Raw genomic sequence first — 113816 nt, 5'->3', positions numbered from 1 at the left:
GTTGATCGATGCAGACGAAAGCCAATTGGTGTTGGTGGATTTTCAGGCCAGTCTCAAGCCCGTGATGTTGGACGCCGACGCGGTGTGGGCCAATGCCGCCCGCTTGGCCACTTTGGCCCAAGCCCTCCATGTGCCCACTTGGGGCACGGAACAAAACCCGTCTCGCCTGGGCGAGATGCCCCCTGAAATTCGCAGCCACTGCCGTCAGGTGTTGGCCAAGATGCAGTTCAGCGCCGTGGAAGAAGGTCTGGGCGAATGGCTGCAACCCGAGCCGCCTCAAGCGCCAAAGGGCAACGCACGCAGTTTGCCTCGCCACCTGCAAAAAACCCAGCCCGGTGCCGAGGAGCGCAAAACCATTGTGCTGGCCGGCTGCGAGGCGCACATTTGCCTGATGCAAACCGCCTTGGATTTGCTTGAAGACGAGTTTGAGGTGTGGGTGGTGACCGATGCCTGCAGCTCGCGCACCGAACGCAACCGCGATGCCGCCTACGACCGCTTGGCCGGGGCAGGGGCCGAGTTGGTCACCGCCGAAATGGTGGCGTTTGAGTGGGTTCGCACCGCCGAGCATCCCGACTTCAAGTTGCTTCAATCGCTTTTCAAATGACGTGATGCGTGGGTACACGCCCACACAAGTCAGCTTCTTGCAAGTCCCCTCACCATAATTATGAATTCAGAAGTGCAGGGTGATGCCACGCCATCGCCCGCTTCTCAGGCTTCAACTTGGTAGGCATTCAGGAGACTCTCATGGGCAGCTTTGCTGACTTTCACGCACGTTCGATCAACGACCGCGACGCTTTCTGGGCCGAGCAGGCCAAGCTGGTGGACTGGAAAGTCCAGCCCCAGCAAATCTGCGATTACAGCAATCCACCTTTTGCCAAGTGGTTTGTGGGGGGGGAAACCAACCTGTGCCACAACGCGGTGGACCGCCATTTGGCCGAGCGCGCCGATCAGCCTGCCTTGATCTTTGTGTCGACCGAAACCGACACCGAAATAACCTACACCTACCGTGAGCTGCACGCCGAAGTGCAGCGCATGGCCGCCATCCTCCAGGATTTGGGCGTCGTCAAAGGCGATCGTGTGCTGATTTACATGCCCATGATCGCCGAAGCCGCATTCGCCATGCTCGCTTGTGTGCGCTTGGGGGCCATCCATTCGGTGGTGTTTGGCGGTTTTGCCTCGCACTCGCTGGCCACCCGCATTGAAGACGCCTCGCCAAAAGTCATCATCAGTGCCGACGCCGGTTCTCGCGGTGGCAAGGTGGTGGCCTACAAGCCACTGCTCGACGAAGCCATTCAGTTGTCTGCCCACAAACCAGCCAAGGTGGTCATGGTGGACCGCCATCTCGCCGCTTTCACGCCCGTGGCTGGACGTGATCTGGATTACGCCACCGAGCGTACCAAGCAGATGGATACCGTGGTGCCTTGCGAGTGGGTGGAGTCCACGCACCCCAGTTACACGCTTTACACATCAGGAACCACCGGCAAACCGAAAGGCGTGCAACGCGATACTGGGGGTTACACCGTGGCCCTCGCCGCCAGCATCCCCAACGTGTTTGAAGGCAAACCCGGCGGCACCTTCTTTTGCACCAGCGACATCGGCTGGGTGGTGGGCCACAGCTACATCATCTACGGCCCGCTGATCGGCGGCATGGCCACCATCTTGTACGAAGGCCTGCCGATTCGCCCAGACGGCGGCATTTGGTGGAGCTTGGTCGAGAAGTACAAGGTGCAGGTCATGTTCAGCGCGCCCACGGCGATTCGTGTGCTCAAAAAGCAAGACCCTGCGCTGCTGTCCAAGTACGACTTGTCGAGCCTGCAGGCACTCTTCCTGGCGGGCGAGCCGCTGGACGAGCCGACCGCCAAATGGATTTCGGAAGGCCTGAGCGGCAAGGCCATCATCGACAACTACTGGCAGACCGAAACCGGCTGGCCGATCCTGAGCATTTGCAATGGCGTGGAAAAAGCGCCCAGCAAGTTCGGCTCGCCCGGCAAAGCGATTTACGGCTACAACGTCAAGTTGGTCGACGACCAGACTGGCGAAGAGTTGACCGGCGCCAACCAAAAGGGCGTGTTGACCATCGAGGGCCCCTTGCCCCCCGGCAACCTGCAAACCATTTGGGGCGACGATGAGCGTTTCGTCAAAACCTATTGGAAAACCGTCCCCAACAAACTGGTCTACAGCACCTTCGACTGGGCGGTGCGCGACGAGGACGGCTACTTCTTCATTTTGGGCCGCACCGACGACGTGATCAACGTCGCAGGGCACCGCCTGGGCACCCGCGAGATCGAGGAAAGCATTTCCAGCCACCCCAACATCGCCGAAGTGGCGGTGGTCGGTGTGGCCGATCAGCTCAAAGGTCAGGTGGCCATGGCGTTTGCCATCGCCAAGGACACTTCTGGCCTGACCGATGCGGCGGCGCGTCTCAAGCTCGAAGGCGAAGTCATGAAGGTGGTGGATGCTCAACTGGGCGCGGTGGCGAGGCCATCTCGCGTGTTTTTCGTCTCGGCCTTGCCCAAGACGCGCAGCGGCAAACTGTTGCGCCGGGCCATTCAGGCGGTTGCCGAAGGGCGTGACCCGGGCGACCTGACCACCATGGACGACCCCGCCGCCTTACAGCAGATCGTGGACCAGATCAAAGGCTGATACCCAAGCCATGGCACAATGTGCTTTGTACTCCGGCCCTTCCCCTGCCACAGTCGCATCCGCCAACCGGTCCAGCCGTGTCGCGGAAGGTAACAATCCACCAACTAATGTTTCCCCGAGGGAAACGGAGGTCAGCGAAAAATGAGCGAGACTAATTCCGTCTACTCTGCCTATTCAGGCAATACCCATCTCTTCGGGGGCAATACCCCCTACGTCGAAGAGATGTACGAAAACTACCTGGCCAACCCAGGCAGCGTGCCCGATTCTTGGCGCGACTATTTCGATGCACTCCAGCACGTTCCCGCCGTTGATGGCTCCAACGCCAAAGATGTGCCACACCAGCCCGTGATCAACGCTTTTGCCGAACGCGCCAAAGCCGGCGGCACCAAAGTCGTTTTGGCCAGTGCCGACGTCGAAATGGGCCGCAAGCGCACCGCCGTTCAGCAGCTGATCGCCGCCTACCGCAACGTGGGCCAACGCTGGGCAGATCTGGACCCCCTCAAGCGCACCGAGCGCCCCAACATTCCTGACCTCGATCCCGCTTTCTTCGGTTTCACCGACGCCGACCAAGAAACCGTGTTCGACACCAGCAACACCTTCTTCGGTAAAAACCGCATGTCCTTGCGCGAGTTGCTCAATGCACTGCGCGAGACCTATTGCGGCACCCTGGGTGCCGAGTACATGTACACCACCGAGCAGGCTGAAAAGCGCTGGTGGCAGCAAAAGCTCGAAAGCATCCGCAGCAAGCCCAATTTCACATCGGACAAGAAAAAGCAGATCCTCGACCGCCTGACCGCAGCCGAAGGTCTGGAGCGCTATTTGCACACCAAATACGTGGGCCAAAAGCGCTTCTCGCTGGAAGGTGGTGAAAGTTTCATCGCCGCCATGGACGAGCTGATCCAGCAAGCGGGCGTGCAAGGCGTGCAGGAAGTCGTGATTGGCATGGCTCACCGTGGCCGCTTGAACGTTTTGGTCAACACCATGGGCAAGTTGCCCGCCGACCTGTTTGCCGAGTTCGACCACACCGCCCCTGAAGAATTGCCTGCCGGCGACGTGAAGTACCACCAAGGCTTCAGCTCAGACGTCACCACTGCCGGTGGCCCCGTTCACCTGTCGCTGGCGTTTAACCCTTCGCACCTGGAAATCGTCAACCCCGTGGTTGAAGGTTCGGTGCGTGCCCGCATGGACCGCCGTGGCGATCCCTTGGGCAAGCAAGTGTTGCCCGTGCTGGTGCACGGTGACTCCGCTTTCGGCGGCCAGGGTGTGAACCAGGAAACCCTGGCGCTGGCGCAGACCCGTGGTTATTCCACAGGCGGCACGGTCCACATCATCATCAACAACCAGATCGGTTTCACCACCTCTGACCCGCGCGACATGCGCTCGAGCGTGTTTTGCACCGACATCGTCAAGATGGTCGAGGCCCCTGTGTTGCACGTCAACGGTGACGACCCAGAGGCGGTGGTTTTGGCCACCCAGCTGGCGCTGGAATACCGCATGACGTTCCAAAAGGACGTGGTCCTGGACGTGGTGTGTTTCCGCAAACTCGGCCACAACGAGCAAGACACCCCTGCGCTGACCCAGCCGCTGATGTACAAAAAGATTGCGTCCCATCCGGGCACACGCAAGCTGTTTGCCGACAAGCTGACCACACAAGGCTTGGGCGAGACCATTGGCGACGACATGGTCAAAGCCTACCGCGCCGCCTTGGACGCAGGCAAAAACACGACCGAACCCGTCTTGACCAACTTCAAAACCCAGTTCACCGTGGACTGGGCGCCCTTCATGGGCAAGAAGTGGACCGATGCGGGCGACACCTCGATCCCTTTGGCCGAATGGAAGCGTTTGGCCGAGAAGATCACCACCATTCCGGAGTCGGTCACGCCGCACCAGTTGGTCAAAAAGGTGTACGACGATCGCGCCGCCATGGGTCGTGGTGACACGCCAGTGGACTGGGGCATGGGCGAGCACATGGCTTTTGCCTCTTTGGTGGCCAGTGGTTACCCCGTGCGCTTGTCGGGTGAAGACAGCGGCCGTGGCACCTTCACACACCGCCACGCTGTGATTCACGATCAAAAGCGAGAGAAGTGGGACACGGGCACCTATGTGGCTTTGCAAAACGTCTCAGACAAGCAAGCCCCGTTTGTGGTCATCGACTCCATCCTGTCCGAAGAAGCTGTTCTTGGCTTCGAGTACGGTTATGCCTCGAACGACCCCAACACTTTGGTGGTCTGGGAAGCCCAGTTTGGCGATTTTGCCAACGGCGCTCAGGTGGTGATTGACCAGTTCATCGCCTCGGGCGAAGTCAAGTGGGGCCGTGTGAACGGCCTGACTTTGATGCTGCCTCACGGCTACGAAGGTCAAGGCCCAGAGCACAGCTCGGCCCGCGTGGAGCGTTTCATGCAGTTGGCTGCAGACACCAACATGCAACTGGTGCAGCCGACCACGGCCAGCCAGATCTTCCATGTGCTGCGTCGCCAAATGGTGCGTGACCTGCGCAAGCCTCTGGTCATCTTCACGCCCAAGTCGCTCTTGCGCAACAAAGACGCCACATCGCCTGTGTCTGAGTTCACCAAGGGTAGCTTCCAGACCGTGATTCCCGAGAACAAGGCGCTCAAGGCCGACAAGGTCAAGCGCGTCATCGCTTGCTCGGGCAAGGTCTATTACGACTTGGTCAAACAACGCGAAGCCAAGGGCGCAGACGATACTGCGATCATCCGTGTCGAGCAGCTCTACCCCTTCCCGCACAAAGCGTTTGCGGCCGAGCTGAAAAAGTACCCGAACGCCACCGACATCGTGTGGTGCCAGGACGAGCCACAGAACCAGGGCGCCTGGTTCTTCATTCAGCACAACATCCACGAGAACATGCTTGAAGGTCAAAAGCTCGGTTATGCGGGTCGCGCAGCGTCCGCATCGCCAGCTGTGGGTTACTCACACCTGCACCAAGACCAGCAAAAAGCACTGATCGAAGCGGCCTTTGCGAAGCTCAAGGGCTTCGTGCTGTCCAAGTGAACCCCAAGTCAAACGACCAACGCATAACGGAAACATCATGGCCATCGTAGAAGTCAAAGTCCCCCAACTGTCCGAGTCCGTGGCTGAAGCCACCATGCTGCAGTGGAAAAAGAAAGTCGGCGAATCGGTTGCAGCCGACGAAATCCTGATCGACATCGAGACCGACAAAGTCGTGCTCGAAGTGCCAGCACCTGCTGCCGGCGTGATCTGTGAAATCTTGGTTGCCGACGGCGGCACCGTGGCAGCCGAGCAATTGATTGCCCGCATCGACACCGACGGCAAAGTCGGTGCTGCTGCAGCCCCAGCCGCTGCCGCCGCAGCGCCCGTTGCCGCAGTACCCGTGGCTGCAGCCGCCGCCACAGGTGGCAGCATGGCCGGTGTGGCCATGCCTGCTGCTGCCAAGTTGATGGCCGACAACAGCCTGGCCGCTGGTTCTTTGGCCGGTTCTGGCAAAGACGGCCGCGTGACCAAGGGCGACGTTTTGTCGGCCGTGGCTGGCGGTGTCAAGTCGACTGCGGCTGTGATCCCCACAGGTGTGCCGACCAAAACTCTGGCCCAAGTGGCTGCACCTGCTGTGAACCTGGGCGACCGCCCTGAGCAGCGCGTGCCCATGACCCGTCTGCGTGCCCGCGTGGCCGAGCGTCTGCTGCAATCGCAGTCGACCAACGCCATCTTGACGACGTTCAACGAAATCAACATGGCCCCGGTCATGGACATGCGCAAGCGCATGCAAGACCGTTTCGAGAAGGAACACGGCTGCAAGTTGGGTTTCATGAGCTTTTTCGTCAAGGCCGCTGTGCATGCCCTGAAGAAGTTCCCCGTTTTGAACGCTTCCGTTGACGGCAACGACATCGTTTACCATGGCTACTTCGACATTGGTATCGCTGTCGGTTCGCCACGCGGTTTGGTGGTGCCTATTTTGCGCAATGCTGACCAAATGAGCTTTGCCGAGATCGAGAAGAAGATCGCTGAATTTGGCCAAAAAGCCAAAGACGGCAAGCTGGGCATCGAAGAGATGACCGGCGGCACCTTCTCCATCTCCAACGGCGGTACCTTCGGCTCGATGATGTCCACCCCCATCATCAACCCACCCCAGTCGGCGATTTTGGGCGTGCACGCGACCAAAGACCGTGCCATGGTGGAAAACGGCCAAGTCGTGGTTCGCCCTATGAACTACTTCGCCATGTCGTACGACCACCGCATCATCGACGGCCGCGAAGCTGTCTTGGGCTTGGTGGCGATGAAAGAGGCGCTGGAAGACCCAGCCCGCTTGCTGTTCGACATCTAAATCCCCTTGTTTTGAATGCCCCCTGCCCAGGGGGCGTTTTTCATCCAGAAGACCTATCCCATGAGCAAACAATTCGACGTCGTTGTCATCGGCGGTGGCCCCGGTGGCTACATTGCAGCCATCCGCGCGGCCCAACTCGGTTTCCAAGTCGCCTGTATCGACGAATGGAAAAACGCAGCTGGTGGCCCAGCCCCTGGCGGCACCTGCACCAACGTGGGTTGCATCCCATCCAAGGCTTTGCTGCAATCGAGCGAGCACTTTGAGCACGCCAACCACCACTTCGCCGAGCATGGCATCAGTGCCAAAGACGTGAAGATGGACGTGGCCAAGATGTTGGCGCGCAAAGACACTGTGGTGAAACAAAACAACGACGGCATCTTGTATTTGCTGAAAAAGAACAAGGTCACGTTTTTCCACGGTCGCGGCAGCTTTGCAAGCAAGGCCGAAGGCGGCTACGAGATCAAGGTGGCAGGCAAGACCGAAGAGTCGATCACCGGCAAAAACATCATCATCGCCACCGGCTCCAACGCCCGTGCTTTGCCCGGCACACCGTTTGACGAAGTCAACGTGTTGTCGAACGATGGGGCATTGCGCGTAGGCGCCGTGCCCAAGAAGCTGGTCTTGATCGGCTCGGGCGTGATTGGCTTGGAGATGGGCTCGGTTTGGCGTCGTTTGGGCGCTGAGGTGACCATCCTCGAAGGTCTGCCGACATTCTTGGGCGCTGTGGACGAACAAATCGCCAAGGAAGCCAAGAAGGCATTCGACAAGCAAGGCTTGAAGATTGAGCTGGGCGTGAAAGTCGGCGAGATCGTCAACGGCAAGAAGGGCGTGACCGTCAATTACACCAACGCCAAAGGCGAAGCGGTGGTTTTGGATGCCGATAAGCTGATCATTTCGATCGGCCGCGTGCCCAACACCATTGGCTTGAACACTGAAGCCGTGGGTCTGCAGTTGGACGAGCGCGGTGCGGTGGTGGTGGATGCGGATTGCAAAACCAACCTGCCGGGTGTGTGGGCGGTGGGTGACGTGGTGCGTGGCCCGATGCTCGCGCACAAAGCCGAAGAAGAGGGCGTTGCCGTGGCCGAGCGCATTGCGGGCCAACACGGTCATGTCAACTTCAACACCATCCCTTGGGTCATTTACACCAGCCCCGAGATCGCTTGGGTCGGCCGCACCGAGCAGCAGCTCAAGGCCGACGGCGTGGCTTACAAAGCAGGTTCGTTCCCATTTTTGGCCAATGGCCGTGCCCGTGCCTTGGGCGACACGACCGGCATGGTGAAAATGCTGGCCGATGCGACCACCGACGAAATCTTGGGCGTGCACATCGTGGGCCCACAAGCTTCCGAGCTGATCGCCGAAGCTGTGGTGGCCATGGAATTCCGCGCCAGCGCAGAGGACATTGCCCGCATTTGCCATGCCCACCCGTCTTTGAGCGAGTCCACCAAAGAGGCTGCTTTGGCGGTTGACAAGCGCAGCTTGAACTTCTAAGCCCATGCCTCCCCCCGGACAGCTGTTGGGGGTGAGTTGGGTTAAAGTTCTGCATCCCTGAAAACCCGGGCCTGGTCCCGGGTTTTGTCATTTGAATTGAAGAGCAAGCCCCCCATGTCCGTTCGTGAAGTTTACGAAGAAGAGCTCGAAAAACGCGCTTACCAAAGTGACCCGGCTCAACTGCGGGCCATTGAGGCGCTGGAGCGCTGCGCCAGTGAGTGGACCGCTTACCAATCCAAGCGTTCAGGCTTGCTCGGCAAATTTTTCAGCCGACCTGAAATCCCCAAGGGGGTTTACATGTTTGGTGGGGTGGGGCGCGGCAAAAGCTTTTTGATGGACTGCTTTTTTGCCGCTGTACCGGTCGAACGCAAAACCCGTTTGCACTTTCACGAGTTCATGCGCGAAGTCCACCGTGAGCTGGCGGTCATCCAGGGCACCGTGAACCCGCTGGACGAATTGGGCAAACGCATGGCCAAGCGTTACCAGTTGATTTGTTTTGACGAATTCCATGTGGCCGACATCACCGACGCGATGATCTTGCACCGCCTCTTGGTGGCATTGTTTGACAACGGCGTGGGCTTTGTCACCACCTCCAACTTTGAACCCGATGGCTTGTACCCCGATGGCCTGCACCGTGACCGCATCTTGCCGGCGATTGCTTTGCTGAACCAGCGCATGCAGGTGCTCAATGTGGACAACGGCACCGATTACCGCCGCCGCACCTTGGAGCGGGTCAAGCTTTACCACTCGCCTTTGGGCGAGCAGGCCGACGCCGAGATGAACGATGCCTTCAACCGCCTCGCCACCGGCCCAGACGAAGACCCGGTGCTGCGCATTGAGGCGCGTGACATCAGCGCCAAACGCCGTGCAGGGGATGTGGTTTGGTTTGACTTCCGGGCCATTTGCGGCGGTCCGCGCTCGCAAAACGATTACCTGGAAATTGCCACGCAGTACCACACGGTCTTGCTCAGCAACGTGCCCCACATGCCCGTGAGCATGGCTTCTGAGGCACGGCGCTTCACTTGGTTGATCGACGTGCTGTACGACCGCCGGGTCAAGCTGATCATGTCGGCGGCTGTTCCTCCTGAAGGCCTTTACACCGCTGGGCCCATGTCACACGAGTTCCCACGCACAGTCTCGCGCTTGCACGAGATGCAATCGAGCGAATTTTTGGCGCTGGAGCACCGCACGGTGGACACCCATCTGACATGAAACACTTTGCGCTCGCCACTTTGACGTTTTTGTTCACGCTGACCAGCACGCTGCTGAGCGCTCAGAGTTTGGTGGGTGAGCCCGAATTCATTCGCGAGCAAAGAGACGCCATTGCTCAAGACCGCCAGGTCGTCATGAGCGCTTATGAGCGGGCAGCCAAAGCCTGTTGGCAGCAATTTGCCGTCAACGCGTGCTTGAGCGAGGCGCGCAAAGCCCGTCGCACGGCGCTGGAGCCTTTGCGCCAACAAGACCTGGTGTTGAACACCCAAGAGCGTTTGTGGCGCACCGAGCAACGCGACCAGCGTTTGCAAGGCAAGCAGCCCGATGAGCCTAGCCAACCATGACGGACAACACGTCGCAAGACCTTCGCTCACCGCAGCGCTTGTTGATCGAATGCCAAATGGCGCATGCAGACTTGGATGCGTTGATTGACCAAGCGGTGCTGGCCCCCTTGCCGCTGGACGAGTTGAGCCTCCGTCGCTTGAAAAAACGGCGCTTGGCTTTGAAAGACCAAATCGCCCAACTGCATTGGATGCTCAACCCCAAGGAGCCCGCTTGAGCTTGTTACAGCAAAGGGTGGCCGAAACCTTGTCCAACCACGGGGCGCTGGCCCATGCCGTGAATGGGTTTCAGCCCCGCGAAGGCCAGACCGACATGGCCATGGCGGTGACCCAGACTCTGGAGCAGGGCGGTCAACTGGTGGTGGAAGCGGGCACGGGTGTGGGCAAAACCTATGCCTATTTGGTACCGGTTTTGCTGAGCGGCCAGAGAGCACTGGTGTCTACGGCCACCAAGGCGCTGCAAGACCAATTGTTTTCCCGGGACATCCCGCGCCTGGTCGAGGTCTTGGGGCTTCCGATCCGCGTGGCCTTGCTCAAGGGGCGTTCTAATTACCTGTGCTTGCACCGCATGCAGCAAGCCAGGCACAGTGCCGAGTCGGCCCAACCGGGTGCGCAGAAGGCACTGGCCAAGATCGAAACCTGGTCCCAGTCCACCCGCACGGGGGACATGGCCGAGTTGACGGGCCTGGACGAGCGTTCGTCTTTGTGGCCTCTCGTCACCTCCACACGCGACAACTGTTTGGGCTCGAGCTGTCCCAGTTACCGCGCATGCCATGTGAACCTGGCCCGCAAAGAGGCCATGGCCTCGGATGTGGTGGTCATCAACCACCACCTGTTTTTTGCCGACATGGCGGTGCGCGAATCCGGTGTGGCCGAGTTGCTGCCCACGGTGCGTGTGACCGTTTTCGACGAAGCGCACCAGCTTAACGAGATCGGTGTGAACTTCTTGGGCAAGCAGTTTTCGACGGTTCAGTTGCTGGAATTGTCCCGCGACGTGCTGGCCACCGGTTTGCAATTGGCGCGGGGTTTGGTGGATTGGCATGCCCTGGCCGATCGGCTGGAAAAAACATCTCGCGATTTGCGCTTGTCAGCGGGCATGCACCGGGGCTCGGTGCGTTTGCGCTGGACCGAGGCCATACCCGAGGGCGTTGAGGCCGAAGATTGGACGGCCGCTTTGGCCCAGTTGGTTCAGGCTTTGGGGCAGTTGCAAACGGGTTTGGAGATGGTCACCGAGTTGGCCCCGGACTTTCAGCGCTTGCACGAACGGGCAAGCGAGTTGGCCCAAAAAGCGCATTTGTTCTCGCAAGCCCCCGACCCGGAAGGGGTGCGTTGGGCAGAAGTCAGTGCGCAGCTTCGATTGATCGAGTCGCCTTTGGACATTGCCCAAGCCTTTTCGACGCTGACGCGTCCAGCACCGGTCAGGCTGTCCAATGAGGCTCAGCCTAATTCCGATTCCGATCCCGATTCTCTAGAGGCCTTGATGGCGGGTGATCCCCGTCATGGGGCAGAGGACCCCGCAGGGGCTGCCGCAGGCGTGGGTGCGGGTGTCGGCCAACGCGCCTGGATTTTCACATCGGCCACCTTGGGCGATGAGCCGAGTTTGCGCTGGTTCACCGAGCCTTGCGGCTTGACGTCTGCGCAGGTGATGCAGGTCACCAGTCCGTTTGATTACGCCCAACAAGCGGCCCTGTATGTGCCCGAGCACCTGCCCAAACCGGGTGACCCCGGTCACGCGGGGCATGTGGCGCAGCTGGTGGTGGAGGCCGTGGCGTTGCTGGGTGGCAGAACCTTGGTGTTGACCACCACCCTGAACGCCATGCGCAGCATTGGTGAGTATTTGCAGACCCGCTTGGATCCGGCGGCGAATGTGGAGGTCTTGGTGCAAGGCCAAAGCCCGAAACGGCGTTTGATGGAACGCTTTCGGGAAGGCGGCGGAGACGGCCGTGCGGGTTGTGTTCTGGTGGCTTCTGCCTCATTTTGGGAGGGCTTTGATGTGCCCGGCGAGGCTTTGCAGCTGGTGGTCATCGACAAGCTGCCGTTTCCACCGCCCGGAGACCCGTTGTTTGAGGCCAGAAGCCAACGCATCACCCGCGAAGGCCGCAGCGCCTTTGCCGACCATGCGCTGCCTGAAGCCGCGGTGTCCCTCAAGCAGGGTGCAGGGCGCTTGATCCGCAGTGAAACCGACCGGGGTGTTCTGGTGGTGTGTGATACCCGATTGGCCACCATGTCTTATGGCCGCAGGTTGGTTCGGGGTTTGCCCGAGATGCGCCGCTTGAATGGGCATCCCGAGTTTTTAGAAACTTTGCGTCAGCTCACCACAGACGCCACCAAGGGCTCGATTTTTTGACCCCACCGACCGTCAGGTAGTCTGAACGGGGAAAGTTTTTTTCCAAGACGCGTTTGGCATCGTCGCGCAAATCGGTCATGCCCAAGGCGTCGTAAGAGCCGATCAAAATGGCCAAAGCCTCTTCAACGGCGGGAACGCCCTGGTATTCGGAAATCGCTTGCTGGGCGCGGTTGACCGCGGCCACATGGGCACCTCGGCTGGCGTAGTAGCGTGCCACATGCACCTCATAAGAGGCCAGTGCGTTCACGATGTACATCATGCGCTGGCGTGCTTCAGGGGTGTATTTGGAATCAGGAAAACGGGTCGTCAATTCTTTGAAAGCTTCGAACGATTCTTTCGCCGCCATTTGGTCACGCTCAGACAAGTCTTGTCGGGTCAAGAAAGCGAACAGCCCCAAGTTGTCGTTGAAGTTGACCAAGCCTTTGAGGTAGATCGCGTAATCCAAAGCCGGGCTTGCGGGATGCAGGCGGATGAACCGGTCCAAAGTGGCAATGGCCTGAATCTTGTCGCCGGTTTTGTATTGGGCGTAAGCCTTGTCAATCTGAGCCTGCTGGGCCAAAACCGTGCCCGCGGCGCGACCTTCCAGCTTGTCGTAATACCCGATGGCCTTGTCCCAAGCGCCGGAGTTGGCCTCGTCACGGGCTTCGGTGTAAATTTTCTCAGGTGTCCAGCCAGCGGTCACATCTTTGGGGTTGTTGGCGCAGCCTGACAGGAGCAGTCCCAATGCCAAAACCAGGCCAGTAGGAACCGCCGATAATCTGAAGCTTCGCATCTGTGACACCCTTGAACTGTTGAACGCTTTGATTATATCGACCGACCCCGAAATGCATGACCCCTCGACCTTGATGGACGAGGGCGAACTTGAGCGCGTGCTTGAGGCTGCAGATGAGGAAGTACGGATCAGCCAAGTGCCCATGGATTTACACGGCCAGCGCTTGGACAAAGCGCTGGCTCAAATGGTGCCCGAGTTTTCGCGCAGCTATTTGCAGCAACTGATTGAGCAGGGCGATGCCTTGATTGACGGTCGTGTGGTGACCAAGGTCTCGTCCAAGGTTCGTCTTGGACACAAGGTTCAGGTCACCTTGCGCGCCACTCCCCAGTCTCAGGCTTTTGTGCCGGAAGCCATGCCCATCGACGTGGTCTACGAAGACGCGCATTTGCGCGTCATCAACAAACCCGCGGGCTTGGTGGTGCATCCAGCCCCCGGCAATTGGCGCGGCACTTTGCTGAACGGCTTGTTGGCACTGGACCCTTTGACCAAGGATGTGCCACGGGCAGGCATTGTTCACCGCTTGGACAAAGACACCAGTGGCCTGATGGTGGTGGCCCGCACCCGCCAAACCATGGACGCGCTGGTGCAACTGATTGCCGCCCGTGACGTGAAGCGCCAATACCTGGCCATCGCCCACAAACCCTGGACGGCACCGTCGCCCACGACCGTGGAGGCGGCGATTGGGCGTGATCCGGCCAACCGTTTGCGCATGGCGGTGGTGGACTTGACGTACCAGTCGGGCAAAACGGCCGCGACGACCATCGAGGTGCTGGACCAAAACAACAAGGGCTGCTTGGTTCAGTGCACTTTGCACACGGGCCGAACCCACCAAATTCGTGTCCACATGGCGCACATTGGCCATTCTTTGTTGGCCGACACCGTATATGGTGGGGCCAAGGCCGCTGGAATGGACCGTCAGGCTTTGCACGCCTGGCACTTGGCCTTTGTTCACCCGATCACCGGCGAATCGATCGACCTTCGGTCTGCATTGCCCGCCGACATGGCGCAAGCCCTTGACGATTGGGGCCTCAGCTACAATGTAACGCTCTGACGGCCCTTGAGCCGCTGGACCTTCGACGCCGTGAGGCATCATTTTTCGACGCCGTGAGGCGTCTTCTTCCGAAAGATCGACACATGAACACGGCGCAAGCCCAACGTGTCCTGGAAACGGCCTTGCTCACTGCAGGCCAGCCTTTGTCAATGCGCGACATGCGCGTGCTGTTTGACGATGCGCTCGGGGCCGACACCTTGCGGCAAATGCTGCAAGACCTGCAACTCGAGTGGGCTCAAAAGGGCCTGGAGTTGACCCGCGTGGCCAGCGGATGGCGCTTTCAAAGCCGCCCAGAACTCCGCACTTACCTCGACCGCCTGCACCCCGAAAAGCCCCCCAAGTACACCCGTGCCGTTCTGGAAACGCTGGCCATCATCGCCTACCGCCAGCCCGTGACGCGGGGTGACATGGAAGACATTCGGGGTGTGACCATCAACTCGCAAATCCTCAAGCAATTGGAAGACCGCGGTTGGGTGGAGGTCATTGGCCACCGTGAAACGGTGGGCCGACCTGGCCTGTACGCCACGACGCGACAGTTTCTTGATGATTTGGGCTTGGCCGCCCTCGACCAGTTGCCGATGTTGTCTCAAGTGGACGGTCAAAGTTCTGCTTTGTCGGGTTTGGTGGAAGCCTTGCCCGTCCAGCCGTCCTTGTCCCTTGAAGATGCGATCAACGCTTTGCCTTTTGAAATGCCCATCGTGGCGGACTCCGAAGACCCTCTTAACCCTTTAGACCGTCCGCTGCAAGGCGAAGAGTCCGCCCCGCAATGAACAACACCCCAAAAGACGACAACCGTTCGTCCAAAACCCAAACGACCCCCCGTACCGCACCGGAAGCTCGAGCCGCACAGTCGGTGGCACCCGGTGAATCCATTTACAAAGCCATTGCCTTGGCCGATGTCGTGTCGGGCCAGTTTGACGACGAAGAGGCCTCCGAAGACGTGACCGTCGATTTGGGCAAGCGCGTCCTTGCGCCCCAGACCGATTCGCCCAAACTGCACAAAGTGCTGGCCCAAGCGGGCATGGGCTCGCGCCTGGAGATGGAAAAGCTGATCGCTGAAGGCCGCATCATGGTCAACAACGAGCCCGCCCACGTCGGCCAACGCGTGCAATACGGCGACCAGATCAAGGTCAACGGCAAGTCGATCCATATTCGGATTGACCCACCGCCAGCGCGCGTGATCGCTTACCACAAGCCCGCAGGCGAGATCGTCAGCCACGACGACCCGCAAAACCGTCCCTCGGTGTTCCGCAAATTGCCGCGCCTGCAAAACGGCAAATGGCAATCGGTGGGCCGCTTGGACTTGAACACCGAAGGCTTGCTGTTGTTCACCAGCTCCGGTGAATTGGCCAACCAATTGATGCACCCCCGTTTTGGCCTGGAGCGTGAGTACGCTGTTCGCGTTCTCGGGGCGCTCAGTAAAGACGAAAAGCAAAAACTGCTCGATGGTGTCAACCTCGACGACGGTCCGGCCCAGTTCGGTTCGATCGAAGACGGCGGCGGTGAGGGGTCGAACTGCTGGTACCGCGTGACGATTTCCGAAGGCCGCAACCGCGAAGTGCGCCGCATGATGGAGTCGGTGGGCCACGCGGTCAGCCGCCTGATCCGCATCCGTTACGGCGCCATGGTCTTGCCGCACGGCTTGCGCCGGGGCGCTTGGCTGGAGTTGGACGAGTCCGACATCCGCGCTTTGATGCGCGCTGCAGGCACCTTGGACCGCACGCGCACCCCCGTGCCGCGCCCGGTGTCCAGGACCGATCGCAACGACCGACGCCCCCGAACCGGTGGCCAGGGCAGGGCGGGCACCGCTTTGCCGCGTGCCAAACCGGCGGCCAAACCCAACCAAGCCGCAGGCGGCTCTGGCTTGCATGCCAAGTCGGATGCGCCGAAAAGCGAAGCCAAGTACATCGGGGCTGAAAGCTTCAACCGCCTGAAAAAAGCCCCGGGCGGTACAGGCCGGGGCGGCCGCAGCCGTTGAATCGGACCTGGCCAGAGCGTGAGCGTTCTGGCCTTTTTCCCAGTGGGTTCATCGCTGGCTGGGGCATAAAAACCGCTGTGCAGCGGTTAGAATAAGCAGCTTTGCCGCAGGGCAAAATTGATCAAAATACTTTGTAATAGGAAAAATCATGGCCATCGAACGCACTCTCTCCATCATCAAGCCAGACGCCGTCGCCAAGAACGTCATCGGTCAGATCTACGCCCGTTTCGAAGCCGCTGGCCTGAAAGTGGTTGCCGCCCGTATGGCGCACCTGTCGCGCGGCGAAGCCGAGCAGTTCTATGCTGTGCACAGCGCACGTCCTTTCTTCAAGGACCTGGTCGACTTCATGATCTCCGGCCCCGTGATGATCCAAGCCTTGGAAGGCGAGAACGCCATCGCCAAAAACCGTGACCTGATGGGCGCTACCGACCCGAAGAAAGCCGACGCTGGCACCATCCGCGCTGACTTTGCTGACAGCATCGACGCCAACGCCGTTCACGGCTCTGACGCTCCTGAAACAGCGGCTGTGGAAATCGCTTTCTTCTTCGCTGGTTTGAACGTTTACGCGCGCTGATCGCGTTGCGGCCCTAGCCCGTCCCAGCGCCCCATGACGGCCAACCTTCTCGAATTTGATCTGGATGGTTTGGCCGTTTTTTGCGAGGGGCTGGGCGAAAAGCGGTTCAGGGCCACCCAGTTGTTCCGCTGGATTCACCAGCGGGGCGCTGCGGATTTCGATCAAATGAGTGACTTGGCCAAGTCTTTGCGCCAAAAGCTCCAGGGTCATGCGCACATCTCGGCGCTGCCTGTCATCAGTCAACACATCTCGACCGACGGCACCATCAAGTGGCTGTTCGATGTCGGCGATGGCAATGCCATCGAATCGGTCTTCATTCCTGAAGACGATCGGGGCACCCTGTGCATTTCTTCCCAAGCCGGTTGTGCGGTGGGTTGCCGTTTTTGCTCCACCGGTCACCAAGGTTTCAGCCGCAACCTCACCACGGGTGAGATCCTCGCTCAGTTGTGGTTTGCCGAACATTTCTTGCGCAAGCACTTGAACACGCCCGATCGCGTCATCTCCAACGTGGTGATGATGGGCATGGGCGAGCCGCTGCAAAACTATTCAGCCTTGGTGCCCGCTTTGCGCGCCATGCTGGACGACCACGGCTATGGCCTGTCGCGCCGCCGCGTCACGGTGTCCACATCGGGCGTGGTGCCCATGATCGAGCGCCTCTCGGCCGATTGCCCGGTGGCTTTGGCGGTGTCACTGCATGCGCCCAATGACGCGCTGCGTGAAAACTTGGTGCCGCTCAACCGCAAATACCCATTGGATGAACTCATGCAAGCGTGTATCGGCTACTTGGCCCATGCCCCGCGCGACTTCATCACTTTCGAATACTGCATGCTGGACGGCGTGAACGACCAGCCTGAGCATGCTAGCCAATTGGTGGACTTGGTGCAAAAGCACGCCCGTCAAGGTTTGCGTTGCAAGTTCAACCTGATTCCCTTCAATCCTTTCCCGGCCTCGGGCTTGCTGCGCTCGCCCCACGCCCGCGTGCAGGCTTTTGCCAAACAACTGCAAGACGCGGGTTTGGTGACCACGGTGCGCAAAACCCGCGGGGATGACATCGATGCGGCCTGTGGCCAGCTGGCAGGTGATGTGAAAGACCGCACCCAAGTGCAAAGCCGCATGGCGCAGCAGCGCACCATTCGGCTGGTGCCTGTGTCAACACCGCTTGCCGTCTCACATGTTCAAGACCAGGAGTCTGGTGATGACTGAAAACACACAGCCTGACGACGTCTCTGCGCCTGCAACGGCGGGTGGACTTTTGAAGGCCGCTCGCCAAAGGGTGGGCCTGCATTTGGCGGTTTTGTCGGTGAACCTGAAGGTGCCTGTGCGCCAACTCGAAGCCTTGGAGGCCGATCAATACCTGTTGGATCAAAGCCCCGTATTTGCCCGCGGTTTGGCTGCGAGTGTGTGCCGACAATTGCGCGTGGACCCAGCCCCCATCCTGGCCTTGATGCCCATGTCGGCCAATTACCTCGAGTCGAACGGTGCTGTGCGCCAAGCAACCATTGCCCCCGCCGATTTGGGCAGCATGCGTCGCCCATCCTCTGGTTTTCCCTCCAAAATTGCTTGGATTGCCTTGGGCATGCTGTTGTTGATCGCCGCTTTGATTTGGTTGCCCAACCTCACGCAATGGACTGGGTTTGACAGCCTGCGCGCCACTTTGTCAGCACCTGAGCCAACGGCACCCGCGTTGGCTCCCGTGGCGCTGGTTGAACCCGTCACTTTGACCGAGGCTGGGTTGAGCAACCCATCGCAAGAACCTGCGCCGACGGCGGCACCGGTGGCTCAGCCAGGTCTGCCAACTTCGATCGCCGTCTCGCCAGAGTTGGTGTTTGTAGCGCAAAACATGAGTTGGATCGAGGTTCGAGATGTCCAAAAGCAGTTGATCTGGAACGGCGTTTTGAACGCAGGCGATACCAAACGTCTGCCTTTTTCACTGCCCGTTTCTGTGGTGGTGGGTCGCTCAGATGCCGTTCAATTGAGTGTCAATGGCCAAGCTTTTGACCTCAAGCCGCACACACAAGTCAATACAGCCCGTTTTGAGGTGAAACCATGAGCAAAGACACCCCCATCTCAGCGCCCAGTGCCATCGCCATTGCCGCGCCTGCCAAGCGCCACAGCCGTCAGTCCCAAGTGGTCTGGGGCTCGCGCGTGGTCACCGTCGGGGGCGGCGCGCCTGTGCGTGTGCAGTCCATGACCAACACCGACACGGTGGACGTCATCGGCACCGCCATCCAGGTCAAAGAATTGGCCATCGCGGGCTCCGAGATGGTGCGCATCACGGTCAACACCCCTGAGGCTGCTCAGGCTGTGCCGCACATCCGTGACCAACTCGACAAAATGGGCATCGATGTGCCCCTGATCGGCGACTTCCATTACAACGGCCATCGCTTGCTGACCGACTACCCGGCGTGTGCCGAGGCGCTGTCCAAATACCGCATCAACCCCGGCAACGTGGGCAAGGGCGACAAGCGTGATGTGCAGTTCGGTCAAATGATCGAAGCGGCCATGCGCTTCAACAAGGCCATCCGCATTGGTGTGAACTGGGGCAGCCTCGACCAAGAGTTGCTGGCCGATTTGATGGACACCAACAGCCAGCGTGCCCAGCCTTGGGAAGCCCGTCAGGTCATGTACGAGGCGCTGATCTCGTCGGCCATCTCATCGGCCCAACGTGCCGAGGCCATGGGACTTGACGGTGCGCAGATTGCCTTGTCCTGCAAGGTTTCGGGCGTGCAAGATTTGATCGCTGTTTACCGTGAACTCGGCCGTCGCACCGACTACGCCCTGCACCTTGGCCTGACCGAAGCGGGCATGGGCACCAAGGGCACGGTGGCCTCGGCTGCAGCCTTGTCGGTGCTGCTGCAAGAAGGCATTGGTGACACCATCCGTGTCTCGCTCACCCCTCAGCCGGGCGAAGCCCGCACCCAAGAGGTGGTGATCGCGTCCGAGATTTTGCAGTCGCTGGGCTTGCGCATATTTGTGCCCAGCGTGACGGCTTGCCCTGGCTGCGGCCGCACGACCAGCAGCACCTTCCAAGAACTCGCCAAACAAATTGACGATTTCTTGCGTGCCCAGATGCCCGTGTGGCGTGCCCGTTACCCCGGTGTGGAAAACCTCAAGGTGGCGGTGATGGGCTGCATCGTGAATGGCCCCGGCGAGAGCAAGCATGCCGACATCGGCATCAGCCTGCCGGGTACCGGCGAAGCGCCTGCAGCACCCGTCTTCATCGACGGCGAAAAGCGCCTGACTTTGCGTGGTGAAGGCATTGCGCAAGAGTTCCAGGTGCTGGTTGAAAACTACATTGAGAACCGTTTTGGTTCCGGATCAGCAGAACAAAAATGAGCGAATCGCTAGAAGCAAAGACCCCCCCAGTCGCAAAGACGGTCAAGGCCCAGAAGTTGGTCGGCGTCAAGGGCATGAACGACATCTTGCCCCCAGACTCTGCCCGCTGGGAGTGGCTCGAAGGCCAAGTCCGCAGTTTGATGGCCCGTTATGCCTACCGCAATGTACGCCTGCCGATCGTCGAGCCCACGGCGCTGTTTGTGCGTGGCTTGGGTGAGGTGACGGACATTGTTGAAAAGGAGATGTACTCCTTTGAAGACCGATTGAATGGTGAGCAGCTCACCTTGCGCCCCGAGGGCACGGCAGGCTTGGTGCGCGCGGTGGTCGAACACAACCTGTTGTACGAAGGCGGCAAGCGCCTGTATTACATGGGCCCGATGTTCCGCCACGAGCGTCCACAACGCGGCCGTTACCGCCAGTTCCACCAGATCGGTGCAGAGGTGCTGGGCTTTGGTGGCGCCGAGGTGGATGCCGAACTGATTTTGTTGGCCAATGACCTGTGGAAGGTGTTGGGCCTGCAAGACGTACGCTTGGAACTCAACAGCTTGGGCCAGCCCGCAGAGCGCCAAGCCCACCGCGCTGCCTTGATTGCCCACCTTGAAAAGCACAGCGACGTGCTGGACGACGAAGCCAAACGGCGTTTGCACACCAATCCGCTGCGCATTTTGGACACCAAAAACCCGGCCATGCAAAGCGTGGTCGAGGCCGCGCCGCGCTTGCTCGACTTTTTGGGTGAGGCTTCGCTGGCCCACTTCACTGCGGTCAAAGCCATTTTGGACGCCAATGGCGTGGCCTACAGCATCAACCCGCGCCTGGTACGTGGCATGGATTACTACAACCTCACGGTGTTCGAGTTCATCACCACGCGCTTGGGCTCGCAGGGCACCATTTGCGGCGGTGGCCGGTATGACTACCTGATTGAGCAAATTGGTGGCAAGCCATCGCCTGCTGTGGGCTGGGCCTTGGGTGTCGAGCGCGTGCTTGAGCTCATCAAAGAGCAGGGCGAGGCCTTGTCCGATCTGGCACCGGATGTTTACGCGATCATTCCCGAGGCCACCGCATTGCCTGTGGCCATGCAGGTGTTGCAGACTTTGCGCGCCTGTGGCGTGTCAGCCCAGATGCATGCCGGTTCAACTGGGGCTGGGGGCGAAGGCATGGGCAGCATCAAGTCCCAATTCAAGAAAGCCGACAGCTCGGGTGCGCGCTTCGCCCTGATTTTTGGCCCCGAAGAATTGGCCCAAGGCCTGGTCGCTGTCAAATCCTTGCGAGACGGCGCGGGGGCCCAGCGCACCGAGTCCTTGAGCACCGTGGCCGAATGGGCCCACAGCCTACAATCCCCGCTTTGAAGCGTTTTTAAATACAAAGTCACCATGGCCCAAGCACTCGACCTTGACGAACAAGAACAACTTGACCAGATCAAGCACTTCTGGAAGACCTGGGGTAACCTGATTTCCTGGGTCTTGATTGCCGCTTTGGGCAGCTACGCCGCTTGGAACGGTTACCAATACTGGGAACGAAGTCAAGCAGGCAAGGCTGCTGCGCTGTACGACGAGCTTGAGCGCGCAGCGAGTTCGGGCGACCTCGTTCGTGTGGAACGCAGCTTGGCCGACATGAAAGACAAATTTGGCCGGACCCAGTTTGCTCAGCAATCCGCGCTCTTGGCCGCTAAAACACTGCAAGCCCAGGGCAAGGCCGATGCCGCTCGCGATGCATTGAACTGGGTGGCTAATGGTGCAACGGACCCGGCGTACCGTGACATCGCACGTTTGCGTTTGGCAGCTTTGCAGTTGGACGCCAAGGCGTACGACGATGCTTTGAAGTCATTGGGCTCGGATTTCACCCCCGAGATGTCCGGCCTGGCCGCTGACTTGCGGGGTGATGTGCTGCAAGCCAAAGGCCAGAGCGCCGAAGCTGTTTCCGCTTACCAACAAGCCTGGAAGAAATTGGCCGACACCCCCGATTACCGTCGTCTGGTGAAAGCCAAGCTCAATGCCTTGGGCATCGATCCTGAGCCAGCCCTCGTTTCGGAGACAGCAAAGTGATGACTGTTCTTGCACGCGCTGGGACCCGTTGGACCTGCTTGGGCGTTTTGTTGCTGGCGATTGCGGGCTGCTCCAGTTCACCCGAAAAACCACAACCCGCTGCTTTGCCTAGCGTGAGCGGCCAAATGGCGGTTCAAAAAGCGTGGACGGCTAACATTGGACCCGTCACGACACCCTTGTTTGCTTCGGTGCATGGTGGGTTGGTCGCGGTGGCGTCTACCCCTGGCCAAGTGGCCTTGATCAATGCCGCCAACGGTCAAGATGTTTGGCGTTTGCAGCTCGACAGTCTCATTCAGGCCGGTGTTGGGGGGGACGGTCAGCGTTTCGCGGTGATCACCCGAAACAACGAAGTTGTCGCGATCGAAGCGGGCAAAGTGCTTTGGCGCTTTCGCTTGCCCGCCATGTCTTACACCGCACCCTTGGTGGCGGGTGGTCGGATTTTTGTCTTGACCGCTGACCGTGCTGTGACTGCGCTTGATGGGGCATCCGGCCAAAAACTCTGGACGCAACAACGTACCGGTGACCCTTTGGTGCTGCAACAAGCGGGTTTGCTGATTCCGTTTGGTGACACCCTGTTGGCAGGCTGGGGCGGCCGTTTGGCTGCTTTGAACCCCAACACAGGCGCTGTGCGTTGGGAAACCCTGGTGGGTTCTTCGCGCGGCACCAACGAAGTTGAGCGCTTGGTGGACGTGGTCAATGGGGTCAGCCGCATGGGCAATACCCTCTGTGTTCGTGCTTTCCAAGCCTCGGTGACCTGTGTGGATGCGACCCGAGGCAGCACGGTGTGGACGCGCCCTGCGCAAGGACATGAAGGTTTGGATGGCGACGAGAGTTTTGTGTTTGGCGTGGAGTCCGACAGCAAAGTGCTGGCTTGGCAACGTCAAAGCGGGCAGCCCGCTTGGAGTCAAGAGGCGCTGCGCTTTCGCGGTTTGAGTGCGCCCTTGGTGATGGGTCGCTTCTTGGTGCTGGGAGATGACAAGGGCTTGGTTCACTTTCTGTCGCGACAGGATGGCCAAGCTTTGCAGCGTTTGAGCACAGATGGCAGCGCCATCACAGGCAAGCCTGTGGCCGCTGGCCCAACTTTGGTGGTGGTGACACGCACCGGGGGCGTCTTCGGATTTCGCCCTGAATGATGGATCGGAAAATTTTTAAGTGAAACCTGTACTGGCCCTCGTTGGCCGCCCCAATGTGGGCAAATCCACGCTGTTCAACCGACTCACCAAGAGCCGGGATGCCATCGTGGCCGACTTTGCGGGCTTGACCCGTGACCGCCATTACGGCAATGGCAAACAAGGCCGTCAAGAATTCATCGTCATCGACACGGGTGGTTTTGAGCCCGATGCCAGCGCCGGCATCTACAAAGAGATGGCCAAGCAAACGCAGCAAGCGGTGGCCGAAGCCGACATCGTGATTTTTGTGGTCGATGCACGCGGTGGTTTGTCCGCACAAGACCACGACATTGCCAAGTACCTGCGCAAAATTGGCAAACCCACTTTGCTCGTTGCCAACAAAGCCGAAGGCATGCTGGAAGGCATCCAACTGACCGAGTTTTACGAGCTGGGCCTGGGCGAGGTCATTGCCATTTCGGCCGCCCACGGCCAAGGCACGCGCGGATTGGTGGAGTTGGCATTTGAATCGCTGAACCTGCCCGACGAACCGGAAGAAACCGAAGACGATCCATCGGTCATCAAGCTGGCTGTGGCAGGGCGCCCCAACGTGGGCAAGTCCACCTTGATCAACACCTGGTTGGGTGAAGAGCGCTTGGTCGCTTTTGACATGCCGGGCACCACGCGTGACGCGATTTCGGTGCCGTTTGAAAAGCAGGGTCAAAAGTTCGAGTTGATCGACACTGCGGGTTTGCGCCGCAAGGGCAAAGTGTTTGAAGCCATCGAGAAGTTCTCGGTCGTTAAAACCCTGCAAGCCATCGAATCGGCCAATGTGGTTTTGCTGCTGCTCGACGCAGAGCAGGGCGTGACCGACCAAGACGCCCACATTGCGGGCTATGCGCTGGAAAGCGGCCGAGCCATGGTGTTGGCGGTCAACAAATGGGATTCGGTGGACGAATACCAACGCCAGTTGGTGCAGCGCTCCATTGAGACACGTTTGCCGTTTTTGAGCTTTGCCAATATGCACTTCATCTCGGCCAAGAAGCGACAAGGCTTGGGTCCCGTTTGGGCGTCGATTGTGCAAGCGCACAAAGCGGCCATGTGCAAAATGAGCACCCCGATTTTGACCCGCTTGTTGCTTGAAGCCGTGCAGTTCCAAAGTCCGCAGCGCGGCGGGATGTTCCGGCCCAAGCTGCGTTATGCGCACCAAGGCGGTATGAATCCGCCGGTGATCGTGGTGCACGGTAACTCTTTGGAACACGTCACCGACACCTACAAACGGTTTTTGGAAGGGCGTTTTCGCAAAGCCTTCAACCTGTCGGGTACGCCTCTGCGGATTGAGATGAAAACGTCGACCAACCCCTTTGCTGACAAAGATGCCAGTTGATCTTTGAGGACATGCTGAAACGTCAAAAGCGCCTGAGTTTGCCTGTGGTAAGGTCAAAGCTTCATCACTTCACAACACGGAGCATATCGTGAGCAACAAAGGTCAACTTTTGCAAGACCCCTTCCTGAACGCACTTCGCAAAGAGCATGTACCCGTCTCGATTTACCTCGTCAACGGCATCAAGTTGCAAGGCCAGATCGAGTCTTTCGACCAGTATGTGGTGCTCTTGCGCAACACCGTGACGCAAATGGTTTACAAACACGCCATTTCGACCATTGTCCCCGGTCGTTCCGTGACGTTCAGCACACCCGAAACGGGTGAAATCACCGCTTAACGCGGGTTTCTTGTGGCTTTGGTTTTGACACCAAAGTCCAAGGGTGCTGACATTGTCTGAAACATATTCAAATACCCCCGCGCCGACCCTTTTGGTCGGCGTTGACTTTGGGCGAGCGCATTTCGACTCGGACCTGCAAGAGCTGGGTCTTCTGGCCGAATCGGGCGGTTTGAAACCGGTTGCCCGCTTGACCTGCAAACGCAAAGCGCCAGATCCGGCGCTGTTTGTGGGCAGCGGCAAGGCCGACGAGATCAAAGAACTGGCCCTGATGCATGGCGCTGTCGAGGTCTTGTTTGACCAAGCTTTGAGCCCAGCGCAGCAACGCAATTTGGAGCGGCACATTGGCTTGCCGGTGAACGACCGCACTTTGCTGATTCTGGAAATTTTTGGCCAACGGGCCCGCAGCCACGAAGGCAAGTTGCAAGTGGACCTGGCCCGTCAGCAATACCTCAGCACGCGTTTGGTGCGGCGTTGGTCGCACTTGGAACGGCAAAGCGGCGGTATCGGCATGCGCGGCGGCCCGGGTGAAACCCAAATCGAGTTGGATCGCCGGATGATCAACGATTCGATCAAACGCATCAAAGAGCGTTTGGTTAAGGTCAAGCGCCAGCGCAACACCCAGCGACGTCAGCGCGATCGCCGCGACACCTTCAACATCTCTTTGGTGGGTTACACCAACGCGGGCAAATCGACCCTTTTTAATGCCCTGGTCAAGGCGCGTGCTTACGCGGCCGATCAGTTGTTTGCGACTTTGGACACCACCACCCGCCAGCTTTACCTCGGTGAGGCAGGGCGTTCGGTGTCTTTGTCAGACACTGTTGGTTTCATCCGCGATTTGCCGCACGGCTTGGTCGAGGCCTTTCAGGCCACCTTGCAAGAAGCCACCGATGCCGATTTGCTGCTCCATGTGGTGGACGCTGCCAACCTCGATTGGCCAGAGCAAATGGCCGAAGTGCAAAAGGTGTTGACCGAAATTGGGGCCGAAACCGTGCCACAGCTTTTGGTCTTCAACAAACTGGATGCCCTGGAAGCAGAACGATACCCTTTGCAGCTGCAAGACCAGTACGAGATGGACGGCCAGCCCGTGCCGCGTGTTTTTTTGAGCGCCCAATCGGGCAAAGGCCTGGATTTGCTGCGCTCGGCTCTGGCGGACATCGTCAAAACCGCTTTGCCACCCCTTGTGCCAGAACCCTCAGATCCCCGTGACATGACCGGGGAATATCTGGGAGATCTGAATTGAAGTTCAATCGAATTCGGCACAATGCGGGTTCGTCATTCAGAAAAAACACTTGACTATGAATTTTCAACTCCCAGCCCTGCGTTGGTCTTTGCTTCCCGCCAAGATCCGAGGCATGTTCAATCTGAACGACCCCCGTTGGGGTCGGGATGACGACAAATCCAACACCGACAATGGCAACAAGCCCAGCGGTGATGTGCCGCCTCCACCGCCTGGCCCCAAGCCAGATGCTTGGCAAAAGCCCCGCAGTCCTCAGTCACAACAAAGTGGCCCCCCCGACTTGGATGAACTGTGGCGTGACTTCAACCGCAAACTGGGTCAGTTCTTTGGCGGTCAGGGCGGCCCACAAGGCTCTGGCGGTTCGGGTGGTGGTTCCGGTGGTCCCAAAATTCCGGTGTTCTTCAAAAACCTCGGATTGGGCGTCGTCTTGGCGGCCGCTTTGTTGGTCTGGTTGGGCACGGGGTTTTTCATCGTGCAAGAAGGTCAACAAGCGGTCATCACCCAGTTTGGCAAATACCACTCGACGGTCGGTGCCGGTTTCAACTGGCGCATGCCCTATCCGATTCAACGCCAAGAGTTGGTGTTTGTGACCCAAATCCGCTCGGTGGACATCGGCCGCGACACCATCATCAAAGCCACAGGCCTGCGTGAGTCGGCCATGCTGACCGAAGACGAAAACATCGTTGAAATCAAGTTCGCGGTGCAGTACCGCCTGAACGATGCACGCGCTTATCTGTTCGAAAGCCGCAACCCCACCGAAGCGGTGGTGCAATCGGCTGAGACTGCTGTGCGTGAGGTGGTGGGCAAGATGAAGATGGATTCGGCCCTGGCCGAAGAGCGCGACCAAATTGCCCCCCGTGTGCGCGAAAAAATGCAATCCATCCTGGACCGCTACAAAGTGGGTATTGAGGTGGTGGGCATCAACTTGCAGCAAGGCGGTGTGCGCCCTCCTGAGCAGGTTCAAGCCGCTTTTGACGATGTACTGAAAGCCGGTCAAGAGCGCGAGCGCGCCAAGAATGAAGCGCAAGCCTACGCCAACGACGTGGTGCCCCGTGCCGTGGGTGCCGCATCGCGCCTGAAAGAAGAGGCCGACGCTTACCGCGAGCGCATCGTCGCGCAAGCCGAAGGTGATGCCCAGCGCTTCAAGACCATCTTGCCGGAGTACCAAAAGGCCCCGCAAGTCATGCGCGACCGCATGTACACCGACACCATGCAGCAAATCTACGGCAACGTGACCAAGGTGCTGGTGGACAGCAAGCAGGGCTCCAACATGCTCTATTTGCCACTCGACAAAATCATGCAGCAGGTTTCGGCTGTGACACCGCCGGCAGCAGATGTTCCTGCCGCCGCAACGCCAGTTGTCAATGGGGCCGTGGACACGCGTTCACGCGACCTGCAGCGCTCGCGTGACCGTGATCCACGATAAGGACAAAGAAAATGAATCGCATTGGATTGTGGATTTCAACCTTGCTGTTGGCCTTTGTGCTGTTCAGCTCAACCGTCTTTGTGGTCGATCAGCGCCAATTTGGCGTGGTGTATGCCTTGGGCCAAATCAAGGAAGTGATCACCGAACCCGGTTTGCACTTCAAGCTGCCGCCCCCGCTGCAAAACGTCAATTACATCGACAAGCGTTTGTTGACGCTGGACAGCCCAGACAACGAACCCATGTTGACGGCTGAAAAGCAGCGTGTGGTGATCGACTGGTATGTGCGTTGGCGCATTGCCGACCCACAGGCCTACATCCGCAACGTGGGTTTGGATGAGAAGTCAGGCACCAGCCAGCTCAACCGTGTGGTGCGTAACGCTTTTCAGGAAGAAATCAACAAGCGCACCGTGAAGGAATTGTTGTCCTTGAAGCGCGAAGAGTTGATGGACGACGTCAAGGCGGCCGTGTTGTTGGTGGTCAAGGGTGCCAAGCCCTGGGGCATTGACGTGGTCGATGTGCGCATCACGCGGGCCGACTATGTGGACACCATCACCGAGTCGGTTTACCGCCGTATGGAAGCCGAGCGCAAGCGCGTGGCCAATGAATTGCGATCCACCGGCGGTGCAGAAGGCGAAAAAATCCGCGCCGATGCCGACCGGCAGCGTGAAGTGACTGTGGCCAACGCTTACCGCGAGGCCCAGAAGATCAAAGGGCAGGGCGACGCTCAAGCCGCGCGTTTGTATGCCGAGTCGTTTGGTCGCGATCCCCAATTCGCGCAGTTTTACCGCAGCCTTGAAGCCTATAAAGCCAGCTTCAACAGCAAAAGCGATGTGATGGTGCTCGATCCGGGCAGCTCCGAGTTTTTCAAAGGCATGCGCGGTTCGGCAAGTAACACGCCTGCCCGAAAGTAAGCTTTGCTCGAAACCCTCCTGATGGCATTGGGCTTGATGCTCATCTTGGAGGGGCTGATGCCCATGATCGCGCCATCCCAATGGCGCAGTCTCTTCGAAAAGCTTTTGAAACTCGAAGAAGGGCAAATCCGTTTCTTCGGCATGTTCATGGTCCTCTCGGGATTGGTGATGTTCTGGCTTGTTTCCTGAACTGAATCCCGGAAACCGGCCTGCAAGCCGGTAAAATCTCGTTTTTAACAGTCCCCCTCCATTCACATGTCTGCTTGGGTCCTCCCGGATCACATTGCCGATGTCCTGCCTTCTGAGGCACGCCACATCGAAGAACTCCGTCGCGAACTGCTTGACACCGCCCGTGGCTATGGCTACGAGTTGGTCATGCCGCCGCTGCTGGAGCATTTGGAGTCCCTGCTCACCGGCACGGGCGAAGCGTTGGATTTGCAGACTTTCAAGTTGGTGGACCAATTGTCTGGCCGCACCTTGGGTTTGCGTGCCGACACCACACCTCAGGTCGCCCGCATCGATGCCCACTTGCTCGGTCGCGCTGGCCTGACGCGCCTTTGCTACTGCGGCCCTGTGCTGCACACCCGTCCTGCGCGTCCGCACGCCACCCGCGAGCCATTACAGCTGGGGGCCGAAATTTATGGCCATGCCGGTCCTGAGGCGGATCAGGAAATTTTGCAATTGGCGCTGGACAGCCTGCGCGCCGCCCGTGTGGGCGATTTGCAGGTGGACTTGGCCGATGCCCGCATCGTCAACAGCTTGTTGCAGGCCGAACAGATTTCTGAAAGCTTGCGCCACGACATCCACGCCGCTTTGGCGACCAAAGACGGCAGCGCCATCGCCCGCCTGACGGCCGGTTTTGTGCCTGCCAACCGCGACGGTTTGTGTGCTTTGGTGAATTTGTATGGCGATGCGAGCGTGCTTGAGCAAGCCGCTCAGCAATTGCCTGCAACCCCCGCCATCACGGAAGCCTTGGGCCAGTTGCGCTGGTTGGCGTCCCAAATTTCGGGTGCGGCCATCAGTTTTGATCTGGGCGATTCCCGTGGTTATGCCTACTACAGCGGCATGCGCTTTGCCATTTATGCCAAAGGTGCATCCGATGCCTTGGCGCGCGGTGGCCGCTACGACGGTGTGGGGGCTGTGTTTGGCCACCGCATCGACCGTGACCGTCCCGCGGTCGGCTTTAGCCTCGATTTGAAAGAATTGGTGTCGGCCGTGACGCCTTTGGCGCTGCGTGCAGTGATTCGTGCACCTTGGGGCAACTCGGTCAGCTTGCGTTCGGCCATTGCCGATTTGCGCAGCCGTGGTGAAACCGTGGTGTGTGTGTTGCCCGGGCACGAAAGCGAAATAGACGAATTCCATTGCGACCGCGAACTGGTTGAAGCGGCTGGGCAATGGTTGGTACAGGCTCTTTGAGAAAGAACATTTCAAGCATGAACAAGTTGCAAGGCCGTAATGTGGTCGTCGTCGGCACTCAATGGGGCGACGAGGGCAAAGGCAAACTGGTCGACTGGTTGACCGAAAGCGCCCAGGGCGTGGTTCGTTTCCAGGGAGGCCACAATGCCGGCCACACCTTGGTGATCAACGGCGTGAAAACCGCCTTGCACCTGATCCCCAGCGGCATCATGCGCGCTGGCGTCAAGTGCTACATCGGCAACGGTGTGGTCTTGTCGGTGCCCAAACTGCTCGAAGAAATTGCAGGTCTTGAAAAAGCCGGTGTCGAGGTGCGTTCGCGCCTGCGTGTGAGCGAAGCTTGCCCCTTGATCTTGCCTTACCACGTTGCCTTGGACGTGGGCCGCGAAGCTGCCAAAGAAAAAGCCGGCACCGCCAAGATTGGCACCACCGGCCGCGGCATCGGCCCCGCTTACGAAGACAAAGTGGCCCGCCGCGCTCTGCGCGTGCAAGACCTCAAGTACCCTGAGCGTTTCGCCACCAAGCTGCGCGAGAACTTGGCATTGCACAATGAAATTTTGGTCAACATCTTGGGCGCTGCGCCCGTTGACTTTGACACCACTTACAACGAAGCCATGGCCTACGCCAAGGATTTGTTGCCCATGGTCGCTGACGTTTCGCGCGAGTTGAACGACGCCCACAAGGCTGGTGCCAATTTGCTATTCGAAGGCGCGCAAGGCACCTTGCTAGACGTGGACCACGGCACTTACCCGTTTGTGACGTCGAGCAACTGCGTGGCGGGCAATGCCGCAGCCGGTGCGGGTGTGGGCCCGGGCATGCTGCACTACATTCTGGGCATCACCAAGGCTTACTGCACCCGCGTGGGCGGCGGCCCATTCCCCACCGAACTCGACTGGGAAACCCCCGGCACACCCGGTTATCACATGTCCACCGTGGGCGCTGAAAAAGGCGTGACCACCGGTCGTTCACGCCGTTGTGGCTGGTTCGATGCTGCCTTGCTCAAACGCAGTGCGCAGGTCAATGGCTTGTCGGGCTTGTGCATCACCAAGCTCGATGTGCTCGATGGCCTGAAAGAATTGCTGCTGTGCACCGGTTACGAGTTGGACGGCGAAACGATTGATATCTTGCCCATGGGCGCGGACGAGATCGCCCGTTGCAAGCCGATTTACGAAGTGATTCCCGGCTGGACCGAGACCACCGTGGGTGTGACCGAGTTGGACAAATTGCCCGCCACAGCCCGCTATTACCTCGATCGCATTGCCCAAGTGACCGGCGTGCCTGTGCATGTGGTGTCGACCAGCCCAGACCGTGACCACACGATCTTGCTGCACAACCCCTTTGCGGCTTGAGTATCAAGCCCCGAAAACGCATCGATTTCAACCCTGTTTTATTGGAGTGACCCCATGTTGACCGAAGACGGCAAGCACCTGTACGTGAGCTACGACGAGTACCACAACCTCATCGAAAAACTCGCCATCAAAATCCACCAGTCCGGCTGGGAATTCGACAACATCCTGTGCCTGGCCCGAGGTGGCATGCGCCCAGGCGACATCTTGTCGCGCATTTTCGACAAACCGCTGGCCATCATGTCCACCAGCTCTTACCGCGCCGAAGCCGGCACGGTGCAAGGTCACCTGGACATCGCCCGCTACATCACCACACCCAAAGGCGAGATCGCTGGCAAAGTGTTGTTGGTCGACGATTTGGCCGACACCGGCCACACCTTGCGTGCGGTGGTGGACCAGCTGAAGAACAACTACAAGCCTGTGACCGAATTGCGCACCGCTGTGATCTGGACCAAAGGTGTGTCCAGTTTCAAGGCCGATTACTCGGTCGACGACCTGCCGACCAACCCTTGGATTCACCAGCCCTTCGAGCCGTATGACAACATGCGCCCCGAAAAGTTGTTGGAAAAATGGAGCGTCTGAGCCCAAAGCGCCCATGACAGCGTCAGCGTTTTTCTGACCGACACCAGCCTCCCTTGTGGAGGCTGTTTGCATTAGGATGTGGGCATGCAATACGACACTCAGCGCGATGCGCCACACCCCCACACCACAGGCCTGATTCACCACCCTTACAAGCCACCCGGTGACTTTCAAGCCCCTCAGCCCGGCGTTTTCAAGGCTTCCACGGTTTACTTTCCCACCGTGGCCGATATGCGCAGGCGCGAGTGGAAAGACAAATCGGCCTATACCTACGGCTTGCACGGCACGCCTACAACTTACATGCTCGAAGAGCGTTTGTGCAGCCTCGAAGGGGGCTTGCAGTGCGTGTTGGTGCCCAGCGGTTTGGCCGCTTTGGCTTTGGTGGCTTTGGCGGTGCTCAAAACGGGCGACGAGGTGCTGATTCCGGACAACGCTTACGGTCCCAACAAAGCTTTGGCTGAAGGTGAGTTGCGCCACTTTGGCATCACGCACCGGTATTACGACCCGATGAATCCCGACGATTTGTCCAGCCAAATCACGCCACGCACCCGCTTGGTTTGGCTGGAAGCGCCAGGCTCGGTGAGCATGGAGTTTCCCGATTTGCCCGAGATGGTGCGCCGCTGCCGCGAGCGTGGTGTCTTGTGCGCCTTGGACAATACCTGGGGCGCCGGTTTGGCTTTTAAGCCTTTTGATTTGTTGGCCGATGGTGCCGGGGGAGAGGGCAGCCTGGCCGTGGACATCAGCGCCCATGCGTTGACCAAATACCCCAGTGGCGGCGGCGACGTGCTCATGGGCAGCGTCATCACACGCGACCCGGCATTGCACCTCCAAATCAAGTTGTGCCACATGCGTTTGGGCTTGGGTGTGGCCGCCAACGACGCCGAGGCGGTGCTGCGTTCACTGCCCAGCATGGACCTGCGTTACAAAGCGCACGACCAAACGGCCCGCGCTTTGGCCGCTTGGTGGCAAGCGCAGCCCCAATGCGCACAGCTGATGCATCCGGCCTTCGCGGGCGCGCCGGGCCACGCCCATTGGCAAGCCTTGTGTGAACGTGAGCCTGGCACGGGCTTGGCGGCTGGTTTGTTCAGCGTGATGATCGACGCCCGTTTCAGCCAAGCCCAGGTCGACGCTTTTTGCGACGGCCTGCAGCTTTTCAAGATCGGCTACAGCTGGGGCGGCCCGGTGAGCTTGGTGGTGCCTTATGACATCGCCTCGATGCGCCAATCTTGGCCAGTCCATTTGAAGCCGGGCACTTTGGTGCGTTTTTCCACGGGCCTGGAGTTTGCCAAAGACTTGATTTCTGACTTGGGTCAATCCTTGCGGGCGCACTTGCCTTGGCCATGAGCACGGTCATGCTCACCGTGTGAGCGTGTTCGTGTCAGAAAGGCACGAAGAAGCTGTTACATTGGGCAGCTCAAATTAAAGGAGCCATCTTGGCCACACCCAACTACGGATTCGAAAAGCGCCAGAAAGAACTGGCCAAGAAGCGCAAAAAAGAAGACAAGCTCAAAGCCAAGTCCGACCGTAAATCGGGCTTGTTGGCTGAAGACGGCTCTGAAATCGAGGGCGTAGAGGCTGATGAGGGCGAAGCAGACACTGCAGCGCCAGGTGAGACCGAGTTCCCCACGCCCGCTGCCTAAAACACCCATCGCCCCGAGGGCGGGGCTCCTGCAAAAGTCCTGTGCTCAGGCGGTCTGCACCAGTTCTCTCGCAAGTCGCAGCATGTCGGCCATGCTGTGACTGGCCGGTGTGATCAGGGGGGCTTTGGCGTAGTGCACAAAATTGTTGCCCGTCGAAGTCTCGTAGCCCGGGTCGTAATGGCCTGACAGCAGCTCGGTCACGACCTCGCGCATTTCTCCCCGCTCTATTCTTTCTTGCCAGCCTTGCACCACGGCCTTGCCGCGCAGTGCCACCAAACGTTCCAGTCGGTCGGCAAACAAGGCACGGTCTTGTGTGAAAAACGCATAGTCTTCGAGCAGCAAATTTACCCGGTTGTCCAGCGTCAAGTCCACCCGCAGGCAGGGGCTGGCCCGCATGGCCACCATCAGCTCGGCAGGCACTGTCAAGTTACCCACCTTTTTGCTCTCCGCTTCCACAAACACGGGGCGGTCAGGGCTGAAAGACCGCAGCGCATCCCACACCTGTGTGTCGAAGGCTTTTTGTGTGGGCTGTGGCGTGCCCGGAATCAAACCCAACACCGAGCTGCGGTGGCAGGCTATGGCCTCCAGGTCGAGCACCTGCGCGCCTTCTTGGGCCAAAGCCTGAAGCAAGCGTGTTTTGCCCGAACCCGTTGGGCCGCACAGGACCTGAAACTGCAGGCGCTGCGCTTGGCGTGGCGTGTCTTCCACAACGGCTTTGCGGTAGGCCTTGTAGCCGCCTTCGATCAGGTGCACCTTGAAGCCGATTTGACCCAAGATAAGTGCCAGCGAGTTGCTGCGCTTGCCACCGCGCCAGCAGTAAATCAGCGGTTGCCAGGTGCGCGGCTTGTCCATCACATGGGTTTCGATGTGGCGGGCGATGTTTTTAGCGACCAGCGCCGCACCGACTTTTTGGGCCTCGAAGGGGTTGACCTTTTTGTACAGCGTGCCCACTTGGATGCGCTCTTCGTTGTTCAGGGATGGCCAGCTCAGGGCGCCGGGCAGGTGGTCTTCGGCGTGTTCGCCTTCAGAGCGCGCGTCTAGGATGGCGTCAAACTGGTTCAGTTGGGCCATGGCCTGTTCGGCAGATATCAGGTGAACGCTCATTTCAGTTGTTTCTTCAAAGTGGGCCAAACATTGGCGAGGAGGCGCGGTTGCGCGGCTTCATTGGGGTGGATGCGGTCGCTCTGGAACCATTTGAGCGGCTCGGAATCATCGCCCACACCTTTCAAAAAGAAAGGCACCAGGGCGGCTTTTTGGCTCTTGGCCACTTGGACATAGGCTGCTTCAAATTGTCGCGCCATTTCAGGCCCGTAATTGGGCGGCATTTGCATGCCCAAAAGCATCACCTGCGCACCTGCGCTTTTGGCTTTTTGCGCCATGTCCAGCAAATTGCCTTGTGTCATGGCCATGGGCAAGCCGCGCAGTGCATCGTTGCCCCCCAGCTCAATGATCACATGGCTGGGTTGGTGGTTTTTGAGCAAGGCTGGCAGGCGCGAGCGACCGCCCGAGGTGGTGTCGCCACTGATGCTGGCGTTGATGACTTCCACGCCGGGTTTTTCTTGAGCCAGTTGCTTTTGCAGCAGCGCCACCCAGCCCGTACCCCGGACCAGTCCGTACTCGGCGCTCAGCGAATCCCCCAGCACCAAAACGCGTTGCGTTGTCGTGGATGGCGAGGCGAGGGCGGACGCTGCAAGGCCCCAGCCGACAAGGGCCAGCAGGGTCCAGTTAAAGTGGCGACGTCTTAACAAAGGTGTGTGCATGCCTGAATCCATCATTGCCGTTCGTGGCGTCTCTAAAAGTGTGCAGGATGCCAGCGGTCAGCTGAACATTTTGCGCGATATCGATTTCTCATTGAACGCCGGCGAAACAGCCGCCATTGTCGGTGCTTCTGGCTCTGGCAAAAGCACACTGCTGGCGATCTTGGCAGGCCTGGACACACCCACCGCCGGGCAGGTGGTGCTGGCAGGGCAATCTTTGTTCGATTTGTCCGAGGACGACCGCGCCGCACTGCGTGCTCAGCATGTCGGTTTTGTGTTCCAAAACTTTCAGCTGATGCCCAACCTCACGGCACTCGAAAACGTCATGCTGCCGCTGGAGTTGGCGGACCGCCCTGATGCCCGCAAAACCGCCACGGCCATGCTGCAACGCGTGGGTCTGGGCGAGCGGCTCAAGCACCTGCCCAAAGTCCTTTCTGGCGGAGAGCAGCAGCGTGTCGCTTTGGCCCGTGCTTTTGTCGTTCAACCGGATGTTTTGTTGGCCGACGAGCCCACGGGGAGCTTGGACCACGCCACGGGAGAGGCCATCATGGATTTGATGTTCGCACTCAACCGAGAACAAGGCACCACTTTGGTCTTGGTCACGCACGACCGCCAACTGGCCGCCCGTTGCGAGCGCAGCTTGGTGATTCAGGCCGGTCGTTTGTCGGAGGCGGCCGCTCCATCCGTTTAAGGCGGCAGACCAACGATAATCACCGCATGTCATCCCATAAAGTGCTGTTCGGCTTCCATGCCGTGGGCGTTCGCCTCAAGATCGCGCCCCAATCCGTTGTTGAAATCCACTACGAGGTCACCCGTCGCGATGCGCGGATGCGCCAGTTCATCGACAAGGCCCGTGACTCGGGCATGCGCATGGTCGAATCCGACGGTGAGCGCCTGGCCAAGCTGGCCGGTGGCCATGGCCACCAGGGTGTGGTCGCCATGGTCGCGCCCATGCCCCAAAACCATTCGCTGGACGACCTGCTCGACACCGTGCAAGGCCCGCCCTTGCTCTTGGTGCTGGACGGTGTGACCGATCCGCACAACCTTGGCGCGTGCCTGCGCGTGGCCGATGGCGCGGGCGCGCACGCGGTCATTGCACCCAAAGACCACGCAGCGGGCATCAATGCCACGGTGGCCAAGGTGGCCAGTGGCGCCGCCGAAACCGTGCCTTACTTCATGGTCACCAACCTCGCGCGCACTTTGGGTGAACTCAAAGAGCGCAGCATCTGGGTGATTGGCACCAGCGGCGATGCACCGCGCAACATTTACCAAGCCGATTTGAAGGTGCCCACTGCTTTGGTGCTGGGCGCTGAAGGTGACGGCATGCGCCAGTTGACCCGTAAAAACTGCGACGAGCTGGTCAGCATTCCTATGCGTGGTGCGGTCGAAAGCTTGAACGTCTCGGTGGCCAGCGGCGTGTGTTTGTACGAAGCTTTGCGCCAACGCAGTTAAACCCAAGGACAACACCATGGAAAACAGGTTCACCCGCGCGGTCTTTGTCGCAACCCTCATGGGTTTGACGCTGCTCAGTGCGTGCACGCAAGAGCAACAAAACAAGATCAGCCGAGACATCCAGAATTGGACCGGTACCAACGGTGTGCTCGAGGTCTATGCAGGTGACAAGGTGGTGCGCCGTTTTCTGAAGGTGGACAAAATCAGCACGGCCTTGGGTACGGAGGACGGCAAGCCCCGTGCCTACCGTTACGGCTATGGCGTGCTCGATGAAAACCTGAACATGCAGGCAGACCCGGGCGAGAAAAAGGTCTATTTTGAGGTCAGCGATTTCTCGAACACGGTGTTCTTCGAGAACCCGCACTGAAACTTCAGACTTGCACGGTTGTGTTCAGTGGGCAGGCTAGACCCAGCCCAGTGCCCCGATGACGGCACCACCGCCGATGAGCCACAGCAAATGAATTCGGGTCCGCCACACCAGCCCCACCGACGTCAAGGTCAGCAACCACAGTGGCAAGTCCCTTGCAATCTGGTTGTGGCTCGCAGTCAGCAACCAACCTGTTGAAACCAACAGCGCAATCACCACCGGGGCCATGCCCAACTTGAAGGCTTTCACCGCGCGGTTGTCGCGGTGTCTGTGCGCCCAGCGTGTCGTGGTGTAGGTCAGTATCGAGGAGGGCAGCATGACGCCGAGCAGGCTAAGTACCAGCCCCATCGCCGACAGGCCCACGCTGATCCAGCCACCGCCCAAACCCGCGCCAGCATTCAGGCCCACGTTCCAACCCATCAATCCCACAAACAAAACATTGGGTCCGGGGGCCGCTTGCGCCAGGGCAATGGAGGAGCTGAATTGCTGCTCGGTGAGCCAATGGTTCTCATCCACCAAAAAACGGTGCATGTCCGGTGCTGTGATGATGGCACCACCAACGGCCAACAAGGACAGCGATAAAAAATGCTGAAAAAAGGCCAGCCAATCCGAAACGCTCAGTTGCAAAGACAAAGTCATGCCCGGTCTCCTGCAGCGAGTTTGGCGGCTTCGACGCGAGCCAGTTGCAGGTAAGCCCAGCTGCAAGCCAAACTGCCAATGCCCAGCAAGACCCAAATCAGGGGCCAACGCAAGAGACTGACGCAGATGAACGTGGTGACCACGACAAGCGTGCAAACTGTCCAACCCATGGGGTTGAGCTTCAAGGCCGGGATGAGTTTGATGCCCGTGGCCGCAAACATGCCCGCTGCCACAGCCCCCATGCCCCGCAAAGCCCCTTGCGCCCAGGTCTGATCGGAGACGCCACTGAAGAAAAGCGCAATCACAATCAGCACGGCTGTGGGCGCCGTCAACATGCCCGCCAAGGCCGCAAAAGCACCCATCAAGCCAAAATGGCGTCCACCCAGCATCAGGCAAAAATTGATCACATTGGGGCCGGGCAAGATTTGTGCGACTGCCCAATCCTCCAGAAATTGGGTGGGCGTCATCCACCGTTTGCGCTCCACCACCTCGCGCTGAACCACGGTCAACACACCGCCAAAACCTTGTAAAGCCAACAAGGTGAAAGAGACAAACAGGTCGGTTTTTGAACGTGGGCTGTTCAGAGGAAGTTCTTCAGACATGCGTGCATTATCCCTTTGTCATGGTCTGAATGGGCTCGCCCCAAACTCATGCAGATTGATCTTCGTCGATCCAAACCAATTGACCGCGACCACTCTCACTCAGCCGCTCCAACAATGTGCTGGCTTGGGTCTCGGGCAATTCAAAATACAAGGACACCAGCGTGCCGTGCTTGACCCCCGTTAATTGGGCCTGACCGGTTTCCAACTCGCGACGCACCAAGCCCTCCAGCGCGTAAGGCACGCTGCAGGCCAACTGTGTTTTTTTGACCAGAGCCACTTTGTCGGTGGTCAGCAAAGCCTGTGCCACTGCATCCGTATAGGCCCGAACCAAGCCACCCGCACCGAGCTTGACCCCACCAAAATAGCGCACCACCGAGGCCATGACCCCTTCCAAATGTTGGTGCCGCAGCACTTCGAGCATGGGCCGGCCTGCGGTACCGCCGGGTTCGCCATCGTCGTTGGCCGCCGATTGGCCTCCCGCCACCAGTGCCCAACACACATGGGCGGCATCCGGGTGTTCTGCCTTGAGTTGGGCCACTCGGGCTTGCGCCTCTTCACGCCCGGTGACCGCTTCAATGCAGGCGATGAAGCGGCTTTTCTTGATGACCAGTTCGTGGCGGGCTGGGCGGGCGAGGGTGAAAGACATGCAGGGATTGTCCACGATGGTCCACCGTGATGGACCCTAACCCAGTCCCCTGTGACCACTCAAGCGCTTGGCCGTTGACCCTTGATTTTGGATTTCACGTAAGCGGCGACATCCTCCAAAGTTTGCGACAGGTTGTTTTGAAGGGTTTCGAAATCCGAGTTCCGTTCTCGTGTTGCTTCTTTCATGTAAAGCGGACGCCGAATCTCAATTTGCAAGCTGTGTCGGTTCAAGCTCGGTTGACCGACTTGCGCCAACAGGGCCACTCCTTTGTAAGGGTCGTTGCGAGCCACGCTGTAACCCCAGCGCCGCAGGCTGTGCTCGACCATGTCCACAAATTCGGGCTCGCAAGTGCTGCCGTCCCGGTCACCGAGCACAAAATCCGCCAAAACCTTGTCGGTGCCCATTCCCAGGCGTTCGTAGGCGTTTTGCGGCATGGAGTGAAGATTCAAGTGCCAAACGCCTCCAAAAGTCTTACAAGCCCATTGGATCTCTCGGTCCAGTGCGTTTCGGTAGGGTTGCCAGAAGTGTGCAATCCTTTGCTGCACTTCTTGAACGGTCAAGGCGCGGTCATAGATCAAGGTGTTGGCATTGACCTTGCTAAACACCAAGCCATAACCCAGTTGCGATTTGGGACCTGGTGACAATGGCGTTGGCCAAGCCTCGGCCAAGATGGCTGGGTCCAAGTCACTCAAGTCGCGGTTAGGGTCGATGTAGCAGCGCGGAAAACGAGCGGCCAGCAAGGTGCCGCCCACTTGGGGTGTAGCGGCCCACAAGGCGTCGATGTCGGTGTCTTCCGTCTGCCGCAGTTGCAGCAAAGGGAGCACCGATCCGAAATCGCTGGGGTAATGCGTGCCGCTGTGGGGCGAATCGCACACCAAAGGCAAACGCAACGCTTCTTCAGGCCGGGTCACCAGCACAGGGGCATCTGACATGGCTTGTGCTTTCAGTCGAGTTGGATGTTGGCCGATTTGGCAATGCGTTGGTAACGCGCCAAAGCTTTTTTGATTTGCTCGCCAAATTGCTCGGGTGTGTTGGCCATGGCGATGCCGTCGATGGCATCACTGCGCGCCTTGAAAGCCGGGTCTTGCATCGCTTGATGGGCTGCTGCGTTGATTTTGAGCACCACGGCCCGAGGTGTTTTGGCTGGTGCGAGCAAGCCAAACCAGCCCCCTTCGTCCATCTCCGGGTAGCCCGCTTCTTTGTACGTGGGCAAATCAGGCAAAAGTTTGCTGCGTTGTGGCGACAAAAGCGCCAGGGGGCGCAACCTGCCCGCCTGAATATGGGGGTATGTGGAGGGCAAGTTGTCGGTGAGTGCGTCAATCTGACCCGCAACCGCGTCGTTCAGGGCAGGGCCACCACCTTTGTAGGGCACATGCAAAACTTGAATCCCAGCCAACTGCAACAGGTTTTCGACGTTGGCGTGGCCCAAAGAGCCATTCCCGGGTGAGCCGTACGAATACTTGCCTGGGGCTGCTTTGGCCAACGCCACGAATTCTTGCAATGTTTTGGCGGGCACTTTTGGGTGAATGGTCAGCACACTGGGCACCGACATCACGTTGGTGATGGGTTCAAAGTCCTTGGCCGCGTCATAAGGTATTTTTTTGTAAATCGCCGGGCTGGCACCATGCGTGCTGACCGTGCCCATCAACAGTGTGTAACCGTCTGGCGCAGCTTTGGCCACCGCATCGGCCCCCAGCACACCGCCAACACCCGCCCTGTTCTCAACCACCACGCTTTGACCCAGCAAGGGGCCCATGCGTTCGGCCAGCAAGCGTGCCACCATGTCGGTCGACCCGCCCGCGGCAAACGGCACAATCAGTTTGATGGGTTTTTGGGGGAAGACTTGCGCGTGAACGGCGCCGCCCGTGGTCTGTAAAACGAAAAAAATACCCACTGAAAGCCATTTGATCCACATACCGACCCCCTCAAAAAAAAACCATTTTGACCGGCGGCTGCAGAAGAAGCTGTCACTTGGGGTAACACTGACACCTTTCTAAACGCCCTGATTTGAGCAAACCCTCGTTTCAGCGCGTTTGAGCACAGGCCAAGTGCCCATGTGGGTCACAAAGTCCCTTGAGTCTGACTGTTCACCCCCAAACCCCTACACTAGCGGGTTATCCCGAGTGCACAGCCCATGAACGCCTTTGTCGACGTCTCTTTTTTCCCGCGTGACGCCAAACCGCTGACCAGTTACCGCAAATTCTGGGCGCAGCGCTTTGGCACGGCCCCATTTTTGCCGATGAGCCGCGCCGAAATGACCCAACTGGGCTGGGACAGCTGCGACATCGTGTTGGTGACAGGTGACGCTTACGTGGACCACCCCAGTTTCGGCATGGCCGTGATCGGCCGCATGCTGGAAAACCAGGGTTTTCGGGTGGGCATCATCGCCCAGCCTGACTGGACGAGCGCCGACGCCTTCAAAGAATTGGGCCAACCCAACCTGTTTTGGGGCGTGACCAGCGGCAACATGGACTCCATGATCAACCGCTACACGGCGGACCGCAAAATCCGCACCGACGACGCTTACACTGCGGGCGACGTGGGCGGCAAGCGGCCAGACCGTGCGGCCATCGTCTACAGCCAGCGCTGCCGTGAAGCCTTCCCCGAAGTGCCCATCGTGCTCGGTGGCATCGAAGGCAGTTTGCGCCGCATCGCGCATTACGACTACTGGTCTGACAAAGTCCGCCGCTCGGTGGTGGTGGACAGCAAATGCGACCTGCTCTTGTACGGCAACGCCGAGCGGGCGATTGTCGAGATCGTGCACCGCCTGGCTGCCCGCGAGCCGGTGCAGCAAATCACCGACGTGCGCGGCACCGCCTTTGTGCGACGCGAAACCCCCGAAGGCTGGTTCGAAATCGACTCCACCAGCGTGGACACGCCCGGGCATGTGGAGGCGCACATCAACCCGTATTTGATGATCTCGGACCAAGCGCGGGAGCAGGGCGCCACTTGCGCCCGCGAGGAAGAAGCCAAAGAAGTGGCTGAGGGCCACAACGCCAAAAATGTCGAAGCCGACTTGTCTGCCGCCGTGGCCCAAGCCCGCAGCGCACAAACCGCCACACAACCGCTGACTTTTGTGCCCAACCCTGCGCTTCGTGGCAAAGGCACCCACAAAGTCCCGCCCCGCGACAAAAGCGTCATCCGCCTGCCCAGCTACGAGCAGGTCAAGTCGGATGCCGTCTTGTATGCCCATGCCAACCGCGTGCTGCACCTGGAAACCAACCCCGGCAACGCCCGCTGCTTGGTGCAAGCGCATGGCGAAGGTCACACCGCCCGCGACGTGTGGATCACGCCGCCGCCCATCCCACTCACCACCGCTGAGATGGACCATGTGTTTGATTTGCCCTACGCCCGCAGCCCGCACCCGCGCTATGCCGACGAAAACGGCAGCCACGACCACTCGACCAAAATCCCAGCCTGGGAGATGATCCGGTTCTCGGTCAACATCATGCGCGGCTGCTTTGGCGGCTGCACCTTTTGCTCCATCACTGAGCACGAAGGCCGCATCATCCAGAGCCGCTCCGAAGAATCCGTCATCCGCGAGGTGGAAGACATCCGCGACAAGGTCAAAGGCTTCACCGGTGTCATCTCTGACTTGGGTGGCCCCACGGCCAACATGTACCGCCTGGGTTGCCGCACGCCCGAGATTGAGTCTGCTTGCCGCAAACCGAGCTGCGTGTTTCCTGGCATCTGCCAGAACCTGACTACCGACCACGGCCCGCTGATCAACATGTACCGCCGGGCGCGCAACCTCAAGGGCATCAAGAAGATCTTGATCGGCTCCGGATTGCGTTACGATCTGGCCGTGCAGTCGCCCGAGTATGTGAAAGAACTGGTGCAGCACCATGTGGGCGGGTATCTCAAGATTGCGCCCGAGCACACCGAGGGCGGCCCGCTGTCCAAGATGATGAAGCCGGGCATCGGCACCTACGACCGCTTCAAGTCGATGTTCGACAAGTACAGCGAAGAAGCGGGCAAAAAGCAGTTCCTCATCCCGTACTTCATCGCCGCCCACCCGGGCACCAGCGATGAAGACATGATGAACTTGGCCATCTGGCTCAAAAAGAACGGATTCCGCGCCGACCAGGTGCAGACCTTCTACCCCAGCCCCATGGCCACGGCCACGGCCATGTACCACTCCACCCGCAACCCGCTGCGCAAAATCACCCGCGACAGCGAAAAAGTGGACGTGGTCAAAGGTGACAGACGCCGCCGTTTGCACAAGGCGTTTTTGCGCTACCACGACGCCACCAACTGGCCCCTGCTGCGCGAAGCACTCAAAGCCATGGGCCGCTCAGATCTGATTGGCAACGGCAAACACCACCTGATCCCGAGCTGGCAGCCGCTGGCCGAAGAGGGTTACCAAAGCGCTCGGCGCAAAAACAGCACGGGTGTGGGGGCCAAGTCGTCTGTGTCTTTGTCGACGGCGCCTAAGCGCATGGGGCAGCCGAAGAAGGGCCAGTTGCTGACGCAGCACACGGGGTTGCCGCCTAGGAAGTCTTGAGTTTTAAATGGCGTACTGATTGGTTGTCAGTGCCATATAGCTCCGGCCAGTGCAATTGCACAGGGCGTTAGCAAGAAGAGCGGCGATCTCGTCAGCCATATAAGAAATACGGATATAGCACCACCGCCAAAGATCAGGATAATTTTTAACTTGATCGATGACGTCGATTTTGACAATGGGTATCTTTGTGGGGAGTAACGAAAAAATAATCTGCCTGCGCGGCTTCTCGCGCAGGTCTGGTTGATTGCTGGGTTGGCCCTTAGTCCCACCACTCGAAGCCATTCGCCTCTAAATGTTTCAAAAACTCCGTAGCTTTCGCCTTTGCGGCCTCAACGTTATCAACGTTAGTCACCACAATTTCAACCTCATCAAATTCGTTGCATGCAAGACGAATTTCATTGTGGTTCCTTGGATACATCCACAACGGTTCTTTTCCACCCGCAAGCTCTGGTATTGACTCTAGCAACTCAAGCTTGTGAGCATTAACCTGGCGCCGGAAGTCCAATTCTTCCCATATGTACTCCTTAAAAGGGTATGTCTCAGATGCTGTAGTCAACCAGTCTCGCAAATTCGCTGAGACTGTTGATGTGACAATTATCAGAAGTGAATCGATCTTGTGTTCCAGAGCCGCATCTAACAATTCCTTTAGCTCTGACTTTGATAGCGAGGATTTTGTATATCGCTTGCACTGAACCATCCATCCTTCGTAGCGTTGTATGCCTGGAACAGGTGTGTCTAATCTTTCAGCGATGATGTCCCGACCTTTGTCGCTCCCCGCCTCACCATACCATTTGATATTCGTGAAACCTGTTTTCTGAAGAACGGCAGCACAGAGCTTTTCGAACAACGCCGGGGAGACTTGCTTCCAATCGGTGATCATGAAACTCCCTTCAGCGTGAAGGTCCAACTTAATGTATTCCGCAAACCTTGCGGAATAAGTTGGATGTTGCGGAATATTCTCGACACGATTTCCTCCTGAATCTGGCTCATAGTCTGGCTTGCAGGCCCACATCTGCTCAAACACTCAGGTATAAAAATTTCGAACAATTCCGCAAGCGTAAATTTAAATTCTATAGTTCTCAAATATGGCGGTCCTTGGGCTTGTCCATCCAATATTTCCCCTGCAGCCATATGATGATTCTTTAATCGACAGTCCGTAGATGTGCTGCTCATTTTTTGAGCGCATGGCGGCAACCCAGTCGGCATGCGCCTTGGCGCAGTTGTCCTAGGGCTTATCCACAGGCTTGGGCACGGGTGGTGTGGATGCTTCTTTTCACTGTCTCCGTAATGGTTTTTGAGCGATGCTTGCCCGTTTTGGATTTTGTGGCGCAAAATGCGCCAAAAGGAGAGTCTCATGTCCGCATCGTCGTCTTCGTCTTCGTTCTCATCCGTCAAGTTGTCTTCAGGTTTGGTCAGTCAAGCCCGTGATGCGGCATCGCCCATGCGCCGTTCGGTAGCCGGGCAGATCGAATATTGGGCAACTTTGGGCCGTATTGCCGAGGCTTCGGGCTTGACGGTCACTGAGGCGCGCGAGGCCATCGCGCTCTACGATGTCCGCCAGGCCGCCCCTGCGGATGCCGACCCGCTGGACGCTCTGGAAGCAGACTTTTTGACCGCCGAGAGCTCCGGCCGTCTGGCCCAGGCCGTGCGCCAGACCGTGCAGAGTAATCGCCGTCAGGTGGTGAAGGCCGCCTGAGTCATGCCGCGTGAGTGTCGCCGCCTGAGCGATTGCCGTTTTTGAAACCCGTTTTCTTTTTGCTCGCTGGCCCCAATGGGGCTGGCAAATCGACTTTGTACCGCTCAGCGCTTGCTTCGGGCTTGTTGCCGTCTGATGCGGAATTTGTGAATGCGGACCTGCACGAAGCCCATGCCCTGCAGCACATCACCGATCCCGAACTGCGTTCGGCCCAAGCCCGGGCTTGGGCCGATGCGCGTCGCGCAGCTTGTCTGGCGCAGGGCCAGTCGTTTGTGAGCGAGACGGTGTTTTCGCACCCGTCCAAATTGGCTTTGATGCGGGATGCGCGAGCGGCGGGTTTTGCCGTGGTGCTGTTGGTGGTATGTGTGAATGACCCGCGTCAGTTGCTGGGCCGAGTTGCGCAGCGTGTGGCCGAGGGCGGCCACGATGTGCCGTCTGAGCGCATTTTGGCGCGTTATCCACGGACTTTGCAGAATTTGCAGGACGCGATCCCCTTGGCCGATTTGGCTTTGATGTACGACACCTCAGGCGTGGGCCGACACGGCATTTCTGGACCCAAGTTGGTGGCCCGTTGGCGTCATGGGGTGTGGCATTGGCAGGTAGCGCGGCCACCGGCTTGGGTCAAAAAAATCCAACCCGTCGACAGTTGAAAGCATGGGCTCGGTGAGGGTTACTGGTTATCACCCCGCCTGCAGCGCCGCCAGCAACTCCGTCTCGATTTCGATTTGCGCTTTGTTTTGCTGCAGCTCGGCACCGCTGATCAAGAAGCTGTCTTCCACGCGTTCACCCAAGGTGCTGATTTTGGCCAGTCGCAAATGAAGGCCGTGGTGAGCCAAGACACTGGCGATGCTGTAGAGCAGGCCAATGCGGTCGCTGGCCGAGATGGTGAGCAACCAGTTTTGGGCTTTGTCGTCGGGCTCCAAGCTCACTCGGGGGGTGATCGGGAAGCTTTTCACGCGGCGTGACACCCGGCCTCGGGTAGCCGGGGGCAGGGGGCCTTGCTTTTCCAGGGTTTGCGTCAGTCCCGACTCGACCATGCTGAGCAGCTCACGGTAATGCTCAGGCAACATGTGTGTGACGATCTGGAAGGTGTCCAGCGCCCAGCCCGTGCGGGTGGTGTGGATCTTGGCGTCTTGGATGCTGAAGCCCGATTGGTCAAAGTGACCGCAAATGCGGGCAAACAAATCGGGTTGGTCGGGCGTGAAGACCAGCACTTGCAGGCCTTCACCCACGGGTGAAATGCGCGCTCGCACGATGGGTTTGGGTGCGCCTTCGGCGGGCTTGGCCACATGCCGCGACAACTGGCGCGCATGCCACGCGATGTCCGATGCGTCGTTGCGCATGAAGTAGCTCACGTCCAGCGTGTCCCACAGGGCTTTTTGGCCCTCATAGGGTTCGCTGTGGCGTGCCAGTTCGATCAGGGCATCGCGCTTTCGGGCTTCCACCTCGGCGTTGGCGTCGGGCGCACGGCCACCCAGCACGCGCAAGGTGGATTTGTACAGATCTTCCAGCAGTTTGCCTTTCCAGGCGTTCCACACTTTGGGGCTGGTGCCACGGATGTCGGCCACGGTCAACAAGTACAGCGCTGTCAGGCGGCGTTCATCCCCCACGCGCAGGGCAAAACGTGCAATGACTTCCGGATCGCTCAGGTCTTCTTTTTGGGCCACATGGCTCATGGTCAGGTGTTCGCCCACCAAAAATTCGATCAATTGGGCATCGCTCTTGTCCACGCCGTGTTGCCGGCAAAAGGTGCGCACTTCGGCGATGCCGAGTTTGGAGTGGTCACCGCCACGACCTTTGGCAATGTCATGGAACAGGGCCGAGGTGTACAAGATCCAAGGCTTGTCCCAACCACTCGCCAACTGCGAGCAAAACGGGTACTCGTGTGTGTGCTCGGCCATGAAAAAGCGCCGCACATTGCGCAGGACCATCAAGATGTGCTGGTCGACCGTGTAGGCGTGAAACAGGTCGTGCTGCATCTGGCCCACGATGCGCCGGAAAACCCACAGGTAGCGCCCCAGCACCGAGGTTTCGTTCATCAAACGCAGGGCGTGTGTGATGCCTTGGGGCTGCTGCAAGATTTGCAAAAAGGTTTGGCGGTTGACCGGGTCGGCCCGAAAGCGCCCGTTCATGATGGCCCGCACGTTGTAAAGTGCCCTGAGGGTTCGCGCCGAAAAGCCCTTCACGCCGGGCGTGGCCTGGTACAGCAAAAAGGTTTCAAGGATGGCGTGCGGGTGCTTTTGGTACAGGTCGTCGCTGGCCACTTCGATCAGACCGGCTTTCTCAAAAAACCGTTCGTTCAGAGGACGGAAATCGCTGACCGACTCGCCACGATCGGCTTGCATGCGGTCTTCGATGTTGAGCAGCAAAATTTGATTCAGCTGCGTGACCGCTTTGGCCGCCCAATAGTATTGGCGCATCAGCTTTTCGCTGGCACGCAGGGCCAAGCGGCCTTCAGGTGTCACGTCAGACGCATAGCCGAACGACTCGGCCACATTGGTTTGAAGGTCGAACACCAAACGGTCTTCGCGGCGTTTGGCTTGCAAATGCAGACGTGCGCGAATCAGGCCCAGCAGGGCTTCATTGCGCTTGATTTGCCGCGCTTCCAAAGGGGTGGCCAGGCCTTTCCGGGCCAGCTCATCCCAGCTGTGGCCGAGCCCTGCGGCGCGCGCCACCCACAAAATCACCTGCAAGTCACGAAGCCCGCCGGGCGATTCTTTGCAGTTGGGTTCCAAGGCATAAGGCGTGTCTTCAAATTTGGTGTGGCGCTGGCGCATTTCCAGCGTCTTGGCCACCAAAAATGCTTGCGGGTCCATGGCCGCTTGGTATTGCTTTTGAAACTCGGTGAACAAGCGGGTGTTGCCCGTGACGCGCCGCGACTCGAGCAGCGAAGTCTGCACCGTGATGTCTTTGGCCGATTCGGACAGGCATTCGCTCAACGTGCGGACGCTGGAGCCGATTTCCAGACCCGTGTCCCAGCAGCTGCCGATGAAGCGTTCAAGCTGCGCCTGCAACGCGTGCGAGTTTTCGGGCGACTGGCCGTCGGGCAAAAGCACCAGCACATCGACGTCAGAGTAAGGAAACAGCTCGGCGCGACCGAAACCCCCTACGGCCACCAAACACACATCCGGCGCAAAACCTGCGTTGTGCCATAGCTCGATCAGCAAACCATCGGCCAGGATGGACAGTTGCCTTAGCGTTTGCTTGAGGCCCCTTGCCACCGCACCGCTTTGGGCCAGGTTGGTCAAAACCGTGGCCTTGTCGTATTTGTAAGTCTCGCGCAGCTGGGCCAGGTCGGCCATGGGCACATGAACCGCTGGATGGGCAGATGGGGCCTGAGCGTTCATCTCAGGCGGCGGCTTTGTCGGTGCTGAGGGGCTGAATGAAGGACGGGATGTCTGGACTGCCCGCCGACAAGGTCAAGACCTCGTAGCCGGTTTCGGTCACCACCACGGTGTGCTCCCACTGGGCCGAAAGCGAATGGTCTTTGGTCACGATGGTCCAGCCATCGCCCATTTCCTTGATGTCGCGTTTGCCTGCATTGATCATGGGCTCGATGGTGAACACCATGCCTGGGACCAACTCAACGAGTGTGCCGGGTTTGCCGTAATGCAGCACTTGGGGCTCTTCGTGAAAGACCCGGCCAATGCCGTGGCCACAAAACTCGCGCACCACCGAAAAGCCCAGTCCTTCGGCAAATTTCTGAATGGCGTGGCCGATGTCACCCAAGTGGGCTCCGGGTTTGACCTGCTCAATGCCTTTCCACATGGCTTCGTAGGTGACGGCGGCCAGGCGTTTGGACGCAATCGAGGCTTCGCCGACATGGAACATGCGGCTGGTGTCACCGTGCCAACCGTCCTTGATGGTGGTGATGTCGATGTTGACCGAGTCGCCTTTTTTGAGCGGTTTGTCGTTCGGGATGCCGTGGCAGACCTGGTGGTTGATCGAGGTGCAGATCGATTTGGGGTAGGGCTTGTAACCCCCCGGTGCGTAATTCAAGGGGGCTGGGATGCAGCCCTGAACGTCGACCATGTAGTCGTGACACAGTTTGTCAAGTTCGTTGGTGGTGACGCCCGGTTTGACAAAGGGGGTGATGAAGTCGAGGACTTCGGAGGCCAGGCGGCAAGCCACGCGCATGCCTTCGATGTCTTGGGCGGTTTTGAGGGTGATCGTCATAGGAGGCAGATTATCCCATTGGGGCCGTTGCGGGCGTGTCACTGGTGTCAATGATCTTTGTGAGGGGCTTGAAGGATCCAGGGTAAACACCCATTCATGCCACTTTTGAATGTTTGTATTCTGTATACAGACATGAGCCCATCACCCCTTCAACTGACCACAGCACCCGATCTCGTTGAGCAGATCTATGCCCGTTTGCTCGATGCCATCAGCGAGGGCAGCTTGGCGCCTGGAGAGCGATTGACGCAAGACGACTTGGCGCAGCGCTTTGCCGTTTCGCGCCAACCGGTGTTGCAGGCCCTGCGTTTGCTCAAAAAGGACGGCTTTGTCGAAGACGCTCCTGGTCGAGGTGTGCAGGTCACGCAACTCGATGTGAACTGGATTGCGCAGGTTTACCAAGTGCGCGGGAGTCTGGACGCACTGGCTGTGCGATTGGCTGCCGAACGGCGAGTTCAGCTCGAACCGGCAGTGATGAGCCGAGGCCGTCAGGCCAACCAAACACGCGACGTGCAGGCCATGATCCAAGCCGACCTGGCCTTTCACCGCGCCATTTACCAAGCCTCTGGCAACCCTTTGATCGCGCAAAGCATCGACTTGCACTGGCACCACCTCAAGCGCGTCATGGGTGCCGTGCTGCAGTCTTCTCATCAACGCCAAACCGTGTGGGATGAACACGAAGCCATTGCGCACGCCATTGCCGCTGGTGATGCCAACTTGGCCGTGCGCCTGGTGCAACAACACGCCTACGAGGCCAGTGTGCAACTCACAGCCCGACTTTCCGAACAAATTCAACACCTCAAAACAGGAGCACAAGCATGAAACTGACCCCCGAACAAATCGAACAATTTGACCGTGACGGTTATTTGTTCTTCCCAGGACTTTTCACGCCCGAAGAAACCAAAAATCTGACCGACGCGGTGCCCGAGTTGTACAGCCGCCGTGAGGCCTACAACGTGCGCGAAAAAGGCAGCGACGCCGTGCGCACCAACTTTGCCGCCCACATGTACAGCGAGCCCTTTGCCAAGCTGGCACGCCACCCCCGCATGATCGAGCCCGTGCAAGACCTGTTTGGCGAAGAGCTGTACATGCACCAATTCAAGATCAACGGCAAGATGGCCTTTGAAGGCGATGTGTGGCAGTGGCACCAAGATTACGGCACTTGGCTGAACGACGATCTGATGCCCACCGAGCGGGCCATGAACGTGGCCATTTTTCTGGACGACGTGAACCCCTTCAATGGGCCGCTGATGTTCATCCCCGGCAGCCACAAAAAAGGCGTGGTCGAGGCCAAACACGACCTCTCCACCACCAGCTACCCCCTGTGGACGGTGGACAACGACCTGATCAGCCAACTGGTTGAGCGAGCCGGTGGCAAAGAAGGCGGCATCGTCAGCCCCACGGGCCCTGCGGGCTCGATGATCTTGTTCCACAGCTGCCTGGTGCACGCTTCGGCCAGCAACCTCTCGCCCTGGAACCGCGTGAGCGTTTACCTGAGCCTGTGCGCCGTGTCGAACCACATCCGTCGCCACAAGCGCCCCGAATACATCGCGCACCGCGATTTCACCCCCATCAGCTGCCTGCCTGACGACTGCTTGGTGAACAGCTACCCGGTCGATCTGCCTTGGAAAAGCGGCATGCCCGAAAGCGCTTTGCAAACCTCACTCGACAAACTGAAAGAAGCCGCATGAATCTGCACGCCAAACTCCTGCAACGTGCGGCAGAAAACCGCCCCATCCGCATCGGCCTGATCGGTGCGGGCAAATTCGGCTCCATGTATTTGGCGCAAATTCCGCGCACCCCCGGCGTGCATTTGGTGGGCATTGCCGATCTGTCGCCCGACGGCGCCCGCGCCAACTTGGCCCGCGTGGGCTGGAACCCCGAGCGCCTGACCGCCAGCAGCCTGGATGACGCGGTCAAAAACGGCACCACCCATGTGGGCGACGATTGGCAAAGCTTGGTGCGCCACCCGGCGGTGGACGTGGTCGTCGAGTGCACAGGCTCGCCCCTGCACGCGGTGGACCACATTTTGGAAGCCTTTGCAAACCGCAAACATGTGGTCAACGTCACAGTGGAGGCCGACGCGTTTTGTGGCCCCTTGCTGGCCACCCGCGCCCAACTGGCGGGCGTGGTGTATTCGCTGGCCTTTGGTGACCAGCCTGCGCTCATTTGCGATTTGGTGGACTGGGCGCGCACCTGCGGCTTTCCGGTCGTGGCCGCAGGCCGGGGCCACAAGTGGCTGCCGCACTTCAGCGAATCCACGCCCGAAACCGTGTGGGGCTATTACGGCCTCACGCCCGAGCAGGCCGAGCGTGGCGGCCTCAACCCCAAAATGTTCAACAGCTTTCTGGATGGCTCCAAGCCCTCGATTGAAAGCACGGCAGTGTCCAACGCCACTGGTTTGGGTGTGCCCAGCAACGGTTTGCTCTACCCACCGGCCAGCGTGGAAGACATTCCCTACGTCACCCGCCCGATCTCGGAAGGCGGTGTGCTGGAGCGCAAGGGCATGGTGGAGGTGATCTCCAGTTTAGAGACCGATGGCCGAAAAATCCCCTACGACATCCGCATGGGCGTGTGGGTCACGGTGGAGGCAGAGACCGACTACATCAAGAACTGCTTTGAAGAGTACAACGCGCACACCGACCCCTCGGGCCGTTACTTTACGCTTTACAAGCGTTGGCACCTGATTGGCCTCGAAGTGGGCGTGAGCGTGGCGAGTGTGGCCTTGCGCAACGAACCCACGGGTGTGGCCATCGGCTGGAACGCCGACGTGGTGGCCACGGCCAAGCGCGACTTGAAACCTGGCGACATGCTGGACGGCGAGGGCGGTTACACCGTGTGGGGCAAGCTGCTGCCAGCGGCCACTTCCAAGCGCATGGGCGGCGTGCCGCTGGGCCTGGCGCACGGCGTGAAAGTCATTCGCCCCGTGGCCAAAGGCCAAAGCCTGACCTGGGACGACGTGGCCATGGACACCAGCACCCACGCCTACAAAATCCGGCGCGAGATGGAGGCGACTTCGGTTTTGGGTTGATGCAGCCCATGGCGAAATGCAAGGCCATTTTTTTGTAGGAGCGGCGACCTCGCCGCGATGGGCTTTTTGGAACGCAGCCTATCGCCCCGGGGGCGGGGCTCCTACAAAGACACCATCGCCCCCGGTGGCTTTGCGCCACCTCTTGCTCTCGCTCTTTATCAGCGATAAAAGGCAGCGCAGCGATCTGTCCATCTCGCCTCCAAATCAGGGTTTCCCCCGTTAAAATATCGCCTTTGTCGGCCAGCCCCAGTCAGCGGCCCCGGCGTTACGGTTTTCCGTCTCTTTACAAGGCCACCCCGTGTCCCTGCACATCACGACTTTTGAAGGCGCCAGCGCCCTCAGCGACTTTCGCATTGCCCAACTTTTGCCGCGATTGGCGGCCATTTCGCCACAAATCTTGGGCATTTCGGCCCGTTTTGTGCATTTGGTGGCGACTGTTGCCCCTTTGGCTGATTCTCAAAAGCAGACGCTTGCGGCATTGCTGACGTACGGCGAGCCTTACACAGGCCCGATCGATGGCCCCTTGATCGTCGTGAGTCCCCGCATCGGAACGGTTTCACCTTGGGCCTCCAAAGCCACCGACATTGCCCACAACTGCGGTTTTGAGGTGCGCCGCGTGGAGCGCCTGACCGAATACCGCTTGGTGATGAAATCTGGCTTGCTGGGCACCGCCAAATTGAGCGCCGAGCAACTGGGTCAGGTGGCCGCTGTGCTGCACGACCGCATGACCGAGTCGGCCATGCCCAGTCGGGACGATGCGGCGGCCTTGTTCACGGCTCTCGAACCTGCACCCATGGCGCATGTAGACGTGTTGGTCGGAGGTCGCGCGGCACTGGTGGACGCTAATAAGGATTGGGGTCTGGCGCTGGCCGATGACGAAATCGATTACTTGGTCAAAGCCTTCACGGGCCTCCAACGCAACCCCACTGATGTGGAGCTGATGATGTTCGCGCAGGCCAACAGCGAGCACTGCCGCCACAAGATTTTCAACGCCGAGTTCACCATCGACGGCGTGGCCCAGCCTAAGAGTCTGTTCGGCATGATCCGCAACACGCACCAGCTGAGCCCCCAGCACACGGTGGTGGCCTATTCGGACAACGCTTCGGTGATGGAAGGCCACACGGTTGAGCGCTTTGTCGCTCGCACGGGGGAGCAGGGCGCTGCTTACCAAGCCGAAGAGGCCTTTCACCATGTGCTGATGAAGGTCGAGACCCACAACCACCCGACCGCGATTTCCCCTTTCCCCGGCGCATCGACCGGCGCGGGCGGCGAAATCCGTGACGAAGGCGCGACCGGTCGCGGCTCCAAGCCCAAAGCGGGTTTGTCCGGTTTTACCGTTTCCAAGCTTTGGGGCGGCATGTCCGACCAAGCGGGCGGCAAGCCCGAACACATCGCCAGCCCGCTGCAGATCATGACCGAAGGCCCTTTGGGTGGCGCGGCCTTCAACAACGAGTTTGGTCGCCCCAACTTGTTGGGCTATTTCCGCGAATACGAACAAACGGTGGACGGCGTGGTACGTGGCTACCACAAGCCCATCATGATCGCGGGCGGTCTGGGACAGATCGACGCCGGGCAAACGAAAAAGATCGAATTCCCTGCGGGCAGCTTGCTGATCCAGCTGGGCGGCCCCGGCATGCGCATCGGCATGGGCGGCAGCGCGGCCAGTTCCATGGCCACCGGCACCAACGCCGCCAACCTCGACTTTGACTCGGTGCAGCGCGGCAACCCCGAGATCGAGCGCCGGGCGCAAGAGGTCATCAACCACTGCTGGGCGCAGGGTGCCCACAACCCGATCCTCGCTATCCACGACGTGGGCGCGGGTGGTTTGTCCAACGCCTTCCCTGAACTGACCAACGACGCAGGCCGGGGCGCACGCTTCGATTTGCGCGCCGTCAAACTCGAAGAGTCTGGCCTGTCGCCCAAAGAAATTTGGTCCAACGAGAGCCAGGAACGCTATGTGATGGCGATCGCGCCCGAGTCTTTGGCGCAGTTCACCGCTTTTTGCGAGCGCGAGCGCTGCCCGTTTGCGGTGATTGGCGTGGCGACCGATGAGCGCCAATTGGTGCTGGAAGACCAAGGCCATGAGTCGCCCGTGGACATGCCCATGGACGTGCTGCTGGGCAAGCCGCCCAAGATGCACCGCGACGTGACCACCGTGGAGCGCAAGTCGCCCGCGATGGACCTGACGGCCGTGAGTTTGCAAAAGGCCGTGATCGACGTGCTGAGCCACCCCACCGTGGCATCCAAGCGCTTTTTGATCACCATCGGCGACCGCGCCGTGGGTGGCCTAACGCACCGCGACCAAATGGTCGGCCCTTGGCAAGTGCCCGTGGCCGATGTGGCCGTTACCCTGGCCGATTACCAAGGCTTTGCGGGCGAAGCGATGAGCATGGGCGAGCGCACACCGCTGGCCTCGCTCAACGCCGCAGCGTCCGGACGCATGGCTGTGGCCGAGGCCATCACCAATTTGCTGGCGGCACCGATCGAGCTGCCCCGCGTCAAGATGTCTGCCAACTGGATGGCCGCTTGCGGCGAGCCGGGCGAAGACGCGGCACTCTATGAAACCGTCAAAGCCGTGGGCATGGAGCTGTGCCCGGCGCTCGACATCTCGATCCCGGTGGGCAAAGACAGCTTGTCGATGCGCACGCAGTGGACCGTACCGAAGGGCGATTCAAGTTCCGACGGTGAGACCCGCAAAGTCACCTCGCCCGTCAGCCTGATCATCACCGCCTTCGCCAGCCTGCCTGACGTGCGGGGCACTTTCACGCCGCAGCTGGACGCAAAAACCGATGACACCAGCCTGCTGCTGATCGATCTGGGCCAAGGCCGTAACCGCATGGGCGGCAGCGTGCTGGGCCAAGTGCTGGGCCAGTTTGGCGACAGCGTGCCCGATCTGGAAGAGCCGCAAGCCCTGGTGAATTTGGTCAAGGCCATCAACACCTTGCGCAGTCAGGGCCAGATCCTGGCTTACCACGACCGCAGCGATGGCGGCTTGCTGGCCGCTGTGGCCGAAATGGCTTTTGCCGGTCATGTGGGCGTGGCGCTCAATGTGGACATGCTGGTCACCGAAGGCGACGGCATCACCGACAGCCGCGCTGATCACGGCGACGCCAAGAACTGGGCAGGCCAGGTCAGCGCCCGCCGCGATGAACTCACCCTCAAAGCCTTGTTCAATGAAGAGCTGGGCGTGGTGCTGCAAGTGCGCACGTCCGAGCGCAACGCGGTGATTCAAACCCTGCGTGAACATGGCCTGTCCAAGCACACGCATGTGATCGGCAAGACCCGTCCCGTGCAATCGACCATCCAAAAAGGCGTGGGCGAACTCAGCATCTGGCGCGACACCAAAGAGGTGTTTGCCGCCAAGCTGGAAGACCTGCACCAGGTTTGGGACAGCGTGAGCTGGAAGATTTGCCAGCAGCGCGACAACCCCGCTTGCGCCGACGCCGAACATGCTGCCGCTGGCCGCGCTGATGACCCCGGCATGCATGTGGCGTTGAGTTTTGACCCGACTGACAACGTGGCCGCGCCGTTCTTGAATTTGTCGCGCCCCAAAGTGGCGATCCTGCGTGAGCAGGGCGTCAACTCGCATGTGGAAATGGCCTACGCCTTCCACAAAGCAGGCTTCGAGTCGCACGACGTGCACATGACCGACCTGCAATCGGGCCGCGCCAACTTGGCCGACTTCCAGGGCCTGGTCGCTTGTGGCGGTTTCAGCTACGGCGACACGCTGGGCGCGGGCATCGGCTGGGCGCGCAGCATCACTTTCAACCCCGCGCTGGCGGATCAGTTCAAAGGCTTCTTTGGCCGCACTGACACCTTTGGTCTGGGCGTGTGCAACGGCTGCCAGATGTTTGCCGAGCTGGCCGACATCATCCCCGGCGCCGAAGCTTGGCCGCGCTTCACCACCAACCAGAGCGAGCGCTTCGAAGCGCGTCTGTCGATGGTCGAAGTGCTGAAGTCGCCAAGTCTGTTCTTGCAAGGCATGGCGGGCAGCCGCTTGCCGATTGCCGTGGCACACGGCGAGGGCTTTGCCAACTTCAAGCACCGGGGTAACGCAGCGCAGGCACTTGGCGCGATGCGCTTTGTGGACAACCATGGCCAAGCCACCGAACAGTATCCCTTTAACCCCAACGGCAGCGCTGGCGGTTTGACTGCGGTGACCACCGCCGACGGACGTTTCACGGCCATGATGCCGCACCCCGAGCGCGTGTTCCGCAATGTGCAGATGAGCTGGACGAGTGGTGACATCGCTTCCACCAGCCCTTGGCTGCGCTTGTGGCAAAACGCCCGCAAGTGGGTGGGCTGATCTGTCAAGCATGAAGTCCACCAACCCGGCTCAGTGGTTTCCGCCTTCGCAACTGGCCTTTTACTTTGACCAGGGTGCCTGGTCACGCGGCACCACTTTGTATTTGCAAGACAAAGTCTTGTCTTCTCAGCTGACCCCGGACGGCGACGGCTGGCGTTTGCAGGGCCAAGTGCAAGGCAACGATGCACACCCCTATTCGGTCAATGCCGAACTGCGCGTGAGCGCGGGCGGTAACCTGAGCGAGTGGCGCAGCGGCTGCACCTGTCCGGTGGGGCGTTACTGCAAACACGGTGCGGCTTTGGGCATCTTGGCCTCCATGCAAGGCGTGGCCCTGCTCAACGATTGGGGGCCGGACGGTCCTTCGGCCGAGGTCCTCGAGCGCCGATCGCAAATGGAAAAAGAGCGGGCCCTGAGCCAAGCCGAATACCAGGTGCGTGATTGGCTGACCCGCTTGGAAAACGCCAATGGACCGGCTGCTTATGCGTTGCCCGGCAGCACCCATGACCAGTTTGTCTACAGCCTGTCGGTCGTTCAAACCGCGTACAAGCCTTTGTTTCACTTGGCTGTGAAACGGGCCGCGCAAAAGCGCAACGGCGAATGGGGCAAAGCCAAAAAGCTGAGCAACGAACCTTCGCCGCACGACCCGATCTGGCAAACCAGCAGTCCGCTGGACCGCGATATTTTTGACCTGTTGAAGGCCTGTCCCGCAGCCAGCAGTTTCAGCTCTTACGGTTTTCAAAGCGAGGTCAAGCTGCACGGCATGCCGGGCCAGTTGTTGTTGCAGCTGTGCAGCCAAACCGGACGATTGGTGTCCGACGATGGCATCGCCTTGCGCTGGCAAGAAACGCCCGAAGCTTTGGTGGGGACGTGGCGCGAGGTCAAGGGCCAAGACAACTTGCCCGATGGCTGGCAGTTGAGCATGCAAGCACTGCGCCCAGGCGTGGTGTACGGGTTGAACCAGCCGCCATTTTTCATGGACACGGTGCAAGGCCTTTGCGGCCCCTTGGACACACAAGGCCTCTCGGCGAACGAGTTGCAGGTTTTGTCCAATTCACCGGTTTTGCCCGAAAGCGTGGCGTTCAAGTTTCAAAACCAGTTGCTGGAGCGTTTGGGTCCCGTGCCTTTGCCGCCCGTGATCCAGAAGATGCCCGAAATCCGGGACGTCAAGCCCCGTGCCATCCTCGACATCGCACCCGTGCACCCCGCAGACCGTGGTTTGCAAGGCCTGTTTATGGCTGAGTTGACCTTTGATTACGACGGACACCGCGGCTTTTGGCCGGGTTCCCAACACCGCGTCTTGGTGGGGCAGGGCCTACAGGCGCGCATGTTGCTGCGGGACATACCCGCTGAGCGAAAAGTTGGGGATACGCTCGCTGCTCTGGGGCTGGTCGCTTTCGACGCCAACATGCTGGTGTTGCCGCCCGAGCAATCGCAGCAGCCCTGGCTGGAGTGGATCGAAAACGACTTTGCGTCGTTGCGCCAAGCGGGTCTGGACGTGAATTTCATATCGGGCGCTACCCCCTGGTTGCGCCAGGCTGACGACGTGCACATCGATTTGTCGAGTGACGATGAAGCGCCAGAAACTTCGCCCTGGTTTGACCTGTCTTTGGGCATGGACATCGACGGCAAACGCGTGAACATCTTGCCTTGGGTGCCCAGCATTTTGACGACGCTCGCGAAAATCAGCAGCGCGACGGCCGAGGGTGAGAAGGCCGCCTTGCCGCCTTTTTTGTACCTGCCCGACTTGCAGGGAGACGGCTTTGTTAAGCTGCCCACCGCCAAGATCGAGCCTTGGCTGACCACGCTCATGGAGTTGGTCTCCGAGCGCGGCCATGATTGGAGCGGTGACGAGCTGCGCCTGTCCCGACTTGAAGCCCTGCGCACCGCCGCCTCTTTGGGTGAAGGTGTGGCCTGGGCTGGTGCCCAAAGCCTGATGGGTCTGGTGCAACAAATGCGGGGCCTGGAAAGCTTGCCCGAAGTCAGTGTGCCTGCCAGCTTGCAAGCCACTTTGCGTCCCTACCAGCAGCAGGGTTTGAATTGGTTGCAGTTTTTGCGCACCCACCAATTGGCCGGCATTTTGGCCGACGACATGGGCCTCGGTAAAACCCTGCAGACGCTGGCGCACATCCTGACCGAAAAGGAAGCCGGTCGCCTCACGCAGCCTGCGCTGATCGTGGCCCCTGTGAGCTTGCTGGGCAATTGGCAACGTGAAGCGGCTCGCTTTTGCCCCAGTCTGCGCACCCACATTCACCACGGCCTCTTGCGGCATGAGACCGCGCAAGACCTCATTGGTTTTGACATCGTGCTCACGCCTTACTCTTTGCTGCACCGCGACCGTGATCTTTGGCTGGCCATCGACTGGCACTTGTTGGTTCTGGACGAAGCGCAAAACATCAAAAACGCCAACACCTACGCCGCGCAAACCGTGGGCGACATTCCAGCACGCCACCGCCTGTGCCTGTCGGGCACGCCCATGGAAAACCACTTGGGTGAGCTGTGGAGCCTTTTCCACTTTTTGATGCCGGGCTTTTTGGGCAGCCAAAAACGCTTTGGTGAGTTGTTTCGCAACCCCATCGAGCGCCAAGGCAACAGCGAAAAAATGGACCAGCTGCGCAAGCGCATCACGCCCTTCATGCTGCGCCGCACCAAAGACGTGGTGGCCAGCGAGTTGCCACCCAAAATCGAAACGCTCATGCCTGTGCCGCTGCAAGGCCAACAGGCGGACCTGTACGAAACCATCCGTTTGGGCATGGAAAAAACCGTGCGCGACGCGCTGAACGCGCAGGGCTTGGCCAAATCGCAAATCACGATTCTGGATGCGCTGCTCAAGCTGCGCCAAGTGTGTTGCGACCCGCGCCTGCTCAAATTGGGCGCGGCCAGTCAGGTGCAGCAATCGGCCAAGCTGGAGCAGTTGCTCGACATGCTGCCCGAGATGGTGGCCGAGGGCCGCAAAATTTTGCTGTTCTCGCAGTTCACCCAAATGCTGGGCTTGATCGAGCAAGAGCTGCCGCGCCTGGGCATCCCTTGGGTCAAGCTCACGGGCCAAAGCAAAAACCGCGACGCCATCATTGACCAGTTCACCAGCGGGCAAGTTCCGCTGTTCCTGATCAGCCTGAAGGCGGGTGGTGTGGGTCTGAACCTGCCTCAGGCCGACACCGTCATCCATTACGACCCATGGTGGAACCCCGCCGTGGAAAACCAAGCCACTGACCGTGCCCACCGTATTGGTCAAACGCAAAGTGTCTGGGTGCTCAAACTGGTGGCCCAAGGCACAATTGAAGAACGCATGTTGGCCCTGCAAGAGCGCAAAGCCCAACTGGCGCAAAACATGTATTCGGGCGCAGTGCAACGCAAAGAGCCGCTGTTTGGCGAGTCGGATTTGAACGAACTTTTCAAACCGCTGGGCTGAGAGATTGGAATCGACTTTGCTGAAAGTCTTGTTTTTCTTGGCTTTGGCTTGCGTCAGTGCGTGCAGCCCCGACAAGACTGCGGATGTTCCTCTCGCTCAAGCCAAGGTGGGTGTATGGGCCCCAGCCGACGCTTTCAACCCCGATGTGCAAGAAGCTGCCCGCTTTGCGGTGCAAACTTTTGCAGTTCAACACAAGGCGCGTGTGCTTTTCAAAGAAGTGACCCAAGCCCGCCAGCAGGTGGTGGCTGGCCTCAACTTTCAGTTACAGCTTCAAGTGACACTGGACGGCGTCCCTAAAAACGTCAACGTGACCGTGTGGCGACAGCTCGACGGGGACTACCGTTTGCAGTCTTGGGATTGGCTGGACTGATGGTGGGCTTTACATGGGTGATTTGATCGGTAATAATAAATTTATTACGCGAGAAAATGCCATGACCACCACCGTCAAACTGCCCGACCCTTTAGAAAAATCCCTTCGCCAGCGATGCGCGCAAGAAGGCCGCAGCATCAGTGAAGTCATGCGCGATGCCCTTACCGCATATTTAGCGCAGCCTGCAGTCACCGCATCGGCTTTTGCCTTGGGCGAGGGCGTTTTTGGGCGATTTGCAGGAAAAGAGGATTTGGCCGAAACCCGTAAAACCCAGCTGGTGGATGTGTGGGAAGGCAAGCAGGGACGGCGTTCATGACCCGCGTGGAAAAACGACCGCTTGCTGTCCAAGAGCCCCATGCGCTTTACTTGCGCAATTTACCCGTGCAAGACGCCCTCATCGACAGCGGCCCTTTGCTGGCCTTGTTCAATCGCAGTGACAAATGGCATGCGCCTACTTTGGCCTTACTCCAAGCACAGCCGCAGTTGCGTCTGCACAGCACTTGGCCCGTTTTGACCGAGGTGTGCGCCCTGTTGGCAAGGCGCATCCACAACGACGCCGCGCTTGACTTTTTGCAGTGGGTGCAGCGCGGCGCGGTGCAGTTGGACAGTCCTGCCGAGTGGAGCTTGACCAGCGTGTTGGCCATTTGCCAACGCTTTGCCACTTTGCCGCTGGACTTGGCTGACGCCTCGATCGCGGAAGCCGCCGAACGTTTGGGCATTCGGCATGTGGTGTCGATCGACCAAGACTTCGATGTTTACCGGGATGCCAAAGGGCAAGCCTTGGTCAATTTGTTGCGCTGATCAGTGCAAGCCCACCACAGGCCGTGACTTGTAAAACTGAACCGGGCTTTCAGGCACAGCGTTCAGCACCGACTTCTTGATCTTGCCCACCACATGCATTTCGCAGGGTTTGCAGTCAAAGCGCAGGGTGAGTTTTTCTTTGCCGTTGATGAGTTGCATGGGCTCGGCTTTCACCGTGCCTTGCACGCCGGTCACGCCTTTGGCCTGTTTGGGGCACAGGCTCAAGCTGAAACGCACGCAGTGCTTGGTGATCATGAGGCTGACTTCACCCAACTCTTCCTGGCTTTCATAGGCCGCATCAATCACTTTCACGCCGTGTTTGGCGTAAAAGTCGCGGGCTTTTTGGTTGAACACATTGGCCAAATAGGTGAGTGTGTCTTCGGGGTAGGCCACGGGTGGTTCCACAGGCACTGCACGCGGCAGGCGGTGCAGGCCTGCCGAGCGGGCGGCTTCCAGGGCTTGCACGGCATCGCGGCGCAAGGCGTTGAGTTGTGAAGGCGGCACAAACCAAGGGCGGGGCAGGGCCACTTGCACATCCAGCGGCTCAAAAAGGGTGTCGCCCAATTTGCCCAAGGCGGTTTTGAGTTTGTCCTCGGCTTGGGCCGGATCTTTGGGGGCTTGCCAGGCGATGGCCATGTGCGCCGTGCCGCTGAGGCCGACCTCGTCGGTCAGGGTCAGTTGCAGGCCATCGTTGTTTTCTGCCAGTTGCATCCACACACCCATGCGGCGCTCGGAGGATTTTTTGTCCAGGGTGCGCACCCAGCTCATGTCACGGTTTCGGTTGACCTGAACACCTGGGCGCAAGTCCTTGAAGCCGTCCATTGGGTCTTTAGGGAAAAGCTTCCACACTCCTTTGGCCTTGGCTGCTTCGGCCCGGTTGATCTGAAGGCCCACCAGCTCCTTTTGCAGATCGTAGTAGCACAGGCCATCACCGTTGTGCAGCTCGGTGCCCGGGTCGTCGGTGGTGATCTCAACGTGCTCAGCCGTGACCTTGCTGACCCAGCCAATGGGTTGGCCGGGGTTTTTAGGCGTGTCGAACGCGCCAATGTCTTCTTTGCGGCCTTGCACAAAGTAGTCGGTGAACTCGCGGTTGAAGTTCTGGTTCGGATCGGGTTCGAAGCTAAAGGTACTGCGGCCATGCGAAGAGGCAGCCAGCTCGGGGCGCTCGGTCAGCACTTCATCAAACAGCTTGCGGTAATGGGCCGTGATGTTTTTCACATAGGCCATGTCCTTGTAGCGGCCTTCGATCTTGAAACTGCGGATGCCCGCATCCACCAGATCGCGCAGGTTCTCGCTCTGGTTGTTGTCCTTCATGCTCAGCACATGCTTGTCGTGCGCCACGATGCGGCCTTGTGCGTCTTTCACTTCGTAGGGAAGGCGACAGGCTTGTGAACAGTCACCCCGGTTGGCGCTGCGGCCCGTGTGGGCGTGGCTGATGAAGCACTGCCCGCTGTAGGCCACGCACAAAGCACCGTGTACAAAAAACTCGATCACGGTGCGCTCGGTGTCGATCACATCGCGGATGGCTGCGATTTGTGGCAGTGTCAGCTCGCGGGCCAACACGATCTGGCTCAAACCCGCGTCTTGCAAGAACTTGGCTTTTTCGGGCGTGCGGATGTCGGTTTGGGTGCTGGCGTGCAGCTGGATCGGTGGCATGTCGATCTCCAGCAGCCCCATGTCCTGGACGATCAGCGCGTCCACACCCGCGTCGTACAGCTGCCAAGCCAGTTTGCGTGCGCCTTCCAACTCATCGTCGCGCAAGATGGTGTTGAGCGTGACAAAAATGCGGCTGTGAAAACGGTGGGCGTATTGCACCAGCTTGGCAATGTCCTGAATGCTGTTGTCCGCCGTGGAGCGTGCCCCAAAAGACGGGCCACCAATGTAGACCGCATCGGCGCCATGGTTGATGGCTTTGATGCCGATGTCAAAGGTGCGGGCTGGGGCGAGGAGTTCGAGGTGGTGAGGCTGCATGGGCTGGGATTATCCCAGCTTGTGTCATTTATCTCATGGGACACCCTTCAGCATCGGGGGAGCCCTGAATCGGCGGGCACTGGCCGGGGCTCAGAGGCGCTTCGCTTTGCCACATCGCCCCGCCCAGTGCCCACCGCTTCAGGGCGTGGGTGTTCGTGGTTCTGGTGCAGGTGTGACCTGCAGCGCTGCCTTCGGGTGGTAGTTATCCAAGACATGCCGGGGCTGAGGGCTCCGGCATTTGGGGGTGCGCCCTCCAGAGACGCTTAACATAAGGCTTGGGTGCGGGGTGGGGTGATGTGGCAAAGCGAAGCGCCTCTGAACCCCAGCCCGCACCCATGCCTTTTGACTACAGAACCACAGATCACTAGAAAACAAAAAACGCGACCGAAGTCGCGTTTTTCAAAGGGTCAAAGACCAGATCACTGGATCTTGGCTTTGGCGCGCAGACCTTCTTGGAAGGTGCTGAGCTTTTGTTGTTGCAGCTGCTGAGAAATCTGAGGTTTGACTTCTTCCAACTTAGGCAATTGCGCTTCACGCACGTCGTCCACACGGATGATGTGGAAGCCAAACTGACTCTTGACGGGCGTGTCGGTCATTTGGCCCTTGGCCAATTTCACCATGGCACCGGAAAACTCTGGCACGTAGCTGCCTGCCGCGGCCCAATCGAGGTCACCCCCGTTGGCGCCAGAACCGGGGTCCTTGGAAGCCTTCTTGGCCAAGTCTTCGAACTTGGCACCCTTGTTGATCTCGGCGATCAGGGCTTGGGCTTCGTCTTCCTTTTCCACCAAGATGTGGCGGGCACGGTATTCCTTGCCACCGTTGGCTGCGACAAATTTGTCGTATTCGGCTTGGATGTCGGCATCCGTCACGGGGCTCTTCTTTTGGAAGTCCGCAAACAACTGGCGAATCAAGATGGTCTGGCGGGCCAATTCGATCTGGACTTTGAAGTCGTCAGAAGCATCCAAGCCGCGCTTTTTGGCTTCTTGCATGAAGATTTCGCGGGCGATCAGCTCTTCTTTGATCTGGGCCAGCACTTCAGGCGTCACTGGGCGGCCGGAAGCTTCCACTTGTTGCTGCAGGGCTTTGACGCGGGAAGAAGGCACCGGTTTGCCGTTGACCACGGCCAAGTTTTGCGCCAGGGCGGGGACTGCGAGCAAGGCCACCAAGGCGGCGCTGAGCATTTGCTTTTTCATCGTTATTTCCTCAATGACGTGGAGTCAGGTTCAAGTGAAGGGTAAAGAAAGGTTCAAAAAAAGGGGTTGTCACCAAGGGGTGACAACCCGATTCAGATCAGTTCGATGGCCAAGGCATGCAAGCCTTGGTCAATGAAATCTTGCAGCGCATCATACACAAGGCGATGACGCTGTACGCGGGAGATACCGGTAAACAAAGGGGAAGCAATCGACACCCGCATGTGGGTGCCGACACCGCTGTCGTTGGCGCCCATGTGGCCAGCATGTGCGGCGCTTTCGTCCACCACGCGCAGCGCGGTGGGTTGCAGGCGCTCGGTCAGGCGGGCGTGGATTTGGGCGCTCAAGGGTAAGGCGATGGTGTTAGCGTTCGTGTTCATGGCTGCTTGTCCTCGTCTTTGGGTAAAAAACGCGAGATGTACAGGCCTTGCCCCAAAATAAAGACCACCGGGAACGCATAGCCCCAGAGCTTAAAGTTCACCCAGTCTTCGGTGCTGAAGTAGTGCGCCACATAACCGTTGATGGCGGCCATGAACACGCAGTAGAGCATCCATGACAGATTGAGCCGGTTCCACACGGCTTGGGGCAGCTGCAACTGCTGGCCCAGCAACATGTGTAAAAAGTTCTTTTTCAAAAACCAATGGGCCACAGCCAATGCGATGGCCAGCCCCGAATACAAGAGCGTCGGTTTCCACTTGATGAAGCGCTCGTCGTGCAAGCCCAAAGTGAGTGCGCCAAAGCCCAAGACCAAAACCAGCGTGATCTTGTGCATGGTCTGCAACTTGCCGTCCATCTTATAAATCAGGGCGGTTTGGATCACAGTGGCCCCCATCAGCACGGCGGTGGCGGTGTAGATGTCGCCCAGCTTGTAAGCGCCGAAAAACAGCAGGATGGGGAAAAAGTCGAGGATGAATTTCATGGGATTCTGGCAAAGGCGGCACCGCTTGGTGGGCCACCGTGTTCGGTCAAGAGGCCTCGAAGTCTAACGAAGCGGAGTTCATGCAGTAGCGCAAACCTGTTGGGGCTGGGCCATCTTCGAACACATGGCCCAGGTGTGCGCCACATTGGGCGCAGACGGTTTCGACCCGGCGCATGCCATGGCTGGTGTCCACACGTTCTTCGATTGCGCCATCGTTTGAGGCTTGCGAAAAGCTGGGCCAGCCACAACCCGCGTCAAATTTGGTGTCCGATTTGAAGAGTTCGGCGTCGCAGCAGATGCATCGGTAAATGCCGCTGGACCAGTGGCCCTCGTATTTGCCGGTGAAGGGGCGCTCGGTGGCGGCTTGGCGTGTCACGGCATAGGCCACGGGTTCCGCGCCTTTGGCGGCGAGCAGCTCGCGCCACTCAGAGTCGGTTTTGTGAATTTTGGTCATGATGAACAGCTGATTTCCAGTTGACCCGCCCAGTCGGGCGGCAGGTCGGCATAGGCTTCAAAGCCCGGGTGCTCTTCGAAAGGTGACTTTAACAAGTTGTAAAGTGTGTCGATTTCAGAGAAGTCGCCCGTTTGGGCTTGTCGTATCGCCACTTCGGCCAAGTGGTTACGCAGCACAAATTTGGGGTTGGTTTTTACCATGTGCTGCCCCATGGCCGCAAAATTGGGCTGGCCTGCGCGGGTGGTGTAGCGTGCCAGCCAAGCCAGCAGGCGAGGGCGGTCCAGCACCAGGTCGGTGACCAAGCTCCAGCCCGCATCGGTCAAAGTCGATGCGGTCGATTTCTGCACCACCGCTTGGCTCAATTGCCGCCAAAACAGGGTGAAATCCACTTTTTCGGCCGCCATGAGCTGCATCAGGTCTTCCACCAAGGTCCAGTCGGCTTCTCTGTCAGATTCGGGGGCCCAATCGCCCACCAGCCCCAGCTTGGCCCGCATGGCGTCGCCCATGGCTCTGGGGAACAGGCTCTTGTAGCCCTCCAAAACCTGCAGGGTCATGTCTTGGTCGTCGATCAAGGGCGACAAAGCTTGGCCTAGGCAATACAGATTCCAATACGCCACATTGGGTTGGCGTCCATAGGCGTAGCGGCCTTGGTGGTCGGAGTGGTTGCAAATGTGGGCGGGGTCAAAGCCGTCCATGAACTGGAAAGGTCCATAGTCAATCGTCAGGCCCAACAGGCTCATGTTGTCGGTGTTCATCACGCCGTGGCAAAAGCCCACGGCTTGCCATTGAGCGATCAGCCGGGCGGTGCGTTCTTGAACCACATCGAGCAAAGCCGCGTAGAGATTGCCTTGCCACCGCTCAGCGCGTTCTTGGCATTCGGGCAGGTGATGCAGCAGGGCGTGGTCAGCCAAAAGCCGAAGGCTTTCCGTATCGCCTTGCGCAGCAAAGTGCTCGAAGTGCCCAAAGCGCAAAAAGCTCGGGGCTACCCGGGCCACGATGGCCGCGGTTTCGAGGGTTTCGCGCCGAACGGGCTCGGGCGAAGCCACCAAGCTCAACGCCCTGGTGGTGGGAATGCCCAGGCCGTGCATCGCTTCGCTGCACAAATACTCGCGGATGCTGGAGCGCAACACCGCCCGACCATCACCGCCACGCGAATAGGGTGTGCGGCCTGCGCCTTTGAGTTGAATTTCTTGTGGGCCTTGGGATGACTGCGCTTCGCCCAGCCAGATGGCACGGCCATCCCCCAATTGCCCGGCCCATTGGCCAAACTGGTGACCGCTGTAGACGGTGGCCAATGGCTGAGAGCCCCGCATCAGCGCATTGCCCGCCAAGGCTTGCAGGTGTTCTTCGTCAAAGATTTGGGCTGGCCAACCCAGCTCAGTACGCAAGGCTTCGTTGCAAGCAGCCCAGCGGGGCGCCGCCACGGGAGAGGGTTGCAGGTGTGTGAAAAACCGAGGCCCCAATTGGGTCAAGCGGTTTGTCCAGTTCAGCACAGACGGGTCTTGGGGGGCGTTGGCAGGGGATTGCGATGGGGCAAGTGACATGTCTTGATTGTCACGTCCTTGACAAGGACCCGGGGTTTTGCGGGTTTTAGGGGGATTGGGGGGCAGTCTGCGCTTGGCCACGCGGTGCACAATGACCCGCTTGACCCCTTACAAACTGGAGACCAACCCATGCTGGGACTGATGCAACAGCCATCGCTGCTGATTTCTACCTTGATTGATTTTGCTGAAAAGCACCACGGGGACAGCGAAGTCATTTCGCGCCGGGTGGAGGGCGACATCCACCGCAGCGACTGGGCCCAAGTGGCCAAGCGTTCGCGCCAAGTGGCCAACGCCTTGGATGGCCAAAACGTGCCGCAAGGTGCGCGCATCGCCACCCTGGCTTGGAACGGCTATCGGCATTTGGAGTTGTACTTTGGCGTGAGCGGCTCTGGTCGCGTGTTGCACACCATCAACCCGCGTTTGCACCCCGAACAAATGGCTTGGATCGCCAACCATGCAGAAGACCAAGTCTTGTGCTTCGACATGACATTTTTGCCTCTGGTTCAAGCCTTGCATCCGCATTGCAAGACGGTGACCCACTATGTGGCCTTGTGCGATGCCGACAAGTTGCCGCAAGACACGGGCATTCCCAACTTGGTCAGTTACGAGGCATGGATGGGCAGCCAGCCGACCACTTACACCTGGCCCCAACTCGACGAGAACACGGCCTGCAGCCTTTGTTACACCAGCGGCACCACGGGCAACCCCAAGGGCGCTTTGTACAGCCACCGCTCCACAGTACTGCACGCTTATGCGGCCGCATTACCCGACTCCATGTGCATTTCGGCCCGCGATGCCATCTTGCCCGTGGTCCCCATGTTCCACGTCAATGCCTGGGGCATTCCCTACAGCGCGGCCATGGCGGGCTCAAAGTTGGTGTTCCCGGGCCCCGCCTTGGACGGCAAATCGGTCTATGAACTGATCGAAGCCGAGGGCGTGACCTTTGCTGCAGGCGTGCCTACGGTTTGGCAAATGCTGCTGGGCCACATGAAACCTGCAGGCTTGAAATTCAGCCAGCTCAACCGCACCGTGATCGGTGGTTCGGCCTGCCCGCCTGCCATGATCGACGCCTTCCGCGAGGACTACCAAGTGGATGTGCTGCACGCTTGGGGGATGACCGAAATGAGCCCGCTGGGCACGGTGTGTACCCTGAAAAACAAGCACCTGAAGTTGCCGGCTGAAGCGCAAATGAAGCTGCGCTTGAAACAGGGCCGCTGCATTTTTGGCATTGACATGAAGATCGTGGATGCCGAAGGCCGTGATTTGCCGCACGACGGCAAGGCCGCGGGCGATTTGATGGTCAAAGGTCCTTGGGTGATTGCTGCCTATTACAAACAAGAAGGCTCAAGCCCCTTGGTCGATGGCTGGTTCCCCACAGGCGATGTGGCCACCATCGATGCCGATGGGTTCATGCAAATCACCGACCGCAGCAAAGACGTCATCAAGTCGGGTGGTGAGTGGATCAGCTCGATCGACATTGAAAACATCGCCATGGCCCACCCAGCCGTGGCCATGGCGGCTTGCATCGGCATGCGCCACCCCAAATGGGACGAAAGGCCCATTGTGTGTGTGGTCAAAAAACCGGGCGCTGAGGTCAGCCGCGACGCCTTGATTGCTTTTTACGAAGGCAAAACCGCCAAGTGGCAAATTCCGGACGACGTGGTCTTTGTGGATGCCATTCCCTTAGGTGGCACTGGCAAGATGCTCAAGACGCGTTTGCGTGAGCAATTGGCCGATTACGTGCTGCCCGGCCTCTGAATCAAGGCCCGTTCGCGCGGCTCTTGAGTCGCGTGGGCGATATGGCTTAGGTGCAAACCCCGAGCGCATTTGTCGGATCAGCGGTTACGCTGATGGTGTTCAGATTTACTAAGCAGGAGACTTTGAATGAAAACCGCAACCCGTTTGATCGCTGCAGCCGCTTTGGCCGCATGTTCCATGGGCGCTTTTGCCCAAAAAGGTGAGACCGTCAAAATTGCCCACATCGATCCTCTTTCGGGTCTGATGGGGCCAGTGGGCAGCAACCAGCTCAAGAGTTTTCAGTTTTTTGCTGAGAAATTCAGTGGGGCCAACAACCCGGCAGGTGTCAAGTTCGAAATGGTTTCTTTCGACAACAAACTCAGTCCAGCTGAAAGTTTGAACGCTTTGAAAGCGGCGATGGACCAAGGCGTGCGTTACATCGCACAGGGCAATGGTTCTTCTGTGGCAGGCGCTTTGATTGAAGCGGTCAATAAGCACAACGAGCGTAATCCTGGAAAGGAAATCATTTTCTTGAATTACGCTGCGGTGGATCCTGATTTCACCAACAGCAAGTGCAGCTATTGGCACTTCCGCTTTGATGCCGATACCTCCATGAAGATCGAAGCCATGACGACCTTCATGAAAGACGACAAGGACGTCAAGAAGGTCTACCTGTTTAACCAGAATTACTCTCACGGTCAGCAGGTTGCTAAATTTGCCAAAGAAAACCTTGCACGCAAGCGCAGCGATGTTCAGATCGTCGGCGAAGACCTGCATCCCTTGGCCCAAGTTCGCGATTTTTCCCCTTACATCGCCAAGATCAAAGCTTCTGGCGCTGACACCGTGATCACGGGAAACTGGGGCTCTGATTTGTCATTGCTCGTAAAAGCAGCCAATGAAGCGGGTTACACCGGTAAGTTCTACACCTACTACACGGGCGTCACAGGAACCCCCACTGCTTTGGGACAAAGTGGCGCTGGCCGGGTCTACCAAATTGCCTACAACCACTACAACATGGGTGGTGATATTGGCAAATGGATGGGCGAATTCAAGACCAAGTTTAACGATGACTTCTACACGGGTTCTGTCATCAGCATCTTCGGCGCGCTTGGCGAAGCCATGGCCAAGGCCAAGTCAACTGAGCCTGCAAAAGTGGCGGCTGCCATGGGCGGACTGAAGTACAAAAACTTCAACGGTGAAGTGGAAATCCGCAAGGCCGACCACCAGTTGCAGCAGCCTCTCTACATGACTGTTTGGCAAAAAGCAGACAAGAAGTATCCCTACAGCCCTGAAAACACCGGCATGACTTTGGCGCCTGTCAAAGAATTCCCATCGTATGTGTCGAGCACGCCGACCAGCTGCCAGATGAAGCGTCCGGGATAAAACCGGTTTTGTAGCGGGCGGTCTTCCAAGACCGCCCCACTCAGGGTCAAGGCCCGATCAACCCAAGGTTCGTCGGGCTTTTTTGTGGGCTTTGGGCTCGATTTTGTGGTGCGGGGCGACTGACATGTCGGCCCACTTTCGGTAACGCAGTTAGGCCAAGAAAAGGCCTGGAAAGTTTCTTATGGAGTTTTTCATCATCTCCATGCTCAACGGTCTCAGTTACGGACTGTTGCTCTTCATGCTCAGCTCCGGGTTGACGCTGATTTTCAGCATGATGGGTGTGCTCAACTTTGCGCACGCCAGCTTTTACATGATTGGGGCCTATTTCGGTTACACCCTCACCGGGTGGATCGGGTTTTGGCCCGCTTTGGTTGTGGCCCCCTTGCTGGTTGGGGCTTGTGGTGCATTGTTTGAGCGAGTCACTTTGCGCAAAGTGCACCCATTTGGCCATGTGCCCGAACTGCTGGTGACTTTTGGCTTGTCTTATGTGGCCCTCGAGTTGGTTCAACTCGTCTGGGGACGAACTGCGGTGGATTTCCCACCGCCCGAGATATTGCGAAGTTCAGCATTCACATTGATCAACCATTCTGTTCAGGGTTTGTCACTCGTTTGGGGTGCTGCACCTGCAGAAATGTGCAGCGCAGCCGATGCCACCATTCGCGTGGTTTGTTCGCCGTTTCCGGCCACACGCGGGTTCATGATGCTGGTGGCTCTTCTCATGCTTGTGTCTTTGTGGCTCTTGCTCACGCGCACACGGATTGGATTGGTCATTCAGGCCGCCTTGACACACCCCGAAATGGTGGAGTCTCTCGGCCACAACGTCCCTCGTGTGTTCATGTTGGTGTTTGGTGCCGGAACGGGCCTGGCCGGTTTGGCAGGCGTTATTGGCGGCAGCACCTTTGTGACGGAGCCCGCCATGGCGGCCACAGTGGGATCGGTCATATTTGTGGTGGTCGTTGTAGGCGGCATGGGTTCCCTCTCTGGCGCGTTTTTGGCTTCGGTGCTGATTGGTGTCATCCAGACCTTTGCAGTCGCCATTGACTACTCCTTCCTGACCCTCGCCAAAGATATGGGATGGGCCTTGTCAGCTGCCACGCAGGAAAACTCGTTTGCCAAGCTCACGCTGTCTCAAGTGGCACCTATCCTGCCCTATTTGTTCCTGGTGTTGATTTTGATTTTCCGGCCAAAGGGTCTTTTGGGCACACGCGAGGGTTAAGACATGGCTGCTGTTTACAAATTTAAACCATACAACGTGGGCCGCTGGGTCATTTGGGGCCTGTTTGCCTTGGTTCTGTTGGCTGCGCCGCTGGTATTCACCAGCAACCTGTCAGTGACCATGTTGGCGCAAATGGGCATTGCCATCATTGCCTGCCTGTCCTACAACATTTTGCTGGGCCAGGGCGGCATGCTGAGTTTCGGCCACGCGGTTTATACCGGGCTGGGCTCTTACATGGCCATTCATGCTCTCAATGCCGTGAGTGGAGGAAAGCTTCACATTCCTGTCAGTCTCTTGCCGATTGTGGGTGGCTTGGCAGGCATGGGCTTTGCCATCTTGCTGGGCTGGGTGACCACCCGCAAATCGGGCACCCCTTTTGCCATGATCACGCTGGGCGTGGCCGAGTTGGTGTTTGCCATGTCGCTCATGTTCTCGGAGTTTTTTGGCGGCGAGGCGGGCGTCTCGGGCAACCGGGTGGCGGGTGAGGCCTTTTTTGGCATCAATTATGGCCCCCAAATTCAGGTGTACTACCTGATCGCCGCTTACACCTTCGTGAGTGTGGCGCTGATGTACGCCTTTACACAAACGCCGCTGGGCCGCATTTTGAATGCGGTGCGCGACAACCCTGAGCGCGTGGAGTTCATTGGTTACAACACCCAGCGTGTGCGTTACATGGCGTTCATCATTGCGGGTTTTTTTGCCGGCATTGCTGGCGGCTTGGGCGCACTCAACTTTGAGATCGTGACAGCCGAGGTGGTCGGGGCAGGGCGCTCAGGCGCTTATTTGCTGTTCACCTTTTTGGGCGGTGCGACCTTCTTTTTTGGCCCCATCATCGGTGCGATTTTGATGATCATCGCCTTTGTGCTGCTGTCTGAGCTGACCAAGGCTTGGTTGTTGTACCTGGGTCTGGTCTTCTTGTTCATGGTGATGTATGCCCCAGGCGGCATTGCCAGCTTGATCATGATGAACCTGCGGGTGGCCAAGTTTGGCAAGCTGCGACAAATCTGGGCCAGTTACCTGGGTCTGGGCCTCACCGCGATCGTCATGCTGGCGGGCGCAGGGGCCATGATCGAGATGGTCTACCACCTGCAACTCAACACGGCCTTGGGTGACACAGTCAAATTCATGGGCGCCACCTTGAACGCCAAGAGTTTGGACAGCTGGTTTGGATCGGCTTTTGTGATGCTCACAGGCTTGGGCCTGTTCGAGTTGGCGCGTCGTCAGTTTGCGCGCGACTGGGGCGAGATCCAAACGGACATTGAAAAAGAAATCAAGCGCCGGGAGACCGCAGTATGAGTACCTACGCCCTTGAACTCAAAGATCTTCGCAAGAACTTTGGCAAGACCGAAATCATCCGGGGTGTGAACCTGGCGGTTGCGCCCGGTGAGCGTGTGGCTGTGATTGGCCCCAACGGGGCTGGCAAGTCGACCTTGTTCAACCTGATCAGCGGGCGCTTTGGCCCGACCAGCGGGGATATTTTGCTGAATGGCCAAGCCATCCAATACAAAACCCCCTACGAGATCAACCGCATGGGTTTGTCGCGCAGTTTTCAAATCACCAACATCTTTCCCAAGTTGAGCGTGTTTGAGAACCTGCGTTGCGCTGTGCTGTGGAGCTTGGGCTACAAGTACAGCTTCTTCAAGTTTTTGTCGGGTCTGAAAGATGCCAACGAACGCACCGACCAGCTGCTGGAGATGATTCGTTTGGACAAGAAACGCGACGTTCTGGCGGTGAACCTGACGTACGCCGAGCAAAGGGCGCTGGAAATCGGCGTGACCATCGCCGGTGGTTCCGATGTCATCTTGCTGGACGAACCCACGGCGGGCATGAGCAAGAGCGAAACCTCGCGTTTCATCCAACTCATCAAAGAAGTCACGGTGGGCAAAACCTTGCTCACGGTGGAGCACGACATGGGTGTGGTGTTCGGCTTGGCCGACAAGATCGCGGTGGTGGTGTATGGCGAAGTGATCGCTTTTGACACGCCGGAAGCCGTTCGGGCCAATGCCAAAGTTCAAGAAGCCTACCTGGGCTCACCGGTTGCAGACAGCCAAGCAGGAGGCCATTGATGCTGCAGATAGACAACCTTCACGCTTATTACGGCAAAAGCCATGTCTTGCATGGCGTCGGATTCGAGGTCGGGAAAGGCGAGATTGTGGCGCTGCTTGGGCGCAATGGCTCTGGCCGATCCACCACCGCCAAGGCCATCATGGGTTTGGTGGAGTGCCAGGGGCGCATCGACTGGAAAGGCCAGCCGATACAAGGCAAAAAGGCCTATGAAATCGCCCACTTGGGTTTGGGCTATGTGCCTGAAAACAGAGACATCTTTCCTAAACTGACGGTGCACCAAAACCTGCAATTGGGGCAAAAACGCAGCGGTCAAAATGGCCGCTGGTCGTTTGACGACATGTTTGCCATGTTCCCGCGTCTGAAAGAGCGTGAGCACACCGAAGCCGGCGTGTTGTCGGGGGGTGAGCAGCAAATGCTGACCCTATGCCGCACCCTCATGGGTGATCCTGACTTGATCATCATCGACGAGCCCACCGAGGGCCTGGCCCCCAAAATCGTCGAGTTGGTGGGGCAATACCTCCAAAGCTTGAAAGCCAAAGGGGTGTCGGTTTTGTTGATCGAGCAAAAGTTGACCATTGCCATGAGCATTTCTGACCGAGCGCTTGTCATGGGCCATGGGGCCATCGTTTTTCAAGGCACCCCTGAAGAGTTGCGGGCCAACACTTACATCCGCAAAGAGTGGCTGGAGGTTTGATTTTTCAGGACCCTGTCGCCCTGTTTGTGCCGACCTTTTAGGCCGTCTCAAGAGCGACAAAATTTTGTTTGGGCTGTGTTTTTTGTGTCTACAATGCCAAAAAACGAACGGTCGTTCTTTTTTAACTTTTCACGCAAAGGAAGTCCAGCATGACAGCTGAATACAAAGTGCATGGCGATGTCGCGGTCATCACCCTGATGAACCCGCCCGTCAACGGTTTGGGTCTGTCCACCCGCGTCGGCATCACCGACGGGCTGGAAAAAGCCAACAACGACGCGGCTGTCAAAGCCATCGTCATCACAGGCGGTGGCAAAGCCTTTTCGGGGGGGGCCGACATCCGTGAATTTGGCTCGCCCAAAGCGATTCAAGAACCCAATTTGCTGAGCGTGATCACCGCTTGCGAAAAATCGGCCAAGCCCGTTGTGGCGGCCATCCACTCGGTCGCCATGGGCGGCGGCTTGGAGCTGGCTTTGGGTTGCCATTACCGCATTGCAGCACCAGGCACTTCGATTGCCTTGCCCGAAGTCAAGCTGGGCTTGATCCCCGGTGCAGGTGGCACGCAGCGCTTGCCGCGTGTGATTGGCGTGGAAGCGGCGCTGAACATGATCGTCAGTGGCGAAGCCATCAAGAGCGAAATGCTGGCCATGTTGCCTGGTCAAAAGCTCTTTGATGCCATGGCCCAATCGGCTGAGAGCTTGCCTGAAGAGGCCTTGGCCCTGGCCCGCAAAGTGGCTGCTGGCCATGCCGATGGTTCGCCATTGCCTCTGGTGCGCAACTTGCCCTGCAAGCATGTGCAAGGCGATGCGTACTTCCAGTTCACCCGAAACATGGTCAAGGGCATGGCCAAAAACCTGCCAGCGCCAGCCAAATGCGTGGACGCGGTCGAAGCTGCGACCAAGAAGAAGTTTGAAGACGGTATGGTCTTTGAGCGTGAGATTTTCATGAACCTGATGTTGACGCCCGAAAGCCGCGCGCTGCGTCACATCTTCATCGCCGACCGCGCTGCCAGCAAGATCCCGGATGTGCCCGATGACACGCCAAAACGTGACATCAAGAGCATCGCCGTCATTGGTGCAGGCACCATGGGTGGCGGCATTTCCATGAACTTCCTGAACGCGGGCATCCCGGTCAAGATGCTGGAGATGAAGCAAGACGCGCTGGACCGTGGCGTGGCCACCATCCGCAAGAACTACGAAGCCCAGGTCAAAAAAGGCAAGCTCAAGCAAGAGAAGTACGACGAGCGCATGGCGCTGTTGACCACCACGCTGAGCTATGACGACATTGGCCAAGCCGATCTGGTGATCGAAGCGGTGTTTGAAGAAATGGGCGTGAAAGAAGCCGTCTTCAAAGAACTCGACCGCGTGATGAAGCCTGGCGCTATTTTGGCGTCCAACACCTCCACACTCGACGTGAACAAGATCGCCAGCTTCACCAAGCGTCCACAAGACGTGGTGGGCATGCACTTTTTCAGCCCCGCCAACGTGATGCGATTGCTGGAAGTGGTGCGCGGCGCTCAGACGGGCAAAGACGTGCTGGCCACCGTGATGGCCATCGGTAAAAAAATCAAGAAGACTTCGGTGGTGTCTGGCGTGTGTGATGGTTTCATCGGCAACCGCATGATCGAACAGTACAGCCGCCAAGCCGGTTTCTTGATCGAAGAAGGTTGCACACCCGCACAGGTGGACAAGGCCGTCGAGAAGTTCGGTTTTGCCATGGGCCCATTCCGCATGGGCGACTTGGCGGGCAATGACATTGGTTGGGCTATCCGCAAGCGTCGCTACACCGAAAAGCCCAACCTCAAGTACAGCAAAACCGCTGACTTGTTGTGTGAAATGGGCCGTTACGGTCAAAAGACGGGCGCAGGCTGGTACGACTACCAAACCGGCAAGCGCGATGCGATCCCCAGCGCTGTCGTTGTGGAGATGATCGAAAAGCACCGTGCCGCTTTGGGCATCACGCCCCGCAAGATTTCAGACGAAGAAATCGTGCAACGTCTGGTGTTCTCTTTGGTCAACGAAGCTGCACACATTCTGGAAGAAGGCATTGCCAGCAAGGCCAGCGACATCGACATGGTTTACCTGACCGGTTATGGCTTCCCGCTGTGGCGCGGTGGCCCCATGGTTTATGCCGACACGATTGGTTTGTTCAACGTGGCCGAAGCCATGAAGCGCTTTGCCAAGAACCCCCACGACGACGCCCAGTTCTGGCAACCCGCGCCTTTGTTGGCACGCTTGGTGGCCGAAGGCAAAACATTCAACTGATTTTTTAATTTTCGGAGAACCGGTTTTTTGGCTGGTTCTCCACATGAAAGGTTTTCATCATGACGAATGTAGTCATCGTTTCTACCGCACGCACCCCTCTGGCCAAGAGCTGGAAGGGCGCTTTCAACATGACCCATGGCGCGACCTTGGGTGGCCACGCGGTGCAACACGCCGTGGCCCGTGCTGGCATTGATGCCGCCGAAGTCGAAGACGTGATCATGGGTTGCGCCACACCTGAAGGTGCGACCGGTGCCAACATCGCTCGTCAAGTGGCCCTCAAGGCGGGCCTGCCGATCTCGGTGTCCGGCATGACCGTGAACCGGTTTTGCTCATCCGGTCTGCAAACCATTGCTTTGGCAGCCCAACGCATCATCGCAGGCGAGGGTCAGGTGTATGTGGCCGGTGGTGTGGAAAGCATCTCTTGCGTCCAGCAGGAAATGAACACCCACATGATGCAAGACTTGGCGCTGGCCAAGCAAAAGCCCGAGATTTACTGGAACATGCTGCAAACCGCTGAGCAAGTGGCCAAGCGCTACAAGATCGGCCGCGATGTGATGGACGCCTACGGTGCGGCCAGCCAGCAAAAAGCCTGTGCCGCGCAAGCCGCTGGCAAGTTCAGTGATGAGATCGCCCCCATCACCGTCACGCAAGGCGTGATCGACAAGGTCATGGGCATGACCACCAAACAAGTGACCGTGAGTGTTGACGAAGGTCTGCGCGAAGGCACCACCGTGGAAGCCATCAGCGGTCTGCGCTCGGCTTTGCCAGGTGGTTTGGTGTCCGCAGGCAATGCCAGCCAGTTTTCTGACGGTGCAGGCGCTTGTGTGCTGATGGACGAAAAGCTGGCCGAGCAACGCGGTTTGAAGCCTCTGGGCCGATTCCTCGGTTTTGCCGTGGCCGGTTGCGAGCCTGACGAGATGGGCATTGGCCCCGTGTACGCCGTGCCCAAAGCGCTGGCGCGTCTGGGCCTGACAGTGCAAGACATCGACTTGTGGGAACTGAACGAAGCGTTTGCTGTTCAGGTGCTGTACTGCCGCGACAAGCTGGGCATCCCGGCTGATCGACTGAACGTGAATGGCGGCGCGATCGCAGTGGGTCACCCTTACGGCGTGTCGGGCCAACGCCTGACAGGTCACGCTCTGATCGAAGGCAAACGCCGTGGTGCCAAGCGTGTGGCCGTGACCATGTGCATTGGTGGCGGCATGGGCGCTTGCGGCATTTTTGAAGTGCTGTAAAAGACACCGGCTGTCGCTCAGATGGCTGACGTGATTCAGGGCAGAAGGCACGATGTCTTCTGCCCTTTTTTTGTGTGGGAGGCCGCCCCTGCGGCCGTATGCTTCGCGAGCAGGGGCTCGCTCCCACAAGCATTGACCTGATGAAAGCCCTCTGCCATGAGTTTGCGTCCCACTGTTGATTTTTTGCTGCACGACTGGCTGAAAGTCGAAAGCCTTCAAAGCCGGGAGCGCTTTGCCGACCACTCGCGTGAAACTTTTGACGCGGTGCTCGACACCTGTGAGCGCATCGCCCGCGAAAAATACGCGCCTTTCAACCGCCTGGTGGACACACAAGAGCCGCACTTTGACGGCGAAAAAGTCACGCTGCCTCAAGCCACGCACGACGCCTACAAGGCCTATGCCGAGTCCGGCATGCTCAGTGCTGCGCAAGACTATGAGATCGGCGGCATGCAGCTGCCCTATACCGTGGAGGCGGCTGCCAATGCCTTTTTTGCCATGGCCTCGGTCAGCATCGGCTCGGGCATGCTGACCAGTGGCAATGCCAATTTGCTGATGGTGCACGGCACCGACTTGCAAAAGCAGGTGTTTGCCCTCAACGAATTTTCGGGTCGTTTCTCGGGCACCATGTGCCTGAGTGAGCCCCAAGCGGGCTCTTCATTGAGCGACGTCACCACCCGCGCCACACCCGATGGCGAAGGATTTGAAACTGATGCTTTGGGCGCGCGTTACCGCCTCAAGGGCAACAAGATGTGGATCTCCTCGGGCGAGCACGAACTCTCCGAGAACATCATTCATTTGGTGCTGGCCAAGATCCCGTATGCGAATGGCCAGTTGGTGCCGGGCGTCAAAGGCATTTCATTGTTCATCGTGCCCAAAAAGCTGGTGGACACGAATGGCCAACTGACCGGTGAGCGCAACGACGTGGCGCTGGCTGGCCTGAACCACAAATGTGGTTGGCGCGGCACGACCAACACGCTGCTGAACTTTGGCGAGGGCAAGTACCCGGTGCGCGGAGAATCCGGGGCCGTGGGTTACCTGGTCGGCAAGCCCGGCGAAGGCCTGCGCTGCATGTTCCACATGATGAACGAAGCACGCATCGGCGTGGGCATGGCCGCAACGATGCTGGGCATGGCGGGTTACTACGCCAGCCTGGATTACGCCAAGAACCGCCCGCAAGGCCGACCCAGTGGAGCAGGGGGCAAAGACGCCAGCCGTCCGCAGGTGCGCATCATTGAACACGCCGACGTCAAGCGCATGCTCTTGGCTCAAAAATCCTATTCTGAAGGTGCCTTGGCGCTTGCCCTGTATTGCGCCCGTTTGGTGGACGAGCAACACACGGGCACGGCGGAAGACGCCGATGTTTCGCGCTTGCTGCTTGAAGTGCTCACGCCGATTGCCAAAAGTTTCCCGAGCGAATGGTGTCTGGAGGCCAACAGTTTGGCCATTCAAATCCACGGCGGCTACGGCTACACCCGCGACTTTCCGGTCGAACAATATTGGCGCGATAACCGCCTCAACATGATCCACGAGGGCACCCACGGCATCCAAGCCATGGACCTGTTGGGCCGCAAGGTGCTGATGGAAAACGGCCGGGGCCTGCAGCTGCTGGCCGAGCGCATGCTGGCCACCGCAGCCAAGGCAGAAACCCATTGGGGCCCTGAAGCTGCCGCTTTGCGTGACGCTGTGAAGCAAGTCGGTCAAGCCACCCAACAAGCTTGGGCCGGTGCCGAGCCTGCGCAGGCCCTGGCCAACGCCGTGCCGTATTTGCAGGCCTTTGGCCACACCGTGATCGCCTGGATCTGGCTCGATGTCGCGGCCAGCTTGGAGGGCAACGGTACGCCTGCCGCGCAGGGCCGTCGCGCGGCCTGCCGTTACTTCTTCCGCTACGAATTGCCCAAGATCGGCGCTTGGTTGAATGTGGTCAGCAGCCGCGACCCGACTTGCGCCGAATTGGCTGAAGATGCTTTCTGATGATCCGACCCACTTCGGGCGCGGCCTGCACGATTCCTGGGGGCCGCCACATGCTGCGGGATGACGCGCAGGTGCTAGCGGCCTGTCCAAATCGCCCGCAATATGTGGGCATGAAGCCTTTCCTGAAAGCGGATGTCAGAGACCGCGACTGTATGCATGACAACTTCTGAAAGAAGGTCATCAGACCTCACCATTGACTGGAGACAACACATGAAAAAAACACCTCTTCTGCACAGCGCCATTGCTTCGACTTTATGGGTCTTCAGCACTGGCTTGATGGCCCAGGCGCCAGCTTTGCCCACAGCGGCTCAGACCGATCCGGTCACTTTGGGCTGGATGCAGGGCTCCCCGCCACCTGCCAACAAGGTCATTCAGTTCTACGACGGCTCTTTTTACAAATTCCCTCAGTTTCGCTGGAGCTTTTCCAACTACCGTCAGCTCGCGCCCACCACCAACGTGAGCAGGGGCACAACACCTGCCGTGGCCTTGCCCGGGGACGAGCGCAAAGACTTGGACGCCGTGAGCTTCACACCCCTGGGCAAGACCGAGCCCATGACCTGGGGCCAGGCCTTTGATGCCAACTACACCGATGGTGTGCTGGTCATGCACAAAGGCAAAGTCGTGTACGAGCGTTATGCCGGAGCCTTGAGTGCTGACAAACAGCACATATCCATGTCCGTCACCAAGTCCTTCTTTGGTTTGATTGGTGCCATCTTGGTGGCTGAAGGCAAACTCGATGAAAACGCCAAAGTGGCCCAGTACGTGCCCGAACTCAAAGACAGCGGTTTTGGTGACGCCACCATCCGCAACCTGCTGGACATGCGCACGGGCATTCAGTACACCGAAGGCTATATGGACCCCAAGTCCGAAATTTGGACCCACATGTTCGCAGGGCGTGTGTTCCCGCGGCCACCGGGTTACCAAGGGCCTGACAATTTCTACGCCTTCATGCCCACGATCAAGAAGCAAGGCGAGCACGGTGGCGAGTTCGCCTACAAGACCGTCAACACCGATGTGTTGGGTTGGGTCATCAGCCGCGTCACGGGCAAGAGCGTGGGCCAAAACCTGACCGAACGCATCTGGAGCAAGCTGGGCACGGAGCAGGACGCTTACTTTGCCGTCGACTCCTTGGGCACCGAGTTTGCTGGCGGTGGCCTCAATGCCAGCCTGCGCGACATGGCCCGCTTTGGCGAGATGATGCGCAACCAAGGCCGATTCAACGGCCAGCAGATCATCCCGGCGGCTGTGGTGCAAGACATCGCCAAAGGCGGTGACAAGAGCGCTTTCCCGCAAGCAACTTACCCCACCTTGCCTGGCTGGTCTTACCGCAACATGTGGTGGGTCTCGGGCAACGAACATGGCGCTTACTCGGCCCGTGGCATCCACGGCCAGGCCATCTATGTGGACCCTAAGGCTGAGATGGTCATCGCCCGTTTCGCGTCCTTCCCCATGCCCAACAACCCGTTCAATGACCCCACCTCGCTGCCCGCCTACATGGCATTGGCCAAGCATTTGATGAAGTAAAGGAATCCCTCATGGCACGCACCACACAACAACTTTTTGATCTGACCGGCCAAGTGGCCTTGGTCACCGGCGGCTCTCGCGGTCTCGGTCTGCAAATGGCCCACGCCCTCGGCGAAGCCGGTGCCAAGATCATGCTCAGTTCGCGCAAAGCGGCAGACCTCGAAGAAGCCGCTGCCGAGTTGCAGGCCGCAGGCATTGATGCCCGCTGGATCGCTGCCGACTGCGGCAAAGAAGAAGACATCCGCCGCCTGGCTGCTGAGACCATCGAGCGCATGGGGCCCATCGACATTCTGGTCAACAACGCGGGCGCATCTTGGGGCGCTGCGGCCGAAGAGCATCCGGTTGAAGCCTGGGACAAGGTGATGAACCTCAATGTCCGTGGCTACTTCATCCTGTCGCAAGAAGTCGCCAAACTGAGCATGATCCCGCGTGGAAAAGGACGCATCTTGAATGTGGCGTCCATCGCAGGCCTGGCAGGCAACCCGTCTGAGATGAAGACCATCGCTTACAACACCTCCAAAGGCGCGGTGATCAACTTCACCCGCGCCCTGGCCGGTGAGTGGGGCGAGCATGGCATCACCGTGAACGCGATTTGCCCAGGCTTTTTCCCCAGCAAGATGACCTATGGTTTGCTCGAAAAAATGGGCGCAGACAAATTGGCCCAAGGCGCACCTTTGCGCCGTTTGGGCGACGACGAAGACCTCAAGGGCCTGGCTCTGTTGTATGCATCCGATGCGGGCAAACACATCACGGGCCAATGGATGGCGGTCGACGGTGGCGTGAGCGCCATCATCGGCGGTTGAATTCGCCTTGAGTTTGAACATGAGCATCCCCTTCGGCGCCCACATTCCCTTTGTTGACCACTTGGGCTTCACCCTCGAGAAGTTCGAAGGTGGTGAGTCCGAGTTGCATTTCGCGCCACGCCCCGAGCACTTCAATTCTTTTGATGTCACGCACGGCGGCGCGGTCATGACCTTTCTGGACGTGATCATGGCCACGGCTGCGCGCAGCGTGGACCAAGAAATGGGTGTTGTCACCATCGAGATGAAAACCAACTTCATGCGACCCGCCAAAGTGCCTGCAGGGCAAAAGCTGGTGGGCAAAGGCCATTTGGTGCACCGCACCCGCAGCATGGCTTTCACCGAAGGCCGCATCTACGACACCGAAGGCCAGCTGTGCGCCACCGCCACAGGCACCTTCAAATACGTGGCAAGGCGTGACACCCCAAGCCCGTCCACCGATTAACCGCGACTTATTTTTCGAACCTTTACACACACGGAGACTTACCCATGACCATCAACCACCAAATCGTGCTCGACAACCGCCCCCAAGGCGAAGCCACCGTGGCCAACTTCAAGTTGGTTGAAGCCCCCATTCCTGCCTTGCAAGATGGCCAAGTGCTGGTCAAGCACCACTTCATGAGCTTGGACCCTTACATGCGCGGCCGCATGAACGAGAGCAAAAGCTACGCCGTGCCACAACCCCTGGGGCAAGTCATGATTGGCGGCACCGTGGGCGAAGTGCTGGACAGCCAGCACCCCAAGTTCAAAGCCGGTGACCAAGTGGTCGGCATGGGCGGCTGGCAAGAGTACAGCGTGGTCGATGCCAATGTTTTGGGCGCACTGCGCAAAGTCGACACCACCCATGTGCCCTTGTCGCATTACCTGGGCGCCGTCGGCATGCCCGGCGTGACCGCTTGGTATGGCTTGGTCAAAATCATCAACCCCAAAGCAGGCGAGACCGTGACCGTGAGCGCCGCCAGCGGCGCGGTGGGCAGCGCTTACGGCGCATTGGCCAAGGCCCGTGGTTGCCGCGTGGTCGGCATTGCGGGCGGCAAAGACAAGTGCGATTACGTGGTCAATGAGCTGGGCTTTGACGCCTGCATCGACTACAAAGAACACAAAGACTACCTGAGCCTGTCCAAAGCGCTGCGCGAAGCCTGCCCGAACGGCATCGACGGCCACTTTGAAAACGTGGGCGGCATGGTGCTCGACGCGGTGATGCTGCGCACCAACGCGTTTGCCCGCATTGCGGTGTGCGGCATGATTGCCGGCTACGATGGCGCGCCACTGCCCATGAGCAACCCAGCGCTGATTTTGGTCAACCGCATGAAGATCGAAGGCTTCATCGTCAGCGAGCACATGGAAGTCTGGCCTGAGGCTTTGCAAGAACTTGGCACCCTGATCGGCACTGGCAAGCTGCGCCCCCGTGAATCCGTGGCCCAAGGCCTGGCGGCAGCGCCTGAGGCTTTCTTGGGTTTGCTCAAAGGCAAGAACTTCGGCAAGCAGCTGGTCAAGCTGATCTGAGGCCAGGCCCCATGTCCGATCTGATCCTCCACCACTACCCGACTTCGCCATTTGCCGAGAAGGTCCGGCTGATTCTGGGCCACAAGCAACTGGCCTGGAAGAGCGTGTTTATCCCGATGATCATGCCCAAGCCCGATTTGACCGCGCTCACAGGCGGTTACCGCAAAACCCCGGTGCTGCAGATCGGCGCGGACATCTACTGCGACACCGCTTTGATTTGTGATGTGCTGGAGCAATTGGCACCCATGTCAACGCTCTACCCGGACGCTGTCAATGGCGCAGCCCGCATCGTGACGCAGTGGGCCGACACGGCCTTGTTCACCGCGGCCATGGCCTACAACTTCCAGCCTGCGGGCGTGGCGCAAGTCTTTGCGGGCGCACCCGCTGAGGGCGTGCAGGCCTTTGTGGCTGATCGCACCGCCATGCGCAGTGGCGCGGCGCGCATGTCGTCCACCGACGCTGCCGCCACTTATAAAAGCTACCTGCGGCGCATCGCCAACATGCTGCACGGCCAAGACTTTGTGTTGGGCGCGCAGCCCTGCGTGGCCGACTTTGCGGCTTACCACCCGCTGTGGTTCACCCAAGAACGCACGCCAGCCTTGGCGGGCATTCTGGACGCCACGCCCGAAGTCAAAACCTGGATGGCCCGCATGAAGTCCATCGGTCACGGCACACCCGGCAAATGCAACGCCGAAGAAGCCTTGCAAGTGGCCCACAGCTCAACGCCCGTTTCTGTGCAGGGCGAGGTCTTCCAAGACGAGCACGGCATCGCGCTGGGCAGCCAGGTGGTGATCGCCGCCGACAACTTTGGTCTGGAGCCCACCGAAGGCGAACTGGTGGCCGCGACCCGTACCCGCTATACGCTGCGCCGCACAGATGACCGTGCGGGCACTGTCCATGTTCATTTCCCGCGTGTCGGGTTCACATTGAAAAAGGTTTCCCCATGATCGAGAACTTCAAAGGCAAAACCGCCGTCTTGACCGGCGCAGGCTCCGGCTTCGGTCTGGAATGCGCCCGCATCGGCGCCAAGTTGGGCATGAACCTGGTGCTGGTGGACGTGCAACAAGACGCCCTTGACAAAGCTGCCGCCGAGATGACCGCGCAGGGCGCTCAGGTCTTGGCCCGCAAGGTCGACGTGTCCAATGCCCAGGCCATGGAGCAGTTGGCCGCTGATGTCAAAGCCCGTTTTGGCGCACCGAATTTCGTGTTCAACAACGCAGGCGTGGGGGCAGGGGGCTTGGTTTGGGAAAACTCGGTCGCCGACTGGGAATGGGTGCTGGGCGTCAACCTGTGGGGCGTGGTGCACGGGGTGCGCCTGTTCACCCCCATGATGCTCGAAGCCGCCAAGGCCGACCCGGCTTACCAAGGCCACATCGTCAACACCGCCAGCATGGCCGGGTTGCTGACGCCCCCCAACATGGGCATCTACAACGTGAGCAAACACGCGGTGGTGTCGCTGACCGAAACGCTTTACCAAGACCTGCATTTGGTGTCTGACCAGATCAGCGCGAGCGTGCTGTGCCCTTACTTTGTGCCCACAGGCATCAGCCAAAGCCACCGCAACCGCCCAACCGAATTGGCGGCAGACAAGCCCACCGCCAGCCAGTTGATCGGCCAAGCGCAGAGCGACAAAGCCGTGGGCAGCGGCAAAGTGTCGGCCGCCGATGTGGCGCAAAAGGTGTTTGATGCGGTCGCCAATGACCAGTTCTACATTTACAGCCACCCACAAGCTTTGGGCAACGTGCAAAGCCGCATGGAAGCGATTGTGATGGGCCAAAACCCGCCCGATCCGTTTGCAGCCAAACCCGAGGTGGGTGAGGGTTTGCGCAAGGCCTTGCGCGAGGCCAACGCTTAAACAGGCAGGTTTTTGGGGGAATCAGCGGTGAAACCGCCCCTCAAAGCAGTGCCGGACTTCATGCCCTAAGGCCACATGCGTGGGCTTGGGGCCGGTGATCACGGTGCATTCTTGTTTGGGCACCCCCCAAACGGCGCAGGCCATGGGTGGGGTGATGTAGGCCTGTTCCTTGCCCATCTGGATGGCTTTGGCACAGACTTGGGCCACGTCTTCACGCACTTCCCAGCGGATGCGCACTTCGTTCATGAGGCGTTTTTCAACGGCCAAGGGCTTGAAGGGTTCGTATTCATGCGCGGGCAAGTTGCCGGGCAGGGTCTGGCAGCCGGCCAGCAGGGTAAAAACCAGCGACAGCAGCATCCATGCGGCTTTGCGTTGGTGATTCATGGCATTCATTGACACGGTCCCTCGAAACTACTTTTAATGGCAAAACTGTTAATTTGTAATTATTTTACAGTTTTTAACGTCTTAATATGTAAGTTCTATCAGTTGGTTGCGCAGTAAATGATGATTTTGTTGTTTTGCGGCGGCTGACAAGCCCTGCACAGCCCAGGCATGCGTGCCCTGCCTTATGGCAAACTCGCCCGCTTGCTTGAAAGAAGTCCAACTCCATGTCGAAAATCCTGGCCCAACTGGCCGCTGAAATCCGTATCCGACCTGACCAGGTCAAAACTGCTGTGGACTTGCTCGATGGCGGTGCCACCGTCCCCTTCATCGCCCGTTACCGCAAAGAAGTGACCGACGGGCTGGACGACATCCAGCTGCGCGAGCTCGAATCCCGCTTGGGCTATCTGCGCGAACTCGAAGACCGCCGCACTGCAGTCATCAAGAGCATCCAGGAGCAGAGCAAGATGACGCCCGAGTTGCTGGCTGCCATCGATGCCGCCCCCACCAAGCAAGAGCTCGAAGACCTGTATTTGCCCTTTAAACCCAAGCGCCGCACCAAGGGCATGATTGCCCGCGAGGCTGGGTTGGAGCCGCTGGCCGACAAGCTGTTTGCCGACCCTACGCTGGACCCGCATGCCGAAGCCACCGCTTTTGTGCTGGCTGCAGGCGCGATTGAAGGCGCTGACTTCACCACCACCGCCGCCGTGCTGGATGGCGTGCGCGATTTGCTCAGCGAACGCTGGGCCGAGGACGCGTCACTCGTGCAGGCCCTGCGCGAATGGCTGTGGAACGAAGGCCTGTTCAAAAGCAAACTGGCCGACGGCAAGGACGAGAACAACGCCGACGTGGCCAAGTTCCGTGACTACTTTGACTACGACGAGCCGATTGGCCGTGTGCCCTCGCACCGGGCTTTGGCCGTGTTCCGTGGCCGTGCGCTGGAAATGCTGGACGCCAAATTGGTGTTGCCCGAGCCGGAGGCGAGTTCCAGTTCCAAGCCAGAACCCGGCAAACCCAGCATCGCCGAAGGCAAGATTGCCATGCATTTGGGCTGGAGCCATGCGGCCCGCCCCTCGGACGACCTGATCCGCAAATGCGTGGCCTGGACCTGGCGCGTGAAACTGAGCCTGTCGACCGAGCGTGACCTGTTCACCCGCTTGCGTGAAGAGGCCGAAAAAGTCGCCATCAAGGTCTTCTCAGACAACCTGCGCGATTTGCTGCTGGCCGCGCCCGCAGGCCCCCGCGTGGTCATGGGCTTGGACCCAGGCATCCGTACGGGCGTGAAAGTGGCCGTGGTCGATGCCACCGGCAAGCTGGTCGACACCTCCACCGTGTACCCGCACGAGCCCCGCAAGGACTGGGAGGGCTCGCTCTTTACGCTTGCCAAGTTGTGCGAGAAGCACAACGTCAACCTGATCGCCATTGGCAACGGCACCGCCAGCCGCGAGACCGACAAGCTGGCGGGCGACCTGATCAAGCAACTGGCTCGTTTGCGCGATGGCGTGGAAATTCAAAAAGCCGTGGTCAGCGAGGCCGGCGCTTCGGTGTACAGCGCCAGCGAATTCGCCTCACAAGAAATGCCCGATGTGGACGTGAGCCTGCGCGGTGCGGCGTCGATTGCCCGGCGCTTGCAAGACCCCTTGGCGGAGTTGGTCAAGATCGACCCCAAAGCCATTGGTGTGGGCCAGTACCAGCACGACGTGAACCAAAGCGAGCTGGCCAAAACGCTGGACGCCGTGGTCGAAGACTGCGTGAACTCGGTGGGCGTGGACCTGAACACGGCGAGTGTGCCTTTGCTCACCCGCGTGTCCGGCTTGTCGGGCAGCGTGGCCAAGGCCGTGGTGCGCTGGCGCGATGCCAATGGCGTGTTCAAAACCCGTCAGGACTTGCTCAAAGTCACGGGCCTGGGTGCCAAGACCTTCGAACAAAGCGCAGGCTTTTTGCGCATTCGCGGCGGCGACAACCCGCTGGACATGACGGGTGTACACCCCGAGACCTACCCCGTGGTCGAGCAGATCATCGTCAAAACTGCCAAGCCGATCCAAGAGATCATGGGTCGATCGGATGTGCTCAAAACACTCAAGCCTGAGCTGTTTGCCAACGACAAGTTCGGTGCCATCACCATCCAAGACATCCTGGGCGAGCTGGAAAAACCCGGCCGTGACCCGCGCCCCGACTTCAAAGTCGCACGCCTGACCGATGGCGTGGAAGACATCAAGGACCTGAAAGAAGGCATGACGCTCGAAGGCACCGTGAGCAACGTGGCCCAGTTTGGCGCGTTTGTGGACCTGGGCGTGCACCAGGACGGCTTGGTGCATGTGAGCCAGCTGGCCAACAAATTCGTGACCGATGCCCGTGAAGTGGTCAAAACCGGCGACATCGTCAAGGTCAAGGTGCTCGAAGTCGATGTGGCCCGCAAGCGCATCAGCTTGACCATGAAGCTCGACGCTGCGCCCGCCAGACGCGATGGCCCAAGAGACAACAAGTTTGAAGGGGCAGGGCGGGACAACCGCCAGCGTGGTGGTGGCGGAGGTTACACCTCGCCCCCCGCAGCCGGTTCGGGCTCGGCCATGGCCAGCGCCTTTGCCAAACTGCAAGGCCTCAAAAAATAAACCCATGCAAGCCCTCCACATCCATGCAGGCCCCAAGGCGCTGGCCCACATCCGTGAACACGGACTGCGGCCTGAGCACATAGGTGTCATACCTGCAGCCGCCGGGGGGCCCAAAGGGTTGATTCTTGGCCCCTTGGACCGCTTCATTTTCGGCGAGTGGCTGGCCCAAAGCCAGCAGCCCGTGGACCTGGTGGGCGCATCGATTGGCGCGTGGCGCATGTCCACCGCCTGCCTGAACAACCCCGTGGCGGCGTTTGAGCGGTTGGAGCACGACTACATTCACCAGCACTACGAACCGCTGCCGGGCCAAAAGCGCGTGACCGCCGAGCAGGTGAGCGAGGCCTTTGGCCAAAGCCTGCAAGCCTTTTACGGTGGCCGCATCGACCAAGCGCTGAACCACCCGCGTTACCGCCTGCACATCGTCACCTCACGCGGGCGGCACATCTTGCACCGCGAGCACCCCGTGGCCACGCCACTGGGCTACGCCGGGGCCTACCTCAGCAACGCCGTCAGTCGCCGAGCACTGGGCGGCTGGCTGGAGCGGGTGGTGTTTTCCGCGCAAGGCGCGGCCTTGCCTTTTGACGCACAAGACTTTCGCACCCAAACGGTGGCCTTGAACGAGGGCAACTTCATGCCCGCCTTGCAGGCCAGTTGCTCGATCCCGTTTGCCCTGAAAGCTGTGCACGACATCCCCGGCGCACCTGCTGGAGCGTATTGGGACGGTGGCATCACCGACTACCACCTGCACCTGAACTGGACTGCACCGTCAAAGGGCCCTGACCGTTCCATCGTGCTGTACCCGCACTTCCAGCAAAACGTGGTGCCTGGCTGGCTCGACAAAGCGCTCAAGTGGCGGCACGGCGCTACAGCGTTCTTGGGCAACACCATCGTTCTGGCCCCCAACCCCGAGTGGGTCAAAACTTTGCCGGGCGGCAAATTGCCCGACCGCACGGATTTCATGACCTACGACCGCGATTTGGCGGGGCGGGTCAAGGTCTGGTCTGCGGCAACCCAGGCCAGTCAGCAGTTGGCACATGAGTTTGCACAATGGCTTGCTCGGCCTGACGTTGAGCGCATTCAACCTTTGTGAACAGGCTGGGATAATCACGCCATGTCCGAGCCCAGCCTTTACCTCACCGCCGCCCTCTACAAATTCGTCGATCTGCCCGACTTCGCCGATCTGCAAGCGCCATTGCAAGCCTGTTGTGAAGCCAACGACGTCAAAGGCACGCTGCTTTTGGCGCATGAGGGGATCAACGGCACGATTGCCGGGCCAGAAAACGGCATCCGCGCTGTGCTGGCGTTTTTGCATGCCGACCCGCGCCTGGCCAGCTTGCCGCACAAGGAGTCGTGGAGCCCCAAGCCGCCGTTCACCCGTATGAAGGTCAAGCTTAAGAAAGAGATCGTGACTTTGCGCGTGCCCGAGCTGGACCCAAATAAAACCGTGGGCCAATACGTCAAGCCCGCCGACTGGAACGCCTTGCTGGCCGACCCGGATGTGGTGGTGATTGACACGCGCAACGACTACGAAGTGGCCATTGGCACCTTCAAGGGCGCGATCAACCCGAACATCAAGACCTTTGTGCAGTTGCCCGCTTGGCTGGACGCGCAGGAGAACCTGAAAACGGACGCGTCCAAAAAACCGAAGGTCGCCATGTTCTGCACAGGCGGCATCCGCTGCGAAAAATCCACCGCACTCATGAAAATGCGCGGCTTTGACGAGGTCTACCACCTCGAAGGCGGCATCCTCAAGTACCTCGAAGAAATCCCGCCCGAGCAAAGCACTTGGGAAGGCGATTGCTTTGTGTTCGACGAGCGTGTGAGCGTGGGCCACGGCCTGGGTTTGGGCCACCATGAGCTGTGCCGCTCGTGCCGCTGGCCTCTGAGCGCGCAAGACAAGCAATCCCCGCATTACGTGTTGGGCGTGAGCTGCGCTCACTGCCACGACCAGCGCACGCCTGAGCAAAAAGAAAAGCTGGCCGAGCGCCAGCGTCAGGTGGAGCTGGCCGAGGCGAGGGGTGAGTTGCATGTGGGGGCCAAGATGCCTGACCACAGCCACCCGCACGCAGGTGACTGACCCTTTCCTGGCCTTGGGGCAAAGTGTGTTTTGTCATTTCAACACCAAGGATTTTTCATGAACTGGATGCGTCACATCGTTCGCCCCGCTGCGTTTTTGCTGATCGCCGTGGGTCTGGCCGCTTGCGGCACCACGGGCCAGGCACCTGCCGCCCCAGAGGCCAAAAAAGCCGCCGCACCGGGCCAGATCAGCAGCATGCTTTGGGTGGGCAACAGCTTCTTTTATTACAACAACTCGATGCACGGCCACTTGGGCCAATTGATGGCCGGAGCGGCTGACAACGCCAAACGCAGCGCCCGCAACGTGTCGGCCACCATCAGCGGTTCGGGCATCAACTGGCACGACATGGAGGCGTATTTCAAGCCCGGTGGCGTGTCGAGCTATTCCTTCGTGGGCGACAACGAGGTGCGCTTCAACACCTTCGATAAGCCGTTTGATGCGGTCATGATGATGGACTGCAGCCAATGCCCCATCCACCCGAAGCTGCAATCCGTTTTCCACGAATTTGCCAAGAAGCACAGCGACACCGTGCGCAAGCACGGGGCCGAACCTGTGCTGTTCATGTCCTGGGCCTATTCCGACAAGCCTGACATGACCACGCCGCTGGCTGCGGAGTACACCAAAGTGGGCAAGGCCAACAACGCTCTGGTGGTGCCCGCAGGTTTGGCGTTCGCCAACTCGCTGGCCAAACGCCCTGACATTCCGCTCATCATTGGCGACAAGCGCCACCCCACCTTGCAAGGCACGTATTTGGGGGCCTGCACGGTGTTGGCTTCGGTGTTCAAAATCAACCCAGTCGGCAGCAAGTACACCGCAGGCCTGCCTGCTGACGTGGCGGCTCATCTTCAAGCAGTGGCTTGGGAAACTGCCCAGAAGTACCACGCAGAAAACGGGCGGGGCAGCCTTTGAGCGAGTTCATCGGGTTCCTGCAGGAACTCCTTGAAAAGTGGGGAGAGGTCACGGCCCGCCGTATGTTTGGTGGCCATGGCCTTTACCACGAGGGGCTGATGTTCGCCATCGTCATGAACCAGCAGCTGTACCTGAAGGTGGACGAACAAAACCGCTACGATTTTGAGGCGCTGGGCCTTTCACCTTTCACCTACCCCATGAAGGGCAGGCAAGTGGCTTTGTCTTACTGGTCTGCACCAGACGTGATTTTTGACGAATCCGAAGAGGCCGTGCGCTGGGCTCAATCGGCGTGGGCTGCGGCTGCGCGGGGGCATGTGGCCAAAGCACAGGCACGCGAGAAGGCCAAAGCCCGTTTGAAAAAGCGTCCTGCGCCCACACGGTCAGCAGGCTCACATTGACAGGCTGGCATTTGCTCACAGGGGTGAGCGCCTGCCAAATCAAGGCTTTCGCTCAGTCTTACATGCTCGTCAGCAGCATGTCCCGGTATTCGTCCGCTGAGGCGATGCGGGGGTTGGTTTTGTGGCAATGGTCGGCCAACGCGCCAGTGATCACCTCATCAAACAAGCTTTCGGTCACGCCCATGGCCCCCAGCCCTGTGGGCAGGCCCAAGCGGGCGCACATGTCTTTGATGGCGTCAGGAATGTCAGAGCCGCTTTGCAAGCCCATGGCCTGGGCCATGCGGTTCAGGCGGTTTTCTTTTTGCACGGTTTCGGCCACGGCGTTGAAGTTGACGACCGCAGGCAAAAACATGGCGTTCAAAGTGCCGTGGTGCAGGCGCGGGTTGACGCCGCCCAGGCTGTGGCTGAGCGAGTGCACGCAACCCAAGCCTTTTTGGAAGGCCATGGCGCCTTGCATGCTGGCGCTCATCATGTTCAGGCGCGCTTCACGGTCTTGGCCGTGGGTGGTGGCGCGCTCGATGTGTGCCCAGCCACGGGCCAAGCCGTCCAGCGCGATGCCGTCGGCGGGCGGGTTGAAGGGCGCGGCCATGAAGGTTTCCATGCAGTGCGCCACCGCGTCCATACCGGTGGCGGCTGTGAGCATGGGCGGCAGGCCGAAGGTCAGTTCGGGGTCACAAATGGCCGCTTTGGGCACGATGAACCAGCTGTGAAAACCCACCTTGCGGCCATCGTCCAAGATCAAAATCGCGCCTCGCGCCACCTCGCTGCCGGTGCCGCTGGTGGTGGGCACGGCGATGATGGGGGCCACACGGTCGGTGATTTTGAGCGAGCCGCCTTCGATGGTGGCGTAGGTTTTGAGCGGGCCTTCGTGGCTGACGGCAATCGCCACGCCCTTGGCGCAGTCAATCGCCGAGCCACCGCCCACGGCGATCAAGCCGTCGCAGCCGTGTTGCTTGTACATGGCCGCTGCGGCGCGCACGGCCGACTCAGTCGGGTTAGAGGGGGTTTGGTCAAACACGGTGACGGGCAAGCCGGGCAGGGCGTCGAGCGCTTTTTGCAGCACGCCCGCAGCTTTCACTCCCGCATCGGTCACGATCAGCGGTTTGTGGATGCCCACGCGCTCACATTCGGCCTGCAGAAGCTTGACGGCCCCAAAGTCGATCTGGATCTGGGTGACGTAATTGATGAAAGACATGCAAAAACTCCAAACTGAGTGGCTAAAGGGTGAACAAGGAATGCGCAACAGGTGACAGACCCGCCGAGCAGGGCGTTGTACGATCAAAGTCCATTTTGATGCAGGAATCGTGTGGGACCACCTTGATTGACCACGATGCACGTCACGTTGGCAACACCGAACGCACAACCCTGTGACCTTTTCAGAGCCCCATGAGCAGCCACCACACCAACCCCCGTTCGCTTTTGAACGACGCCACGCGCAGCCTGATTGAGCGCGTTGAGCGCGCAGGCCGCCCACCCATGGCCGCCATGACCGGGCCCCAAGCGCGTGCTTTTTATGACATTGGCGGCCCCATGCTCGACCTGCAGCCTGAGCCGCATGTGGACCGGGTGCACAACTTCACCATTCCCGCACGCGACGGCCACGCCATGCCTGCCCGTTTGTACGCGCCCCAAAGCGACACGGCTTTGCCCGTGCTGCTCTACATCCATGGCGGGGGATTCACGGTGGGCAGCCTCACCACCCATGATGTGCTGTGCCGCCAGCTCTCACGCCACGGCCATTGCGCTGTGGTATCGCTGGACTACCGATTGGCACCCGAGCACCGCTTTCCGACCGCCGTGCACGACAGCTGGGACGCGCTGAATTGGTTGCACCAAAACGGGCAGACTTTGGGCTTTGACACCGGCCGTTTGGCGGTGGGCGGCGACAGCGCAGGCGGTACGCTCAGCGCCGTGTGCGCCTTGATGGCGCGTGATGCGGGCTTGAAGTTGGCTTTGCAATTGTTGTTTTACCCGGGCTGTGGCGCCCGGCAAGACACCGCCTCGCACCACACCTTTGCCGAGGGCTTCATGCTCGACAAAGCCACCATCGACTGGTTTTTTAAGGGCTACATCGACCCAGCAGACCGCGACGACTGGCGCTTTGCCCCAGGCAACGCCCCCGACCACAGCGGCCTGGCCCCGGCTTGGATCGGTTTGGCCGAATGCGACCCCTTGGTGGACGAAGGCGTGCGCTACGCCGACACGCTGCGCATGGCAGGCGTGCACGTTGACCTCGAAATCTACAAAGGCGTTGTGCATGGATTCATCACCATGGGCCGCGCCATTCCCGATGCCCTGCAAGCGCATGCCGATGCAGGCCGGGCCTTGAAACACGCTTTTCTGTAGGAGCGGCGCCCTCGCCGCGAAAGCTCTCATAAGGAACAAGATGAAACGCCAAGACTTCCGTTTTTCTCACCGCATGCGCGTGCGCTGGGTCGAGGTGGACATGCAGAAAATCGTCTTCAACGGCCATTACCTGATGTACTTCGACACCGCAGTGACAGACTATTGGCGAAATCTGGCCATGCCCTATGCGGAGACCATGCACCAGTTGGGCGGCGATTTATTCGTCAAAAAGGCCAGCGTCGAGTACCACGCCAGCGCCGAAATGGACGATTTTCTGGAGGTGTGCATGCGCTGCGAACGCGTGGGCAACTCGTCCATGACTTTTGTGGGCGCGATTTTCCGGGGTGATGAGCTGCTGATCACCAGCGAGCTGGTCTATGTGTACGCCGACCCTGTGGCCAAAAAGAGCCAGCCCATCCCCGCGCCCTTGCGCGACATGCTCGAAGGCTTTGAGCGCGATGAAGACATGGTGCAGTTGCACCTGGGCTCGTGGCACGACTTTCAAAAGCTGGCCAGCCCGCTGCGCACTGAGGTGTTTGTGCACGAGCAAAAAGTGCCCGCCGAGATGGAGTGGGACCACGAAGACGAAACCGCCTTGCACGCCGTGGCCCTGAACCGCATGGGCATGCCCCTGGCCACAGGCCGCTTGATTCAGCATGCCCCGGGCGTGTCCCGCATCGGCCGCATGGCTGTGAAAAAGCAGATGCGCGGCAGCGATCTGGGCCGCCGCGTGTTGCACTCTCTGATGGACGCCGCCCAAAACCGGGGTGATACCCAAGTCATTCTCCACGCCCAATGCAGCGCCGAAGGCTTTTACAAACGCTCAGGTTTTGAGGCGCATGGGGCTGTTTTTGAAGAAGCGGGGATTGCGCACATCGAGATGGTGCGTGCCCTGTAGGAACAGCGCCCCCACAAAAAACCAATGGCATCTCTGTAGGAGCGACGCCCCCGCCGCGAAGGAGTGCTTTCACCCCCAAGACATTCGCCCCGAGGGCGGGGCTCCTACAGGTCAGATGTCTTCGAGCAAAGCGTAAGGCAGCGGCAGCAATTCCAGCGCCTGGCCTTGGGCACTGTCCACCCGCCAGCCGTTTGCCTGGCTCTCCAAGGTGCCGCTGACCAATGCATCAAAGCCATGGCCGTCCGGGCGAGCGGCACTCAGCACCACGGTGGCGCAGGGCTGCTCAGGGTCTGTGGGGGTGAATACATCTTGCCCAGCAGCAAGGGCCAACGGGCTGTGCACGAGCGCCGTGCGGCGCTTCAAGGTGCCGCGAAATTGGCTGCGGGCCACCACTTCCTGGCCGGGGTAGCAGCCCTTTTTGAAGTTCACGCCACCCACAGATTCGTAATTCATCATTTGGGGCACAAAAGCCTCAAACAGCGGCTGGGTGACCAGCGTCACGCCGCTCATGACTTCGGTCCATGCCCAAACTTCGGTGGAAACCTCGTCCCCGGCAGGCAGGGCTTGGTCCGTTGGGGCGATCCACAAAGCTCGGGGAATTTTGGACTCGCCCAACACGGCAGGATAAAACGCCACGGTGTGCGCCCCGTCCTGGGCCACGGTCTGCCAGGGTGCGGCATCACCCACCAAAGCCTTGGCGCTGTTGCCCAGCAATCCGCGCAACTGCCATTGGCCCGTCGCGTCCGTCATTTTGACTTTGGCCCGCAACACAAACATGGACAGCCGTTTGAGGGTCTGGGCCAGCAAATCGAGGCTCACGACCAGCAGCACCGTGTCGGGCGCGGTTTTGATGACCACAAAGCTGGCCTGCATGCGTCCCTTGGCATTGCAAAACACCCCCAAGCGCGATTGGCCGACAGGCAAGAGCAGCACATCGTTGCTCAGCTGGTTGTGCAAAAAGTTGGCTGCGTCCTCCCCTTGGGCCTGAATGACGCCCAAGTGGGGCAGGGGGCTGACCCCATTTAAAAGGGTCTGGCGTTGAGGGCTGAATTGGGCAGGGGTGTTCATGGGGCGTCTCTGTCTTCTGGCAAGGCGTGAATTATCATCCCCTGAACGTTTTCAACACCTGAATAAGGACATGGCCGTGCTCAAAGGCTTGATGAAGTTAATAACAAGCCTGATGGTGGCCGCCTTGCTGATGGTGGGCGCTGCTTTGTGGTGGGTGACCCAGCCGATGGACACCGGCCGAGATGCGCTGGATTTGGCCATTGAGCCCGGCACTTCGCCCAAAGCCATTGCCCAAGCGGTTGCCGATGCGGGGGCACAGACTTCGCCCACCTTGCTGTACGCCTGGTTTCGCCTGTCGGGTCAGTCCCGCCAGATGCGCGCCGGAAGCTATGAAATTGCCCCCGGCACATCGCCTCAGCACCTGCTCAACATGCTGGTCCGGGGAGAAGAAAGCCTGCGTGTTGTGACGATTGTGGAGGGTTGGAACTGGCGGCAAGTGCGCCAGGCCTTGGCCAAGGCTGAAAACCTCAAACCCGACAGCCGGGCCTTGACCGACGACGCCTTGATGGCGCAGCTGGGGCGACCTGGCGTGGCCCCGGAAGGGCGCTTTTACCCAGACACTTATTCTTATGCCAAAGGCTCCAGCGATTTGGCTGTTTTGACGCGGGCCCTGAAGGCCATGGACAAGCAGGTTCAGCAGGCTTGGGAGGCCCGTCAACCGGGCGTGTCGGTCAAATCAGCTGAAGAGGTCTTGATTTTGGCGAGCATTGTGGAAAAGGAAACCGGCAAGGGCTCTGACCGACCCATGATTTCAGGCGTGTTCAACAATCGGCTGCGGATTGGCATGCGCTTGCAAACCGACCCGACGGTGATTTATGGCCTGGGTGAGGCCTTTGACGGCAACCTGCGCCGCATCCACCTGCAGACCGACAACCCCTGGAACACTTACACCCGTGCTGGCTTGCCCCCCACGCCGATTGCCATGCCGGGCAAGGCGGCTTTGTGGGCGGCAGTGCAACCCGCCAAGACCCCAGCGCTGTACTTTGTGGCCAAAGGCGACGGCAGCAGCCACTTCAGTGCCTCGCTGGACGAGCACAACCGGGCAGTCAACCGTTACCAGCGCGGCATCAAATCAGCCAAGGATTGAGGGCAGGCCTGAGCCTGCGACAATCGGGTTTTCCCAATTTCACACACCATGACACGCGGTTTGTTCATCAGTTTTGAAGGCATCGACGGTGCGGGCAAGTCCACGCACATCGATCGCGTGGCCCAACTGTTCCGTGAAGCGGGCAGGGCGGTGGTGCTCACACGCGAGCCTGGTGGCACCCCTTTGTCTGAAAAGCTGCGCGAGCTGGTGCTGCACGAGGCCATGGACGCACTGACCGAAGCGCTGTTGATGTTCGCGGCACGTCGTGAGCATTTGGTGCAGGTGATCGAGCCCGCACTGGCTCGGGGCGATGTGGTGTTGTGCGACCGTTTTACCGATGCCACTTTTGCTTACCAGGGCGGTGGTCGCGGTTTTGACTGGCAGGTGTTGGCCCAGCTGGAGCGGATGGTGCAGGCCTTGCCCGATGGCACTTTGCGCCAGCCGGAGCTGACCGTGTGGTTCGATTTGGACCCTCAAATCGCTGCGCAGCGCCTGGCTTCGGCCCGTGTACCGGACAAGTTTGAATCGCAGCCTGCCAACTTTTTTGCCGCTGTGCGCGCTGGCTATGCCAAACGCCAGGGCGAAATGCCCGAGCGTTTTGCACGCATCGACGCCGCCCAAAGCATGGAAGCCGTGGGCGCTGACGTGGGCCGCGTGGTAAGCGACTGGCTGAAGAAGGTCACTGCATGAGCGCCGTTTTGAACGCCCCCTGGATTGCCCGCCAAGCCACCGATTTGCTGGCCCAGCGCGGTCACGCTTGGTTGTTGCAAGGTCCGTCGGGTCTGGGTCAATACGAATTGGCGCTGGCCATGGCCTCGGCTTGGTTGTGCGAAAAGCCCACAGCGCAAGGCGCTTGCGGCGAATGCGCGAGCTGCCATGCGGTGGCGGTGCACACCCATGCCGACTTGGCCGTGCTGATGCCCGAGACCGTGATGATCGAGCTGGGTTGGCCTTTGTCCGAAAAGGCCCAAGACGAAATCGACAAGAAAACCCGCAAGCCCAGCAAAGAGATCCGGGTGGATGCGATGCGGGACGCGGTGGAGTTTTCGCAGCGCACCGATGCACGCGGGCGCGGCAAGGCGGTGCTGGTGTTTCCGGCCGAGCGCATGAACACCATCACAGCCAACGCCTTGCTCAAAACCCTCGAAGAGCCGCCGGGCGATGTGCGTTTTGTGCTGGCCACCGAGGCGGCGCACATGTTGCTGCCCACCATCCGCAGCCGCTGTCTGGCCCACACCATGAAGTGGCCCGAGGCCGACGAAGCATTGACTTGGCTGAGCGGGCAGGGCGTGCCCGCGCCCGTGGCGCAGGCCTTGCTGCGCAGCGCGGGCGGCCGCCCTACCGATGTGCTGCGCCAAGCCGAAGCCGGTTTGTCCCCCGACTGGTGGGCTGCTTTGCCCAAGGCCATGCGCCAAGGCGATGCCCGTCACTTGGCCGATTTGAGCCCGGCACAGGCCATCGACGCTTTGGAAAAGCTTTGCCATGATTTGGTGTTGCGCCAGTCGGGCGCTGTGCCGCGCTTTTTCGAGGCCACCCAATTGCCAGCGACTTTAGCGTCGGTATCGGTGTTGACCGATTGGTTCAAGCGCTTGATGCAATCGGCGCGAACTGCCGAGCACCCCTTTAATGCCGGTCTGATGCTGGAAGCGCTGACCGCCGATGCCCAACAAACCCTGCTGTCCAAGGGCTGAGCCATGTACACCGATTCCCATTGCCATTTGAATTTTCCTGAACTGATGAGTCAGCTGGACAGCATCCAGCAAGCCATGGTGGCCGCCCATGTGACCCGAGCCATGGTCATTTGCACCACCATGGAAAAGTTTGACGAAGTGTACAACTTGGCCATGGCCAACGACAACATGTGGGCGACGGTGGGTGTGCACCCGGACAACGAAGGCGTTCGCGAGCCCAGTTTGCAAGATCTGCTGGACGGCGCCGCACGACCCAAAGTGGTGGCCATTGGCGAGACCGGCTTGGACTATTACCAAATGGACGAACGCAAAGGCGGGCGCACCGTGGCCGACATGGAATGGCAGCGCGAGCGTTTTCGCACCCACATCCGTGCAGCTCGCCAGACGGGTTTGCCGCTGGTGATCCACACACGCCAAGCTTCAGACGACACGATTGCCATTTTGAAAGAAGAGGGCGAAACGGGCGGAGCAGGGTGCGCGGGCGGGGTTTTTCACTGCTTCACCGAAAGCCAGGCCGTGGCCAGAGCGGCTTTGGATTTGGGTTTTTACATTTCCCTGTCGGGCATTTTGACTTTCAAGACCGCTGCCGATTTGCGCGAAGTGGCCAAATTCGTGCCCGATGACCGCTTGTTGATTGAGACCGACAGCCCGTATTTGGCCCCAGTGCCTCATCGCGGCAAGCTCAATAACCCGTCTTTTGTACCCCTGGTGGCCAAGTTGTTGGGTGAGTTGCGCGGCAGTACTTCAGAGGCGATTGGTGAATTGACCACGCAAAATTTCTTGAAACTCTTCGCTAAAACTGCAGTTTAAAAGTTCATGCAATACATTCGATATATTAAAAAGTACCTTGTTTTTATTGGTTTTTTATCATCTCACCTGTACTCATTCGCGGGCTCATACGAAGACTTTTTCAAAGCCGTTCAGTTTGACGATGTGAGGACGGTGCAGTCCTTGCTGCAGCGCGGTTTTGACCCCAACACCGTCAATCCCGCAGGTATGCCGGGTTTGATGATCGCGGTGCGCGAGCCCTCGCTCAAGGTCGCTCAATTGCTGGCCAGTTGGCCCAAGGTCAAAACCGAGGTTCGCAACGACAAGGACGAAAGCGTTTTGATGCTGGCTGCGCTCAAGGGCTATTTGCCCTTGGTGAAGCAGTTGGTCGAGAACAATGCTGACGTGAACAAAACCGGTTGGACGCCTTTGCATTACGCGGCTTCGGGCGGTCATGTTTCTATCGTTGAGTTTCTTTTGGAAAACAGCGCCTACATCGATGCCGAGTCGCCCAACGGCAGCACGCCTTTGATGATGGCCGCCATGTATGGCAGTCCCGAATCCGTCAAAGTTTTGATCCAAGCCGGTGCTGATCTGAACATCAAAAACCAATTGGGATTGACTGCGCTTGATTTCGCGGTGCGCGGCAATCGACAAAACGCCAAGGAGTTGATTGAAACGGGTCTGGCTCGCTTGGCGGCCCGTAAAGCCAAGTCTTGATGGGTAAGACACCATCTGTTTCTGTATCAGTCGCTGTTTTTTCGTTTTCTTTCTCACATGTCCTCACAGTTAAGTGCGTACGATGTATATTATGTTAAGTCAAACACAGGGTTCTTCCGGATTCTGTTGTGGTTCTATTGAATAAGTTGTTCCAAATCAGCGACACCGCAATGCAACTATCAAAGATGCGTGGCAGAATCACGCCGTTCTATTCACTTGGAGAAATATCTTGAACAAAGCAGAACTGATTGAGGCATTGGCCAAAGAAACAGACATGTCCAAAGCCGCTGCAGGCCGTGCCGTGAGCGCACTGGTGGACATCATCACCAAAACCGTTGCCAAAAAACAAGACGTGCAACTGATTGGTTTCGGTACGTTCAAAGCTGCTAAGCGCGCTGCTCGCGTTGGCAAAAACCCACGCACAGGTGAGAAGCTGAAAATTGCAGCCGCTACCGTGCCACGTTTCAGCGCTGGTGCCGCTTTCAAAGCCGCCGTTAACAAGAAGAAGTAATTTTCTATTGCTTCTGCAAAAGGCAGCCTGGGTGGTCATCACCCAGCTGCCTTTTTTCTTGGGCGAAACGAAGTGAACGACAATCACCCTCTTTCACACATCCCTGCTGACAGCGGTTTTTATGGCGATTCAATGGTTTCCCGGGCACATGCACCTCACGCGCAAAGCGATTGGGGAGCGCATCAAAGAGATTGATGTCGTCATTGAAATGCTCGACGCGCGCTTGCCCGGCTCCAGCGCCAACCCCATGCTGGCTGAGCTGATCAAAGGTAAGCCCGCGCTGAAAATCCTCAGCAAACAGGACTTGGCAGACCCCAGCCGCACAGCCCTTTGGCTCGCGCATTACAACGCCCTGCCCGGTGTGAGTGCTTTGGGCCTTGACACCAGCAACACCTCGCCCGCCAAGGCACTCATCGATGCCTGCAGGCAACTCGCGCCCAACCGGGGTGGCATGGTCAAACCCATGAGGGTGCTCATTTGCGGTATTCCCAATGTGGGCAAATCCACCCTCATCAACACCCTCAAAGGCAAGCGTGCGGCCAAGACCGGTGACGAAGCGGGTGTGACCAAACAAGAATTGCGCATCGCGCTGGAAGATGATTTCTACCTCTACGACACGCCAGGCGTGCTTTGGCCACGCATCATCGTCGAGCAAAGTGGCTACAACTTGGCGGCCAGCGGGGCCATTGGCGTGAACGCTTTTGATCAAGAAGTCGTGGCGTTGGAATTGTTGAATTACCTGATTCCCCACTACCCACAAGCGCTGGCTGAACGCTACAAAATCGACAACATTCCCGGCCATACCGATGAAACCTTGCTCGAAGTCATTGGCCGACAACGCGGCGCCATCCAAAGTGGTGGGCGTGTCAACACGACCAAGGCCGCTCACTTGGTGATCCATGACTTCAGAGCCGCAGCAATGGGCAGAATCACATTGGAAACACCTGAGCAGTTTGCCCTTTGGTTGGCAGAAGGTAAAAAAGCAGATGCAGAACGGGCCGTGCGCAAAGAAGCCACAGTCAAGCCCAAAAAGACACGGCCCAAGTCATCGGTATGAATGGCTGGGGTCAACCCTAGCAGCACAAGTGACACGGCCGCCAGGTGATCTCCCCTAACATCCATGAACCGATGATTTGCGAAGGAGACGTACCGTGATGAAGACGATCAAATGCTGTGTCGCAGGACTGTTTTTGGCACTCGGTGCTGCACAGGCCGCCTACCCAGACAAACCGATCAAGATCGTGGTGGCCTTCCCGCCCGGAAGTTCTACCGACATCGTGGCCCGAGCTCTGGGGCAACCATTGTCAGAGGCCATGGGCCAGCCGGTGGTGATCGAAAACCGCCCAGGTGCTGGCGGCAACATCGGCACGCAAGCCGTGGCGCGCTCGGCCCCTGACGGCTACACCTTCCTCATGCACAGCGTGGCCTACTCGGTCAATCCATCGCTCTACAGCAAGGCCGGTTACGACGTCGGCAAAGAACTGACAGGCGTGGCCATGGCCGCCGTCTCGCCCAACATCATCTATGTGCACCCCTCGGTCAAGGCCAACAACCTGAAGGAGTTGCTGACGCTGGCCCCGACCGAAAAGCTCAGCTACGCTTCTTCGGGCAATGGCACCACCACCCACCTTGGGGCCGAGTTGCTGTTCCGCAATTTGGCCAAAGTCGACATCCTGCACGTCCCTCACGCCCCAGCCTCGGCGGCCAACGCCGTGGTCAGCGGCCAGGTGCCGGTGGGCTCCACTTCCATCCCACCCGTGGTGCAACTGGCCAAAGCGGGCAAAGTGCGGCCCTTGGCCGTGACCAGCAGCAAGCGCAGCAGCGCCCTGCCCGATGTGCCCACCGTGGCCGAATTGGGCTACCCTGGCTTTGAAGCCAACACCTGGTTCGCCATGTTGGCCCCCGCGGGTACACCGCGTGAAGTGCTTGACCGTCTCAACACCGAGGTCAACAAGATCTTGCAAAACAAAGCCTTGAACGAAGGCTTTGCGGCGCAATCACTTGAAACCGTGCGCATGGACCGTGTCACTTTGGACGCCTACATCGCTGCCGAAGCCAAAAAATGGGGTCAGGTCGTACAGCAGACTGGCGCCAAAGTGGACTGATCCCAACCGCAGCATCCTGACGAAAATTTCCATGAAAAACATCACACGCGACAACCTGAGCGAGACCGTCAAAAGCAGTTTTGCCCACATCGACGATGAACGCCAACGTCACTTGGTCAACCGACTGGTGCACCACCTGCACGCTTTTGCCACTGAAACCGGTCTGAGCCACGAAGAGTGGCGCGAAGGCATTGCTTTTCTGCACCGCATGGCCGACATCAGCACACCCTCGCGCAGCGAATTCACTCTGCTCTCTGACGTGTTGGGTTTGTCCTCGCTGGTGGATCTTTTGGCTGCAAGGCCCGGCGCCACCGAAGGCAGCGTGCTCGGACCTTTTCACACCCGGGGCTCGCCATGGGTGGACAACGGCAGCAACTTGATCCGTGACAACGCTGGCGAACCTGTCCTGATTCAGGGCCGCGTGACCAACACCGAAGGCCAGCCTCTAGGCAACGCCACGATCGACTTCTGGCAAAACGCCGACAACGGCATGTACTGGCAAATCGACGACACCCAGCCCCAGGACAACCTTCGCTGCCAAGTCAAAGTCCAGGCCGATGGTTCCTTTGAGCTGGCCACCATCCGCCCTCGCCCCTACTTGGTGCCCACGGATGGCCCGGTGGGCGAGTTGCTGCGCGTGTCGCACCGCGACGCCTGGCGTCCGGCGCACTTCCACATCATTGTCGAAGCACCCGGCCACCGCAGCCTGATCACCGAGGTCTTTGACGAAGCCGACCCCTGGGTGAACAACGATGCCGTGTTTGGCGTGCGCGCCTCGCTGGTTCGCCCGTTCACACCCGCGTCCGACGCCGCCACGGCCCAGCGCATGGGTCTGCCCGACCATTACCTGAGCGTGGACCTGCCAATCCGGCTGGCACGCGAGAACTGAAGTACAACGCGCCCTCCTGAAAGCACCGTATACATGGCGAATTCACTGACCGTCCAAGTGCTCATTGTGGGCGGTGGTCCCTTCGGACTCATGCTGGCCAACGAGCTAGGGCGGCGCAACATCTCGTGCCTGTTGGTCGATGCCAAACCCGGCACTGCCTTCAACCCGCAGGCCAACGCCACGCAGGCGCGAACCATGGAGCATTTCCGCCGTTTGGGCTTTGCGCACGAGATCCGCAGCATGGGCCTGCCGGCTGACCATCCGACAGACATCACTTACCTGACACGTTTTACAGGCACCGAACTGGCCCGTCTGCGCCTGCCCACAGCCGCTGCTGCGCCGCAGGCCATCAAGAACATGTCAGGCTCGTGGAGCGCGGCCGAGCTGCCGCACCGGGTCTCGCAAAAATACGTCGAGGTCTGCCTACACCGACATGCGCAGCAGCAAGCCAGCGTTGAGATGCGCTACGGCTGGCAGTTGCAGGAGTTCACCGACACGGGCGTCGGCATCGAGGCCGTTGTGGCCTCGGTCAACGATGGGCAAACCCTGAACGTGAAAGCCGACTACATGGTGGGTGCCGACGGGGCGCGCAGCATGGTGCGCCATCAGTTGGGCATCACCTGGGGCGGAGCCACGGGCTTCAAGCGCAAGTTCATGGGCGGCAAAATGTTGGCGGTCTACCTCAAGGCCCCCGACTTTTATGCCCGCAACCCCAACGACCGCGCTTGGATGTACGTGGTGGTCAACCCCGAGTTGCGCGCCTTCATCATGTCGGTGGACGGCGTGAGCGAGTTCGCCTTCCACATCCAAATGGCCGACGACGCGGCCACCGAAGCGCTGACCGAAGCCGATGCGCGGCGCTTGTTTGCGCAAGCCTTCGGGCAGCCCATCGACATCGAGATCCTGTCGATGGCCACCTGGATGGCAGGCCACGCTCTGGTGGTTGAGTCCTTCCAACACGGCCGCGTGTTTTTGGGCGGCGATGCAGCGCACCTGTTCACCCCCACGGGCGGCTTGGGTTACAACACCGCTGTCGAAGACGCGGTCAACCTCAGCTGGAAGCTCGCCAGTGTGCTCAAGGGCCAGGCCCCTCCAGCCTTGCTGGACAGTTACCACCTCGAGCGCCATGCGCTGGCCGTACGCAACACGGGCTACGCACGTCAGTTTGCCGACTCCATTGGCCTCTTTGAAGCCGCACCCGAGCTCGAAGATTCCAGCCCACAAGGCGAGCAAGCCCGCGCTGTGGCCTCGGACTACTTGAATGGCCATGTGCGCCGCGAGTTCAACATCCCCGGCGTGACCTTTGGCGGGCGCTACGACGGCAGCCCCCTCATCGTGGGTGACGGCACCACGGCCCCGCCCGATTCCGCCAACAGCTACACCCCTTGCGCCACACCGGGAGGCAGGCCACCCCACGCTTGGCTGCCCGACTGCCGATCGCTGTTTGACACTTTCCACACCGAATGGACCTTGCTGGTGTTGGGCCCCGACCGTGCCGACACCAGCGCGTTTGAAAGCGTGGCCATGTCTATGGGCGTGGATTTGAAAGTGGTGCATCAGCCCAGCAGCGAAATTTTGGCGCTCTACGAAGCACCCATGGTCTTGATTCGGCCCGACCAAATCGTGGCCTGGCGTGGTCACAACGGGCTTCAAGCACAGGCCGTACTGACCCAAGTGCTCGGGGGAAGCGCTACAGTGCGTGCCTGACACCACGAAGCCTCCTCATGAACGAACGCCTGCCCACGCCAGACAAAGACGCCATCGCCCTCCTACCACCTTTTGAGCGACTTGGGTTGGATCGAATCACCTTGGTCTGCACAGGCGCACAGGCCAGTCATGCCTACGACCAACTGACCCAGGCACGGGCTTGGGGTTTTGACACCGAGTCGAAGCCCACCTTCAAGGTTGGCGAGCAATCTGACGGACCGCACATCCTCCAGTTGTCTACAGCCGAGCGCGCTTGGGTTTTCCAGCTTCACGACACCGATTGCCGGGCTGTGGCGGCCAAGTTGCTGGCTTTGGGCGGCATTGCCAAAGCCGGTTTTGGTCTGGGCGATGACCGCAAACGCATCATCCACAAGCTGGGCATTGAGCCCCAAGGCATTCTGGAACTCAACACGGTGTTCCACCAACGTGGTTACCGCAAAGACATGGGCGTCAAAGGTGCGGTGGCGGTGCTGTTCAATCAGCGCTTTATCAAGTCCAAAAAAGCCGCCACCAGCAACTGGGCCAACGTCCACTTGAGCGAGGCACAACTGGTTTACGCCGCCAACGACGCGTATGCGGCCATTCGGGTTTGGGAAGCCTTGAAAATTTGAAAACCGTCAGTAAACCTTGAGAAGGTCCGACCAAGCCTCACACAGGAAATGCATTTAGAAATGCAAGTATTTGTCGCCACAGACCAAACTTATTCTGCTTTGATGCCGATTTCTCGGACAAGCTTGGTCCAGCGCTCCACATCACGGCGAACCAGCGCTCTGGTTTGTTCGGGGTTCAATGCCAAAGGCTTGCCGCCTGCTTTGCGGAAGGTGTCTTGCAAGTCGGCTTGAGCCATCACTTTGGCCAACTCGATGCGCAAGCGCTCTTGCACATCCATCGGTGTCTTCTTAGGCACGAAATAGCCAAACCATGACTCCAGATCCAGTTGTGCTACCCCGCTTTCCAAAATGGTTGGCACATCTGGGTGCATGGGATTGCGCTCGGTACTTGATACCGCCAGAGGCTTAACAGTTCCTGCATTGACCTGCACCCTGGCCGTCGAAGAGAGATCGAAGAAAAGGTCCACACGAGCGCCTAGCAAATCCTGATAAGCCGCTTGGGCACCTCGGTAAGGGACATGAATGAGGTTGACACCCGCCAAATGCCAAAGGGCTGCGGCCAGCACGTGTTGGCCTGAGCCATTACCTGCAGAGGCATAGTTCAGCTTGCCAGGGTTAACCTTGGCATAAGTCACCACGTCTTTCAATGAGTTGAAGGGCAGATCCTTTCGGGACATCAGGGTGTAACCGTAACTGACAGCCAAACCCACAGCTTCGAAATCTCTTAAGCTGTCATAGGACGGCTTGTCGTAAAGCCCCATGTTCAGTGCCATGTTGGAGACTGAGCCCACAAGCAGTGTGTAGCCATCTGGGTCGGCTTTAGCTGCAGCGTCGGTGCCCACCAATGTGCCCGAGCCGGGTTTGTTTTCCACCACGATGCTTTGTCCTAAAGATCTGCCCAAGCGCTCGGCCAGTGCACGGGCTACAAAGTCAAAACCACCACCGGCCGGCTGAGGCACGATGACCCGAAGTGCACGGTTGGGGTAAGCGGCCTGCCCCCATGTTGCAGGTGCCATGGCAACCAGACTGGCAGCAGGCAAAGCACGCAAGATAAGCCTTCGACGCACGGCCCAGTTTTCGACGGTTTGCTGGATCAAGGGTTCGTCATGGATGGCGTTGTTCATGGAAATCACCTCAGACTGCGGGCGGAAAGCCGACTTTTTGGGGCCACAGATTCACGAACGCGTGAACCGTGGTGCTGCCGTACAAACCCGCTTTGGTGAAAGGCTCCTCCGCCAGCCAGGCGTGCGCGGCATCACGGCTGGGGAAGTCGATTACCAACAAACTGCCCAGCATGGTTTGGCCGTCGTCGTGGGTGAATGGCCCCGCAATGGCCATGCGGTCGGCCGCAGCGGCCAAATAGGCCTTGTGTTCAGGGCGCACACGCTGGCGCATCTCTGCGTGGTTGGGTTTGTCGATCAGGATGAAGGTAAACAGCATGTCAAATTTCCATGTTCAAGCTGGGTCGGTCCGTTCAGTGTGTCGACAGATTTGCCATCCATCAAGAATGCCATGTCTTGTGGGGGACTTCGCAATACAGCGCTGGCCCAAGAGAAAACCGACGCCCTCTGCACGCGGACGTGATGATGGCCTTGCACGCCAAGCCCCCTAAAATCGGTAATGCTTCAAGCTGGCTGTTCCAGCACGACCCACCTGAACCTGCAACATGTCCGAAAACACGGTCCCCAACGACGCGACTCACTCACACTCCGCAAGCTCGGTGCTGGAGTTTGCCAACGCTTTCTGGCGCGTGCGTCGCCCCAAGCCCTTTGTGTTGGTGATTGAAGGTGAAGTCGGACGTGAAGGCACAGAGCTCAGCGACTACCTGCACGACAAATTGCTCTTGCCCGAGTGGCGCGAGGCGTTTTACAAATTGGTCGATGCCACAGGCTTGGTCATCTGCCTGAATTCGCACACCCAACACCCCACCTACCGTGATGTGCGTGGGCGCTCCAGCAAAGGGCGTCTGAGCCAAGGCGAGTACTACCACCACGACGGCTGCACAGGCCCCGTTAAACCGCGCATTGTGGAGATTCGCTGCCCCATACAGCCGCAAACCCGTGGTGTGGCCACCGCTGTGGCGCCGCACCACGATGTGGTCAAAGCCATGGTGCAAGTGTTGCCCGCCGAGTTGGCTGCCACGGCTGCGCTGGCAGAACTTGACATGAGCCTCGCCACCATCCAGCAGATGGACTATGAAGCGCTTGAGCACTTGCAAGGCCTTATCACCCGCACCGTGCGCAAAAAACTCAACGCCGAAGGCGCTCGTAGCTACTTTCGCCAAGTGGATGCCGCAGCCAATGCCTACTTTGAACCTTGGGCCTTGGGCGAAAGCCGCTTCATCGCCAATGCCAACAGTGGTGTGACCCTGCAACACCGCCGCGCCTACCAAACCGCACACACGGGAGGCGTTGCCAATGGCCACTTGGTCAAGCGCTGGACGAATGAAGAACTGTTGCTGCCCGGTCAGGTGGTGGACCATGCCTTGATCGCCGCGCTGTGCAGCGAAGAAGGTGATGAAGTGGAGCGCGCAGAGGAGTGTTACCTCGGGGCGCATTGAGCGGCTGTTCAGAGCCTGTCTCCGTGCCGCAAAAGTGACAGCTCAGCAGGCGGCACCTGCATAGAGTGCATGCAAGTTCAACCATCGAAAGACTCCCCATGTTGCCCGCATCTAACGCAGCGCCAGCCCCATCACACAAGGATGAAGACCCCGTTTGGCAAGCCAAGGTGCACTTGGCCGCCGCTTTGCGCATGGCGGTGATGCACGATTTTGACGAAGGCATCGACAACCATTTCACTGTCGTCGTGCCGGGTCGTGAAGACCAATACCTGATCTCGCCTTTTGGCGTCCACTGGTCCGAAGCCAAAGCAAGCACCATGATGGTTTTCAACGAAGCGGGTGAAACACTGGAAGGCAATGGCGTGGTGGAACTGTCAGCGCAGTCCATCCACGCCCCGGTGCACCGCCTGACCGGAGCGAAAGTGGTGCTGCACACCCACCAGCCCTGGGCACTGGCGTTGAACATGCTCAAAGCCAACCGTTTGCTGCCCGCCACCCAAACTGCGGCATTCTTTGATGGCGCCATCGCCTACGATGACCACTACACCGGGCTGGCCGCAGAATTGTCGGAGGGTGAGCGCTTGTCGCAGCTGATGACTGGCGGCAAGACGGTCCTCTTCATGAAAAACCACGGCGTGATGACGATTGGTGACACCGTGGCGCAAGCCTACCGCAGGCTCTACAAACTCGAAAAAGCCTGCCGCACCCAAGTGCTGGCCATGGGCACTGGGCAGCCCCTGAACGTGCTGACCGAATCCGTGATCCAGCGCATCAAATACCCCAGCCCGCAAGACCGCCACCCCCGAAGCGAACGCGAGCGCCTGTTTTTTGAAGCCATGATGCGGGTGATTGACCGGGTGAACCCGGGTTATGCCGACTGAGTCTTGGCGCGACGGATGGACCAGTGCCTTGGCTGGCACCGGTCCTTTGTAACGAAGATCCTTTTACTCAATCCCGAGTGATGCCTGACTCTTTCACAATCCGGTTCATCAGCTCTCGGTCCGCCAAGAAAAGTTTGTTAAAACCTTCTACGTTGAGGTAGCCCGAATCGATGCCCAATTGGTTCAAGCGGTCCCGAACCTCTTTGATGGCAATGACTTTGTTCACGGCAGAGTTGATTTTTTCAACCACGGCTGCTGGCGTTCCAGCGGGCGCCAGCAAGCCGAACCAAGATTCAAAAGTGAAACCGGGTACGCCTGATTCCGTCAGGGTTGGGATGTTGGGCAACAAAGTCGAGCGCTTGTTTGCAGTCAAGCCAATGACCCTTAAACGAGACTCTTGCAGGTAGACGCCAATACCTGCGGTCGGCACGATCACGGCGTGCCCTCGCCCGCCCATGACATCGGTTACAGCCTCTTGTGTGCCTTTGTAAGGCACATGCTGCATGTCTAAACCCGCGAACTTGGCAAAGTAGGCCATGGCCAAATGCGTCGAGCTGCCCACACCGGCCGAGTTGTAATTCAAGGCACCCTGGTTGGCTTTGGCATAACGTACAAAATCTGCCGCTGTCTTGACGGGTAGATTGGCATTGACCATCAAGATGTAGCTTTGGTTGCCAATGTTGGCCACAGGGATGAACTCTTTGACCGGATCGTAAAAAGGCCTGGCACCCATGGCTGCCGTCACAAAATGGCTGGAGGCTGCCATCAACAGGGTTTTGCCATCGGGTGCAGATCGGGCCACACCCACTGTTCCAATGGCACCACCTGCCCCGGGCTTGGCTTCAATGATCCAATTCTGATCCAGCTCTTTCCCAAGCTCTTGTTGAATGGCACGAGCAGGCATTTCCCGGGCACCGCCCGCACCAAAGGGAACAATGATGCGGCTGACACCAGCGACCGCTTGTGCCATGGCTGTATCCGTTGCAGCTGCCGCCAAAGCGGCCAAAATGAGTTTTCGGCGGTTCATGTATTGGTCATTCATAAGTAATTTTCTTTGACGACTCAGGGAGCTTCAAATCAAACGGGTGAATTCTTCAAAGAGCTCATCCACTGCGTAGGCGCGTGGAATCAACCCTTGTTCATACGAATTGCGGATCAACACCTCCAAAGCACGGCGATTGGGTTCAATGCCAAAAGGCGTTAAATCGATCGCGCTGGACTTGTTCGGTGCCATGGCTTTGCTTTCTTGCAAAACGCTGTAGATTTCACGCACCACATCTGGCCTCTCACGGCACAGTTTCACATCAATGGCCATCATGTGGTTGATGGGCAACATTTGATGGCGTGTGCTCCAAGCCTTGGCTGCTTCGTGAGGGTCAGGCAGCACAGGCTTCAAGCGGGGGTCATCAGGCAAGTCGGTGCCGATGATGGCCGCATCCAACTCACCAGCCAACAACATGTCGACGGCACTGCGGCCCTCTGGGGCGCGAATGAAGCCTGGTGGGTCAGGGAATTCGGCCAGATGGCCGTCTTCAAACGTGACCCAATCGATGTCGCGCAATGACACGCCATAGTCGTCGGCCAACACGCCCCGCACCCAAGTGACCGTGGTTTGTGCATGCGCACGGATACCAATGCGTTTGCCTTGCAATTGCGCGACCGTGACGCGTGGACGCTCTGCGTTGTAGACCAAGCAGTGGTGTTGAAAGCGCCCAGCACCCACCACAGCCGGCATCAGTGTCAGCGGTTTGCCATAAGCCTTGGCTTGCAAAAAAGTCACGAGTGCCAACTCGGCCACATCAAACTCCAAATTTCGCACGACACGTTTGAAAGCGCGGTTGGGGGTTTTGACATCGGCAAAATCAAACTCGAACAATTTGGGCACCAGCACGCCGCTTTTGAGGGCGCGCGTGTTGTCGTAATCGCCCAACAGGGTTTTCAGCTTCAAGGTGGTCATACGTCTCTCGAGGTTCAGTCCATCAGGCCAGAGTACCCAAAATCGGATACAGCGCATGCGCCGTGCGGGAAAAAATCCATTCCTGCTCTTGAGCAGTTAAGGCTGCAGTCGCCTCAAAGGCTTCTGTCAAATGGTCTTTTAATGTGCCGGCAGATGCAGGAAAGTTGGAGCCCCATGCAATTCTCTTTGCACCAAACGTGTCGACCACCTGGCGTGCAAACTGGGCCTGCGTGGATTGACCTTGCTTTGATTCACGCACATTGTGTGTCGTGAACTTGAAATGCAAATTTTCAAATCGAGACAATGCAAACAAGGCATTGGCTGCAACGTAGGGTGCGCCGCCCTCCAGTTCTGGGCGAGCGAAATGGTCAAGAAGGACGACAGCCTTGGGAAACTGCTTCAACAATGTTTCCAGTTGAGGCAACCCATCGGCACGCAACTGGACACAAATAGGGATGCCCTGCTCTTCAATGTAGCCCCACGCATGAAAAGCCCGTGGGTCATCCAGCCGCACGGAATGGTCTGCCGCCGTGTGGCCTGCAATGAAAACACGCGCACCACTGAGGCCCGCGCCGATCCAGTGCTGGATTTTGTCAATTGCGTTGTCTGCCATCATGTCCACGGAGAACACACCTGCAAAAGTAGCGGGATGCGCTGCGACGCAGGCTTGCACATAGCTGTTGTCGTGCCCATAACAAGTGGATGCTTGCACCAACACTGACTTGGCGACACCCGCTTGCTTCATGGCCGTCAACATGTCGGTGTCATTGACCGGTCGTTCTTTGGACCAATCGGACTGCTTACCCCCCATGGGGGCCAGGGGGTAACGGGCGGCATCGTCCGCAATCACATGGCTGTGCAAATCAACGATGGGCAAATGGAATGCGGTGTCAGCAGCTAGTTGGTTCATGGTCAAAGTAACTTTTTAAAGTTTGGATCATGCGTCAATCTTCATAAGTATGTAACTCAAATAAATTGGGATTAACATAAGCTTTTACTTATGAAAAAACGCTGGAACGCCCATGTCTCAACTGGATTGGTTTATCCGTGCCAACCTGAAACCCCGTCATTTGCAAATGATGGTGGCGCTGGATGATTTGCGACATTTGGGAAGGGTCGCACAAAGCCTGCATGTTTCCCAACCTGCGGTCTCTTTGGCCTTGGGGGAACTTGAAAAAGGGCTTGGTTTCAAACTGTTTGACCGAACGCCCAAGGGTGTGGTGCCCAATGCCTATGGAGAAAGTCTCATCCAGCATGCGCGGCTCATTTTGGGCAACTTGACGCAGATGCGGCACGAACTTCATGCATTGCAATCAGGGGCGTCAGGCAAAGTGCATGTAGGAGCCTTGCCTGCCATGACACCGAGTTTGTTGCCTCAAGCCTTGATTCTCTTGAAGCAACAAACGCCTTTGACCAGTGTGATCGTGCAAGAAGGTGCCATGGATTCCCTCTTGCCCGAGCTGCGCCGAGGAACCTTGGATTTGGTGGTGGGTCGCTTGGTCAACCGCAGGGGTCAAGACGATTTGGCTGAAGAGATGCTTTACGAGGGTAAAAACGTGATGGTGGTGGCTAAAGGTCATCCCTTGATTCACAAGCATGGGCTCATTTGGTCTGACCTTGCAGACTACCCTTGGGTGCTGCCCCCGATCGGGTCACTTTCGCGTGAACCCCTTGAAAACGCCTTGCAACAAAACGGCGGTAGTTTGCCCTCTGATCATTTGGAGACCTTGTCCATTCATGTCATCACCGGTTATGTGCAGCACTCTCAAGCCATCGGCTTGCTGTCCGAAGTGGTTGCACAACACTACATCAACGCAGGGGTTTTGGCTCAACTGCCTTTGAGCCTTCCAGATCCCCAACGGCCTATCGGCATGACATGGAATCGCCACAATCCTTTGACACCTGCCTTGAAAAGCTTCATGGACTGTGTGCGAAAAACCGTGAATCTGGCCCACGCTGAAATGACCGTTGAATGTTGATTGGCCTTAAAAACTGAGCCACTTTGAGAGGAATTTGCATCCAAATTTGAGCCACTTCATTGGCCTATCCTGCTCATTTTTTGAGCAAGGGTGGCCGGGAGTGATCAACGTGGGAACTTTG

Annotated in this window: 105 protein-coding genes (1 of these 105 running past the window's edge); 80 read left to right on the top strand and 25 right to left on the bottom strand. The window is 58.9% G+C overall.

The features are described from left to right. The 9 genes from B9Z40_RS00530 to B9Z40_RS00490 form a co-directional block, all read left to right on the top strand. Nucleotides 1–604, top strand: partial view of an isochorismatase family protein gene (locus tag B9Z40_RS00530; RefSeq protein WP_100171398.1) — the 3' portion only. It extends 2 nt beyond the left edge of the window; the window shows 604 of its 606 coding nt (coding positions 3–606); the start codon is cut by the window's left edge — 1 of its three bases falls inside, at nt 1; it ends in the stop codon at nt 602–604. 140 nt (nt 605–744) lie between these two features. Next, complete coding sequence (locus tag B9Z40_RS00525; RefSeq protein ID WP_100171397.1) at nt 745–2643, top strand: propionate--CoA ligase; 1899 nt, start codon at nt 745–747, stop codon at nt 2641–2643. 141 nt (nt 2644–2784) lie between these two features. Continuing rightward, nucleotides 2785–5652: a 2-oxoglutarate dehydrogenase E1 component gene (locus tag B9Z40_RS00520; protein WP_100171396.1), complete on the top strand. Its 2868-nt coding sequence runs from the start codon at nt 2785–2787 to the stop codon at nt 5650–5652. A gap of 37 nt (nt 5653–5689) precedes the next feature. Next, complete coding sequence (gene odhB / locus B9Z40_RS00515) at nt 5690–6940, top strand: 2-oxoglutarate dehydrogenase complex dihydrolipoyllysine-residue succinyltransferase (protein ID WP_100171395.1); 1251 nt, start codon at nt 5690–5692, stop codon at nt 6938–6940. A 60-nt stretch (nt 6941–7000) separates the two neighbouring features. Beyond that, complete coding sequence (gene lpdA, locus B9Z40_RS00510) at nt 7001–8428, top strand: dihydrolipoyl dehydrogenase (RefSeq protein WP_100172826.1); 1428 nt, start codon at nt 7001–7003, stop codon at nt 8426–8428. A gap of 114 nt (nt 8429–8542) precedes the next feature. Beyond that, nucleotides 8543–9640 (top strand): cell division protein ZapE, encoded by a 1098-nt coding sequence (gene zapE, locus B9Z40_RS00505; RefSeq protein WP_100171394.1) that lies wholly within the window; start codon nt 8543–8545, stop codon nt 9638–9640. Further along, nucleotides 9637–9984, top strand: a complete 348-nt coding sequence (locus B9Z40_RS00500) for a hypothetical protein (RefSeq protein ID WP_100171393.1) — start codon at nt 9637–9639, stop codon at nt 9982–9984. Before zapE ends, B9Z40_RS00500 begins: the two co-directional genes overlap by 4 nt. Further along, nucleotides 9981–10199, top strand: a complete 219-nt coding sequence (locus B9Z40_RS00495; protein ID WP_100171392.1) for a YdcH family protein — start codon at nt 9981–9983, stop codon at nt 10197–10199. Before B9Z40_RS00500 ends, B9Z40_RS00495 begins: the two co-directional genes overlap by 4 nt. Before the next feature lie 95 nt (nt 10200–10294). Next, a complete protein-coding gene (locus tag B9Z40_RS00490) occupies nt 10295–12328 on the top strand; it encodes an ATP-dependent DNA helicase (RefSeq protein ID WP_100172825.1) in 2034 nt (677 codons plus the stop codon). Here B9Z40_RS00490 and B9Z40_RS00485 read toward each other — a convergent pair. Further along, the gene (locus tag B9Z40_RS00485; protein WP_100171391.1) at nt 12294–13100 is read right to left on the bottom strand and encodes an outer membrane protein assembly factor BamD; all 807 of its coding nucleotides are present in this window, start codon (nt 13098–13100) and stop codon (nt 12294–12296) included. The genes B9Z40_RS00490 and B9Z40_RS00485 overlap by 35 nt on opposite strands. A gap of 52 nt (nt 13101–13152) precedes the next feature. Between B9Z40_RS00485 and B9Z40_RS00480 the strand changes: the two genes are divergently transcribed. The 21 genes from B9Z40_RS00480 to B9Z40_RS00380 all read left to right on the top strand — a co-directional run bounded on the left by B9Z40_RS00480 (nt 13153) and on the right by B9Z40_RS00380 (nt 33460). Then, nucleotides 13153–14151: an RluA family pseudouridine synthase gene (locus B9Z40_RS00480; protein WP_100171390.1), complete on the top strand. Its 999-nt coding sequence runs from the start codon at nt 13153–13155 to the stop codon at nt 14149–14151. Nucleotides 14152–14234: 83 nt separating this feature from the next. Next, on the top strand, nt 14235–14921 hold the full coding sequence (scpB, locus tag B9Z40_RS00475; RefSeq protein ID WP_100171389.1) for an SMC-Scp complex subunit ScpB: 687 nt from the start codon (nt 14235–14237) through the stop codon (nt 14919–14921). Further along, nucleotides 14918–16129, top strand: a complete 1212-nt coding sequence (locus B9Z40_RS00470; protein WP_100171388.1) for a pseudouridine synthase — start codon at nt 14918–14920, stop codon at nt 16127–16129. Before scpB ends, B9Z40_RS00470 begins: the two co-directional genes overlap by 4 nt. 148 nt (nt 16130–16277) lie before the next feature. Beyond that, nucleotides 16278–16703 carry a nucleoside-diphosphate kinase gene (ndk, locus tag B9Z40_RS00465; RefSeq protein ID WP_100171387.1) on the top strand — a complete coding sequence of 142 codons (426 nt, stop codon included), beginning with the start codon at nt 16278–16280 and terminating at the stop codon, nt 16701–16703. A 33-nt stretch (nt 16704–16736) separates the two neighbouring features. Continuing rightward, entirely contained in the window at nt 16737–17906 is a 1170-nt protein-coding gene (gene rlmN, locus B9Z40_RS00460; RefSeq protein WP_100171386.1) for a 23S rRNA (adenine(2503)-C(2))-methyltransferase RlmN, read from the top strand. Then, nucleotides 17899–18753, top strand: coding sequence for a helix-turn-helix domain-containing protein (locus tag B9Z40_RS00455; protein ID WP_158238042.1), 855 nt, complete (start codon nt 17899–17901; stop codon nt 18751–18753). The genes rlmN and B9Z40_RS00455 overlap by 8 nt, the downstream gene beginning before the upstream one ends. Next, on the top strand, nt 18750–20039 hold the full coding sequence (gene ispG / locus B9Z40_RS00450) for a flavodoxin-dependent (E)-4-hydroxy-3-methylbut-2-enyl-diphosphate synthase (protein WP_100171384.1): 1290 nt from the start codon (nt 18750–18752) through the stop codon (nt 20037–20039). The genes B9Z40_RS00455 and ispG overlap by 4 nt, the downstream gene beginning before the upstream one ends. Then, entirely contained in the window at nt 20036–21385 is a 1350-nt protein-coding gene (gene hisS / locus B9Z40_RS00445) for a histidine--tRNA ligase (RefSeq protein ID WP_100171383.1), read from the top strand. Before ispG ends, hisS begins: the two co-directional genes overlap by 4 nt. A gap of 24 nt (nt 21386–21409) precedes the next feature. Further along, complete coding sequence (locus B9Z40_RS00440) at nt 21410–22081, top strand: tetratricopeptide repeat protein (RefSeq protein WP_100171382.1); 672 nt, start codon at nt 21410–21412, stop codon at nt 22079–22081. Further along, nucleotides 22081–23214, top strand: a complete 1134-nt coding sequence (gene bamB, locus B9Z40_RS00435; protein ID WP_100171381.1) for an outer membrane protein assembly factor BamB — start codon at nt 22081–22083, stop codon at nt 23212–23214. The genes B9Z40_RS00440 and bamB overlap by 1 nt, the downstream gene beginning before the upstream one ends. Nucleotides 23215–23233: 19 nt before the next feature. Further along, nucleotides 23234–24574, top strand: coding sequence for a ribosome biogenesis GTPase Der (gene der / locus B9Z40_RS00430; RefSeq protein ID WP_100171380.1), 1341 nt, complete (start codon nt 23234–23236; stop codon nt 24572–24574). An 88-nt stretch (nt 24575–24662) separates the two neighbouring features. Further along, entirely contained in the window at nt 24663–24908 is a 246-nt protein-coding gene (gene hfq / locus B9Z40_RS00425) for an RNA chaperone Hfq (RefSeq protein WP_019429044.1), read from the top strand. Nucleotides 24909–24951: 43 nt separating this feature from the next. Next, nucleotides 24952–26148 carry a GTPase HflX gene (gene hflX, locus B9Z40_RS00420; RefSeq protein WP_199172458.1) on the top strand — a complete coding sequence of 399 codons (1197 nt, stop codon included), beginning with the start codon at nt 24952–24954 and terminating at the stop codon, nt 26146–26148. Between the two features lie 55 nt (nt 26149–26203). Beyond that, on the top strand, nt 26204–27571 hold the full coding sequence (gene hflK, locus B9Z40_RS00415; protein WP_100171379.1) for an FtsH protease activity modulator HflK: 1368 nt from the start codon (nt 26204–26206) through the stop codon (nt 27569–27571). An 11-nt stretch (nt 27572–27582) separates the two neighbouring features. Beyond that, nucleotides 27583–28482, top strand: coding sequence for a protease modulator HflC (hflC, locus tag B9Z40_RS00410; protein ID WP_100171378.1), 900 nt, complete (start codon nt 27583–27585; stop codon nt 28480–28482). Between the two features lie 3 nt (nt 28483–28485). Next, nucleotides 28486–28671, top strand: a complete 186-nt coding sequence (locus B9Z40_RS00405; protein WP_100171377.1) for a DUF2065 domain-containing protein — start codon at nt 28486–28488, stop codon at nt 28669–28671. 66 nt (nt 28672–28737) lie between these two features. After that, a complete protein-coding gene (locus tag B9Z40_RS00400) occupies nt 28738–29898 on the top strand; it encodes an ATP phosphoribosyltransferase regulatory subunit (RefSeq protein WP_100171376.1) in 1161 nt (386 codons plus the stop codon). A gap of 17 nt (nt 29899–29915) precedes the next feature. Continuing rightward, nucleotides 29916–31244 carry an adenylosuccinate synthase gene (locus tag B9Z40_RS00395; RefSeq protein WP_100171375.1) on the top strand — a complete coding sequence of 443 codons (1329 nt, stop codon included), beginning with the start codon at nt 29916–29918 and terminating at the stop codon, nt 31242–31244. 54 nt (nt 31245–31298) lie between these two features. Next, the gene (locus tag B9Z40_RS00390; protein ID WP_100171374.1) at nt 31299–31823 is read left to right on the top strand and encodes a phosphoribosyltransferase; all 525 of its coding nucleotides are present in this window, start codon (nt 31299–31301) and stop codon (nt 31821–31823) included. An 84-nt stretch (nt 31824–31907) separates the two neighbouring features. Continuing rightward, nucleotides 31908–33164, top strand: coding sequence for a PLP-dependent transferase (locus B9Z40_RS00385; protein WP_100171373.1), 1257 nt, complete (start codon nt 31908–31910; stop codon nt 33162–33164). Between the two features lie 89 nt (nt 33165–33253). Continuing rightward, on the top strand, nt 33254–33460 hold the full coding sequence (locus tag B9Z40_RS00380; protein ID WP_100171372.1) for a hypothetical protein: 207 nt from the start codon (nt 33254–33256) through the stop codon (nt 33458–33460). Nucleotides 33461–33505: 45 nt separating this feature from the next. Here B9Z40_RS00380 and mnmH read toward each other — a convergent pair whose 3' ends face one another. Together mnmH and B9Z40_RS00370 are read right to left on the bottom strand one after the other, a co-directional pair. Continuing rightward, nucleotides 33506–34564: a tRNA 2-selenouridine(34) synthase MnmH gene (gene mnmH / locus B9Z40_RS00375; protein WP_100171371.1), complete on the bottom strand. Its 1059-nt coding sequence runs from the start codon at nt 34562–34564 to the stop codon at nt 33506–33508. After that, nucleotides 34561–35220 (bottom strand): arylesterase, encoded by a 660-nt coding sequence (locus B9Z40_RS00370; protein WP_100172823.1) that lies wholly within the window; start codon nt 35218–35220, stop codon nt 34561–34563. The genes mnmH and B9Z40_RS00370 overlap by 4 nt, the downstream gene beginning before the upstream one ends. On the opposite strand from B9Z40_RS00370, the gene B9Z40_RS00365 reads away from it, so the two are divergent. From B9Z40_RS00365 to B9Z40_RS00355, 3 genes are read left to right on the top strand one after another with little or no spacing between them, the layout of a single operon-like run. Then, the gene (locus tag B9Z40_RS00365) at nt 35219–35908 is read left to right on the top strand and encodes an ABC transporter ATP-binding protein (protein WP_100171370.1); all 690 of its coding nucleotides are present in this window, start codon (nt 35219–35221) and stop codon (nt 35906–35908) included. The genes B9Z40_RS00370 and B9Z40_RS00365 overlap by 2 nt on opposite strands. A gap of 26 nt (nt 35909–35934) precedes the next feature. Continuing rightward, entirely contained in the window at nt 35935–36669 is a 735-nt protein-coding gene (gene rlmB / locus B9Z40_RS00360) for a 23S rRNA (guanosine(2251)-2'-O)-methyltransferase RlmB (RefSeq protein ID WP_100171369.1), read from the top strand. Nucleotides 36670–36685: 16 nt separating this feature from the next. After that, the gene (locus B9Z40_RS00355; RefSeq protein ID WP_100171368.1) at nt 36686–37036 is read left to right on the top strand and encodes a hypothetical protein; all 351 of its coding nucleotides are present in this window, start codon (nt 36686–36688) and stop codon (nt 37034–37036) included. A 36-nt stretch (nt 37037–37072) separates the two neighbouring features. On the opposite strand, the gene B9Z40_RS00350 is transcribed toward B9Z40_RS00355, so the two are convergent. The 5 genes from B9Z40_RS00350 to B9Z40_RS00330 are packed head-to-tail and all read right to left on the bottom strand — an operon-like array spanning nt 37073 to nt 40838. Then, a complete protein-coding gene (locus tag B9Z40_RS00350; protein ID WP_100171367.1) occupies nt 37073–37675 on the bottom strand; it encodes a chromate transporter in 603 nt (200 codons plus the stop codon). After that, nucleotides 37672–38277, bottom strand: a complete 606-nt coding sequence (locus B9Z40_RS00345) for a chromate transporter (RefSeq protein ID WP_100171366.1) — start codon at nt 38275–38277, stop codon at nt 37672–37674. The genes B9Z40_RS00350 and B9Z40_RS00345 overlap by 4 nt, the downstream gene beginning before the upstream one ends. A 46-nt stretch (nt 38278–38323) precedes the next feature. Then, nucleotides 38324–38923: a YigZ family protein gene (locus B9Z40_RS00340; protein WP_100171365.1), complete on the bottom strand. Its 600-nt coding sequence runs from the start codon at nt 38921–38923 to the stop codon at nt 38324–38326. Between the two features lie 59 nt (nt 38924–38982). Then, complete coding sequence (locus B9Z40_RS00335) at nt 38983–39855, bottom strand: N-formylglutamate amidohydrolase (RefSeq protein ID WP_100171364.1); 873 nt, start codon at nt 39853–39855, stop codon at nt 38983–38985. A gap of 11 nt (nt 39856–39866) precedes the next feature. After that, complete coding sequence (locus B9Z40_RS00330) at nt 39867–40838, bottom strand: tripartite tricarboxylate transporter substrate binding protein BugE (RefSeq protein WP_100171363.1); 972 nt, start codon at nt 40836–40838, stop codon at nt 39867–39869. A 219-nt stretch (nt 40839–41057) separates the two neighbouring features. On the opposite strand from B9Z40_RS00330, the gene B9Z40_RS00325 reads away from it, so the two are divergent. Then, nucleotides 41058–43427: a YgiQ family radical SAM protein gene (locus B9Z40_RS00325; protein WP_100171362.1), complete on the top strand. Its 2370-nt coding sequence runs from the start codon at nt 41058–41060 to the stop codon at nt 43425–43427. A gap of 259 nt (nt 43428–43686) precedes the next feature. Here the strand turns inward: B9Z40_RS00325 and B9Z40_RS00315 are convergent, their stop codons facing one another. Further along, nucleotides 43687–44307 carry a restriction endonuclease gene (locus B9Z40_RS00315; protein WP_158238041.1) on the bottom strand — a complete coding sequence of 207 codons (621 nt, stop codon included), beginning with the start codon at nt 44305–44307 and terminating at the stop codon, nt 43687–43689. Nucleotides 44308–44781: 474 nt separating this feature from the next. Between B9Z40_RS00315 and B9Z40_RS00310 the strand changes: the two genes are divergently transcribed. Both B9Z40_RS00310 and B9Z40_RS00305 read left to right on the top strand, forming a co-directional pair. Continuing rightward, nucleotides 44782–45123, top strand: coding sequence for a hypothetical protein (locus B9Z40_RS00310; RefSeq protein WP_100172822.1), 342 nt, complete (start codon nt 44782–44784; stop codon nt 45121–45123). Nucleotides 45124–45164: 41 nt separating this feature from the next. Continuing rightward, complete coding sequence (locus B9Z40_RS00305; RefSeq protein WP_100171359.1) at nt 45165–45773, top strand: AAA family ATPase; 609 nt, start codon at nt 45165–45167, stop codon at nt 45771–45773. Between the two features lie 30 nt (nt 45774–45803). Here B9Z40_RS00305 and B9Z40_RS00300 read toward each other — a convergent pair whose 3' ends face one another. Both B9Z40_RS00300 and map read right to left on the bottom strand, forming a co-directional pair. Beyond that, nucleotides 45804–48470, bottom strand: coding sequence for a [protein-PII] uridylyltransferase (locus tag B9Z40_RS00300; RefSeq protein ID WP_369823370.1), 2667 nt, complete (start codon nt 48468–48470; stop codon nt 45804–45806). Between the two features lies 1 nt (nt 48471). Next, the gene (gene map, locus B9Z40_RS00295) at nt 48472–49299 is read right to left on the bottom strand and encodes a type I methionyl aminopeptidase (RefSeq protein WP_100171358.1); all 828 of its coding nucleotides are present in this window, start codon (nt 49297–49299) and stop codon (nt 48472–48474) included. Between the two features lie 132 nt (nt 49300–49431). On the opposite strand from map, the gene B9Z40_RS00290 reads away from it, so the two are divergent. The 8 genes from B9Z40_RS00290 to B9Z40_RS00255 all read left to right on the top strand — a co-directional run bounded on the left by B9Z40_RS00290 (nt 49432) and on the right by B9Z40_RS00255 (nt 61213). After that, the gene (locus tag B9Z40_RS00290) at nt 49432–50118 is read left to right on the top strand and encodes a GntR family transcriptional regulator (protein WP_100171357.1); all 687 of its coding nucleotides are present in this window, start codon (nt 49432–49434) and stop codon (nt 50116–50118) included. Then, complete coding sequence (locus B9Z40_RS00285) at nt 50115–50987, top strand: phytanoyl-CoA dioxygenase family protein (protein WP_100171356.1); 873 nt, start codon at nt 50115–50117, stop codon at nt 50985–50987. The genes B9Z40_RS00290 and B9Z40_RS00285 overlap by 4 nt, the downstream gene beginning before the upstream one ends. Further along, entirely contained in the window at nt 50984–52327 is a 1344-nt protein-coding gene (locus B9Z40_RS00280) for an NAD(P)H-dependent oxidoreductase (protein WP_100171355.1), read from the top strand. Before B9Z40_RS00285 ends, B9Z40_RS00280 begins: the two co-directional genes overlap by 4 nt. A gap of 298 nt (nt 52328–52625) precedes the next feature. Further along, complete coding sequence (gene purL, locus B9Z40_RS00275; RefSeq protein ID WP_100171354.1) at nt 52626–56633, top strand: phosphoribosylformylglycinamidine synthase; 4008 nt, start codon at nt 52626–52628, stop codon at nt 56631–56633. A gap of 10 nt (nt 56634–56643) precedes the next feature. Further along, nucleotides 56644–60042 (top strand): DEAD/DEAH box helicase, encoded by a 3399-nt coding sequence (locus tag B9Z40_RS00270; RefSeq protein ID WP_100171353.1) that lies wholly within the window; start codon nt 56644–56646, stop codon nt 60040–60042. 16 nt (nt 60043–60058) lie between these two features. Further along, nucleotides 60059–60412 carry a cystatin domain-containing protein gene (locus B9Z40_RS00265; protein ID WP_158238040.1) on the top strand — a complete coding sequence of 118 codons (354 nt, stop codon included), beginning with the start codon at nt 60059–60061 and terminating at the stop codon, nt 60410–60412. Nucleotides 60413–60473: 61 nt separating this feature from the next. Beyond that, on the top strand, nt 60474–60728 hold the full coding sequence (locus B9Z40_RS00260) for a CopG family transcriptional regulator (RefSeq protein WP_158238039.1): 255 nt from the start codon (nt 60474–60476) through the stop codon (nt 60726–60728). After that, the gene (locus B9Z40_RS00255; RefSeq protein ID WP_100171350.1) at nt 60725–61213 is read left to right on the top strand and encodes a type II toxin-antitoxin system VapC family toxin; all 489 of its coding nucleotides are present in this window, start codon (nt 60725–60727) and stop codon (nt 61211–61213) included. The genes B9Z40_RS00260 and B9Z40_RS00255 overlap by 4 nt, the downstream gene beginning before the upstream one ends. Here B9Z40_RS00255 and B9Z40_RS00250 read toward each other — a convergent pair whose 3' ends face one another. The 6 genes from B9Z40_RS00250 to B9Z40_RS00225 all read right to left on the bottom strand — a co-directional run bounded on the left by B9Z40_RS00250 (nt 61214) and on the right by B9Z40_RS00225 (nt 67291). Beyond that, nucleotides 61214–63184, bottom strand: a complete 1971-nt coding sequence (locus B9Z40_RS00250) for a U32 family peptidase (protein WP_100171349.1) — start codon at nt 63182–63184, stop codon at nt 61214–61216. It abuts the gene before it with no gap. Between the two features lie 419 nt (nt 63185–63603). Then, the gene (locus B9Z40_RS00245; protein WP_100171348.1) at nt 63604–64377 is read right to left on the bottom strand and encodes a peptidylprolyl isomerase; all 774 of its coding nucleotides are present in this window, start codon (nt 64375–64377) and stop codon (nt 63604–63606) included. Nucleotides 64378–64469: 92 nt separating this feature from the next. Next, complete coding sequence (locus B9Z40_RS00240; protein WP_100171347.1) at nt 64470–64754, bottom strand: BolA family transcriptional regulator; 285 nt, start codon at nt 64752–64754, stop codon at nt 64470–64472. Beyond that, on the bottom strand, nt 64751–65293 hold the full coding sequence (locus B9Z40_RS00235) for a septation protein A (protein WP_100171346.1): 543 nt from the start codon (nt 65291–65293) through the stop codon (nt 64751–64753). The genes B9Z40_RS00240 and B9Z40_RS00235 overlap by 4 nt, the downstream gene beginning before the upstream one ends. A gap of 46 nt (nt 65294–65339) precedes the next feature. Next, on the bottom strand, nt 65340–65747 hold the full coding sequence (msrB, locus tag B9Z40_RS00230; RefSeq protein WP_100171345.1) for a peptide-methionine (R)-S-oxide reductase MsrB: 408 nt from the start codon (nt 65745–65747) through the stop codon (nt 65340–65342). Continuing rightward, nucleotides 65744–67291, bottom strand: a complete 1548-nt coding sequence (locus B9Z40_RS00225; RefSeq protein WP_100172820.1) for a YdiU family protein — start codon at nt 67289–67291, stop codon at nt 65744–65746. Before B9Z40_RS00225 ends, msrB begins: the two co-directional genes overlap by 4 nt. A gap of 129 nt (nt 67292–67420) precedes the next feature. Between B9Z40_RS00225 and B9Z40_RS00220 the strand changes: the two genes are divergently transcribed. The 15 genes from B9Z40_RS00220 (at nt 67421) to B9Z40_RS00150 (ending at nt 85540) form a co-directional block, all read left to right on the top strand. After that, a complete protein-coding gene (locus tag B9Z40_RS00220; RefSeq protein ID WP_100171344.1) occupies nt 67421–69049 on the top strand; it encodes a 3-(methylthio)propionyl-CoA ligase in 1629 nt (542 codons plus the stop codon). Between the two features lie 126 nt (nt 69050–69175). Further along, the gene (locus B9Z40_RS00215; protein ID WP_100171343.1) at nt 69176–70411 is read left to right on the top strand and encodes a branched-chain amino acid ABC transporter substrate-binding protein; all 1236 of its coding nucleotides are present in this window, start codon (nt 69176–69178) and stop codon (nt 70409–70411) included. Between the two features lie 181 nt (nt 70412–70592). Beyond that, on the top strand, nt 70593–71627 hold the full coding sequence (locus B9Z40_RS00210; RefSeq protein ID WP_100171342.1) for a branched-chain amino acid ABC transporter permease: 1035 nt from the start codon (nt 70593–70595) through the stop codon (nt 71625–71627). Nucleotides 71628–71630: 3 nt separating this feature from the next. After that, nucleotides 71631–72923, top strand: a complete 1293-nt coding sequence (locus B9Z40_RS00205; RefSeq protein ID WP_100171341.1) for a branched-chain amino acid ABC transporter permease — start codon at nt 71631–71633, stop codon at nt 72921–72923. Continuing rightward, a complete protein-coding gene (locus B9Z40_RS00200) occupies nt 72920–73693 on the top strand; it encodes an ABC transporter ATP-binding protein (protein WP_100171340.1) in 774 nt (257 codons plus the stop codon). Before B9Z40_RS00205 ends, B9Z40_RS00200 begins: the two co-directional genes overlap by 4 nt. Then, the gene (locus B9Z40_RS00195) at nt 73693–74388 is read left to right on the top strand and encodes an ABC transporter ATP-binding protein (protein ID WP_100171339.1); all 696 of its coding nucleotides are present in this window, start codon (nt 73693–73695) and stop codon (nt 74386–74388) included. The genes B9Z40_RS00200 and B9Z40_RS00195 overlap by 1 nt, the downstream gene beginning before the upstream one ends. Nucleotides 74389–74537: 149 nt before the next feature. Further along, nucleotides 74538–76649 (top strand): 3-hydroxyacyl-CoA dehydrogenase NAD-binding domain-containing protein, encoded by a 2112-nt coding sequence (locus B9Z40_RS00190; protein WP_100171338.1) that lies wholly within the window; start codon nt 74538–74540, stop codon nt 76647–76649. A gap of 59 nt (nt 76650–76708) precedes the next feature. After that, on the top strand, nt 76709–77884 hold the full coding sequence (locus B9Z40_RS00185; protein ID WP_100171337.1) for an acetyl-CoA C-acyltransferase: 1176 nt from the start codon (nt 76709–76711) through the stop codon (nt 77882–77884). A gap of 156 nt (nt 77885–78040) precedes the next feature. After that, nucleotides 78041–79855 (top strand): acyl-CoA dehydrogenase, encoded by a 1815-nt coding sequence (locus B9Z40_RS00180; protein ID WP_100171336.1) that lies wholly within the window; start codon nt 78041–78043, stop codon nt 79853–79855. A gap of 210 nt (nt 79856–80065) precedes the next feature. Next, nucleotides 80066–81379, top strand: a complete 1314-nt coding sequence (locus B9Z40_RS00175) for a serine hydrolase (RefSeq protein ID WP_100171335.1) — start codon at nt 80066–80068, stop codon at nt 81377–81379. Nucleotides 81380–81390: 11 nt separating this feature from the next. Further along, nucleotides 81391–82182, top strand: a complete 792-nt coding sequence (locus B9Z40_RS00170; RefSeq protein WP_100171334.1) for an SDR family oxidoreductase — start codon at nt 81391–81393, stop codon at nt 82180–82182. A 19-nt stretch (nt 82183–82201) separates the two neighbouring features. Further along, on the top strand, nt 82202–82624 hold the full coding sequence (locus B9Z40_RS00165; RefSeq protein ID WP_100171333.1) for a PaaI family thioesterase: 423 nt from the start codon (nt 82202–82204) through the stop codon (nt 82622–82624). Nucleotides 82625–82668: 44 nt separating this feature from the next. After that, complete coding sequence (locus tag B9Z40_RS00160; RefSeq protein ID WP_100171332.1) at nt 82669–83685, top strand: NADP-dependent oxidoreductase; 1017 nt, start codon at nt 82669–82671, stop codon at nt 83683–83685. Nucleotides 83686–83696: 11 nt separating this feature from the next. After that, nucleotides 83697–84632, top strand: a complete 936-nt coding sequence (locus B9Z40_RS00155) for a glutathione S-transferase family protein (RefSeq protein ID WP_100171331.1) — start codon at nt 83697–83699, stop codon at nt 84630–84632. Continuing rightward, on the top strand, nt 84629–85540 hold the full coding sequence (locus tag B9Z40_RS00150; protein WP_100171330.1) for an SDR family oxidoreductase: 912 nt from the start codon (nt 84629–84631) through the stop codon (nt 85538–85540). Before B9Z40_RS00155 ends, B9Z40_RS00150 begins: the two co-directional genes overlap by 4 nt. Before the next feature lie 21 nt (nt 85541–85561). Here the strand turns inward: B9Z40_RS00150 and B9Z40_RS00145 are convergent, their stop codons facing one another. Next, complete coding sequence (locus tag B9Z40_RS00145) at nt 85562–85924, bottom strand: hypothetical protein (protein ID WP_233204741.1); 363 nt, start codon at nt 85922–85924, stop codon at nt 85562–85564. 224 nt (nt 85925–86148) lie between these two features. Here B9Z40_RS00145 and B9Z40_RS00140 point away from each other — a divergent pair, with 224 nt between their 5' ends. The 5 genes from B9Z40_RS00140 to B9Z40_RS00120 are packed head-to-tail and all read left to right on the top strand — an operon-like array spanning nt 86149 to nt 91917. Beyond that, on the top strand, nt 86149–88533 hold the full coding sequence (locus B9Z40_RS00140; RefSeq protein ID WP_100171329.1) for a Tex family protein: 2385 nt from the start codon (nt 86149–86151) through the stop codon (nt 88531–88533). Between the two features lie 4 nt (nt 88534–88537). Beyond that, the gene (locus B9Z40_RS00135; protein ID WP_100171328.1) at nt 88538–89623 is read left to right on the top strand and encodes a patatin-like phospholipase family protein; all 1086 of its coding nucleotides are present in this window, start codon (nt 88538–88540) and stop codon (nt 89621–89623) included. A 21-nt stretch (nt 89624–89644) separates the two neighbouring features. Next, nucleotides 89645–90610: a rhodanese-related sulfurtransferase gene (locus B9Z40_RS00130; protein ID WP_100171327.1), complete on the top strand. Its 966-nt coding sequence runs from the start codon at nt 89645–89647 to the stop codon at nt 90608–90610. A gap of 57 nt (nt 90611–90667) precedes the next feature. Then, a complete protein-coding gene (locus B9Z40_RS00125; protein WP_233204740.1) occupies nt 90668–91519 on the top strand; it encodes a hypothetical protein in 852 nt (283 codons plus the stop codon). Continuing rightward, nucleotides 91516–91917: a TfoX/Sxy family protein gene (locus B9Z40_RS00120; RefSeq protein WP_100171326.1), complete on the top strand. Its 402-nt coding sequence runs from the start codon at nt 91516–91518 to the stop codon at nt 91915–91917. Before B9Z40_RS00125 ends, B9Z40_RS00120 begins: the two co-directional genes overlap by 4 nt. Before the next feature lie 58 nt (nt 91918–91975). Here the strand turns inward: B9Z40_RS00120 and B9Z40_RS00115 are convergent, their stop codons facing one another. Beyond that, nucleotides 91976–93112 (bottom strand): iron-containing alcohol dehydrogenase, encoded by a 1137-nt coding sequence (locus B9Z40_RS00115; protein WP_100171325.1) that lies wholly within the window; start codon nt 93110–93112, stop codon nt 91976–91978. A 191-nt stretch (nt 93113–93303) separates the two neighbouring features. On the opposite strand from B9Z40_RS00115, the gene B9Z40_RS00110 reads away from it, so the two are divergent. After that, complete coding sequence (locus B9Z40_RS00110; protein WP_100171324.1) at nt 93304–94263, top strand: alpha/beta hydrolase; 960 nt, start codon at nt 93304–93306, stop codon at nt 94261–94263. Nucleotides 94264–94303: 40 nt separating this feature from the next. Further along, on the top strand, nt 94304–95161 hold the full coding sequence (locus tag B9Z40_RS00105; RefSeq protein ID WP_100171323.1) for a YbgC/FadM family acyl-CoA thioesterase: 858 nt from the start codon (nt 94304–94306) through the stop codon (nt 95159–95161). 111 nt (nt 95162–95272) lie between these two features. On the opposite strand, the gene B9Z40_RS00100 is transcribed toward B9Z40_RS00105, so the two are convergent. Continuing rightward, nucleotides 95273–96229 (bottom strand): folate-binding protein YgfZ, encoded by a 957-nt coding sequence (locus B9Z40_RS00100; protein ID WP_100171322.1) that lies wholly within the window; start codon nt 96227–96229, stop codon nt 95273–95275. A 70-nt stretch (nt 96230–96299) separates the two neighbouring features. Here B9Z40_RS00100 and mltG point away from each other — a divergent pair, with 70 nt between their 5' ends. The 11 genes from mltG (at nt 96300) to B9Z40_RS00045 (ending at nt 106318) form a co-directional block, all read left to right on the top strand. Beyond that, on the top strand, nt 96300–97316 hold the full coding sequence (gene mltG / locus B9Z40_RS00095; RefSeq protein ID WP_233204739.1) for an endolytic transglycosylase MltG: 1017 nt from the start codon (nt 96300–96302) through the stop codon (nt 97314–97316). 48 nt (nt 97317–97364) lie between these two features. Next, the gene (gene tmk, locus B9Z40_RS00090) at nt 97365–98006 is read left to right on the top strand and encodes a dTMP kinase (RefSeq protein ID WP_100171321.1); all 642 of its coding nucleotides are present in this window, start codon (nt 97365–97367) and stop codon (nt 98004–98006) included. Beyond that, on the top strand, nt 98003–99007 hold the full coding sequence (locus tag B9Z40_RS00085; RefSeq protein ID WP_100171320.1) for a DNA polymerase III subunit delta': 1005 nt from the start codon (nt 98003–98005) through the stop codon (nt 99005–99007). The genes tmk and B9Z40_RS00085 overlap by 4 nt, the downstream gene beginning before the upstream one ends. A gap of 3 nt (nt 99008–99010) precedes the next feature. Continuing rightward, entirely contained in the window at nt 99011–99817 is an 807-nt protein-coding gene (locus tag B9Z40_RS00080; protein ID WP_100171319.1) for a TatD family hydrolase, read from the top strand. Between the two features lie 6 nt (nt 99818–99823). Continuing rightward, nucleotides 99824–100495 (top strand): ankyrin repeat domain-containing protein, encoded by a 672-nt coding sequence (locus B9Z40_RS00075; protein WP_100171318.1) that lies wholly within the window; start codon nt 99824–99826, stop codon nt 100493–100495. Between the two features lie 229 nt (nt 100496–100724). Further along, nucleotides 100725–101006: an HU family DNA-binding protein gene (locus B9Z40_RS00070; protein WP_100171317.1), complete on the top strand. Its 282-nt coding sequence runs from the start codon at nt 100725–100727 to the stop codon at nt 101004–101006. A 121-nt stretch (nt 101007–101127) separates the two neighbouring features. Continuing rightward, on the top strand, nt 101128–102063 hold the full coding sequence (gene ylqF, locus B9Z40_RS00065) for a ribosome biogenesis GTPase YlqF (RefSeq protein WP_100171316.1): 936 nt from the start codon (nt 101128–101130) through the stop codon (nt 102061–102063). A gap of 97 nt (nt 102064–102160) precedes the next feature. Continuing rightward, the gene (locus B9Z40_RS00060; protein ID WP_100171315.1) at nt 102161–103111 is read left to right on the top strand and encodes a tripartite tricarboxylate transporter substrate binding protein; all 951 of its coding nucleotides are present in this window, start codon (nt 102161–102163) and stop codon (nt 103109–103111) included. A 31-nt stretch (nt 103112–103142) separates the two neighbouring features. Further along, nucleotides 103143–104000, top strand: coding sequence for a dioxygenase (locus B9Z40_RS00055; protein ID WP_100171314.1), 858 nt, complete (start codon nt 103143–103145; stop codon nt 103998–104000). Between the two features lie 33 nt (nt 104001–104033). Continuing rightward, nucleotides 104034–105707, top strand: coding sequence for an FAD-dependent oxidoreductase (locus tag B9Z40_RS00050; protein ID WP_100171313.1), 1674 nt, complete (start codon nt 104034–104036; stop codon nt 105705–105707). Nucleotides 105708–105724: 17 nt separating this feature from the next. Then, nucleotides 105725–106318 (top strand): 3'-5' exonuclease, encoded by a 594-nt coding sequence (locus B9Z40_RS00045; protein WP_100171312.1) that lies wholly within the window; start codon nt 105725–105727, stop codon nt 106316–106318. Nucleotides 106319–106407: 89 nt separating this feature from the next. Here the strand turns inward: B9Z40_RS00045 and B9Z40_RS00040 are convergent, their stop codons facing one another. Together B9Z40_RS00040 and B9Z40_RS00035 are read right to left on the bottom strand one after the other, a co-directional pair. Further along, nucleotides 106408–107442 (bottom strand): tripartite tricarboxylate transporter substrate binding protein, encoded by a 1035-nt coding sequence (locus B9Z40_RS00040; protein WP_100171311.1) that lies wholly within the window; start codon nt 107440–107442, stop codon nt 106408–106410. 10 nt (nt 107443–107452) lie between these two features. Further along, the gene (locus B9Z40_RS00035; RefSeq protein ID WP_100171310.1) at nt 107453–107758 is read right to left on the bottom strand and encodes a YciI family protein; all 306 of its coding nucleotides are present in this window, start codon (nt 107756–107758) and stop codon (nt 107453–107455) included. Nucleotides 107759–107984: 226 nt separating this feature from the next. Between B9Z40_RS00035 and B9Z40_RS00030 the strand changes: the two genes are divergently transcribed. Continuing rightward, nucleotides 107985–108878 carry a hypothetical protein gene (locus B9Z40_RS00030; RefSeq protein WP_100171309.1) on the top strand — a complete coding sequence of 298 codons (894 nt, stop codon included), beginning with the start codon at nt 107985–107987 and terminating at the stop codon, nt 108876–108878. 98 nt (nt 108879–108976) lie between these two features. Beyond that, nucleotides 108977–109759 carry a class II aldolase/adducin family protein gene (locus B9Z40_RS00025; protein ID WP_100171308.1) on the top strand — a complete coding sequence of 261 codons (783 nt, stop codon included), beginning with the start codon at nt 108977–108979 and terminating at the stop codon, nt 109757–109759. A 67-nt stretch (nt 109760–109826) separates the two neighbouring features. On the opposite strand, the gene B9Z40_RS00020 is transcribed toward B9Z40_RS00025, so the two are convergent. From B9Z40_RS00020 to B9Z40_RS00010, 3 genes are read right to left on the bottom strand one after another with little or no spacing between them, the layout of a single operon-like run. Then, nucleotides 109827–110801 carry a tripartite tricarboxylate transporter substrate binding protein gene (locus tag B9Z40_RS00020; RefSeq protein WP_100171307.1) on the bottom strand — a complete coding sequence of 325 codons (975 nt, stop codon included), beginning with the start codon at nt 110799–110801 and terminating at the stop codon, nt 109827–109829. A 30-nt stretch (nt 110802–110831) separates the two neighbouring features. Next, nucleotides 110832–111716, bottom strand: coding sequence for a phosphate ABC transporter substrate-binding protein (locus tag B9Z40_RS00015; RefSeq protein ID WP_100171306.1), 885 nt, complete (start codon nt 111714–111716; stop codon nt 110832–110834). Between the two features lie 22 nt (nt 111717–111738). After that, nucleotides 111739–112626 (bottom strand): amidohydrolase, encoded by an 888-nt coding sequence (locus tag B9Z40_RS00010; RefSeq protein WP_100171305.1) that lies wholly within the window; start codon nt 112624–112626, stop codon nt 111739–111741. A gap of 112 nt (nt 112627–112738) precedes the next feature. Here B9Z40_RS00010 and B9Z40_RS00005 point away from each other — a divergent pair, with 112 nt between their 5' ends. Further along, nucleotides 112739–113695, top strand: coding sequence for a LysR substrate-binding domain-containing protein (locus B9Z40_RS00005; RefSeq protein WP_100171304.1), 957 nt, complete (start codon nt 112739–112741; stop codon nt 113693–113695). The last annotated feature ends 121 nt before the right edge of the window (nt 113696–113816 follow it).

Source organism: Limnohabitans sp. 15K (assembly GCF_002778285.1).
Classification (GTDB): Bacteria; Pseudomonadota; Gammaproteobacteria; order Burkholderiales; family Burkholderiaceae_C; genus Limnohabitans_A.
This window is presented reverse-complemented; position numbering and strand designations above follow the sequence as displayed.

What these genes read in the sequence shown, in the direction of transcription:
- B9Z40_RS00525 (WP_100171397.1), top strand. Translation starts at nt 745, where the DNA reads ATGGGCAGCTTTGCTGACTTTCACGCACGTTCGATCAACGACCGCGAC.
- B9Z40_RS00520 (WP_100171396.1), top strand. Translation starts at nt 2,785, where the DNA reads ATGAGCGAGACTAATTCCGTCTACTCTGCCTATTCAGGCAATACCCAT.
- odhB (WP_100171395.1), top strand. Translation starts at nt 5,690, where the DNA reads ATGGCCATCGTAGAAGTCAAAGTCCCCCAACTGTCCGAGTCCGTGGCT.
- lpdA (WP_100172826.1), top strand. Translation starts at nt 7,001, where the DNA reads ATGAGCAAACAATTCGACGTCGTTGTCATCGGCGGTGGCCCCGGTGGC.
- zapE (WP_100171394.1), top strand. Translation starts at nt 8,543, where the DNA reads ATGTCCGTTCGTGAAGTTTACGAAGAAGAGCTCGAAAAACGCGCTTAC.
- B9Z40_RS00500 (WP_100171393.1), top strand. Translation starts at nt 9,637, where the DNA reads ATGAAACACTTTGCGCTCGCCACTTTGACGTTTTTGTTCACGCTGACC.
- B9Z40_RS00495 (WP_100171392.1), top strand. Translation starts at nt 9,981, where the DNA reads ATGACGGACAACACGTCGCAAGACCTTCGCTCACCGCAGCGCTTGTTG.
- B9Z40_RS00490 (WP_100172825.1), top strand. Translation starts at nt 10,295, where the DNA reads ATGGCCATGGCGGTGACCCAGACTCTGGAGCAGGGCGGTCAACTGGTG.
- B9Z40_RS00485 (WP_100171391.1), bottom strand. Translation starts at nt 13,100, where the DNA reads ATGCGAAGCTTCAGATTATCGGCGGTTCCTACTGGCCTGGTTTTGGCA.
- B9Z40_RS00480 (WP_100171390.1), top strand. Translation starts at nt 13,153, where the DNA reads ATGCATGACCCCTCGACCTTGATGGACGAGGGCGAACTTGAGCGCGTG.
- scpB (WP_100171389.1), top strand. Translation starts at nt 14,235, where the DNA reads ATGAACACGGCGCAAGCCCAACGTGTCCTGGAAACGGCCTTGCTCACT.
- B9Z40_RS00470 (WP_100171388.1), top strand. Translation starts at nt 14,918, where the DNA reads ATGAACAACACCCCAAAAGACGACAACCGTTCGTCCAAAACCCAAACG.
- ndk (WP_100171387.1), top strand. Translation starts at nt 16,278, where the DNA reads ATGGCCATCGAACGCACTCTCTCCATCATCAAGCCAGACGCCGTCGCC.
- rlmN (WP_100171386.1), top strand. Translation starts at nt 16,737, where the DNA reads ATGACGGCCAACCTTCTCGAATTTGATCTGGATGGTTTGGCCGTTTTT.
- B9Z40_RS00455 (WP_158238042.1), top strand. Translation starts at nt 17,899, where the DNA reads ATGACTGAAAACACACAGCCTGACGACGTCTCTGCGCCTGCAACGGCG.
- ispG (WP_100171384.1), top strand. Translation starts at nt 18,750, where the DNA reads ATGAGCAAAGACACCCCCATCTCAGCGCCCAGTGCCATCGCCATTGCC.
- hisS (WP_100171383.1), top strand. Translation starts at nt 20,036, where the DNA reads ATGAGCGAATCGCTAGAAGCAAAGACCCCCCCAGTCGCAAAGACGGTC.
- B9Z40_RS00440 (WP_100171382.1), top strand. Translation starts at nt 21,410, where the DNA reads ATGGCCCAAGCACTCGACCTTGACGAACAAGAACAACTTGACCAGATC.
- bamB (WP_100171381.1), top strand. Translation starts at nt 22,081, where the DNA reads ATGACTGTTCTTGCACGCGCTGGGACCCGTTGGACCTGCTTGGGCGTT.
- hflK (WP_100171379.1), top strand. Translation starts at nt 26,204, where the DNA reads ATGAATTTTCAACTCCCAGCCCTGCGTTGGTCTTTGCTTCCCGCCAAG.
- hflC (WP_100171378.1), top strand. Translation starts at nt 27,583, where the DNA reads ATGAATCGCATTGGATTGTGGATTTCAACCTTGCTGTTGGCCTTTGTG.
- B9Z40_RS00400 (WP_100171376.1), top strand. Translation starts at nt 28,738, where the DNA reads ATGTCTGCTTGGGTCCTCCCGGATCACATTGCCGATGTCCTGCCTTCT.
- B9Z40_RS00395 (WP_100171375.1), top strand. Translation starts at nt 29,916, where the DNA reads ATGAACAAGTTGCAAGGCCGTAATGTGGTCGTCGTCGGCACTCAATGG.
- B9Z40_RS00390 (WP_100171374.1), top strand. Translation starts at nt 31,299, where the DNA reads ATGTTGACCGAAGACGGCAAGCACCTGTACGTGAGCTACGACGAGTAC.
- B9Z40_RS00385 (WP_100171373.1), top strand. Translation starts at nt 31,908, where the DNA reads ATGCAATACGACACTCAGCGCGATGCGCCACACCCCCACACCACAGGC.
- mnmH (WP_100171371.1), bottom strand. Translation starts at nt 34,564, where the DNA reads ATGAGCGTTCACCTGATATCTGCCGAACAGGCCATGGCCCAACTGAAC.
- B9Z40_RS00365 (WP_100171370.1), top strand. Translation starts at nt 35,219, where the DNA reads ATGCCTGAATCCATCATTGCCGTTCGTGGCGTCTCTAAAAGTGTGCAG.
- B9Z40_RS00370 (WP_100172823.1), bottom strand. Translation starts at nt 35,220, where the DNA reads ATGCACACACCTTTGTTAAGACGTCGCCACTTTAACTGGACCCTGCTG.
- rlmB (WP_100171369.1), top strand. Translation starts at nt 35,935, where the DNA reads ATGTCATCCCATAAAGTGCTGTTCGGCTTCCATGCCGTGGGCGTTCGC.
- B9Z40_RS00355 (WP_100171368.1), top strand. Translation starts at nt 36,686, where the DNA reads ATGGAAAACAGGTTCACCCGCGCGGTCTTTGTCGCAACCCTCATGGGT.
- B9Z40_RS00350 (WP_100171367.1), bottom strand. Translation starts at nt 37,675, where the DNA reads ATGACTTTGTCTTTGCAACTGAGCGTTTCGGATTGGCTGGCCTTTTTT.
- B9Z40_RS00345 (WP_100171366.1), bottom strand. Translation starts at nt 38,277, where the DNA reads ATGTCTGAAGAACTTCCTCTGAACAGCCCACGTTCAAAAACCGACCTG.
- B9Z40_RS00340 (WP_100171365.1), bottom strand. Translation starts at nt 38,923, where the DNA reads ATGTCTTTCACCCTCGCCCGCCCAGCCCGCCACGAACTGGTCATCAAG.
- B9Z40_RS00335 (WP_100171364.1), bottom strand. Translation starts at nt 39,855, where the DNA reads ATGTCAGATGCCCCTGTGCTGGTGACCCGGCCTGAAGAAGCGTTGCGT.
- B9Z40_RS00330 (WP_100171363.1), bottom strand. Translation starts at nt 40,838, where the DNA reads ATGTGGATCAAATGGCTTTCAGTGGGTATTTTTTTCGTTTTACAGACC.
- B9Z40_RS00325 (WP_100171362.1), top strand. Translation starts at nt 41,058, where the DNA reads ATGAACGCCTTTGTCGACGTCTCTTTTTTCCCGCGTGACGCCAAACCG.
- B9Z40_RS00315 (WP_158238041.1), bottom strand. Translation starts at nt 44,307, where the DNA reads ATGATCACCGATTGGAAGCAAGTCTCCCCGGCGTTGTTCGAAAAGCTC.
- B9Z40_RS00310 (WP_100172822.1), top strand. Translation starts at nt 44,782, where the DNA reads ATGTCCGCATCGTCGTCTTCGTCTTCGTTCTCATCCGTCAAGTTGTCT.
- B9Z40_RS00300 (WP_369823370.1), bottom strand. Translation starts at nt 48,470, where the DNA reads ATGAACGCTCAGGCCCCATCTGCCCATCCAGCGGTTCATGTGCCCATG.
- map (WP_100171358.1), bottom strand. Translation starts at nt 49,299, where the DNA reads ATGACGATCACCCTCAAAACCGCCCAAGACATCGAAGGCATGCGCGTG.
- B9Z40_RS00290 (WP_100171357.1), top strand. Translation starts at nt 49,432, where the DNA reads ATGAGCCCATCACCCCTTCAACTGACCACAGCACCCGATCTCGTTGAG.
- B9Z40_RS00285 (WP_100171356.1), top strand. Translation starts at nt 50,115, where the DNA reads ATGAAACTGACCCCCGAACAAATCGAACAATTTGACCGTGACGGTTAT.
- B9Z40_RS00280 (WP_100171355.1), top strand. Translation starts at nt 50,984, where the DNA reads ATGAATCTGCACGCCAAACTCCTGCAACGTGCGGCAGAAAACCGCCCC.
- B9Z40_RS00270 (WP_100171353.1), top strand. Translation starts at nt 56,644, where the DNA reads ATGAAGTCCACCAACCCGGCTCAGTGGTTTCCGCCTTCGCAACTGGCC.
- B9Z40_RS00260 (WP_158238039.1), top strand. Translation starts at nt 60,474, where the DNA reads ATGACCACCACCGTCAAACTGCCCGACCCTTTAGAAAAATCCCTTCGC.
- B9Z40_RS00255 (WP_100171350.1), top strand. Translation starts at nt 60,725, where the DNA reads ATGACCCGCGTGGAAAAACGACCGCTTGCTGTCCAAGAGCCCCATGCG.
- B9Z40_RS00250 (WP_100171349.1), bottom strand. Translation starts at nt 63,184, where the DNA reads ATGCAGCCTCACCACCTCGAACTCCTCGCCCCAGCCCGCACCTTTGAC.
- B9Z40_RS00245 (WP_100171348.1), bottom strand. Translation starts at nt 64,377, where the DNA reads ATGAAAAAGCAAATGCTCAGCGCCGCCTTGGTGGCCTTGCTCGCAGTC.
- B9Z40_RS00240 (WP_100171347.1), bottom strand. Translation starts at nt 64,754, where the DNA reads ATGAACACGAACGCTAACACCATCGCCTTACCCTTGAGCGCCCAAATC.
- B9Z40_RS00235 (WP_100171346.1), bottom strand. Translation starts at nt 65,293, where the DNA reads ATGAAATTCATCCTCGACTTTTTCCCCATCCTGCTGTTTTTCGGCGCT.
- msrB (WP_100171345.1), bottom strand. Translation starts at nt 65,747, where the DNA reads ATGACCAAAATTCACAAAACCGACTCTGAGTGGCGCGAGCTGCTCGCC.
- B9Z40_RS00225 (WP_100172820.1), bottom strand. Translation starts at nt 67,291, where the DNA reads ATGTCACTTGCCCCATCGCAATCCCCTGCCAACGCCCCCCAAGACCCG.
- B9Z40_RS00220 (WP_100171344.1), top strand. Translation starts at nt 67,421, where the DNA reads ATGCTGGGACTGATGCAACAGCCATCGCTGCTGATTTCTACCTTGATT.
- B9Z40_RS00215 (WP_100171343.1), top strand. Translation starts at nt 69,176, where the DNA reads ATGAAAACCGCAACCCGTTTGATCGCTGCAGCCGCTTTGGCCGCATGT.
- B9Z40_RS00210 (WP_100171342.1), top strand. Translation starts at nt 70,593, where the DNA reads ATGGAGTTTTTCATCATCTCCATGCTCAACGGTCTCAGTTACGGACTG.
- B9Z40_RS00205 (WP_100171341.1), top strand. Translation starts at nt 71,631, where the DNA reads ATGGCTGCTGTTTACAAATTTAAACCATACAACGTGGGCCGCTGGGTC.
- B9Z40_RS00200 (WP_100171340.1), top strand. Translation starts at nt 72,920, where the DNA reads ATGAGTACCTACGCCCTTGAACTCAAAGATCTTCGCAAGAACTTTGGC.
- B9Z40_RS00195 (WP_100171339.1), top strand. Translation starts at nt 73,693, where the DNA reads ATGCTGCAGATAGACAACCTTCACGCTTATTACGGCAAAAGCCATGTC.
- B9Z40_RS00190 (WP_100171338.1), top strand. Translation starts at nt 74,538, where the DNA reads ATGACAGCTGAATACAAAGTGCATGGCGATGTCGCGGTCATCACCCTG.
- B9Z40_RS00185 (WP_100171337.1), top strand. Translation starts at nt 76,709, where the DNA reads ATGACGAATGTAGTCATCGTTTCTACCGCACGCACCCCTCTGGCCAAG.
- B9Z40_RS00180 (WP_100171336.1), top strand. Translation starts at nt 78,041, where the DNA reads ATGAGTTTGCGTCCCACTGTTGATTTTTTGCTGCACGACTGGCTGAAA.
- B9Z40_RS00175 (WP_100171335.1), top strand. Translation starts at nt 80,066, where the DNA reads ATGAAAAAAACACCTCTTCTGCACAGCGCCATTGCTTCGACTTTATGG.
- B9Z40_RS00170 (WP_100171334.1), top strand. Translation starts at nt 81,391, where the DNA reads ATGGCACGCACCACACAACAACTTTTTGATCTGACCGGCCAAGTGGCC.
- B9Z40_RS00165 (WP_100171333.1), top strand. Translation starts at nt 82,202, where the DNA reads ATGAGCATCCCCTTCGGCGCCCACATTCCCTTTGTTGACCACTTGGGC.
- B9Z40_RS00160 (WP_100171332.1), top strand. Translation starts at nt 82,669, where the DNA reads ATGACCATCAACCACCAAATCGTGCTCGACAACCGCCCCCAAGGCGAA.
- B9Z40_RS00155 (WP_100171331.1), top strand. Translation starts at nt 83,697, where the DNA reads ATGTCCGATCTGATCCTCCACCACTACCCGACTTCGCCATTTGCCGAG.
- B9Z40_RS00150 (WP_100171330.1), top strand. Translation starts at nt 84,629, where the DNA reads ATGATCGAGAACTTCAAAGGCAAAACCGCCGTCTTGACCGGCGCAGGC.
- B9Z40_RS00145 (WP_233204741.1), bottom strand. Translation starts at nt 85,924, where the DNA reads ATGAATCACCAACGCAAAGCCGCATGGATGCTGCTGTCGCTGGTTTTT.
- B9Z40_RS00140 (WP_100171329.1), top strand. Translation starts at nt 86,149, where the DNA reads ATGTCGAAAATCCTGGCCCAACTGGCCGCTGAAATCCGTATCCGACCT.
- B9Z40_RS00135 (WP_100171328.1), top strand. Translation starts at nt 88,538, where the DNA reads ATGCAAGCCCTCCACATCCATGCAGGCCCCAAGGCGCTGGCCCACATC.
- B9Z40_RS00130 (WP_100171327.1), top strand. Translation starts at nt 89,645, where the DNA reads ATGTCCGAGCCCAGCCTTTACCTCACCGCCGCCCTCTACAAATTCGTC.
- B9Z40_RS00125 (WP_233204740.1), top strand. Translation starts at nt 90,668, where the DNA reads ATGAACTGGATGCGTCACATCGTTCGCCCCGCTGCGTTTTTGCTGATC.
- B9Z40_RS00115 (WP_100171325.1), bottom strand. Translation starts at nt 93,112, where the DNA reads ATGTCTTTCATCAATTACGTCACCCAGATCCAGATCGACTTTGGGGCC.
- B9Z40_RS00110 (WP_100171324.1), top strand. Translation starts at nt 93,304, where the DNA reads ATGAGCAGCCACCACACCAACCCCCGTTCGCTTTTGAACGACGCCACG.
- B9Z40_RS00105 (WP_100171323.1), top strand. Translation starts at nt 94,304, where the DNA reads ATGAAACGCCAAGACTTCCGTTTTTCTCACCGCATGCGCGTGCGCTGG.
- B9Z40_RS00100 (WP_100171322.1), bottom strand. Translation starts at nt 96,229, where the DNA reads ATGAACACCCCTGCCCAATTCAGCCCTCAACGCCAGACCCTTTTAAAT.
- mltG (WP_233204739.1), top strand. Translation starts at nt 96,300, where the DNA reads ATGGCCGTGCTCAAAGGCTTGATGAAGTTAATAACAAGCCTGATGGTG.
- tmk (WP_100171321.1), top strand. Translation starts at nt 97,365, where the DNA reads ATGACACGCGGTTTGTTCATCAGTTTTGAAGGCATCGACGGTGCGGGC.
- B9Z40_RS00085 (WP_100171320.1), top strand. Translation starts at nt 98,003, where the DNA reads ATGAGCGCCGTTTTGAACGCCCCCTGGATTGCCCGCCAAGCCACCGAT.
- B9Z40_RS00080 (WP_100171319.1), top strand. Translation starts at nt 99,011, where the DNA reads ATGTACACCGATTCCCATTGCCATTTGAATTTTCCTGAACTGATGAGT.
- B9Z40_RS00075 (WP_100171318.1), top strand. Translation starts at nt 99,824, where the DNA reads ATGCAATACATTCGATATATTAAAAAGTACCTTGTTTTTATTGGTTTT.
- ylqF (WP_100171316.1), top strand. Translation starts at nt 101,128, where the DNA reads ATGGCGATTCAATGGTTTCCCGGGCACATGCACCTCACGCGCAAAGCG.
- B9Z40_RS00060 (WP_100171315.1), top strand. Translation starts at nt 102,161, where the DNA reads ATGAAGACGATCAAATGCTGTGTCGCAGGACTGTTTTTGGCACTCGGT.
- B9Z40_RS00055 (WP_100171314.1), top strand. Translation starts at nt 103,143, where the DNA reads ATGAAAAACATCACACGCGACAACCTGAGCGAGACCGTCAAAAGCAGT.
- B9Z40_RS00050 (WP_100171313.1), top strand. Translation starts at nt 104,034, where the DNA reads ATGGCGAATTCACTGACCGTCCAAGTGCTCATTGTGGGCGGTGGTCCC.
- B9Z40_RS00045 (WP_100171312.1), top strand. Translation starts at nt 105,725, where the DNA reads ATGAACGAACGCCTGCCCACGCCAGACAAAGACGCCATCGCCCTCCTA.
- B9Z40_RS00040 (WP_100171311.1), bottom strand. Translation starts at nt 107,442, where the DNA reads ATGAACAACGCCATCCATGACGAACCCTTGATCCAGCAAACCGTCGAA.
- B9Z40_RS00035 (WP_100171310.1), bottom strand. Translation starts at nt 107,758, where the DNA reads ATGCTGTTTACCTTCATCCTGATCGACAAACCCAACCACGCAGAGATG.
- B9Z40_RS00030 (WP_100171309.1), top strand. Translation starts at nt 107,985, where the DNA reads ATGTCCGAAAACACGGTCCCCAACGACGCGACTCACTCACACTCCGCA.
- B9Z40_RS00025 (WP_100171308.1), top strand. Translation starts at nt 108,977, where the DNA reads ATGTTGCCCGCATCTAACGCAGCGCCAGCCCCATCACACAAGGATGAA.
- B9Z40_RS00020 (WP_100171307.1), bottom strand. Translation starts at nt 110,801, where the DNA reads ATGAATGACCAATACATGAACCGCCGAAAACTCATTTTGGCCGCTTTG.
- B9Z40_RS00015 (WP_100171306.1), bottom strand. Translation starts at nt 111,716, where the DNA reads ATGACCACCTTGAAGCTGAAAACCCTGTTGGGCGATTACGACAACACG.
- B9Z40_RS00010 (WP_100171305.1), bottom strand. Translation starts at nt 112,626, where the DNA reads ATGAACCAACTAGCTGCTGACACCGCATTCCATTTGCCCATCGTTGAT.
- B9Z40_RS00005 (WP_100171304.1), top strand. Translation starts at nt 112,739, where the DNA reads ATGTCTCAACTGGATTGGTTTATCCGTGCCAACCTGAAACCCCGTCAT.